Raw genomic sequence first — 112576 nt, forward strand, 5'->3', positions numbered from 1 at the left:
GTCTGGCGTGCCACGTACTCGCGGGTGCGGGAATCGCTGGACATGCGGACCAGGGCGATGCGGTAGAGGGCGGCGTTGGCGGCCCGGTCGCCTCCTCGTGAGAGGCGGTGCCGGTTCGTCCGGCCGCTGGACGCGGGGACCGGTGCGGCTCCGCAAAGGGCGGCGAAGGAGGCCTCGGTCCGCATGCGTTCGGGGTTGCCTCCCGCCGTGATCAGCAGTTGGGCCGCGGTGTCGGGGCCGACTCCGTAGGCGGCCCGCAGACCCGGGTTCTGGACGGTGGCCTCGCTGTCCAGGGCTTTGGTCAGGGTCGCGTGCTCGGCGGTCAGCTCTTTGACGCGCCGGGCGAGGATCTTGAGCGCGGCGAGGACTGCGGTGTGGACCGCGTCCCCGGCCGGTCGCAGCCGGGCCAGCGCATTGGTGCGGTCCGTTCCGCTGAGCTGCCCGTATTTGGCGCGGATGCTCTCGGGCGCGGTGAAGAGGATGTGGGTGATCTGGTTCAGGGCAGCGGTGCGGGCCTTGACTGCGGAGCGGGCGGCATTGTGCAGGGCGCGTATGCCGGCGACGGTGTCGTCCTTGGGCGCACTGGAGGCCCGTCCGGACATGACGGCGCGGGCGGCGGCGTAGGCGTCGATGGGGTCGGACTTGCCGATGCGACGGCGTTCGGCGCGGTCGGGACGGTTGACCTCGACGACCGCGTGCCCGTGTTTGCGTGCGGCGCGGGTGAAGCCGGCGCCGTATGAGGAGGTGCCTTCCACGCCGATCGTGATCACCTGGCCGTGGGCATCCAGGAACGCCAGGGCCGCGGCGTATCCGGCAGCGGTGGTGGTGAACTCGGCGTCTGCGAGGCGGCCGCCGTTGTCGCTGATGACCGCGACGTGGACGGTGTCGGCATGGGAGTCGACCCCGCCGAACACATCCTGGTCCGCGATGTCCTGCGCAGCCTCTGATGTCATGCTGATGATGCCTTCCCAACCGGAGGTGGGCACCGGCCGGGTGGCGCAGACAGGACATTGAGGGGGCTTCTGACCAAGCTCCTATCAGGTCATGTTCCGCCCGGCCGGAGCCGTGAGAACAGGTCCCGGCGGCCGGACAGAACAACCGGAGGACAACCCAGCAGGGCGTCAGTCAGTGCCCGAGCCACGACCACCGGAACCTGAGTATCAGCATCAATGTCAGTGCCGTCCGCGAGACTGGCCCCATGCCCACGGCCGATGAGCTCCTCAGTGCGGAAACCGTCACCACCCTGGCCCGGCTGCTCGCCCGTGCGGGCGGCCGCCGGTCCTCCCCGGCTCTGCGCGCACGCGCCGACGCACTCGACGGACTGACCTTCAGCGGCCGCGTCGCCGCCGTGCGCGACGCCGTCCTCGACGACCTTCCCGCCGAATGGCCCGCCTTCGAGGCCGTCGTCCGCACCGCCCTCGCCGATCCCGGCTTCGAGGGGTGGATGACCTTCCCCGTCGACGAGGCCGTGGCCGTACGCGGGCTGGAGGTGTTCGAGCCCGGCCTGGAGCTGCTGCACGACCTCACCTCCCGGCTCACCGCCGAGTCCGCCGTCCGGCCCTTCCTGCGCGCCGACGCCGGCCGCGCCCTGGCCGTCGTACAGAAGTGGACGGACGACCCGGACCCGCACGTACGGCGCCTGGCCAGCGAGGGCACCCGGCCCCGGCTGCCGTGGGCCCCGCAGCTGCCCGCCTTCGTCGCCGACCCGCGGCCGGCCCTGCCGGTGCTGGACGCCCTCTACCGCGACGGGTCCGAGTACGTCCGCCGCTCCGTCTCCAACCACCTCAACGACATCAGCCGCGACCACCCCGACCTCGCCGTCGAGACCGCGGCCCGCTGGCTGGCCGAGCCCGCCGACACCACCGACCGCGTCGTCCGCCACGGGCTGCGCACCCTGGTCAAGGCGGGCCGGCCGGAGGCACTGACCCTGCTCGGGCACGCCCCGGACGTACCGGTCACCGTGCACGGGCCGGTGGTGACCACCCCGCGCGTGGCCGTCGGGGAGTACCTCGTCTTCGACTACGCCGTCACCAACACCGGAGAACTCCCGGCCGAGCTGGTGATCGACTACGTCGTGCACCACACGAAGGCGAACGGCACCCGCACCCCGAAGGTGTTCAAACTCGTCACCCGCCCGCTGGCCCCCGGCGAAACCCTCGCAGGAACCAAGCGGCACTCCTTCAAGCCCATCACGACCCGCCGCTACCACTCCGGCGAGCACCTGGTGCAGCTCCAGGTCAACGGCCGCGTCCGCGGCGAGGCCGTTTTCTCGCTGGACGCCGGATGATCACTGCGGCATGCTGCGGGGCATGACCTACGGAATCGAGTCCCACCCCGCCCGGTGAGCGCCCGCGAAGAGCGCCAGGCGCTCACCTCCCGGACGACCTCCCTGTACGACTACGCCCTGTTCCGCCACGGCATCGAGCCGGACGGCCGCGTCCCGCGCAAGGGCTTTCCCCTGCCGGAGGGCCCCGCGGAGCCCAGCCGCGCGGGCCTGACCTGGCAACAGGCACAGACCGAAGTCACCGACGCCCTCACGCCCCTGCTCCACGACCCCGACCCGGTACGGGCCGCCGCGGCGGTCCACCGGGCGGCCGCCGAACTGGCCATGCCCCACCGCACCCTGCGCGCCCACACCGCACGGCTCGCCCTCGCCGACGAGGACGCCGCCCGGCGGACCGCCCGGCAGCTGATCCGCACGGGTACGGACGCGGCGGCCGTCGGTGTCGGCATGGCCCTGCTGATCCGCCTCGGCGAGCCCGAGGACGTGCCCTGCCTCAAAGCCCTCGGCATGCTGGGAGGTCTCGCGGACGCCGCGAGCGCCGCCCTCGACCCGCTCGACCGGCAGGCGGCCGCCCTGCTGTACATCCGCAGCCGGGACCGGCCCGGAGAGCTGACCCCGCTGACCGACGCGGTCGCCTCCGGCGACACGGAGGCCACCCGGTCCGCGCTGGTCTCGCTGACGGACGAGGCGCAGGCCATGTGGCTCGGCCGGCGCATCGCCGAGGCCGCCGACCTGCACGGGCTGCTGCGGGCCCGGCCGCAGGACGCCGAGCTGCTCGCGCTGACCGGCCGGCTGCTGCACCGGATGGCCGACCAGCTGGAGAGCCGCCCCGACATCCTCGACTACCGGCCCGCCCGGGCCGTGTACGAGGCCTTGGTCCGGCACGCCGACCGGCTGCCCCCGACCCCGGAGCACCGCTCGCTGCTGCTGTCGATCGCCCTCGACCTGCACAGCGGCCCCGCCGTACTGCTGAACTGGCGGCCCGGGCGGCGCCGGGCCCTGCTCGACGCCCTGGACGGGCTGCTGCCCGCGGCCGCGCCGGAACCCGTACCCGGCGACCGTGAGGCGGACTGGTTCAGGCGCAACCGGCAGCTCCCCTTCGCCCGCGCCGAGGACGGTGACCGCCCGCGGTGGGAGGTGGTCGTCGTCCACGGGTCGGCGGACTCCTCCGCCGTCGAGACCCGGATCCTGGCCGACGGAGTCCCGCTCGTCGCCGCGCTCTTCGGAAAGGGGCGGGGCAACCCGCCCGAGCACCTGCTCGACAGCGGCCGGCTTTGCGCCGCACCGGAGCCCCGGGAGGTGCAGCTCGCCGAGGCGTACTGCACCGAGGGCTGCTGCGGCGCCCTGTACGTGACGGTCCGCCGGGACGGCGACGAGGTGGTGTGGGACGGCTGGCGCGGAGCGGTCGGCCCGCTGCCGCCCCCGTACCGCTTCGACGCGGACGCCTACGACGCCGAACTCGCACGCGCGGAACGGGACCACTCCTGGTGCTGGCCGGCCCGCAGCACCGCCCGGCTGATCGCGGCGGGCCTGCGGGCACGTCCCGAGCTGACGGCCCGGTGGGAGATTTCGCAGCACTGGGTCGGCACCGACTGGCGGAACCCGGACACCGTGGTGCTCCACTTCCGCCACGAACCGTCCGCGCCGCCGCCCGGCACCGGGGGATCGCTCGCCTTCCATTGGTCGCTGCCCGACGACGACGGCCCGCCCCGGGACCGGGCGGCCGCCGTCCTGCGACGACTGGAGACGGACGACCCGAAGGCCTTCGCCACCTTCGGCGGAGGCAACGACGAGCTGGCCGAAGCCCTCGGCTACCGCCCACCCCCGTCCGCCCCGCGGGCATGACCCGGGTCCGGCCGGGGCCGTCCGCCCCCGGCCGGACCCGGCGCCGCCGTCTCAGCCCGGCCAGACGATCGACTGGACCTCGCTGTAGGCGTGCAGCGCGTACGAGCCGACGTCCCGGCCCACCCCGCTGCGCTTGAAGCCGCCGAACGGGGCCTCCATGTTGCGGCCGATGGTGTTCACGCCGACCCCGCCCGACCGCAGCCGCCGCGCCACGCGGAACGCGCGTGCCGAGTCCCCCGACCACACGTAGCTCAGCAGCCCGAAGTCGCTGTCGTTGGCCAGCCGGACCGCCTCCTCCTCGTCGCCGTCGAAGGGGACGACCACGACGACCGGGCCGAAGATCTCCTCGCGGACCACCCGCATGTCGTTCGTGCAGTCCACGAGCAGGGTCGGGGCGACGTAGAAGCCGCGGCCGTCCCCGACCACGGGGCGCTCGCCGCCGTACGCGATCTTGGCACCCTCCTTCTTCCCCAGCTCGACGTACGACTCCACGCGGTCGCGGTGCGCCGCCGAGATGACCGGGCCGACCACCGTGCCAGCCGCCGCCGGGTCTCCGACCTTCATGAAGGCCAGGTAGCCGGTGAGCTTCTCGATCAGCTGCTCGTACACCGACCGGTGGACGATCACCCGGGTCGGGGCGGTGCAGATCTGCCCGGAGTAGAAGGAGAAGGTCGTCCCGATCCCCATCACCGCCGCGTCCAGGTCCGCGTCCTCGAAGACGATCGCCGCGCCCTTGCCGCCGAGTTCCATCAGCTGCCGCTTCATCGTGCGGCCGCAGACCTCGGCGATGCGCTGCCCGACGGCCGTGGAACCGGTGAAGGAGACCATGTCCACGTACGGGGAGTCCACCGCGGCCTCGCCGACCTCCACCGACTGCCCGTTGACCACGTTCACCACGCCCGCGGGCACCCCGGCCTCGTGCAGGGCGTCCGCCATCCTGAACACCGACAGCGGGTCCTGCGGTGCCGGTTTGACCACCACCGTGTTGCCCATGGCCAGGGCGGGTGCGACCTTGCCGGCCGGGTTCGCCCACGGGTTGTTGTAGGAGGTGATGCAGGTGACCACACCGACCGGCTGGCGCACTTCCAGGGCGCCCAGGATGCTCGCCCTCCCCATCGGGCCGGCCTCCGTGACCTGCGGCGGCAGCCCCTTCTCCACCGGTTCCAGGGCGCCCTTGGCGTAGCGGCGGAAGCGGGCGACGCCCACGCCGACCTGCATGCCGCGTGCGATGCCGGTCGGCGCGCCCGTCTCGGCCTGCGCCAGCGCCGCCCACGGCTCGCACTCCCGCTGCATGATGTCCGCGGCCCGGTCCAGGATCTCCGCCCGGGCCTGCGGGGTGGTGCGCGACCAGCTCTCGAAGGCGTCGGCCGCGGCGCGGGCCGCCTCCTCGACCTGCCCGCGCGAGGCCTCGGGGGCGAGCCCGACCACCGACTCGTCCGCCGGGTTGACCACCTCGTAGTGGCCGCCCGCGGGCTCGACCCACTCGCCGCCGATGTAGAGGGGTTGTGCCTTCAACGGGTGCTCACCGTCCTCGTGTCCCGGCCAGAGCGGAGCACGGTCCCGGGGATCGCCCCGGTCACCTCGTCGTCGCGGATGGTCTCGACGCCGTTGACCCGTACCGAGACGATGCCGATGGCCCGTGCGTCCAGCCGCGGGCTGTCCCCGGGCAGGTCGTGGACCAGGGTCGCGGGGCCGGCCTCGATCCGTTCCGGGTCGAAGAGGACCAGGTCCGCGTGGAAGCCCTCGGTGAGGCGGCCGCGCTCGCGGAGCCCGAACAGCCGGGCCGGGTCGTCGGTGAGCATCCGTACCGCCTGCTCCAACGGCACCAGCTTGCGGCCGCGCAGGCAGTCGCCGAGGAACCGGGTCGTGTACGGGGCCCCGCACATCCGGTCCAGGTGCGCGCCGGCGTCGGAGCCGCCGAGCATGACGTCCTCGTGCTGCCAGGTCTCGGCGCGCAGGGCCCAGCTCGCGGGGTCGTTGTCGGTGGGCATCGGCCACAGGACGGTGCGCAGGTCGTCGTTGGCGCAGATCTCCACCAGGCACTGGAAGGGGTCCTGGCCGCGTTCGGCGGCGATGTCGTTCACGACCCGGCCGGAGAGGCCCTCGTTCTCCTTGCTGTACGTGTCGCCGATGACGTACCGGCCGAAGTGGGCGAGGCGCCGGAAGACGCCGGCCTCCTTGCTGTCGGCGCGGCGCAGCATCTCGGCGCGTACGTCGGCGTCGCGGAGCCTTTCGATCCGCTCGGGCACGGGGAGGCCGAGGACCTCTCCCCAGCCGGGGATGAGGTTGAGCGCGCAGAAGGTCCCCAGCGACATGTTCATGGGGGTGAGGATGGGCATCGTCAGCGCGACGATCCGGCCTCCGGCCTTGCGGGCGCGCTCGCTGGGTATCAGCTGGCGCGGGACCCGTTCGGGGACGGAGGCGTCGATGGTGAGGACGTTCCAGTTGAGGGGCCGGCCGGCGGCGGCGCTCATCTCCACGAAGAGGTCGATCTCGTCGTCCGAGAACTGGTCGAGGCAGCCGGCGACGATGGCCTCCAGCTGGGTGCCCTCGTGTTCGGAGACCGCCTTCGAGAGGGCGAGCAGCTCGGCGGGCCGGGCGTGGCGGGAGGCCACGGGGGCGCCGGAGCCGTCGGAGTGGGTGGAGGACTGGGTGGTGGACAGGCCCCAGGCGCCGGCGTTCATGGCGTCGTGGAAGAGGTCGAGCATCTGCTGCATCTGCTCGGGGGTGGGCTGGCCGCCGACGGCGTCCTCGCCCATCACGTGGCGGCGCAGGGCGCAGTGGCCGACCATGAAGCCGGCGTTGACGGCGATCCGGCCTTCCAGGGCGTCGAGGTACTCGCCGAAGGTGGACCAGGTCCAGTCGACGCCCTCCTCCAGGGCCTTGAGGGCCATGCCCTCGACCTTGCTCATCATGCGGCGGGTGTAGTCGGCGTCTTCGGGGCGGGCCGGGTTGAGGGGCGCCAGGGTGAAGCCGCAGTTGCCGCCGGCGACGGTGGTCACGCCGTGGTTCATGGAGGGTGTGGCGTACGGGTCCCAGAAGAGCTGGGCGTCGTAGTGCGTGTGCGGGTCGATGAAGCCGGGGGTGAGGATCAGCCCGGTGGCGTCCTCGGTGGTGCAGGCCTCTTCGGTGACGGTTCCGGGTGCGGCTATCACCGCGATCCGGCCGTCGCGTATCCCCACGTCCGCGACGCGGGCGGGGGCGCCGGTACCGTCCACGACGGTCGCGCCCTTGATCAGGTGGTCGAGCATGACGTCCCTTCTGCCGGAGTTCGCGTTGCGGCCCGTCTCGTGGGGCTCCGCCCCCGCGGGCCCGCGCCTCACACGCCGGCGGGGCTGGAATGCCCAGCCGGCGTGTGAGGCGCGGGGTGTGGGGCGGAGCCCCCGCGGGCCCCGGCCGGTGGCCGCCCGGCCGGGGCCGGTGCGGGACGGCGGTCCGGGAAGACGCCGTCCCCGTAGGTGCCCCCGCAGGGGTCAGGCGGACTGCCGGAAGCGGGTCGTGCGGTGCACCGGGTCCGTGTCGATGTGCGGGATCACGTGCTCGCCGATCAGCTTGATCGTGGTCATCGTGTCCTCGTACGAGACGCCGGTCGGCAGGCCGAAGGAGAGCTGGTCGGCGCCCGCCTGCTCCCAGCGCTTGCACTGGGCCCGGACCTCCGACGGGTCGCCGCAGATCAGCAGTTCCTCGGCGATGAGCAGTTCGATGATCTCCGCGTTGTACTCCGGGAGGGTCTCGGGCCATTCGGGGATCGCCTCGGGCCGCGGGAAGGTGTCGTGGTAGCGGAAGACCAGCGACTGGAAGCGGTTCATGTTGGCGCCCACGGCGATCTCGACGGCCTTGTCGTGGGTCTCGGCGCAGATGGCGGTCGAGGTGACCATGACGTTGTCGTTCACGAAGGCGCCGATGGCCTTCGCCTCCCGGATGGCCGTCTTGTACTGGTCGAGGACCCACTCCATGTCGGAGACCTTCTGCACGCTGAAGCCCAGCACGCCGAGGCCCTTCTTCGCCGCCATCGCGTACGAGGACGGGGAGCCGGCCGCGTACCACATGGCCGGGTGGGCCTTGCCGTACGGCTTGGGGAAGACCTTCCGCGGCGGGAGCGACCAGTGCTTGCCCTGGAACCCCTCGTACTCCTCCTGGAGGAACATCTTGGGGAATTCCGCGATGGTCTCCTCCCAGATCTCCTTGGTGCCGTTCATGTCCTCGATGCCCGGCAGAAAGCCGAGGATCTCGTGGCTGCCCGCGCCGCGGCCGGTGCCGAACTCGAAGCGGCCCTTGGAGAGGTGGTCGAGCATGGCGACCTTCTCGGCCACCTTGACCGGGTGGTTCACCGGGGCGAGCGGGTTGAAGATGCCGGAGCCGAGGTGGATGCGCTCGGTGGCGTGGGCGAGGTACCCGAGGAACACCTCGTTCGCCGACAGGTGCGAGTACTCCTCCAGGAAGTGGTGCTCGGACGCCCAGGCGTACTTGAAGCCGGACTTGTCCGCCTGTATGACGTACTCGGTCTCCTCGATCAGCGCCTTGTGCTCTGCCTCGGGGTCGACCTTGGACCGCGCCTCAGGCACGTATCCCTGCACAAAGAGCCCGAATTCCAAGGGGTTCACCGTCCTTTGGTTTCTGACGTTGCGTCAGATTCGATGTCTCGACTGTTCCATCGCCGGGGTGGGACCGTCAATACCTGACGACCCATCAGAGAATGCTGACGCCCGCAATCCAGCCGCCGTCGATCACGAACGGCTGGCCGGTGATGTAGGAGGAGTCGTCGCCCGTCAGGAAGAGCGCGAGCTTCGCGATCTCCTCCGGCTGCCCCACCCGGCCCATCGGGACGACCCGCTTGTAGAGCTCCGCCATCGCGTCCCTGGCCTCGTCGGTCATGTTCGCCGGGTCCAGCAGGCCCGGGTTGGCCATCGGGGTGTCCACGGCGCCCGGGCACATCGCGTTGACCCGGATGCCCTTGGCCGCCAGCTCCAGCGCGGCCACCCGGGTGAGCCCCAGGATCGCCGCCTTGGTGGCGGCGTACGTCCCGACGTACGCCATGCCCGTCAGGCCCGTGTACGAGGAGGTGTTGACGATGGTGCCGCCGCCCGCCGCCTCGATCTCGGGAGCCACCGTCTTGATGCCGAGGAAGGCGCCCACCTGGTTGACCTGGACCACCTGCTGGAACTCCTCCAGCGGGGTCGCGGTCAGCTCGTTGAAGCGCAGGATGCCCGCGTTGTTGACCAGGCCGTCGACCGGCCCGAAGGTCTCCTTCGCCGCGGCGATCGCGGCCGCCCAGTCCTCCTCGCGGCTCACGTCCATCCGTACGTACCGGGCCCGGTCCTCGCCGATGTCCTTGGCCACCGCCGCGCCCTGCTCGTCCAGGACGTCACCCAGGAGCACCCGCGCCCCCTCGGCGGCGAAGAGCCGGGCCTCCTGCTCGCCCTGCCCGCGCGCCGCGCCGGTGATGATGACGACACGCCCGTCCAGCTTGCCCATGATCCGTCAGCCCCCATTCGTCCAGCCGTCCGGCCGTTCAGTCATTGAGTCGTTCAGACGTTCAGTCGTTCAGTCGTTGAGGAGGGGGGCCACCTCGGCCCCGAAAGCGGTGATCTGGTCCACGAGTTCGGCCCGGTCGCGGCTGCGGAAGCGCACCTGGATCTGGTCCACTCCGAGCGCCCCGTACTCCCGCAGGGACTCGGCGAGCGCCTCCGCCTTGCCGGTGAGGGCGCGGCGGCCGGTGTCCCAGCCGGGCTCGCCGACGTACAGCGCCTCGGTGATCGCGCCGAACTCGAACGGGCCGTCCGCCCCGGCCTCGGCGCGCAGCTCCTCGATCCGGGCGATCTGCGCCGGGAGCCTGTCGCGCGGGTCCCCCTGCGGGAGCCAGCCGTCCCCGCGGACCGCGGCCCGGCGCACGGCGGCGGGCGAGGAGCCGCCGACCCAGACGGGGATCCGCTCCTGCGCGGGCCGCGGCAGCTGGCCGAGGTCCTTGAAGGAGAACAGCTCGCCCTCGAACTCCGGGTACTCCTCGGGGCCCAGCGCCGCCCGCAGCGCGTCCAGGGTCTCGTCGAGGACGGCGCCCCGTCGCGCGAAGTCGACGCCGAGCACCTCGAACTCCTCCTGCACGTGCCCGGCGCCCACCCCGAGGATCAGCCGGCCGCCGGAGAGGTGGTCGAGGGTGGCGTACTGCTTGGCGCTGACCAGCGGGTGGCGCAGGCCCAGGATCGCGACGTGGCTCAGCAGCCGTACGCGCTCGGTGATGCCGGCCAGGAAGGACAGGGTGGCCACCGGGTCGTACCAGACGGTGCTCATGGGGCCGGCGAGCCGCCGCGGGACGGCCACATGGTCACAGGTGGCCACGTACCCGAAGCCGGCCCGGTCGGCGGCCCGGGCGATCTCGGCGAGATCGGCGGCCGTGGCCGCGGCCTCCCAGGGTTCGGCGTAGATGGTGCTCTGCGACTGGACCGGGAGCTGCATCCCGTAGACCAGCCGACCTTGCGGAAACACGCGCGCCATGAGGGGCCCGCCTCGCCTTCGTCTGCCGATTCGTCATATCGGTGCGGGCCCATCGTCGTAGCTGACGATCCGTCAGACAAGGGGTGCGGCACACCCGCGGCGGAACCGGGGCGTTCCCCCGCCCCGTCCCGCTCGCTAGGGTGCGCGCGTGGATCTGATACTCACGCTGGTCAGCGGGATCGCCTGGACGGTCGTGTACCTGGAGGCGATCCGCGTCGGACTGCGGGACCGGACGTACGCGATGCCCGTCGCCGCGCTCGCGCTCAACTTCGCCTGGGAGACGACCTACGCGGTCCGCGACGTCTCCACCGGGCTCTCCGCGCAGGGCGTGGTCAACGTGGTGTGGGCGGTGGCCGACCTGGTGATCGTCTACACCTACCTGCGCCACGGGCGCGCCGAGCTGCCGGAGTTCGTGACCCGGCCGCTCTTCGCCGGCTGGTCGGTCCTGGTGTTCGGGACGGGCTTCGCCGTGCAGTGGCTGTTCCTGGCGCACTTCGGTGCCCACGACGCGAGCCGGTACTCGGCGTTCCTGCAGAACCTGCTGATGTCCGGCCTGTTCATCGCCCTCTACGCCGCCCGGCAGGGGCCGCTCGGGCAGTCCCTGACCATCGCGGTCGCCAAATGGCTGGGGACGCTCGCGCCGACCCTGCTGTTCGGGGTGGTGGAGGACGCGCCGTTCATCCTCGGTCTCGGGATCCTGTGCTCGGTCTTCGACCTCGTCTACATCGGGCTGCTGCTGCGGCCCCGCCCCGCCCGGCTCAGAAGCCTTCCGGCCCCATCACGATGACCGGCTTCGCCGCCGGGTCGAGGGTCTCCAGGACCTTCCGCATGGCTTCCTTGGGAATGCCCACGCAGCCCTGCGAGGGCCCGTCGTGGTCCACGTGCAGCCAGATGTTGCCGCCCTTGTCCTCGCCGTCCGGCATCACCGGGTCCAGCGGGGACGTGCCCGGCCTGCGGTTGAAGTCGATGGCGACGACGTAGTCGAAGGAGCCCGTCAGGGACTCCCCGTTCACCCCGAGACCCGAGGGGACGAAGCCGTTGTCCCGGTCGTACGGGAGCCTGGTGCCGGGCGGCTTCGGCAGCAGACCGCCCGCGTCGGTGAGCGCGAAGACGCCCATCGGCGAGGTCAGGTCTCCGTACGTGCGTTCGGTGGACCAGCCGTTGGCCCCGTTGCGGGCCGGCCAGCTCTCGGCCCGGACCCAGTCGGCGCCGGCCGCCGGGCGCGTGTAGAAGGCGGCGGTGGACTCCGAGGAGTCGACGGCCTTGCCGGTGACCAGGATGAGCTGACGGGATTCGGCCGGAATCCGGGCCCGGGTCTGGTCGCTGACCCCGCTCAGGCCCTGCCGGGCGGCCTCCTCGGCCGCCCGCTCGGCGGCCTGCTGCGCGGCCCGCCGGGCGTCACGCGCGGCCCGGTCCTCGGCCTGCGGCCGGGAGTCCGCCCGGGCCTGCGGCCGCGGGCCGGCGGCCTGGTCCGGATCCTGGGCCGCATACACCCAGCCGGCCGTGAAGGTCACCAGGCCGAGCACGGCGGCGAGGGCCACCCGGGGGGACCTGCGGACCGCGCGGGGCTTGCCGGACGGACGGGAGCGGGCTCGGACGTGCTGGCTCATTCCTCCGACCGTACATCAGCAGGCCGCCGGAGCCCGGGTGGCCGCGACCTGCGCGCCCAGGCCGTCACTTTCGGATCGTGCCGGGCCCGCCACGATCCGATCGGGACGGCCTAAGCGGTCCGCAGGAAGCGGACTCGGACCGTCAGGCCGCCGTCCGGGGCCGGATTGGCCTCCGCCACGAGCTCGGCCCCGTGCGCCCGCGCGATCGAGGCCACGATCGACAGCCCCAGCCCGGCTCCCTCGCCCACGGTGTGCAGCCGTTCGGCACGCCTGCGGAAGGGCTCCAGCAGTCCCGGGACGTCCGCGGGGGCGATCACCGGTCCGGTGTTCGACACCGTCAGTTCCCCCTCGGCGGAGGTGGACACGCCGATCCGGCCGTCGGCGCGGTTGTGCCGTACGGCGTTGGCCAGCAGGTTCCGCAGCAGATGCCCCAGCAGGGTCCGGTCCCCCTGCACGGTCAGCGGCGCGAGGGTCCGTACGACGGTGAGCCCCTGCTGCGGACAGGCCGCCAGCTCGGCCGCCGCGAGCGCCGCGAGGTCGACCGGGCCGGTGGACTCCAGCCCCTGCTCCGAGACGGCGAGCAGCAGCAGGGACTCGATGAGGTGCTCGCTGGAGTCGGCGACGCCGATCAGCTTGGCGCGGATCCGGGCCACCTTCTCCGGCGAAGGATCCCCCGCCAGGCCGATCTCGGCCGCCGCCCGCTGCACGGCCAGCGGGGTGCGCAGCTCGTGCGCCGCGTTCGCCGCGAACCGCCGCTGGGCGGAGACCAGCTGCTCCATCCGCCCCAGCATCGCGTCGAAGGTGTCGGCCAGCTCCTTGAGCTCGCCGGGCGGGGCGTCGAGGGAGATCCGCTCGTCCAGGTTCTCCCCGGACAGGCGGCGCGCGGTCTCGGTGATCACCCCGACGGGGCGCAGCACCCGGCCGGCCATCCACCAGGCGAGCCAGATCGACAGCACGGCGAAGACGGCCAGCGCGAGGAGGGAGTACACGAGCAGCCGGTGCCGGGTGGCGTCGGTGACGGCGTCGGAAAGGTTCTGGGTGTAGGCGTAGCGCTCCAGCTGCTCAGGGGTGGGGGTCTGGCCCGGGGGCAGTTTCCGCGCCGGTTCGCAGGGGCACCCCGGGGTGATCTTCTCGCCGGGGACGGCCCCGGGCGAGGGGACCGCGTAGGCCGGGGAGACCGTACGGACGGCCCCGCTGACGCTCGCGTACAGGCCCTGGCCGACGAGGAGGTAGACCAGCGCCACCAGGCCGCCGCCCGCCAGGAGCAGCAGGGAGCCGTACAGGGCGGTGAGGCGGCCCCGCTCGGTGCGCAGCGGCCCCGTCGGCGAACGCCCGCTCACCGGGCCGCGATCCGGTAGCCCGCGCCGGGCACGGTCTCGATCAGCGGTGGGTCGCCCAGCTTGGCGCGGAGCTTGCTGAGGGTGACCCGGACGGCGTTCGTGGAGTAGCTGGTGTCCTGCTCCCACACCTGCTCGATCAGGTCGTCGTTGCTGACGACGGCTCCCTCGGCGCGCAGCAGCTCCTCCAGCACCGCGAACTCCTTGCGGGACAGCGCGAGCCGGTGCCCGTCCCGGCTGGCGCTGCGCCGGGCGGTGTCGACGGCGACCCCGCCGCGCTCCAGCACGGGCGGCAGCGCGGGGCGGGTCCTGCGGCCCAGGGCCAGGACGCGGGCGAGCAGCTCGTCGTAGGCGAAGGGCTTGGTGAGGTAGTCGTCGGCGCCGAGTCCGAGGCCCTCGACCCGGTCCCGTACGGTCCCGGAGGCGGTCAGCATCAGGACGCGGGTCGGCAGCCGCTCCCGCACGACCTGCCGGCAGACCTCGTCGCCGTGCAGGCCGGGCAGGTCGCGGTCCAGGACGAGGACGTCGTACTCGCCCAGGCGCAGGCGCCGCAGGGCCTCCGGGCCGTCGCTCGCCTCGTCGACGGCGAGCGCGTCACGGCGCAGCCCCTCGGCGATCATCTCCCGGAGGAACTCCTCGTCCTCCACCACCAGTACGCGCATGGCGTCCTCTCTACCGGAGATCGGTGTTTCGCCGTTGTAAGCAGGGTGCGAGAGGGAAGCGAAAGGCCCGTTCACCGCAGGCTCGGGCCCATGAAGCGATCCCTGATCATGACCACGGCCGCGGTCGTCACCGGGCTGACCCTGTTCGCCACCGCCTGCGCGAACGACGCGTCGGCGGGGAAGGAGGACTCCTCCGGGGGTGGCGGGGGCGGCGCCGGGACGGTGGCCGACAACGCGGTGAAGATGCGCCAGTGCCTGCGCGAGCAGGGCATCGACGTGCCCGATCCCGAGCCCGGCCAGGACCCGCGCGGGATGACGATCGGCGGGGACGCCGATCCGCAGAAGATGCAGGAGGCCATGAAGAAGTGCGGGACGAGCACCGGCACCGGGGCCGGCAGGGAGCCCACGCAGGAGGAGAAGGACAAGGAGCTGGAGTGGATCCGGTGCATGCGCGAGAACGGGGTCGCCCTCAAGGACCCTGAGTACAACGGCGGCATGAAGAGCGCCACCGAGATCCCCAAGGGTCAGGAGAAGGCCTTCGAGGAGGCCCAGAAGAAGTGCGACACGGGCCGATGAGGAAGCGGGCCAAGTGGCTGCTGGCCTCACTCACCGCCGTACTGGCCGTCTCGGGCGGCGGATGGGCCGTCATGGCGCAGCCGCAGCGCGACGGGGGCGGGCAGGAGCAGCGCGCGGCCGGCGGACTGCCGCCGGCCACGGCGCCGGTCAAGCGCGGTGACCTCGGCTCGGGTCTCCAGGTGGAGGGCACCCTCGGCTACGCGCGGGAGCGCAAACTGAACGCGGCCGGGCCCGGCGTGCTCACGTGGACCGCGGGCGCGGGCTCGGCGGTGGAGCGCGACGGGAAGCTGTACGAGGTCAACGGCCGGGCGGTGCGGCTCATGTACGGGTCCACGCCGATGTACCGGCCGCTGAAGGCCGGCGACAAGGGCGAGGACGTCAAGCAGCTCAAGCGCAATCTGCAGGCCCTCGGGTACGGGACCGGGCTCGACCCGGAAGACGGCACCTTCACGGCGGGCACGGCCACGGCGGTCAAGCGGTGGCAGAAGGCGCACGAGGTGACGCAGACGGGCGAGGTCGGCAAGGAGGACGTCGCCTTCGCGACGGGGCCGCAGCGGGTGCGCACGGGCGACGCGGCGGTCGGTGACGAGCTGGCACCGGGCAAGCCGGTGCTGACGGTGACGGGCACCGAACGGATCGTCCGCTGCCGGCTGGACGCGGCGAAGGCGGGCGCGGCGAAGGCGGGCGACCCGGTGACCGTACGGCTTCCGGGCGGCGGCAGCGCCACCGGGAAGATCGACTCGGTGGGCGGGTCCGCCGGCCCCGACGACAAGGACGGCGGCGGCGCGGGCGGACCTGGCGGCGGCGGCGACAAGAAGGCCCAGGTCGAGGTCGTCGTCACCTTCGACAAGGCCGCCGGGGTGAACGTGCCGGACCAGTCCCCGGTGACGGTCGGCCTGACCGGTGAGACCCGCAAGGGCGTGCTCTCCGTACCGGTCAACGCGCTGCTCGCGCTCGCGGGCGGCGGCTTCGGCGTCCAGGTCGTGGAGGACGGCCGGGCCCGCGAGGTCCCGGTCGAGCTCGGCATCTTCGGTAACGGCCGGGTCGAGGTGACCGGCGACGCCCTCAAGGAGGGCATGCAGGTGGGGATCCCGAAGCTGTGACGGCCACGACGACGCATCCGGCGGCACGCCGGACGACGCATCCCGACCCGGTCGTGGAACTGACCGGGGTCACCAAGGAGTACCCGGGCGGGGTCGCGGCCCTGCGCGGGGTCGACCTGACCGTCGCCTCCGGCGAACTCCTCGCCATCGTCGGCCCGTCGGGCTCCGGCAAGTCCACGCTGCTGCACATCGTCGGCACCCTGGACCGCCCGACCTCGGGCGGCGTACGGATCGCCGGGTACGACATCGCGGCCCTCCCGGACCGTTCGCTGTCGGCCCTGCGCTCGCGGCACGTCGGCTTCGTCTTCCAGTCCTTCCACCTGGTGCCGGGGATCAGCGCCCTGGCCAACGTCGCCGAAGGGCTGCTCTACAGCGGCCTCCCGCGGGCCGAACGGCTGCGCCGGGCAGCACAGGCCCTGGACCGGGTGGGCCTCGGCGACCGGACGGACCACCGGCCGCACGAGCTGTCCGGCGGGCAGAAGCAGCGTGTGGCGATCGCCCGGGCGGTGGCGGGCGCACCGGACCTGCTGCTGGCCGACGAGCCGACGGGCGCGCTGGACACGGCGTCCGGGGAGTCGGTGATGGAGTTGCTGCGCGAGCTGAACCGGGACGGCGCCACCATCGCGGTGATCACCCACGACCAGGAGATCGCGGCGGGCCTGCCGCGGCAGGTACGGATCCGCGACGGGGAGATCGTCGCGGACGTACGGAACCGGGCGGGGGCGGCGTCGTGAGCCGCGCGAGGCCGCGTACGGGGACCCGCGCCCGTCGGCTGAAGCCGCCGCGGCTGTCCCCGCGGGACGTGCTGCACGTGGGATCGGCGGGCCTGCGCGCCCGTCCGGCGCGGGTGTTCCTGTCCGCCCTCGGCATCGCCATCGGCATCGCGACGATGATCGCGGTGGTGGGGATCTCCTCCTCCAGCCAGGCGAAGCTGCTGAGTGAGCTCGACAAGCTCGGCACCAACATGCTGGTCGCGAAACCGGGCGAGGGGATGTTCACCGGGCAGGACACCAAGCTGCCGAAGGACGCCCCCGGCATGATCTCCCGGATCGCCGGGGTCGAGTCGGTCGGCACCACCGGCGACGTGCCCGAGTCCGTCCGCCGCTCCGAGAACATCCCGAAGGGGGAGACGGGCGGGATCGTGCTCAAGGCGGTCAGGGACGACCTGCTGGGCACGCTGCGCGCGCGGCCGGCGAGCGGCACCTGGCTCAACGCGGCCACCGGGCGCTATCCCTCGGTGGTGCTCGGGGACGTCGCCGCGCGCCGGCTCGGCATCACCGCACCCGGTCAGCAGGTCTTCATCGGCGGCCGGTACTTCACGGTGACAGGCGTCCTGGAGCCCGTCCCGCTGGCCCCGGAGATCGAGCGGTCCGCGCTGATCGGCTGGGAGGCGGCCGAGCAGCTGCTGGGCTTCGACGGTCACCCGACGGCGGTGTACGAGCGATCGGCGGACGACCGGGTGGCGGCGGTCCGCGCACTCATCCCGAGGAGCGCCAACCCGCAGACCCCGAGCGCGGTGCAGGTCACCGACCCGTCGGCGGCCCTGCAGGCGAAGGCGGCCACGGAGGGCGCGTTCAGCACACTGCTGCTGGGGCTGGGCGGGATCGCACTGCTGGTGGGCGGGGTCGGCGTCGCCAACACGATGATCATCTCGGTGCTGGAGCGGCGGCACGAGATCGGCCTGCGCAGGTCCCTGGGCGGCACGAAGGGCCAGATCCGGATCCAGTTCGTGACGGAGTCCCTGCTGCTGTCCGGGCTCGGCGGTCTGGCCGGCATCGCCCTGGGCGCGGCGGCCACGGCGGTCTACGCCCGGGCCGGCGACCTGCCCTGGGTGGTCCCGCTCTGGGCGGTGACCGGCGGCTTCGCCGCCACGCTGGTGATCGGCACCCTGGCCGGGCTCTACCCGGCGGTGCGCGCGGCCCGGCTGTCGCCGACGCTGGCGCTGGCGGCGGCGTAGCGGGGCGGGCGCGGGGACGGCTCCGGGGGCGGGCGCGGGGACGGCTCCGGGGGCGGGCGCGCAAAAGGCGGTAAAAGGCCAGGTGCAAGCCCGTCCCCCGGAACCGATCACCGGCGTACATTGAATCGATGATGCGAACTCCACGTCACGCAGCGCGCGTTGTCATCCTGTCCCCCACCGGGTCCGTGTTCCTCTTCCGGGAGGACAACGTGGAGGTGGGCATCCACTGGCTGCCACCCGGCGGCGGCATCGACCCCGGCGAGAGCCCCGAGGACTGCGTGCGGCGCGAGCTGCGCGAGGAGACCGGCTGGACCGACCTGGAACCCGAACGGCTGCTCTGCACCTGGGAGCACGACTTCACGCACCAGGGGATCCCGGTCCGCCAGCACGAGCACGTCTTCGTCACCAGGGGCCCGCACCGCGAGCCGGTCCTGGAGGCCCCGGACATCCACTGGCAGTGGCTCTCCCCACAGCGCCTGGCCACCCTGGGCGAGCCCCTGTGGCCCCCGAGCCTGCCGGACCTCCTGGCCGACACCCGGGCGGAGCCGGTCCACCTGGGCCTGCTGGCCTGACCCGCAGGTCCGGCGCACCTGCGCCCGCGTCTCCGCCTCCGCCCGCGCCTCCGCCTCCGCCTCCGCCTGCGACGGACGCACGGGGCGGGCCCCGGCGCACTATCGTGGAGGGCGCCGACCGGAAGAGGACGTCTGATGACCACCGCCCCGGGGCCCGCCCACGGTGTCCCCCCGATGCCCGAGCGCAGCATTCCCGCGTTGCGGGCGGCGATCGCCGCCCATGCCCCGCAGCTCCTGGGCGACTTCGAAGCCAATTGGCGCACGAAGGTCGCCGACACCTACGACATCGGGGCGGCGCCGGCGTTCCTTGCACGCTGGTGGGGCGAGTACGCGCTCGCCAGGGACCCCCACCTCGACCACCACGTGCGTGATCTGGAGGAGCGGGCGGCCGGGTGCGCGGATCCCGACAAGGCCCGGGACCTGCTGGAAGAGGCGTCGCGCATCCACCACCGGGTGGCCGCGCTCGGACCCGGCGAGTGAGCGCAGAGTTCACCGGCCCCCCGTGGGCCACGGACTGGACCAAGCTCGCAGCCGGATACCGGGACACCCTGCCCGCCGCCGTGCGTGATCTGATCACCGACGCGGTCACGGAGCTGAAGACGTCACGGCATCCGTACCGCGACGACCACCTCGACACGACCAGGGTGAGCATCGAGCCGGTCCGCTCCACCGATCCGCGCGGTGCCCACATCCTCTACTTCGACCGGGGCCACGGCTGGCTGCGCTACACCTTCGTCCACCGCACGGCCGAGCCTCAGATCGTCATCGAGCAGGTCTTCTGGCAGTAGCCGGCACATGGGACGGCCTGGTGTCAGCGGGCCGCCGGTGCCTTCGACGTGGCCTTGGCGTAGAGGGAGGCCGCGTACTCGCCGAGGACGGTGCTGGTCGACACGTCGTCCGTGTCCCCGCCCGTGAGGATGCCGATGATCTTCCCGTCGCCCGCGATCCACGCGCTGCCGCTGGTGCCGCCCGGGAAGTCGGCGCAGTCGAAGCGCTGTTGGGTCGCGCTCTCGCGGACGGCGACCGCCGTGCAGGTACGGGGGATCCCGCGGTCGGCGGGGTAGCCGGTGACGGTGACCTGCTCGCCCGCCCGGCCGCTGGTGTCGAGGACGGCCGCGCCGGTCACGTCCTCGATGGCGCGGCCCTTGTCGTCCGGAGCGAGGCGTGCGAAGGCGAGGTCGTAGTCGTCGTCCGTGCCCTCGGCCCAGCGGTCGTCCTCGAAGACCTCCTCGATCTTCCATGTGCCGTACGGGGCGAAGCCGTTGGCGTAGGCCGGTGCGAACACGGCGCTCCCGGTGCTCTGGTCCCCTTCGAGCAGGCAGTGCCCGGCGGTGATGATCATGCTCCGGCCGGGGCTGCTCACCACGGTGGCGGTGCAGAAGTGGTCACTGTCCAGGCCGTTGGTGAACAGGGCTCCGGTGAAGGCGGCGGGCCCGCCGGGCGGCGGGGTGACGGCCGGGGGCAGAGTGGCGCCGGGGGCCGGGGACAACTGCTGGGGCTTCGCCGCTTGCGGTCGCGACGACGGGCCCGTCGGCGACGCGCTCGGAGCGGCCTTCGCCCGTACCTGAGGGACAGCCTCCGGCGGCGGCGCGAGCTTGGCCACCGCGGCGGACGCCCCCAGGGCCGCCACCGCGCACAGCACCGCCGTCACGACGGTCCGCTTGTCCACCGACATGATCATCCTCCCGCTTTGCCCCGGCGAAGCATGCCCCGGCAGCCCGCTCCGGTGCAAGGCGGCGGAAGGCCCCCGGCCCGCGCCTCACACGGTTTCGGCCCGCAGGTCGCACCGCAGACGCAGGCCCGGGCGGCCGTCCAGATCCACGTCGCCGGTGGTCACGAATCCCGTACGGGCCAACACGGAGCGCGAGCCCGGGTTGTCGAGCGTGGTGACCGCCCGCAGCTCGGTGAGCCCGTACTCCGCGACCGCCAGCCCACGGGCCTCACGGACCGCGGCCGTGGCCAGACCCCGGCCCGTGGCGTGCTCGGCGATCCGGTACCCGAGCTCGGCCGAACCGTCGGCCACGTCGACGAGGTTGACCCGGCCCACCACCTCGCCGCCGTCGCCCACCAGGACGTGGAAGAAGCACAGCCCGGCGGCCTGCTCGGCCATCAGCGCGGCGTGCCGCTCGTCGAAGTCGGCGAAGTAGCGGTCGCCCCGGTCCGGGACCGACGCGGCGAAGTAGGCCCGGTTCTCCCGCTCGAAGGCGAGCAGAGCCGGTGCGTGGTCGAAGCGCAGCAACTGGAGTCGGGGCACGGCCCGATGCTAGTGCTCCGACCGGAGAGGTTTGCCGCCTCGCGGCGTCCGGTGCGGTGCATCGCAAGGCGGAGGGGCACGGCTCGTACCGGACGTACTCGCGTGGCCCGACAACGCGGCGAGGCGCCGTGCCGGGCGTCGCGAGGCGGTGAACCTCTCCGGTCGGAGGACTAGTGCTCCGACCGGAGAGGTTTGCCGGCTCGTCAGGCCCTGGCGTGGGCCGCGCGGTGCCGCCCCCGCACGGGGGAAGCCGTGGTGCGGCGTATAGGTCGTCTGCCCGATCCCCCGCCCCCGCCTTAGAACACAGGCTGAGCGGGTGATCGATCGAGGCATGGGGAAGGTCCTGCGGGACCGCAACGCACGGCTCTACCTGTCGGGGGTGGTGGTCTCCGGTTTCGGGACGACCGCGATGTGGCTCGTGGCCGGGGTCTGGGTGAAGTCACTGACCGGGTCGGACGCGCTCGCGGCGCTGACCGTGTTCACCCTGTGGGCGCCGGTCCTGGCCGGACCGGCCCTCGGGGCACTCGCCGACCGGCTGCCCCGGCGGCCGCTGCTCGTCGCCCTCGGCCTGGTGATGGCCGCGCTGCTGCCCGTACTGCTCCTGGTGGACTCGGCGGACCGGGTGTGGCTGCTGTTCGCGGTGCTGCTCGTGTACGGGACGTGCGGCACCGTGCACGGGGCGGCGGAGGCGGCCCTGGTTCCGCAGGCCGTCGGCGGGCGGCTCCTGGGGGACTTCAACGGGCTGCGGCTGACGGCCGACGAGGGCATGAAGCTCCTGGCGCCACTGGCGGGCGCCGCCTTGTTCGCACGGTCCGGCGGGGCTTCGGTGGCCCTGCTCGACGCGGTGACCTTCGCTCTGGCGGCGGGGATCTTCGCCCTGCTGCGGGTACGCGAGGAACCTCCGGAGCGGGAGCGGATACGGGACGGCGCGGGCGCCTTCGTGCGGATGGCCGCGGGCGGGGTGCACCTGCGGCGGGTGCCGGCGGTGCGCACGCTGGTGGCCGCCGGCGCCGCCGTGATGTTCCTGGCCGGGCTGAACGGCGCGATGGTCTACGCGGTCGCCGGGGACGTGCTCGGGCACGCGCCCACGCACGTGGGGGTGCTGTACGCGGTGCAGGGCGCGGGCTCGGTCCTGAGCGGGATCGTGGCGGGCCCGCTGCTGCGGCGGATGCCGGAGACGGTGTTCGCGGCGGCCGGGGTGGCACTGTTCGCCCTGGGCGCCGGGGTCCGGGCGCTGCCGTACGACGCGGTGGCCCTGGCGGGCAGCGCGGCCATCGGCGCCGGGCTGCCGTGCGTACTGATCGCCGCGCTGACGGCGGTGCAGCGCGAGGTCCCGAACGACGTGCTGGGCCGCGCCGCGGCCACGGCGAACACCCTGATCTTCGTACCGAACGCGGTGGCCCTGGCGCTGGGGGCGGCTCTGGTGGCCTTCGTGGACGTACGGGTGCTGCTGCCGGTGCTGGCGGTGGCGGGGCTGGTCACGGCACTGCTGCTGGTGGCGTGGCCGCGGCGTGGGCCGCGGGCCGGACGCGGGTGCGCGTAGGGCGTGGCCGGTGGAGGGGGCCGGCCACGCCCTGCCTGGGAGCTCAGGCCCCCGGCCCCGCCCACAGGCCGTCCGCCGTGAGCCCGAGCAGCTCGATCGCGTTGCCGCGCACGATGCGGTCCACCACGTCCGGAGCCAGGTGGCCCATCTGCGCCTCGCCGACCTCGCGGGACTTCGGCCAGGTCGAGTCGGAGTGCGGGTAGTCCGTCTCGTAGAGGACGTTGCCGACGCCGATCGAGTCGAGGTTCTTCAGGCCGAAGGCGTCGTCGAAGAAGCAGCCGAAGACGTGTTCGGCGAAGAGCTCCGAGGGCGGGCGCAGCACCTTGTCCGCGACTCCGCCCCAGCCTCGGTTCTCCTCCCAGACCACGTTCGCGCGTTCGAGGATGTACGGGATCCAGCCGATCTGGCCCTCCGCGTACATGATCTTCAGGTTCGGGAAGCGTTCGAACTTGCCGCTCATCAGCCAGTCGACCATCGAGAAGCAGCAGTTGGCGAAGGTGATGGTGGAGCCGACCGCGGGCGGGGCGTCGGCCGAGGTGGACGGCATGCGGGAGGAGGAGCCGATGTGCATGGCGATGACCGTGCCGGTCTCGTCGCACGCCTGCAGGAAGGGGTCCCACTCGTCCGTGTGGACGGAGGGCAGGCCCAGGTGCGGGGGTATCTCTGAGAAGGCGACCGCGCGGACGCCCCGCGCGGCGTTGCGGCGCACCTCGGCGGCGGCCAGGCGGGCGTCCCAGAGCGGGATGAGGGTGAGGGGGATGAGGCGGCCGCCGGCGTCCGGGCCGCACCACTCCTCCACCATCCAGTCGTTGTAGGCCCGTACGCCGAGGAGCCCCAGCTCACGGTCCTTGGCCTCGGTGAAGGTCTGGCCGCAGAAGCGGGGGAAGGTCGGGAAGCAGAGGGCCGACTGGACGTGGTTGACGTCCATGTCCGCGAGCCGGTCGGGAACCGAGAAGGACCCGGGGCGCATCTGCTCGTAGGTGATGACTTCCAGTTTGATCTCGTCGCGGTCGTACCCGACAGCCGTGTCGAGGCGGGTGAGCGGCCGGTGCAGGTCCTCGTACACCCACCAGTCACCGATGGGGCCGTCGTCGCCCTTGGCCCCCATCACGGGGGCGAACTTGCCGCCGAGGAAGGTCATTTCCTTCAACGGGGCGCGGACGACGCGGGGCCCGATGTCGCGGTACCTGGACGGGAGCCGGTCCCGCCATACGTGGGGGGGCTCAACCGTGTGGTCGTCCACCGAGATGATCTTCGGGAAGGTCTCCATGACCTCTACGGTAGCGCTGATCTGACGAACCGTCAGCTAGTTGGCCGGTGATCGGTCGGACACGGGCTGACGTGTACGCGCGAGACAGGGCAGACTGACCCTTACACCGACGGAAGGCAGGGGGACGACAGATGGACGGCGTACCGGCCATCCCGAGCCCGCGGAAACACCCCGGGGGCCCGACGGCCGCCCCCGCTCCCCGCTCCGGGACAGGTACGGCCGGAACCGGTGCAGACACGGCAGTGACGGGCCCGGCCGCCACGGCCGGTACGAGCGGCCCCGGCAGGCCCGGCCCCGGCACGTCCGGCACGGCCGGGCCCGGCACGGGAGCAACCACCAAGCCCGCGGCCACAGGCAGCACGACCGGTGCAGCCGGCCCTGGCCCGTCCGGCACGGACACGGGCCCGTCCCGCACGGACACCGGCAGGTCCGGCCCGGGCCCCGGACTCGGCCTGTCCGGCACAGACACGAGCAGGCCCGGCCCCGGCCCGTCCGGCACGGACACCGGCACGGACACCGGCACATCCGGCGGCGGCCGGCTCGGCGCCGAGGCTTCCCCCACCGCCGCAGACACCACGGGCACCGCCGCCGGCGAGTCCCGCTTCGCCGTCCTCGGCCCCGTACGCGCCTGGCGCGGCGCCGAGATCCTGCCCTCCGGCACCCCCCAGCAGCGCGCCCTGCTCGCCGTCCTCCTGCTGCGCGACGGCCGCACCGCCACCGCGCCCGAACTCATCGACGCCATATGGGGCGAGGACCCGCCGCAGCAGGCCCTCGCCACCATCCGCACGTACGCCTCCCGCCTGCGCAAGGTCGTCGCCCCCGGCCTCCTCGTCACCGAGTCCGGCGGCTACGCCATCCGGCTGCGCTCCGCCGCCACCCTCGACCTCGGCGTCGCCCGCAGCCTCGCCGCCGACGCCGAGGCGGCCAGGGCCGCCGGGGACCGCTCGCTGGCCCGGACGCTCCTGGCCCGCGCCCTCGACCTCTGGGAGGGCGAGCCCCTCGCCGGCGTGCCCGGACCGCACGCCGAGACCGAGCGCATCCGGCTCGCCGAATGGCGCCTCCAGCTGCTGGAGACCCGCCTCGATCTCGACCTGGAGGTCGGCCACCACGCCGAGGCCGTCTCCGAGCTCACCGCCCTCACCGCCGCCCACCCGCTGCGCGAACGCCTGCGCGAGCTGCTGATGCTCGCCCTCTACCGCAGCGGCCGGCAGGCCGAGGCCCTCGCCGTCTACGCCGACACCCGCCGCCTCCTCGCGGACGAGCTCGGCGTCGACCCCCGCCCGGAACTGGCCGCGCTGCAGCAGCGCATCCTGAACGCCGACGCCGATCTCGCCCGCGCGGAGGACCCGGCCCCGGCCGCCGCGACCGTTCACGTGAGGCCCGCCCAATTGCCTGCGACCGTCCCCGACTTCACCGGCCGCGCCAGCTTCGTCGCCGAGCTCGGCGCCATCCTGGGCGGCGGCGCCCTGGACCAGGTCATGGCCGTCTCCGCGCTCGCCGGCATCGGCGGCGTCGGCAAGACCACCCTCGCCGTCCACGTGGCCCACGCCGCCCGCCCGCACTTCCCGGACGGCCAGCTCTACGTCGACCTCCAGGGCACCGAGGCCCGACCCGCCGAACCGGAGGCCGTCCTCGGCTCCTTCCTACGGGCCCTCGGCACCCCCGACACGGCCATCCCCGACTCCGCGGCCGAGCGGGCCGCGCTCTACCGCTCCACCCTCGACGGCCGCCGCGTGCTCGTGCTCCTCGACAACGCCCGCGACGCCGCCCAGGTCCGCCCGCTGCTGCCGGGCACCGCGGGCTGCGCCGCCCTCGTCACCAGCCGGGTCCGCATGGCGGGCCTCGCCGGGGCCCATCTCGTCGACCTCGACGTGATGAGCCCCGAGGAGGCCCTCCAGCTCTTCACCCGCATAGTCGGCGAGGAGCGGGTGCGCGCCGAACGCCAGGCCGCCCTCGACGTCGTCGGCGCCTGCGGCTTCCTGCCGCTCGCCATCCGCATCGCCGCCTCCCGGCTCGCCGCCCGCCGCACCTGGACGGTCTCCGTCCTGGCCGCCAAGCTCGCCGACGAACGCCGCCGCCTCGACGAGCTCCAGGCCGGCGACCTCGCCGTCAAGGCCACCTTCGAGCTGGGCTACGGCCAGCTGGAGCCCGCCCAGCAGCGCGCCTTCCGACTCCTCGGACTCGCCGACGGCCCCGACATCTCCCTCTCGGCGGCAGCGGCCGTACTCGACCTGCCCGAGTACGACACCGAGGACCTGCTGGAGGCTTTAGTCGACTGTTCCCTGCTGGAATCCGCCGCCCCCGGCCGCTACCGCTTCCACGACCTCGTACGCCTCTACGCGCGTGCCTGCGCCGAGCGCGACGAGCAGCCGCCGAGCGGGCGCGAGGCGGCCCTGGACCGGCTGCTCGACTTCTACCTCGCCACCGCCTCCGGGGTCTACGCCCTGGAACGCCCCGGCGACCGGCTCCCCGCGCACCTGTCCGACACCCACTACCCCGGGCTGGTCTTCGCCGAACCGCGCGCCGCCCTGGACTGGCTGTACGCCGAGGCCGACCCGCTGCTGGCGTGCGTACGGCAGGCCTCCGTACGGGGCGGCGAGTCGCTGGTCCTGCGCCGGGCCGTGGACCTGCTGTGGGCGGCGAAGGACCTCGCCGAGTCCGGGGCCAACTCCCGGCAGTACGAATCGGCCGCCGTGGCCCTGCGCGACGCCGCCCAGGCAGCGAAGGACCCGTACGCCGAGGGCCGCGCCCGCACCACCCTCACCAACGTGCACCTGGTCGCGGGCCGCTTCGCCGAGGCCGACGACGAGGCCGCCCGGGCCACCGCGCTCGCGCGCGAGGCCGGCGACCCGCTGCCCATGTGCTGGGCGCCCAACGACCGCGGGATCATCGCCCTCTACGAGGGCCGGCACGCGGACGGCGAGCGCTACCTGCTGCAGGCCATCGAGTGCTTCCGGGCCGACGGCAACAACGTCGGCGAGGCCAGCGCCCTGTGCAACCTCTCCCGCATCCACGTGGAGCTGGGGCGCCTGCCCAGCGCCATAGACCTGGCCCAGCAGGGCATCGCCATCTACGACCGGATGGGCCTGAGCCTGCGCCTGGCCAACGGCCGCTACGCGCTGGGCATCGCCCTCACCCAGGCGGGCCGGCTCGGCGAGGCGCTGGCGCAGCTCGCCGAGGCGCTGTCGCTGTTCCACGAGAACCGCCAGCCGCTGTGGGAGGGCGTGACGCACTTCCGGCTCGCCGAGGCCCACCTGGCGGCGCGCCGGCCCACCCTGGCCGCCTCGCACGCCGAGCAGGCCATCGCGCTGCGCGGGATCGGCGGGGAGTGGCGCCGGGCGACGGTCCTGACGGTCCTCGGCAAGGCGCTGCGGCGGCTGGGGCAGCGGGACCGGGCACGGGCCTGCTGGCGGGACGCGGAGGCCGTGTTCACGCAGCTGAGGTCGGCGGAACTGGGCGAGGTGCAGGCCCTGTTGGCGTCGGAGATCGCCGCCTGAGCCGTGGGAAGCGGGTTGAACGCGGCGTTCATCGTTCGTTTATCACCGTCCGACACGATAGGTACATCGACCCGGCGCGTCGGGGGGCGCCCGGGCCGGTTGGAGGACTACCCGTTCGGCGGTCATCGGGGGAATCGCCGAACGGGCCCAGCCCCATCCATCCATCAGGAGAATCGATGACGACGAACGAGAACCTCAAGCCGCTCGACAACCACGCCTCGGGCGTCGAGATCGAGACCCTGGACAACCACGCCTCGGGCATCGAGATCAAGCCGCTGGAGAAGGAGCCGGTTCCGGCCGTGCCCGCTCCGGGCGTGCCCACCGCGGGCGACGAGATCCAGACGCTGGACAACCACGCGTCCGGGCCGCGCCCGTAACACTCGCACGACGTACGGGGGATTCCACGGGGGAATCGGGGGAACGGCGGTCGCGGTGGCCGGGAGGGGGAGCCACCGCGACCGCCGTACACGTGTGTGCGGGCACGGGCGGCATAGGCTGGGAGCGTGTTCTCCTCCCACGGGCCGAGCGTCCGCGAACTGGCAGTGCAGGGCCTCTCCTCGGTCGAGCGGGGCTACGACCTCCTCGCGCCGAAGTTCGACCACACCCCCTTCCGCACCCCGGACCGGATGCTCGACGCCGTCGAGGAGACCCTCGCCCTGCACGAGGGCGGCTTCGGGTCCGGCCTGGACGTGTGCTGCGGTACGGGCGCCGGGATCGACATGCTGCGCCGGCTGTGCAGCGACCGGATCACCGGCGTGGACCTGAGCGCGGGCATGCTCGCGGAGGCCGGGCGCCGGTACGGTGCGGACGCCGGGCGCGTGGACTTCGTACGGGCCGACGCGCGGGCCCTGCCGGCCGCCCTCGCGGACAGGTACGACCTGGCGGTCAGCTTCGGCGCCTTCGGGCACTTCCTCCCGTCGGAGCGGCCCGCGCTCTTCTCCGGGATCCACTCCGCGCTGCGCGGGGGCGGTGTCTTCGCCTTCCCGATCGGCGCCCCGCTGCCGCCCGGCTCGCGGGTGTGGTGGGCGACGACGGGCTTCGACGCGGCGATGCGGGTGCGCAACGCGGTGTGGCGTCCCCCGTTCGTCATGTACTACCGGACCTTCCCGCTGGGCCCGGTCCGCGAGGACCTCCGGGCGGCCGGCTTCACGGTGGAGACGGTCCCGTTGGAGCACTTCGGCCACCGCCCGAACGGCACCCCGAACTGGCGCCTGGTCCTGGCCCGCCGCCTCTAGCGGGCCCGTGCCGCCGTATCCCGGTGCGCGGGGGAGCCGCCGAGCAGGCAGAACCAGCGCACCCCCGCCAAGGCTCGAAGGACTCGGAATCGTTCCTCCTCGCTCGCATCGAGGAGGACACCCCACGGGCCCCAGCCCGCCGTAGAGCACCGACAACCGACTACCGTCAGGGCGTGTACGGTCCGGCACCGGCGGCGCCGGACCAGACGCTCTGCCCGTCGTTTGTGACGGTCATTCCGAAGTCCCACACCCCTGGAGAGCCACGCTCCTCCCAGTGCCGCCGCCCGGCTTCGACCTCCGCCAGGAGCCGGCGGGGGCCACCTTCGTACGCCGCCGTGGTACCGGCCTGATCGATGACGGCGCCGGCCCAGGAGCTGACGCCGTCGTGCAGCCGGACGGCGAGGCTTTCCTTCGTGTCCTCGGTGGCGATCCGGATGTCGGGGTGGGACACCCTGAGCGCGAAGAGCAGGTTCACGTCGGTGAGCGCGCGCAGGCCTCGTTCGACGCGGACGGTGCGGTCGGGCGGGCCGTCGCCACGGATGGCGTGATACTCGCGGCCCTGGTCGACTCCGCGGCTCGGCATGAACATCCCGAGCCCCTGCACCCAGCCCGTCGCCGACTTGCCGTCGTCGGCGACGGTGAGCGCGACATGCCCGAGACGGCCCCAGGGGAAGACGATGCGGCCGCCGGGTCTGGTCTGCTCGATCCAGGCCCATGGGACCTGGTCGACGGCGTAGGTGGCGATCGCCCCGTCGTACGGGGCGCCAGTGGGCCAGCCGGCGTTGCCGTCTCCGGCGTGCACGGCGACGTCGAGTCCGGCCGCGGCCAGGCGTCGGCCGGCGGCCGCCGCGAGGTCGGCGTCGACCTCGACGCTGGTGACCAGTCCGGTGCCTGCGCGGGAGGCTAGGAGTCCGGCGTTCCAGCCAGCGCCGGTGCCGACCTCCAGGATCCGCTGTCCGGGCTCCAGGATGAGGGAGTCGAGCATGTCCGCGACGACGGCGACGCAGGACAGGCTGGAGCTGGGCAGGCCGTCGAGGATCTGGATGATGGCCGAGTCCTCGGGGCCCGCGTACACGAGGTCGGTCCACGCGTCCTGGTCGCGGTCGCGATCGACGGGCACGTACTGGTCGTGCCCGTCCCACGTCCACAGCCGGTCGGGGGCGAACTGGTGGCGGGGCACGGTGTCCAGGATGGCGCGGCGGACCCACGGGGAGTCCGCCGGCCACCGGCCCTGGGTTTCCATGGCCTCCGCCAGCTCGCGCTGACGGTCGTCGAGGTACATGTCGCGTTACTTCTTGCGCTTGCCGGAGCCGGGCCCCGGGGTCGAGACCTGGCCGTCGCTGTTTCCCGGCGGCGGTGTGCCACCGCTCAGCGGCGGGTTCGGCTTGGCGTGGTTCCCCCCACCGCCGCTGCCACTGTTCGAGCCTTTGTCCTTCGGCATGATGCGCTCCCCTCACATTCGAGTGATGGTGCCGGACTCGGTACCAGGCAGGTCGCCCGGGAGGCGGTCCGCGTTGTGGTGCCGGTGACCACGACACCACAACGGCAGGCCCCGCGGCCCACGCTGCCCACGCCCTGCATGGCGTATGCAGATCTCGAATACGCGCTGTGCGCGCCCGGTTACAGGCTCTAGGGTTGGGGCGGCAGGCCCAGCGCCTGTCTACGGAGGGCGCCCGTGAGTACGGACCCGCTCTGGAGCTCCCACCACGTCATGGAGTTCGCCGAGCGTCGGCACGCAGGTTCACTCATCCGCGTCGGCCGCGAGGCCCGCGGGTGGCGTCAGAGCGACCTCGGCGTGCGCCTGGCCTGCTCGCAGTCCACCGTCTCGCGACTGGAGCAGGGCCGGTCCCTCGATCTGCCCCTGCTCAAGCAGGCTGCGGACCTGGTCGGCGTTCCCCTCCCGCTCCTGAACACGTCCTTAGGCCTAAGTTCCTCACCAGCACCTACATTTGTCGTTGACAGGACCCCGGCCGAGGAGGATCCCATGCGCCGCCGCCCCCTCATCACCGCAGCGGCGTTCGCCGTCCCCCTGAGCCTGATGACGCGGCTGGAATCCGCCCTCGCCTCGACACCTGAGCCCAGCGGTGCCCCAACCCGGACTCTCGACGCCCGCCTGGCGGCCGCACGAGGGCAATTCGATGCCGCCGCCCATGCCGGGCTCCTGCGCTCCCTGCCGAGCTTGCTCGCAGACGCCCACCAGGGAGCCTCCGAGACACGCCGAGACCTCGACTACGCACGCCTCTCCTCGGCGTACACCATCACCTCCCAGCTCCTGAACAAGCTCGGCCAGTACAAGCAATCACGGCTGACCGCAGACCGGGCCACCCTGTACGCCGACGTGTCCGGTTCCCCGCTCGCCGCAGCCGCCGCCACCCGCGAACTCGCCGCCGTACTCCGCCATCAGGGCCAGGAAGCCGCCGCACAGGCACACGTCGAAGCCGCTGTCGCCCGCGTGGAGGCCACCGGCCTCGCCACGGAAGCGCAAGCCGCCGCCTTCGCACAGATGCTGTGCAGCACCGCCTACACGGCCGCCATCGCCGGGGACCGCGACCATGCGCTCGCCATGATCCGCGAAGCTGCCCGCGCGGCACGCGCCCTTCCCGACGCCGCTCCGGCAGGACGTCTCTTCCCGATCACCCCGGCGGCCGTCGATCTCTACGCGGTCGGCGTCCACTGGGCACTCGGCGACGCCGGCACCGCGCTCGAAGCCGGGCGGAACCTGCACGCCGACCAGTTCCCCACCATCGAGCGCAAGGGCCGTATGCACACCGACCTCGCACGCGCCTGGTGGCAACGAGCCAAGCCGGATCAGACAGTCGGCGAACTACTCTCCGCAGCCCGACTCGCCCCCGGAGAGGTCCGCGACCGGCCCGCAATTCGGCAGATCGTTGATGACCTCTACGCCAAGCACCCCCACGTCAGTGGCGTTCGCGAGCTCGTCGCAGTGACCGCCGCATAGCCCAGGCCTACCCTACGCGCTCGTCACCAGCGTGCCTGCGCCACCGCGGCGTGTGCCAGCCCGCCGTACACCTGCACCTTGGCGAGCGGGCCGCGGGCACCGGCGCCGTGCTGGCGGTCGTACACGGTGTCCGCGGTGTGGGATCCGGACGCCCCCCGGCCAGCGAGCGATGTTCCGCTCGGCGAGCGGGACCCCTGCGACGATCATGTCCGTGTTGGTGCCGAGTTCGCGCAGGACGGCGAACCACCACGGGCCCGGCGCACGAGCTGGAGGCCTTCCCGGTCCTCGATCCAGTTGCCGGCGCCTCTACCGGCCTGGTCGGTCTTCGACGTGGCGGTGACGACATACAGGCCGGTGTCATGGATCCGGATGCGGCCGTTGAGCAGTGGAGGACACCATGGCAGCCGAGCTCCCCGAATGGATGCTCCCGCCGCGCCCGAGCGGCTGGGAAGCGGACGACCTCGACCACTGGCCCCAGGCTCCCCGGCACACCGAGCTCATCGAGGGGGTGCCGGTCTTCAGGGTCTCCCCGCAGCGGAACTGGCACGCCCGGCTCGTGGAGAACCTGACCTTCGCCCTGCGGCAGGCGGCGCCTGACGACATCGAGGTCTCCCGGGAGATGACCATCCGGCTCGACAGGAGGAGCCGCCCGGAACCGGACGTCCTGGCCGCGGCCGTCCCCTACGACCCGGACCGCACCCGCTACCTCCCGGACGAGGTCGCCCTGGTGATCGAGGTGGTGTCCGAGGAGTCCGTGGACCGGGATCGCTCCATCAAGCCCTTCAAGTACGCGCAGGCCGGGATCCCCCACTTCTGGCGGGTCGAGGACGAGGAGGGCGAGCCCGTCGTGCACGTCTACGAGCTGGACACGGTCACCCGGACGTACGTCCCGACGGGCATCCATCGTGAGCGGCTCAAGGTGTCCGTCCCGTTCCCCGCGGACATCAATCTGGGCGCGCTCACCCCCTGAGACGACTCAGCCGGTGCGGAGGGTGCGCTTGAGGATCTTGCCGCTCGCGTTGCGCGGGAGTTCCGTCACGAACTCCACCGCGCGCGGAACCTTGTAGTTGGCCATCTCGCGGCGGGACCAGGCGATCAGGTCGTCCGCGGTGAGGGTGGAGCCGGGGCGGCGGACCGCGTAGGCCTTGCCGACCTCGCCGAGGCGCGGGTCCGGGATGCCGATCACCGCGACGTCCGCGATGTCCGGGTGCAGGCCGAGGAGTTGCTCGATCTCGGCGGGGTAGGCGTTGAAGCCGCCGACGATGAACATGTCCTTGATCCGGTCGGTGATCCGCAGGTTGCCGTCCTCGTCCAGGACCCCCACGTCGCCGGTGTGCAGCCAGCCCTCCGGGGTGATCGTCCGGGTGGTCTCCTCGGGGTCCTCGAAGTAGCCCTGCATGACGTGGTAGCCGCGGACCGCGATCTCGCCCGGGTGCCCGGGCGGCTGCGGCCGCCCTGCCGCGTCCAGGATCACCACCTCCGTGTCCGGGATGGGCCGCCCGGAGGTGGCGGAGACGGTCTCCGCCGCGTCGCCCCGGCGGCACATGGTGACGATGCCGCTGGCCTCGGAGAGCCCGTACGCGGTGAGGACGACTCCGATGTGCAGCTCGCCGCGCAGCCGCTCGACGAGCCGCAGCGGGACCACGGCCGCGCCGGTGACGACCAGGCGCAGCGCGGACAGGTCGTGGTGGTCGCGCTGGGGGTGGTCGAGGAGCGACTGGTGGAGGGTGGGCGGCCCGGGGAGTACGGAGATCCGCTCGGCGGCGACGTTCGCGAGGACGGTGTCCACGTTGAACACGGGCTGCGGCACCATCGTGGCCCCGCGCATCAGGCAGGCGATGATGCCGGCCTTGTAGCCGAAGGTGTGGAAGAAGGGGTTCACGATCAGGTAGCGGTCGCCCTCGCGCAGTCCGGCGAGCTCGCACCACACGTCGTAGCAGCGCAGGGACTGGGCGTGGGTGATGACCGCACCCTTGGGGCTGCCGGTGGTGCCGGAGGTGAAGATGATGTCCGAGGGGGACTCGGGGCGGATGGCCTCGGCGCGCTCGCGGACCGCCGCGGCCGGTACGCCGTCCCCGCCGGCCAGGAAGTCCTTCCAGGTGCGGAAGGAGTCGGGGGCGTCTTCGGCGAGGACGACGACCTGTTCCAGGTGCGGGAGCCCGGGCAGCGGGCCGGTGCCGGGGCCCTCGGCAGCGGCCCGGCGCAGGGAGGCGACGTAGGAGGTGCCGAGGAAGGTACCGGTGACGAAGAGCAGCCGGGCCCGGCTCCGCTCCAGGACGTATGCGGCCTCCGCGCCCTTGAAACGGGTGTTGAGGGGGACGAGGACCGCGCCGGCCGAGACGGCACCGAGGGCGGAGACGATCCACTCCAGGGTATTGGGGGCCCACACGGCGACCCGGTCGCCGGGCTCGATGCCGGCGGCGAGGCAGGCCGCGGCGGCGCGCTCGACGCGTTCGCCGAGCTGGGTGTAAGTGACCCGGGTGCGTCCGTCGACGACGGCCTCGCGGTCGGCGTACTGTGCCGCTGCCGCCCGGACGAGCTGCGCGATGCTGCCCCAGCGCAGATCCCCGCGTACGTCCTCGTGCTCGTCGCCGTGCCCGTCGCCGCCCATGCGTGCCGCCTTCCCGCAGACCCAGTAGCTGACTATCCGTCAGATTAGCTGTAGCCTTCGCGGCTGTCAGTACTGACGCACCCCGGAGGTGGCGATGGCGGCAACGCTCAAGGACGCGACGGCGATAGTCGGCATCGGGCAGACCGCCTTTGCCAAACGGCTGCCCCAGTCCGAGAAGGAACTGGCGTGCCGGGCCATCCTGGCGGCCCTCGCCGACGCCGGCATCGAACCCTCCGAGGTCGACGCCTTCGCCTCCTACACCATGGAGGAGACCGACGAGGTCGAGGTCGCCAAGGCCATCGGCGCCGGCGACGTCACCTTCTTCTCCAAGATCGGCTACGGCGGCGGCGGTTCCTGCGCCACCGTCGGCCATCTCGCCTCCGCCGTCGCCACCGGCCAGGCCACCGTCGGCGTCGCCTGGCGCTCCCGCAAGCGCGGATCGGGCCCCCGCCCCTGGAAGAACACCGCCGTCCAGCTGCCGACCCCCGGCCAGTGGACCAGGCCCTTCGGCCTGCTGCGCCCCGCCGACGAGATCGGCATGCTCGCCCGCCGCTACATGCACGAGTACGGCGCCACCCGCGACCACCTCTTCAACGTGGCCATGGCCTGCCGCAACCGGGCCAACGCCAACCCGGCCGCGATGATGTACGAACGCCCGCTGACCCGCGAGATGTACATGACCTCCCGCATGATCAGCGACCCGCTCTGCCTCTTCGACAACTGCCTGGAGACCGACGGGGCACTGGCCTGCGTGATCGTCTCCGCCGAGCGCGCCCGCGACTGCCGCCAGAAGCCCGTCTACGTCCACTCCGTCGCCCAGGGCCTGCCCGCCCAGCACCACGGCATGGTCAACTACTGGAACGACGACCCGCTGTCCGGGCCCGCCTGGACGGCCGCCCGCCACCTGTGGAAGCAGGCCGACTTCGGGCCCCAGGACGTCGACGTCGCCCAGATCTACGACGCCTTCACCCCGCTGATCCCGCTCTCCCTGGAGGGCTACGGCTTCTGCGGCCGCGGCGAGGGCGCCGCGTTCACCGAGGGCGGCGCCCTGGAGACGGGCGGCCGGCTCCCCATCAACACCGGGGGCGGCGGCCTGTCCGAGGCGTACGTGCACGGCTTCAACCTGATCAACGAGGGCGTCAAGCAGCTGCGCGGCGTCTCCACCGCCCAGGTGCCCGACGCCGCGACCTGCCTGGTGACGGCGGGCGAGGGAGTCCCGACGTCCGCGATCCTGCTGAGGAGCTGACCCGATGACCACCGCATCCGAAGCCGCCGCGTCCGCGGGCGGGCTGCTCCTGCCCGTCCCCGACGAGGACGGCGCCCCCTTCTGGGAGTACGCCGCCCAGGGCGAGCTCCGCGTCCAGGCCTGCGCCGCCTGCGGCCGGCTGCGCTTCCCGCCGCGCCCCTGCTGCCCGCACTGCCGTTCCTTCGACAGCGAGTGGCGCCGGATGAGCGGCCGCGGCCGGATCTGGTCCTACGTCCGGCCGCACCCGCCGCTGCTGCCCGCGTACGCCGCGCAGGCCCCGTACAACGTGATCCTCGTGGAGCTGGCCGACGCCCCGCACATCCGGCTCGCCGGGAACCTGGTGACCTCGGCCGACGCCCCGCTCGACTCGGTGGATCCGGCCCGGCTGCGGATCGGCGCCCGGGTGCACGTGGTCTTCACCGAGACGGGCGGCATGGCCGTGCCCCGCTGGGTCCTGGAGAAGTCATGACCGTGCGGGTGGAACGCGACAAGGCCACCGGCGTCGCCGTCGTCACCCTGGACCGCGAGCACCGGCACAACGCCGTCGACCTGGCCACCGCCGCCGAACTGGGCGAGGTGTGGCGGGAGCTGCGGTTCGCCGAGGACGTGCGGGCGGTGGTGCTCACCGGCGCCGGGACGGCCGCCTTCTGCACCGGCTTCGACCGCGGCGTCGAGGTGCCGCAGCCGGCGTCCCCCTACTCGGCCGACGACCCGCTGATCGCCATCGGCCCGAAGGCGGGCGACCTGTGGAAGCCGGTGATCGCCGCCGTCAACGGCATGGCCTGCGGCGGTGCCTTCTACCTGCTGGGCGAGGCGGATTTCCTGATCGCCTCCGAGACCGCCACCTTCTTCGACCCGCACACCACCTACGGGATGGTCAGCGCCTACGAGGCCGTCTACATGGCGCAGCGGATGCCCTTCGGCGAGGCGGCCCGGATGTCCCTGATGGGCACGGCCGAGCGGCTCTCGGCGCACCGGGCCCACGCGATCGGACTCGTCTCGGAGCTGACCGCGCCCGACGCGCTGCTGCCTGCGGCCCTGCGGGCGGCGCAGACCCTGGCCGGCTTCCCGACGGAGGCCGTGCAGGGCACGGTGCGGGCCCTGTGGTCGGCGAAGCAGGCCGCGCTCCAGCAGGCCCTGGCGCAGGCTCCGGCGCTGATCGCGCTGGGGAACCTGGCGCCGGAGCGGCAGGCGGAGCTGTTCGCCGCGCGGCGGCCCGGCACGGAGTTCAGGCTGCGCTGACGGCGGGCGTCCGCGTCAGGGCTTGCGCGTGGACTTCGGGGAGGACTTCGTCGGGGTGGACCTGGGCGTGGTCCCGGGGGTGGTCCCGGGCGTGGGTCCGGAGCCACCCGACGTGGTGGTCCCCGCCGGGCCCCGCGTCGAGGTGCCGGACGCCTCCCGGGGCCGGTCCAGGCGGCACGTGGTGACCTCGGCCGCGCGCGAGGGCTCCTTGAGCGCGACCTCGACCGTACGGGTCCCACGGGCCTCCAGGGTCGCCTCGACCTCGGTCGACTCGATGGTGGCGCCGCCTGCGCCCTCCCGGTACAGCTGCACCGTGAAGGCCGCCTTGCGGTCCACGTTCGAGGTGATCCTGACGGTGGTGACCGGCGGGGTGCCGGCGACGCAGGTGACGACGACCGCCGTGGCCGGGGCACCGCTCGCGCTCGCGGAGGGCGACGCGGTGGCCTTGCCGTTGTCGCCGCCGCTGCCGTGACTCTTCTTCTTGCTCTTGGAGCTGGAGCACCCGCCACCACTGCTGCTCTTGCTCTTGCTCTTGCCGCTGCTGCCGCTGCTGCTGCTTCCGCCGTGCGATGAGAAGCCGGTCAGCGCGAGCACGACACCCACCAGCACCGCGGTGAACCTGATACGACGCCCAGCCACCATGGCCCGAACCCCTCCCCCTGGGACAACGGCGGGCCACGCTACCAGCCGCGCCACGCCACGTAAGGAGGACATAAGACTGGTTCCCGCCGGATCCGGGGCCCTCCGGCGTGCGGGCCGCCGGGCCCGGGCGTAGCGTCGGGACCGAGATCCCTATCCCGGAGGGCCGGGCATGCTCCGCAACGTACTCGGCTCCCTGATGGGTCTGACCGGAGCGGCGGCCGCCGTCTGGAGTCCCTTCCGTGCCTGGTACGACGGCCGTCTCGGACGCGAGTACGGCGTCCAGGAGCTCTTCACCTCGGCCGGGATCACCGGCCACACGCCCACCCTGACGGCCTCGATCCTGCTCCCGTACCTCTTCGCCGCCGCCCTCGCCCTGTGCGCGGTGCTGCTCCGCTCACGGCTGCTGATGGCGCTGGCGGGGGTGGTCGTACTCGGCTTCACGATCCTGTGGATGGTCCGCCAGGGCCAGGCCGTCGGCAGCCTCTCCGTGGGCGGCGACGGCCGGGGCCTCGGCGACGGCCTCGCCGGCGCCCTCGGTGCCGGCGCGCTGATCCTGCTGGGCGCGGCGGTCATGCGCGGCCGGCCCGCCCCGCGCACCCGCCCGCTCCCCCCGGCGACACCCGCGTAGCCCCTCCGGGCGCGCCGGAAACGGCGGCGGCCCCGGCCCCCCGACGGGGGCGGGGCCGACCGGCCGTGCAGGCGGGGTGGGATCAGGCAGCGTCGACGACGCCGGAGGCCGCGATCTCGACCTTGCCCTTGGGGGCGCCGGACTGGGAGCCCAGGGCCTCGATCTGGTCGACGAGCTCCTGGCCCGAGACGACCTCGCCGAAGACGACGTGCTTGCCGTCGAGCCACGAGGTGACGACCGTGGTGATGAAGAACTGCGAGCCGTTGGTGTTGCGGCCCGCGTTCGCCATCGACAGCAGGTACGGGCGGTCGTGCTTCAGCTGGAAGTTCTCGTCCTCGAACTTCTCGCCGTAGATGGACTTGCCGCCGGTGCCGTTGTGGTTGGTGAAGTCACCGCCCTGCAGCATGAACTGGGGGATGACGCGGTGGAAGCCCGAGCCGGCGTAGCCGTAGCCGTTCTGGCCGGTGGCCAGCTCACGGAAGTTGCGCGCCGTCTTCGGGACGACCTCGTCGAAGAGGTTGAAGACGATGCGGCCGGCGGGGGCGCCGTTGATGGTGATGTCGAAGTAGACGTTGCTCATGGGGTCCATCCTGTCACTCCCGGTGGGGTGCGCTACCCGGCGGGGCCGTAGCCCCGCCTCCGGGCAGGTCAGCCGCTCGTACGGGTGCCCGTCCCCTTCGCCGCGTCCAGGGCGTACACGCAGCGGTCCTTGCTGCATGCGTAGACCACGCCGGCCTCCGCCACCGGGGCGCCCGTGATCTCGCCGCCCGTGGCCAGCTTCCAGCGCAGCTGGCCGCCCGCCGCGTCCAGGGTGTACAGGCAGTGGTCGGCCGAACCGAAGTGCACCCGGCCGTCCGCGACCGCCGGCAGGCCGGTGATCTCGCCGCCCGCCGCGAACCGCCACTTCGGGGTGCCGGTGACCGCGTCGAGCGTGTACAGCGCGCTGCCCGCGCCCAGGTGGACGTTGCCGTTCGCGACCACCACCGGGTCAGCGGACTGCCGTCCCTCGGTCGCGATCCGCCAGCGGTCCTGGCCGGTGGCCGCGTCGAGGGCGTAGACCGTGCCCAGGTAGTCCACGAGGTAGACCCCGCCGCCCGTGATCGCCGCGCCCGGCGCGAAGGCCGGGGGCGCCAGGAAGACCGCGGGGGCCTCGAAGTGCCAGCGGACCCGGCCCGAGGCCCGGTCCACCGAGATGACCCGGGTGCCGGCCGCGACGTAGACGTTGCCGTCCGGGGCCGGGGTGACCCGCACGGGCACGTTCCCGCAGGAGGCCGCGTCACCGATCGGATACGACCAGGACTCGCGGCCGGTACGGGCGTCCAGGGCGCGCAGCCGGGCGTCCTGCCACACGTACACCGTGCCGTCGTGGAGGACCGGGGCGGCCTCCGGGGTCTCGAAGTCGCTCTGTGCTCCGGTCAGCTCCCACAGCTTGTGGCCGGTGGAGGCCTCCCGGCCCTGTACGCCGCCGCCGCGGGTGGCGGTGACGACCGTGCCGCGCTCGGCGCGCAGCGCGTACACCCAGGCGTCGGTGGACAGCCGCCACCGCTCGGATCCGTCACCGGCGTCGAGCGCGAAGAGGGAAGGGCCGTCGGAGGCGTGGATCCGGCCGTCGGCGACCGCCATGGACCAGGCGACGTCACGGGTCTTGAACTGGCGCCGCCCGCTCGCCACGTCCAGCGCGTGGACCTCGAAGGAGGTCACGTACAGCAGGTTCCCGGCGACGGTCGGGGTGCCCCAGACCTCGTTGGACATGCGGAAGCGCCACGGCCGCCAGCGGCCGCTGTCCGGGGCCGGGCCGGGGCTCGGTACGGGCTGCACCGCCGAGGGGGTGGCCACGGACCCGCCGGGCGGGCGGATCCAGCCGGTCGCCGAGTCCGGGGCGGACGGCGAGGCGTGCGCGGCCGGGGCCTGGGCGCTCGCGCGCGGCCCGGGCCCGATCGGCACCGGCGAGCCGCCCAGGCGCACCGGCTCGCCCGAGGGCACCGGGGACATCGGCGGGTGCTGCGGGCGCTGCGGGACGGCCTGGCCGGTCCGCGGGTCCACCCACGAGTCGGCCCCGCGCGGGCGCCGGTGCGTGACGGCCTCGGAGGCCGCCCCGCGGCCCCCGGAGCCCGAGCCGGGCGCCGGCAGCGCCGGGAGCGGCGCGGGCGGCGTACGGTGCCCCGCGCGGCGGGCCTCGATCATCGCGACGGCCCGGGCGGGCAGCCATGCCGAGGCGGTGCCGCTGTCGTCACCGCCGTCGAACAGGTGCGGGGCGAGCTGCGCCTGCAGGTCGGCCGGGGTGGGCCGGAGCGTGGCGTCCATCTGCATGCAGGAGTCGATCAGCGGCCGCAGCTCGGCGGGCAGACCCTCCAGGTTGGGGCCCTCGCGCAGCAGCATGAAGACCGTCTCCACCGGGTTCGCCCCGTGGTACGGCGGGTGCCCGGTGGCGGCGAAGACGAGGGTGGAGCCGAGCGAGAAGACGTCGCTGGCGCCCTTGACGCTGCGCGAGTCCTTGGCCTGCTCGGGCGACATGTAGGCGGGGGTGCCGACGGCGACGTTCGTCATGGTCAGCCGGGTGTTGGAGACACCGCTCGCGATGCCGAAGTCGATCACGCGCGGGCCGTCCTCGACGACGAGCACGTTGGACGGCTTCAGGTCGCGGTGGACCAGGCCCGCGCCGTGGATGGACTGCAGGGCCTCGGCGATGCCGGCGGCCAGCCACCGTACGGCCTGGGCGGGCATGGGCCCGCACTCGTTGACGATCTCCTCCAGGGAGGGCGCCGGGACGTACGCGGTCGCCAGCCACGGCACGGCCGCGCGCGGATCGGCGTCGACCACGGCCGCCGTGTAGAAGCCGGACACGGCGCGGGCCGCCTCCACCTCGCGCGTGAAGCGGACGCGGAAGAGCTGGTCCTCGGCGAGCTCGGTGCGCACCGTCTTGATCGCGACCCGCCGTCCGGACGCGGACCGCGCGAGATAGACCAGCCCCATGCCGCCGGCGCCGAGCCGTCCCAGCACCTCGAAGGGGCCGATCCGTCTCGGGTCGTGCTGCGTCAGCTGCTCCACCACTCGCCTCCACACCTCCCCGTACGGGCCACTCAGCGGGCCCGCTTCCACCGGCACGGGGCCCTGCCCCGTGCAGCGTCTCACTCCGGGCGCCGCCCGGGTCGAGCAACCCCGATTCTGTCAGGCCCGGGACCGGTCCGGCCCCGGCACGTCGAGCAGGGCGGTGTGATCTGCTCGGCGATCCTTCCGGTACCGGGGCGATCCGGGCCCCTCGGCCCGGTGGACGGGACCCGGGCGAGGGCGGTCGGCGGCCGGAAGGCGCCTGGAGGGTGAGTGGGGGCGGCTGTGCGGAGGGGGCTTACGCGTCCGGCTTCGTACGGGGTTCCGACAGCAGCCCGAAGACCGCCCCCTGGTTGTCGGCGACGACCGCGATGCGCCCGTAGGGGGTGTCGAAGGGGTCGGCGGTGACCCGGCCGCCGAGCCGCTGGACCATCGCGACCGACTGGTCGCAGTCCGGGACGGCGAAGTAGGCGAGGAAGTGCGCGGGCATGGCCTCGGGAAAGGCGTCGGTGATCAGGCTGCGGCCGAGGACGGCGGTGTCCGTGCCGGGTGCGGTCCCGGGCGGGGACCAGATGCGGTACTCGACGCCGGCGTCGTCCTGGTCCTGCGGGACGTAGCCGAAGACCTTGGCGTAGAAGGCGTCGACGGCGTCCCGGGCGCGCGTGTAGACCTCGCTCCAGCAGTACGTGTACGGCTCCTGCTGGGCGTCGAACCCGTGGTGGGTGCCGGGCTGCCACAGGCCGAAGACGGCGCCGCCGGGGTCGGCGGCCATCGCCGCGGTGCCGTACGGGCCGACCGGCATCGGGTCCATGACCATCTGCCCGCCGGCGGCGCGGATGCGCTGGGCACAGGCGTACGCGTCGGTGGTGTAGAGGTAGATCCCCCAGACGGTGGGCATGCGGCCGTCGGGCTTGGGGGCGAGGGCGGCGACGTTGCGGCCGCGGCTGTAGGCCTGGGTGTAGTGGCCGTACTCGGCGCCCGCGCTGTCGGCGAAGGTCCACCCGAAGAGCTCACCGTAGAAGCGCTTGCCCGCCTCGACGTCCGGAAGCGAAGCGTCCACCCAGCAGGGTGCGCCTTCCGCGAATGCGGCCATGGGCCCGTTTCCTTCCGTTGCGCGGGGGTGTGTACCCTCCCCACCCTCTCAGCCATGATCCGCCCGGGAACTTGTCCACAGCCTGTTGATAAGACTATTCGGGGGAAAATCGGCGGAACCGGGCGACACGCCTGGGCCCGGAGACGGCCGTCGACCCGGGGTGGGGGCGCGGCCCGCGCGGCGGACGGCGGGGCCCGATTTTTGTCCGGATTGTGCCGGTGCGGCCAGCCGGGACCGCCTTCCGCCCAGGCCAGGGACCCCGTAACCCCATTTGCAGGCGGCCGAATAGCGCGCCGATCACCCCTCGGTAAGCTGACGGCATGACAGGACAAGTACGCACCGTCGACGGGCGTGTCGCCGGCCGGCGCGGCCAGGCGACGCGGCAGAAGCTGCTCGACTGCCTCAGCGAGATGCTCAGCTCCTCGCCGTACCGCGACGTCAAGGTGATCGACGTCGCCCGCAAGGCCGGTACCTCCCCCGCGACCTTCTACCAGTACTTCCCGGACGTCGAGGGCGCCGTCCTGGAGATCGCCGAACAAATGGCCACCGAGGGCGCGCAGTTGACGTCGCTCGTCGAGGGCCGGACCTGGGTCGGCAAGTCGGGGTGGGCCGCCGCCGAGGAACTCGTCGAGGGCTTCCTGGAGTTCTGGCGCCGCAACGACGCGATCCTGCGGGTCGTCGACCTCGGCGCGGCCGAGGGCGACAAGCGCTTCTACAAGATCCGCATGAAGATCCTGAACTCGGTCACCAACTCCCTCACGGAATCGATGAAGGAGCTCCAGGCCAAGGGCAAGGTCGACAAGGACGTCAGCCCCGCGGCGATGGCCGGTTCGCTGGTCGCGATGCTGGCCGCGGTCGCCTCGCACCAGAAGGGGTTCCAGACCTGGGGCGTCAAGCAGGCCGAGCTCAAGCCGAACCTGGCACTGCTCGTCCACCTCGGCATCACGGGCAAGAAGCCCACGAAGTAGCGGCGGCCCCCGGACGCCCTCCAGGGGCCCGCCGACCACGCCCGATCGCCTCCGCCTGCGATCAGCGACGCTCCAGGCGGAACAACCGGATCTCGCGCTCGATGCGCGCCTGGTACGTCGCGTACGGCGGCCAGAACCCCAGCACCGCCTGCCACGCCTCCGCGCGTTCCTCACCCGCCAGCAGCCGGGCCCGGACGGGAATGTCCCGGCCTTGCCAACTCACGTCCGCGTCCGGGTGCTTGAGAAGGTTTCCGGTCCACGCCGGGTGCCCGGGCCGGCCGAAGTTGGAGCCGATCAGGATCCATGTCCTCCCGCCGTCCTCCGGCATGCAGGCGAGCGGGGTCGTGCGCGGCTCACCGGTCCTGGCGCCCTTGGCGGTGAGGATCACGCCCGGCAGCATCTGGGCACTGAGGATGACCTTGCCGCGGGTCAGCCTGTGCACCGCCTTGTCCAGGGCGGGGATGAAGTGCGGTGCGATCTTGGCGAAGAGCATGGTCGAGGAGACCTTCTGCATCAGCTTGACGCCGGGAGCCACGGGAGCCATCAGACGGCCACCTTCTCTGGTGCGGACGGGGTGGTGGAAGGGGGTACGGGCGCGGACACCGACCCGGTGGACGGTTCCGCCGGGGCGGGGGCCGGACCGGCTGCCGGGTCCGCGAACAGCCCCGCGCGGTCGGCGGCGTGCGCCCGCAGCCGGTGGACCGGGCCGAACAGCAGCTCGTCGGCCGCCGCCCGCTTGAAGTAGAGGTGTGCGTCGTGCTCCCAGGTGAAGCCGATGCCGCCGTGCAGCTGGATCGCCTCGCCCGCGGTCACCCGCAGGGCCTCCAGGCACTGGGCGAGCGCGAGGCCGCCCTGGTCCGGGTCCCAGGCGGCGTAGCAGGCCGCGGAACGGGCCGCCTGCACCTGCACGTACAGGTCGGCGAGACGGTGCTTGACCGCCTGGAAGGATCCGATCGCCCGGCCGAACTGCTCGCGCTGACGGACGTACTCGACCGTGCGGGCCAGCGCCTGACCGGCCGCACCGACCGCCTCGGCGGCCAGGACGGCAGCGGCGGTGCGCCCGGTGGCGGCGAGCGCGCCGAGCGCATCGGCGCCCTCGTCGCCGAGCAACTCCGCAGGAACGTCCCGCATCTCGATCCTGGCCTGTGGACGGGTCTCGTCCAGGACGGTCTGCCGGGACCGTACGAGCCCCGGCGCGTCCTCCCGTACGAGGAACAGCAGCGTACGGCTGCGCGCGAAACCGCCGGTGTGCGCGGCGACCAGCAGCAGCCCGGCGCTGTGCCCGTCGAGCACCTGGACGGCCTCCCCGTACAGCCGCCAGCCGCCGCCTGACGCGTCGGCCCGGGCCTGGACGCCGCCGGCCCGGCCACCGCCGGACCACTGCCCGGAGGCGTCCTCGCCGGTCAGCGCGAGGGCGGTGGCCAGCGCCGGGCCGCTGACGGCGAGGGCCGCGGTCAGCCCGCCCGTCGCCAGCGGCGGCAGCAGCGCGGAGCGCTGGGCCTCGGTGCCGAGAGCGGTGACCAGGGGGACGCACAGGGCCGCGGTGGCGAGCAGCGGCGAGGGCAGCAGCACCCGGCCCGTCTCCTCGCAGGCCAGGGCCAGGTCGGCGGGGGCGCAGCCGACACCGCCGTACTCCTCGGCGACGGCGATGCCGGGCAGCCCGAGCTCCCGGGCCAGCTGCAGCCAGAGCTCGCGGTCGTGTCCGGCGGCGGTGCGGACGGCGGCCTTGACCTCGTCGGGGCCGCAGCGTTTGCCCAGGATCTCGCGCAGGGTACGGCGTATCTCGTCCTGCTCCGCGGTGAAGGCGGCATCCATCGTCGGGCTCCTCCCCGTTTCTGACGGATCGTCATGTTAGGCCTGGCGGAGGCAGAAACACAGGGGGCGGCGAGGGCGGGTTGCGGGGCGGGGGTCTAGCGTCTGACGCATCGTCAGATATACCGTCCCCTCATGCCTGGACCCACACCCGGACCCGCGTCCGGACCCGCATCCACAGCCCGCGCACGCCGGAGGGTCGCGGTGGTCGGCGTCGCCCTCTCCGACTGCGGACGGGTCGACGGCCCCACCCCCTACGCCCTGCACGCACAGGCCGCCCGGCGCGCCCTCGCCGACTCCGGCCTCGACCGCTCCGTCGTCGACGGCTTCGCCTCGGCCGGCCTCGGCACGCTCGCACCGGTCGAGGTGGCCGAGTACCTGGGCCTGCGCCCCACCTGGGTCGACTCCACCTCGGTCGGCGGCTCGACCTGGGAGGTCATGGCCGCCCACGCGGCGGACGCCATCGCCGCCGGGCACGCCAACGCCGTGCTCCTGGTCTACGGCTCCACGGCCCGCGCGGACATCAAGGCGCGGCGCCGCACCTCGAACCTCTCCTTCGGCGCCCGCGGACCGCTGCAGTTCGAGGTCCCGTACGGACACACGCTGATCTCCAAGTACGCCATGGCCGCCCGCCGCCACATGCACGAGTACGGGACGACACTGGAGCAGCTCGCCTCCGTCGCCGTACAGGCCCGGGCGAACGCGGCGACGAACCCGGACGCGATGTTCCGCGACCCGCTCACGGTGGACGAGGTCCTCTCCTCCGGCATGATCGCGGACCCGTTCACCAAGCTGCACTGCTGCATCCGCTCGGACGGCGGCTGCGCGGTGCTCCTGGCGGCGGAGGACTACGTACCGGACACGGCGAAGGCCCCCGTCTGGGTCCTGGGGACGGGCACGTCCGTCTCCCACACCACCATGTCGGAGTGGGCGGACTTCACGGTGTCCCCGGCAGCCGTCTCGGGCCGCACCGCCTTCGAACGGGCCGGCCTCACCCCGGCGGACGTGGACCTCGCGGAGATCTACGACGCCTTCACCTACATGACCCTGGTGACCCTGGAGGACCTCGGCTTCTGTGCGAAGGGCGAGGGCGGGGCGTTCGTGGAGAAGGGGCGCCTGCTGCGCGACGGGGAACTCCCGGTCAACACCGACGGCGGCGGCCTCTCCGCCTGCCACCCGGGCATGCGCGGCCTGTTCCTCCTGGTCGAGGCCGTCCGCCAGCTCCGCGGCGAGGCGGGGGCCGGGCAGGTCACCAAAGCCGGCGGCCGCCTCCCGGAGGTCGCCCTGGCCTCGGGCACGGGCGGCTGGTTCTGCTCGTCGGGAACGGTCCTGCTGGGCCGGGGGTGACCGTCCCCCGCCCAGGGGCGGTCTTGCCGGGACGGCTGCCTGCTACTTGCCCTCGGCGAGGGTGTGCGCCACGAGGGCGTTGGCGTGACCGTGCCCCAGCCCGTGCTCGGTCTTGAGCCAGGAGACGAGCTCCATGTGCTTGGTCAGGGGCGAGGACCGGATGAGGTCCTGCCACTCCCCGATCGGGCGTCCGTACTTCTTCTCGATCGAGGGGAAGTAGCTGGCGGGGCCCTTGGCTGTCTCGGCCATGACGTGTCTCCTTCGCGGGGTGGGGCGGGGTCTGGCGTCTCGTTCCGTAGGTATGACTGCGACGGAAACGGAAACTCATCGGCCCTGGAAAAGATTCTTCGGAGCGGGCGGGGCGGGCGGGGCGGGCGGGGCGGCGCCGGAGAGGCCTGGCGGAGCGGCGGGGCGGCGGGGACGCGGGAGCTCCGGCGCGCGGGAGCTCCGGAAGGCGGAAGCCGCTCGGGCGGAAATCAGAGAGGCGGGTGGGGTTTCCCGTCAGTCTCATCGTCTCTCCGGGGCGGGCCGGTCCCTCAAGGGCGCTCCTCCTACGTCGTCGCGTCGCTTCGCGATGGCCTCCGGCCACCCTTGACCGACCGGCCCGCCCCGGAAATCCGAAGACTGGCGGGAAACCCCCAAAAGAACGAGCCGGACGATCAAGGATGAGGACGGGCTGGTCGGAGATGCCCGACCGGGTCCGGGCGGGCATGACCGAGAGGCGGGCCCCTCCGGACCCGGGCCCGGGTCGGGGGAGACGCACCACATCGCTACGCGCTCCTCATCTCTCAGCGTCCGACGGCCGTCTGGGGCTGGACATAAGCCGCCCACGACCTCGGATGCTGTCCACCAATGGCGTCCGGCGACCGTCTGGAGCCGGGCGCAGGCCGCTCACGGTTCCGGTCCGGCTCTCGATCCGCGTCCGACGACCGTCTGGGGGCTGGGTACGGGCCGCCCAAGCTCCGGGAGGTTTTCGTCGAGCCGCGGCTGATGGCCGTCGGGGGTTGGTGGGAGATGTGGATGGCTGGCAGTACGGCTGATCCGTCGTGGATGCGGGTCGGTGCGACTGTGACGCCATAAACCCGCAGTCAAACAGGGTCAATTGCGGCATTTCGAAGGTCCTTTGGGTCGCTCACTCGCCCTGACCCGTATTCACGACGGAACTGCCGTCGTCTTGCGCCTTTTCACCTCGGACAGCCCCAGGACGCCATCACTGAGAACCTCGCGGGGCCACGGGCGGTCGTCGGACGCCGGTCAAGGGTCGGTCCGGGGCTGTGGGCGGCCTATGTCCGGCCCAAGACGGCCGTCGGACGCTGAGAAATGAGGAGCGCGTAGCGATGTGGTGCGCTTCCCCTGACCCGGGCCAGGGTCTGGAGGAGCCCGCCTCTCGGAGATGCCCGCCCAAACCCGGTCGAGCATCTCCGACCGCCCCGTCCCTGAAAGAAGGGACCGGCTCGTTCTTTTGGGGGTTTCCCGCCAGTCTTCGGATTTCCGGGGCGGGCCGGTCGGTCAAGGGTGGCCGGAGGCCATCGCGCAGCGACGCGACGACGTAGGAGGAGCGCCCTTGAGGGACCGGCCCGCCCCGGAGAGACGATGAGACTGACGGGAAACCCCACCCGCATCACCCACCACCGCCCCGGCAGATCAGCCCACGCGAAGCCACCGCCCGACGTCACGACCCCACCCACCCGACTCCCGCCCACCCGAAGCCCCCGCCAATCCCCGCCACACACCCCGCCAATCCCCTGGCCCCGCCCCCGCCGCCTGCTGTTCCATGGGCCTCATGACCAGCGATGCCAGCGGATCCGGCCAGACCGGCGAAGCCGCCCCCGACGACTTCCACGCCACCCTGCACTCCCTTCGGGTGTGGGACTCCCCTCTGCCCGGCTTCGACACGGAGGCCGCCCCCGCCGAGCCCGTGGCCCTGTTCCGGGAGTGGTTCGTGCATGCCGCGCGGGCGGGACAGTTGGAGCCGCACACCATGAGTCTGGCGACGGTGGACGAGCAGGGGCGGCCCGATGTGCGGACGCTGATGCTGCACGACGCCGACGTGCGTGGCTGGCACTTCGCCTCGCACGCCACCAGCGCCAAGGGCGTGCAGCTGGCCGGGCGGCCGGAGGCGGCGCTCGGGTTCTACTGGCCGAGCGTGGGCCGCCAGGTCCGTGTCCGGGGCCGGGTCACCGCCTGCGGGCCCGAGGAGAGCCGGGCGGACCTGGCGGTCCGCTCGCGCGGTGCGCTCGCCGCCGCGCTCACCGGCCGGCAGAGCGAGGTGCTCGCTTCGACGCAGGAGCTGGCGCGGGTCTCGGCGGCGGCCTGGGAGCGGGCCGGAGCCGAGCCGGACGCGCCGGCCCCGACCTGGACGCGGTACGTACTGGACCCCGCCGAGGTGGAGTTCTTCCAGGGGGACGCCGCGCGCCGGCACGTCCGCCTGCGGTACTCCCGTACCGCGGGCGGATCCTGGGAGCGCGACCTGCTCTGGCCCTGATCCCCGGACGTCAGTGCGGCGGTGCCGGCCGGAAGACCGCCACCCACACCCCGTCCGCGGCCTCGCGGAAGGTGACCGTCAACGGCATGCCGATGCGCAGGGCCGCCGCCTCGCAGTCCACCACCTCGGTCATCATCCGCGGGCCCTCGGCGAGGTCGACGACCGCCGCCGTGTAGGGGACGCGCGTGCCGAACGGCGGGAGGTCGTTGCGGTGGATCACCGACCACGTGTAGAGGGCGGCCCGGCCGCTCGCCGGCTCCCACGTCACGCGCTCCTCGCCCGCCCAGCAGAACGGGCAGAACTCGCGCGGGTAGTGGTGGGCCCGGCCGCAGTCGGCGCAGCGCCGCAGCAGCAGTCGGCCCTCGGCCGCCGCGTCCCAGTAGGGGCGGGTGAACTCGTCCACCTCGGGGAGGTCGTACCGCGCGGTGCCGCTCACAGGAAGAGTCCGATCGCCGCGTCGAGGGACCAGGTCTGCCAGGACATGGCGAGGAGCGCGACGAGGGAGATGAGGGCCATCATCGCGTTCTGGCCCTGCTCGGCCCAGTCGTGGATCATCAGCACCAGGTAGAGCAGGTTCAGCAGGAGTCCGCCGACCAGGGCGACAGGCGTCAGGAAGCCGAGGACGAGGCCCAGCCCGAGGGCGAGTTCCGCGTAGACGACGATGTACGCCATCGCCTTCGGCCGCGGTGCGACGACCAGCTCGAAGCCGCCCTTGACGAAGGTCCAGCGGTGTTTGCCGGCGACGTCGGCGGCCCAGGCGATGCCGGTGCCGCGCTCGAACCAGCCCTTCTTGTCCTTGTGCCGCCAGCTCTCCAGCCACCACAGGCCGAGGCCTATCCGGAGCACGGCGAGCCATTCGGCCCCACTGAGCCAGATGGTCTGCATCGGCGGCCCCCACCCCTCTCGCGATCGACGCGCACGCTCTATCTGACGGTACGTCAGTTCAGCGGATCCGGAGCGTTCGCGCAAGGCCCCTGCGGGCCACCGGTCGCGAGCCCGCGCGCCGTGATCGATCCGCAATCGATTCCCCGCCCGACCGAGACCCATGAACCCAGCGTGGCGATACGATCACACCTCATGCCCGGAGACCCCACAGCACCCGACATGACCACCCAGCCCCGCCCCGTGTACGTGATCGGGGCCGGCCCCGGCGGCCTCGCCGCCGCCGCCGCGCTGCGCGCCCGCGGGGTCCGCGCGGTGGTCGTCGAGAAGTCCGACGCGGTCGGTGCGTCCTGGCGGCAGCACTACGACCGGCTGCGCCTGCACACCACGCGCCGGCTCTCCGCCCTCCCGGGCCTGGCCATGCCGCGCCGCTTCGGGCGCTGGGTCTCCCGGGACGACGTCGTGCGCTACCTGGAGAAGTACGCAGAGTTCCACGAGCTGGAGCTGGTCACCGGCGTGGAGGTCACCCGGATCGAACCCGCCGCCCCCGACTCCGAGGGCGGCTGGACCCTGCACGCCAGCGGCGGCCGCGAACTGGCGGCCGCGGCCGTCGTCGTCGCCACCGGGTTCAACCACACGCCCGCGCTCCCCGACTGGCCGGGCCGGGACACGTACGAGGGCCGGCTGCTGCACGCCCGTGAGTACCGCAACCCCCAGCCGTACGCGGGCCAGGACGTGCTCGTCGTCGGCGTCGGCAACACCGGCGCCGAGATAGCCGTCGACCTCGTCGAGGGCGGCGCGGCGCGGGTGCGGCTCGCCGTGCGCACCGCGCCGCACATCATGCGCCGCTCCACCGCCGGCTGGCCGGCCCAGCGCAGCGGGATCCTCGTACGCCGGCTGCCCGCGCGGCTCGTGGACCGGCTGGGCGCGCTCGTCGCGAAGGCCTCCGTCCCGGACCTGTCGGCGTACGGGCTCCCGCGCCCGGCCACCGGCCTGTACAGCAGGGTCAAGCAGGGGTCGATACCGGTTCAGGACGTCGGCCTGATCGACGCGGTCCGCAGCGGCAGGGTCGAACCGGTGGCGGCCGTCCAGGCCTTCGACGGCGCCGAGGTGGTGCTCGCGGACGGTTCGCGGATCGCTCCGGACGCGGTGATCGCGGCGACCGGTTACCGCCGGGCCCTGGAGGGGCTGGTCGGCCACCTGGGGGTGCTCGACGAGCGCGGCCGGCCGCGCACGCACGGCGCCCGCGCCGCCGCGGGGGCCGACGGCCTGTACTTCACCGGCTTCACCAACCCCATCAGCGGCATGTTCCGCGAGATGGCGATGGACGCGGAGAAGATCGCCAGGGCCATTGCCCGCCGCGCCGCCGAGGGGGCGCGGTGAGCAACTCCGACGCCGCCGCGGTCCTGACGACACCGGACCTGGCGCAGGCGCTGCGCGCCGTGCGCACCCTGCTGGACATCGCGGACACCACGGGCGGGGAGGTCGACTTCGAGGCGGTGATCCGGTCGCCGGAGGTTCTGGCCCGTGTGCGCGAGGTACTGCCCGCCCTGAAGTGGTCGGCCGCGGCCGGAGGGGAGCACGGCTCGTCGGACGCCGGCGACGACCCGGTGCGGTGCCTTCCGGTCTCGGTCTTCGACTGGTGCCACCCGCTCGATCTCGCCGAGCCGTTCGTCGCCGCGCTGGGCCCCGATCCGGCGGCCGTCCGGTTCGATCTGGAGGCGTGGCCCGCGGTGCCCGAGGCCGGACTGGGGCGCGTCTCGCAGAAGTACGCGTACCTCACGCTCTCGGTCAACTCCCGTGACCTCTACCAGTGCGAGCCGTCCGGGGACCACACCGTCCACGTGCACGTGCGGAACGCCGCGCTCGCCGAGGACACCGCGCGCATCGGGTGGCTCGCGGACCGGATCGGCGGCCGGTTCGCCGGCCGGGTGGAGTCGGCGCCCCTGTGAGCGGCCGGGCGGCCGGGCAGGGCGCACACGCCCGGTCGGCGCATCGGCCGAATCGCGCCCTGGACCGGTCCCGGCGGGATCTGCCACCGTTCACTTCACCACACCACCTCCACACCTTTCCTGCGCAGCCCTGTTCCTGACGGCACGTCAGTTCAGTAATCTGACTACACGTCAGTTATTGCGTTCCATCGAGGTTCATCGAGCAGGAGTGGGCGGCAACGATGCTTGGATCTACTCACGGCACCCTCACCACCGACTTCCGCGCACGTGTCGAGGCCTGCGGGGAGTCTCCCAGGACCGCCGTCCACTCGTCGGCGCCCCCGTCCGCCGACGACGCGGTCCCCCTGGACGTCAGCGGGCGGCCACTGCACGCCGACGTGCCCGACCTGGACCGGTTCTTCCGCCCCGAGTCCGTGGCCGTCATCGGCGCCTCCGACGCGGAGGGCCGGCCGAACACCGGCATCACCCGCCAGCTCATCGCCTGGGCGGAGCGCGTCGGCGCCCGGATCCACCCCGTGCACCCCACCCGCCCCACCGTCTTCGGGCTGACCTGCCACGCCTCCGTGGCCGACCTGCCCGAACAGGTGGACCTCGCCGTCCTCCTCGTCGCCGACCCGCTCCCCGTCATCGAGGAACTGGCCGAGACCAAGGTCAAGTTCGCGGTCGCGTTCGCCTCCGGCTTCGCCGAGACCGGCGAGAGCGGGGCCGCCGCCCAGGAACGGCTCGGCGCCGCCGTCCGGGACTCCGGCCTGCGCCTGCTGGGCCCCAACACCAACCTCAACGCCTTCGAGGAGTTCCGCCAGGACCTCGAAGGCCCGGCGATCGCCCTCATCACCCAGTCCGGCCACCAGGGCAGGCCCGTCTACACCCTCCAGGAGCTCGGCATCCGGCTCTCCCACTGGGCGCCCACCGGCAACGAGGCGGACCTGGAGACCTCCGACTTCATCTCCTACTTCGCCGAGCAGCCCGAGGTCGGGGCCATCGCCTGCTACGTGGAGGGCCTCAAAGACGGCCGGTCCTTCCTCCTCGCCGCCGACCGGGCCGCCCGCAACGGCGTCCCCGTCGTCGCCGTCAAGGTCGGCCGCACCGAGACCGGCGCCCGTATGGCCGCCTCCCACACCGGGAAGCTGACCGGCGCCGACACCGTCGTGGACGCCGCCATGCGCCAGTTCGGCGTCATCCGCGTCGACGGTCTCGACGAGCTCCAGGACACCGCGGCCCTGCTCGCGCGGGCCCGCAAGCCGAAGGCCGACGGGGTCGTCGTCTACTCCATCTCCGGCGGCACCGGGGCGCACTTCTCCGACCTCGCCACCGAGGCGGGCCTGACCCTGCCCACCCTCTCGCAGGCCAAGCAGGACGAGCTCCACCAGTGGATCCCCGGGTACCTGAACGTCGCCAACCCCGTCGACAACGGCGGCCACCCGGTCGGTGACTGGCGCGGCCGCAAGATCATCGACGCCATCCTCGCCGACCCGTCCGTGGGCGTCCTGATCTGCCCGATCACCGGCCCCTTCCCGCCCATGAGCGACCGGCTCGCCCAGGACCTGGTGGACGCCGCCGAGCAGAGCGACAAGCTGGTCTGCGTGATCTGGGGCTCCCCCGTCGGCACCGAGGACGCCTACCGCACCACCCTCCTCGGCTCCTCCCGCGTGGCCACCTTCCGTACCTTCGGCAACTGCATCACCGCCGTACGGGCCTACCTCGGCCACCACCGCTTCACCTCCGGCTACCGCTCCCCCTTCGAGGACGCACCGCGCACGCCCTCACCCTCGTACCGCAAGGCGCAGGCCCTGATGCGGCCGTCCCAGCAGCTCAGCGAGCACGCGGCGAAGCAGCTCCTGCGCGCCTACGGGATACGGGTCCCCCGCGAGCAGCTGGTGACCAGCGCGGCGGCGGCGGTCCGGGCGGCCGGGCTGGTCGGCTACCCAGTGGTGATGAAGGCCTCGGGCCCGCAGCTGGGCCACAAGACGGAGCTCGGCCTCGTGAAGATCGGCCTGACCTCGGCGAGCCAGATCCGTGACGCGTACCGGGAACTGACCGACATCGCGCGCTACGAGAACGTGCCGCTCGACGGGATCCTCGTCTGCCAGATGGTGGAACGGGGCGTCGAGATGGTCGTCGGGGTGACCCAGGACGACCTCTTCGGCCCCACCGTCACCGTCGGGCTGGGCGGGGTCCTGGTGGAGGTCCTGCACGACGCGGCGGTCCGCGTACCGCCGTTCGGCGAGGACCAGGCGCGGGCGATGCTGCGGGAGCTGCGCGGGCACGCACTGCTGGAGGGCGTCCGGGGAGCACCCCCGGCCGATGTGGACGCCCTGGTGGAGGTCGTCCTGCGGATCCAGCGGATGGCCCTGGAACTGGGCGACGAGCTGTCCGAGCTGGACATCAACCCCCTGATGGTCCTCCCCCGCGGCCAGGGGGCGGTGGCCCTGGACGCCCTCGCCATCTGCCGCTGAGCCCCGCGCCCCGATCGCCGGCGGGGCTGGGTTTTCCAGCCGTCCGGCGTGTGAGGACCGGGTCCGGGCAGAGCCCGGGAAACGGAGAAGGGACGGGGCGGGGCGGGGAGACGGTTCCGCGCAGCGGCACCCGGCACCCGGCACCCGGCACCCGGCACCCGGCACCCGGCACCCGGCACCCGGCCACAGTCGCAACCACCGACCGCAAAGGGGAGTCCACGCATGGCCACCGCCCCCGAGGACACGGTCCTCCACCGCATCGAGAACAACGTCTCGTGGATCACCCTCAACCGCCCCGAGGCCATGAACGCCGTCACCTGGGACCAGCGCGAGCGCGTCATCGCGCTGCTCGACGGCGCCTCCGCCGACCCGGCCGTGCGGGCCGTCGTCGTCACCGCCACCGGCAAGGGCTTCTGTGCGGGCGCCGACCTGCGCGGGAGCCCCGGCGGTGGCACGGCCGGCGAGCGCGTCGCCGGGGACGTCGCCCGGATGATCCGCCTCGGCGCGCAGCGCCTGATCACCGCCGTCCTCGACTGCGAGAAGCCCGTCCTCGCCGCCGTCAACGGCACGGCGGCCGGTATCGGCGCCCACCTCGCCCTCGCCTGCGACCTCGTGATCGCCGCCGAACCGGCGCGCTTCATCGAGGTGTTCGTCCGCCGCGGTCTGGTCCCCGACGGCGGGGGCGCGTATCTGCTGCCCCGGCTCGTCGGACCGCAGAAGGCCAAGGAGCTGATGTTCTTCGGCGACGCCGTCCCGGCCGCCGAGGCCGAACGCCTCGGCCTGGTCAACCGGGTGGTTCCGGCCGAGCAGTTGGAGGAGACGGCCCGGACATGGGCCGAGCGGCTCGCGAACGGGCCCACCCGGGCCCTGGCCATGACCAAGCAGCTGGTCAACGCCTCCCTGGACGGGGACCGGGCGGCCGCGCTCGCCGCCGAGGCCACCGCCCAGGAGATCAACATGACCACCGCCGACGCGAACGAGGGCGTGGCGAGTTTCGTGGAGCGCCGCACACCCAAGTACCTCGGCCGCTGACCCCGGCCTACATCCGCGGGTCGGGCTTGAGCAGCGCGAACACCGCTCCGGCCGGGTCGGCCAGCCAGGCGATCCGGCCGACCTCGGGGAGGTCGGTGGCGGGCATGACGACGGTTCCGCCGTTCGCCCCGGCCGCCGCGACCGTGGCGTCGACGTCCGACGCCATGAAGTACGGCGTCCAGCGGGGCTCATCGCCCATGCCCTCGCCCATGGACGGGGCGATGCCGCCGAAGGAGGCGTCCTGCTGGTCGCCCTCAGCGGTGCTCACCACCCGGTACGTCATTCCGGGCGCGGGCATCTCGGCGCTGCGCCATCCGAACAGCCCGGCGTAGAAGGCGAGGTCGGCGACGGGGTCCGGTACGTGGAGCTCGGTCCACACGAGCGCCCTGTCGACGGAGGTCAGCTGGAGTCCGCCGGTCTTCCCGGGCTGCCAGCAGGCGAACTCGGCACCCTGCGGGTCGGTGTACTGCGCCAGCCAGCCCTCTCCCATGACGTCCATGGGCTCCATCCGTACGGTGCCGCCGCCCGCGGTGACGGCCGCGGTGGTGGCCTGGATGTCGGGGGTCATGAAGTGCTGCATCCAGGCGGACCGCGCGCCCTCCTCGGTGAGCGGCCCGAGCGCGGCGACGGTCTTGCCGTCGACCTGGAAGAACCCGTAGCCGCCCGCCTCGGGCCCGGCGGAGGCGAACTCCCATCCGAGGACGGCGCCGTAGAACGCGGCGGCGGCCTCGGTGTCGGGGCTGCCGAGGTCGAGCCAGTTGGGTGATCCGGTGGTGAAGTCGGTGCCGAGCATGGGGTCCTCCTGGGGCTACGGCGGCGGTACGGGGTCGCTGCCACGATGCCGAGCCTCCACCCGCACCCGGGCGTAGGGACCCACCCGCCCGTCCGGTTTCACCCGTGTGGGTGTACGGACGCGCGAACCGGCGCGGAGCGGAACTGGTCGTAGAAGGCCACCTTGAGCCGGAGCGAGTGCTCCTCCGCCTCTCTGAAGCAGGCGGCCGCCGCCTCCTCGTCGGCGCCGGTGAGCAGCTCCCGTACCCGGGTGCCCAGCCGGTCGGAGTGGGTGGTGGACAGCAGGGAGACGCTCTCCAGGGAACGCTTCTTGGCGTCGTGCACGTGGTGCGGGTAGTAGAAGCGCGAGCGGTTCTCGCCGTCGCCGGCGAGCAGCGGCGCCATGCGCTCCCAGAGCCGGCCGTACTCGACGGAGACCAGGATCTCGCCCCAGAACCGCAGGATCGTGAGGAGCCGCAGGTCGGAGCGCTCGTGGGCGCCCGCGTCGGCGATCAGGGCGAACGTGTCCTCGATGGCCCGCCTCGTCGCCTCCGTCGGCCTCGACCGGACGATGTCGTCGCGCGAGATCCCGAGCCGGCGCATGTCGTAGGTCATGTCCTCGCGGTGCGAGGGGGTGTGCCCCCGTCCGTCGGGGTACTCCTCGCGGAGGATGACGCGGGCGATCCGCAGCCCGGGCTCGTCCTGCAGCAGGTCGATCGCCAGGTCGTAGGCCGGGGTGAAGGCGAGGGAGAGGAAGCGCCGCTGGAGCAGGATCCCGGCGAAGTCCTCGTCCGGGAGCCGTGCGATGCCCGCGAGCACCGGATGCCGCTCGTACTGCTCGATCAGTCCGTCCTCGAACCTGTCCAGGTCGCGCATGGCCGTGTCCTTTCTCTTCTCTCCCGATCGGTCTTCTGATCAGTGGATGTCGATCGATCGCATCGGGTCGCGCAGGTCGACCTCGCTGCCGATGCCCCAGAGGGTGTCCAGTTCCTTCTGTACCTGCCGGCCCATCACGGTGTCGGATCCGTCGATCTCGGTCTGGGGCGACTCGATGGCGAGCTGCCCGTGCAGGAACGAGCTGACCAGGTAGTGCTCGTCGGCCTTGTAGACGGCGATCGACGGCAGGGAGTTGTAGACCCGGACGCTGAGCCTGGTCCGGAGCTCCGGTGCGAGGCGGTCGTGGATCGCCTTGAGGACGTCCAGGCTCGCGCCGACGTCCACGGAGCTGCGCGTGGCGCGCAGGGCCTCGTCGCGCAGGTCCGCGACGGCGGACTTCGGGTGCAGCAGCAGGATGCGCACCTGGACGTTCCGCTCCGTGACGGCCCGCTCCAGCTCTTCTTCGAGGCGGCTGAGGTTGGGTATCCAGGTCTGGAGGATGGCGACCTCCTGGCGGGCCGCTCCCAGGAGCCGTTTGAACTCCTCGTCGGAGAAGACCCGGTGGACCTTGGTCACGCCGAGGTAGTGCTGACGCCTGAGCTCTCCGGTGAGTCCGTCGAGGGTGAGGCCGGAGATCTGTGTGTTGATGTTGTCGAGCACCTTCAGGCGGTCGAACTCCATCAGGAGGAAGAGCGTGACCGTGCTGAGGATGAGCAGGGTGATCTTCGGCAGGGTGCCGCCGGGGGCCATCTTGTCGAGCCAGCCGAAGAGGTCGGCGAGCAGGACCAGGATGCCTGCCGACGCCATCGCTCCGAGCGAGATCCTTTCGGCTCGGTAGCGAAAGCCGTTGCCACTGCCCATGACCACCCCAGCGCCGACGCCGTTGCCATTGGACCCGACCTTACACAGGGGGTCGGACAGCCTTGACGGCGCCTCATGTCTGTTGTGTCACAGGCGCGTTGGCCGAAAACAGGCGGTCCGGCGAACCCCCGGGCCGCGACTCCCACACCCCCCAGGGGGGCGGCGCCACCGGAGCGGCCCGGCAAGTGTCCGGCGCCCCACCCCTTCACATCTGACGAACCGTCAGCTTCAATCGAGCTGTGATGGGACATGCAGGGATGGCGGCCACCGTCGTCCGATACCTCAGGTCAGCCGGCTCCCCCACCTCCGCCTCGGCGCAGCGGGAGCCGGAGTCCGTCGACGCCCTGCCGCGTCCCGATCTGCGCGCCGTCGGCGCGGACGAACGCGCTCCGGTGTCCCCCGCCGAGTTCCGGGCCGTGCTCGGGAACTTCGCCAGCGGGGTCACCGTCATCACCGCACCGCCCGGGGAGGACGAGGCGGGCCCGGCCGGATTCGCCTGCCAGTCCTTCGCCTCGCTGTCCCTCGACCCGCCCCTGGTCACCTTCATGGTGGCCCGTACGTCGACCACCTGGCCGCGGATCGCCCGCGCCGGGGTGTTCTGCGTCAACATCCTCGGCGCCGAACAGGGTGACCTGTGCCGGTCCTTCGCCGTCAGCGGCGCGGACAAGTTCGCGGGGGTGACCCACACGCCCGCCCCCGTCACGGGATCGCCCCGGCTCGACGCCGTGCCCGCCTGGATCGACTGCCGGATCCAGGCCGTCCACACCGGCGGGGACCACCTCATCGTCGTGGGCCGGGTGGTGGCCATGGGCGCGGCCGGCGAGGGCGAACCGCTCCTCTTCCACAAGGGCCGCTTCGGACGCCTCGCCGACTGACCGGGCGCCCGCCCGGCCTCCTGCGGCAGTGCGGTTCTCCCCCGCCCGTCCCCTGCGTAAGCTCCCCCCGGGACCGGACTCCTCGGCGTACCGGCCCCTAGGGAATTCTTCGGATACGCGGGGATTTGACTTGATACTGAACCTGATGCGCCGTACGCGCGGCGCGGTCGCCGTCACGGTCGCCACCGGGGCCCTCCTGGTCGCCGCCTCACCGGCTTCCTCGGCGGCTCCGGCCGCCGCGCCCCCCGTGACGGCCGCCGGCGCGATCCTGATCGACGGCACCAGCGGGGCCACGCTCACCAGCAAGGCCGCCGACACCCAGCGGCAGGGGGCGAGCACCACGAAGATCATGACCGCCCATGTCGTGCTCCGTTCGGCCAATCTGGACCTCAACAAGAAGGTCACCATCAAGAAGGAGTACGCGGACTACGTCGTCCGTGAGGGTGCGAGCTCGGCCCACCTGAAGGTGGGCGCCACCCCGACCGTCCGCCAGCTGCTGTACGGGCTGATGCTCCCGTCGGGCTGCGACGCGGCCTACGCGCTCGCCGACACCTTCGGCAAGGGCACGACCACCGCGGCCCGCAAGGCCGACTTCATCGCGCAGATGAACACCAAGGCCAAGTCGCTGGGCATGACCAGGACCGTCTACGACTCCTTCGACGGCATCTCACCGACCGGCAGGAACCTCACCACCCCGCGCGACCTCGCGAAGCTCACCAAGTACGCGATGTCGGGCACCACCTTCCCGAAGATCGTCGCGGCGAAGACCTACAGCACGGGCGGCACCTCGACCGACGCCACGTGGGGCAACAGCAACCTGCTGATCAGGGAGCGGCCCACCGGCTACGCGTACCCGGGCGCGATCGGCGTCAAGACCGGCACCGGCACCGCCGCGGGCAAGTGCCTCGTCTACTCGGCGACCCGTAACGGCAAGACCGTCATCGGCGTCCTGCTCAACGACGAGGAGCGCTACGCGGACGCGATGAAGCTCATGGACTGGGCGCTCGGTTCGAGCGCCGGCTCCGGGGCGGCGCTGCAGCGCGGCAACACCGACCCGATCCCGGACGTCCTCGACTGACGGTGACACGGTTCTCGGCTCCTCCGCCGGCGGGTGCGATCCCGCCGACGGGGGAGCCGTCCCGTTTCCGGACACGGCAGGGGCGCGTCAGAAGGTGAGCACGCCCCTGGCCACCCGCCCGTGGTGGGCGTCGTCCACGGCCTTGGCGAAGTCCTCGACCGGATAGACCTCCGTCACCAGTTCGTCCAGCAGCAGCCCGCCCTGCCGGTAGAGCTCGGCGTAGAGCGCGATGTCCCGCTGCGGGCGCGAGGACCCGTACCGGCAGCCCATGATCGTCTTGTCGAGGTACATGGACGACACGAGGAACGACGCCTCCTCCTTGAATCCGGGCACGCCGAGCAGGACCGCCTGCCCGTGCCGGTCGAGGAGGTCGATCGCCTGGCGGATCAGCCTGACGTTGCCCACGCACTCGAAGGCGTGGTCGGCGCCGGTCGGCAGGATCTCGCGGACCGCCGCCGAGGAGTCGGCGACGGCGGACGCGTCGATGAAGTGGGTGGCGCCGAACTGCCGGGCCACCGTCTCCTTCGCCGGGTTCGCGTCCACCGCCACGATCGTCGTGGCTCCCGCGATCCGGGCCCCCTGCAGCACGTTCAGCCCGATGCCGCCGGTGCCGATGACGACCACGCTCTCGCCGCGGTCCACCCGTGCCCGGTTCAGTACCGCCCCCACCCCCGTGAGGACCCCGCAGCCGATCAGCGCCGCGGAGGTCAGCGGGATGTCGGCCGGGATCTTCACGGCCTGTACGGCCTTGACCAGCGTGCGCTCGGCGAAGGCGGAGTTGGAGGCGAACTGGAACAGCGGTTTCCCGCCCCGCGAGAACGGCTGTCCCGGCATCCCGATCGCCTTGCGGCACATCGTCGGCCGGCCGCGGTCGCAGTCCGCGCACGCCCCGCAGTTGGCCAGGGTGGACAGCGCCACATGGTCCCCCGGCACCACATGGGTGACGCCCGGGCCCACCGCCTCCACGATTCCCGCGCCCTCGTGCCCGAGCACCACCGGCGGCGGGAAGGGGATCGTCCCGTCGATCACCGACAGGTCGCTGTGGCACAGCCCGGCCGCGCCGATCGCGACCAGTACCTCCCCCGGCCCCGGATCCCGGATCTCCAGGTCGTCGACCACCTGGGCCTGCTTGCCGTCGAACACGACGCCTCTCACCTGGGCTCCTTAGGCAGGCCGAGCACACGCTCGGCGATGATGTTCCGCTGGATCTCGTCCGAGCCGCCGTAGATGGTGTCGGCACGGGTGAACAGGAACAGGCGCTGCTCCTCGTCGAGTCCGAGTTCGTACGGGAGCCCGGGCTCCCAGAGCGCCGGCCCGGCCGTGGCCGCCGCACCACGGACCTCCACCGCCAGTTCCCCGAGCCGCCGGTGCCAGCCGCCCCACAGCAGCTTGGCCACGCTGGGCGCGCCCGGATCCCCCTCGGTGCCCAGGGTGCGCAGCGCGTTCCACCGCATCGTGCGCAGCTCGGCCCACTGCCGGACGAGGCGCTCCCGCAGGACGGGGTCCCCGGCCCCGGCGGCGGCCCGCGCCGCGTACGAGGCCAGTACGCGCTCCAGTTCCGCCGCGAACCCGATCTGCTGGACCAGGGTCGAGACCCCCCGCTCCAGGGCGAGCAGGCCCATGGCCACGGTCCAGCCGTCGCCCTCGGCACCCACCACCTCCGCCGCGACCGCCCCGTCGAAGAACACCTCGTTGAACTCGCTCGTGCCCGACATCTGCCGGATCGGCCGGACCTCGACGCGGCCGGGCTGGTCCATGCGTACGAGCAGGAACGACAGCCCCCGGTGGCGGCGCGAGCCGGGTTCGGTGCGGGCCAGTACGAAGCACCAGTCGGCGTCCTGGGCGAGCGAGGTCCAGATCTTCTGCCCGGTCACCCGGTACAGCCCGTCGGCCGCGTCCCGTACCGCGGCCGTACGGATCCCCGCGAGGTCGGACCCGGCGCCCGGCTCGCTGTAGCCCTGGCACCACAGTTCCTCGCCCCGCGCGATGCCGGGCAGGAAACGGTCCTGCTGCTCGGGCGAGCCGTAGGCGATGAGGGTCGGCGCGAGCAGGTTCTCGCCGATGTGGCCGACCCGGCCGGGCGCCCGCAGAGCCGCGTACTCCTCGGCCCACACCACCTGGCCGGTCAGGGACAGCCGCCGGTTGCCCCACCCGTCGGCCTCCCAGCCCTGCCCGATCCAGCCGCCCCGGCCGAGCTCGCGTTCCCACGCCCGCCGGATGCCGGCCCCCTCGTGCTCGCTGCCCGGCCCGCCGAGGCCGAGGACTTGCGCGTACGGGCCCACGAGGTGCTCCGACAGCCACGCCCGGGCGCGCCCGCGCAGCTCCTCGTCCTGTGCCCCGAAGCTGAAGTCCACGCCGATCCCCCTGGTCCTGTCGGTCCCACGCGCCGGGTCGGTCCCACGCGCCGGTTCGCTCCTACGCGTTGGGGCGGTCCTACGCGTTGGGGCGGTCCTTGGCGGCCGCAGCCTTGGCCATGGCCTCCAGCTGCGCGAGCATCGGCATCGGGTCGGTGCCCACGGTGCCGGGCAGGAAGTCGGCGATCTTCTCCGGCGTCCAGGAGCCCTCGGCGTATCCGGCGCGCAGTTCGCGCGGCTGCGCCCAGACGGCGATCTTCGGTCCGGCGATCGTGTAGACCTGACCGGTGATGTCCTCGGCCCTGGCGCGGTCGCTGAGCAGGTAGGTGACCAGCGCCGCGACGTCCTCGGGCTCGCCGATCTCCTTGAGCTCCATCGGTACGTTGGCCGACATGCGGGTGCGGGCTACGGGTGCGACGGCGTTGGCCGTGACCCCGTACTTCGCCAGGCCCAGGGCGGCGGAGCGGACGAGCGAGATGATCCCGCCCTTGGCGGCGCTGTAGTTGGCCTGGGCGACCGAACCCTGGTGGTTGCCGCTGGTGAAGCCGATCAGGGTGCCCGAGCCCTGCCTGCGCATGACGGCGGAGGCGGCGCGGAAGACGGTGAAGGTGCCCTTGAGGTGGGTGGCGACGACCGGGTCCCACTCCTCCTCGGACATGTTGAAGAGCATGCGCTCGCGCAGGATGCCGGCCACGCACACGACTCCGTCGATGCGGCCGTACCGCGCGAGCGCGGTGTCGACGAGACGCTGGCCGCCCGCCATGGTGGAGATGTCGTCGGCGACGGCCACGGCCTCCCCGCCGAGGGCGGTGACCTCCTTCACCACGGCCTCGGCGATCTCGCTGGTGGGTTCCGCGCCCTCGATCCCGACCCCGTAGTCGTTGACGACGACCTTGGCGCCCTCGGCGGCCGCGGCGAGTGCCACGGCCCGCCCGATGCCCCGGCCGGCGCCGGTGACGGCGACGACCTTGCCTGCCAAGAAGTTCCCCACGTCCGGCCCCTTCCCGTGTTTTCTGACGGACCGTTAGATTCTATGGGTAGTCAGATGCACCTGCACAAGCCCTCGTTGCCGCCGTATCCGCCACATCCACGCAAGGAGCTGTCGACGCCCATGACCCTGCCCGCCGAGTTCCACGACATCGCCAAGCGCGTCAACAACTGGGGGCGCTGGGGCGCCGACGACGAGATCGGCACCCTGAACCTGGTCACCGACGAGGTGGTCCGGGGTGCCGCGGCGGAGATCCGCACCGGCCGCCGGATCCCGCTCGCCCTGCCGCTCAAGGAGGACGGGGTCCAGGCCGGCCTGATCCCCGGCCGGATCAACCCGCTGCACACGATGGTGCAGATCAACCAGGAGCTCTTCGGGCCCGGCACCGTGGCGTGCAGCGACGACGCCGTGAGCATGGGCCTCCAGGCGGGCACCCACTGGGACGCCCTCACGCACGTCTCGCACTCGGGGAAGATCTACAACGGCCGTCCGGCCGGCACCATCACGGCACACGGCCGCGCCGAGTTCAGCGGCATAGACAAGGCCGGCCACATCGTCTCGCGCGGGGTGCTCCTCGACGTCGCGCGCGCCAAGGGGCTGGACCGGCTGCCGGGCGACCACGCGGTGACCCCCGGGGACCTCGACGAGGCCGCGGAGTTCGGCGGCGTCACCGTCCGCCCGGGCGACATCGTCCTGGTCCGCACCGGCCAGATCCAGGTCTACCTCGCGGGCGACAAGCACGGCTACGGCTTCCCCTCGCCCGGGCTGTCCGTCCGCACCCCCGAGTGGTTCCACGCCCGGGACGTGGCGGCCGTCGCCAACGACACCCTGACGTTCGAGATCTTCCCGCCGGAGATCGACAACCTGTGGCTCCCGGTGCACGCCCTCCACCTGGTCGAGATGGGCATGCACCAAGGTCAGAACTGGAACCTCGAAAAGTTGTCCACAGCCTGTGCAGAAGAGAACCGGTACGCGTTCCTCCTCTCCGCCATGCCGGAACCCTTCGTCGGCGGCACCGGCACTCCCGTCGCCCCGGTGGCCGTGCTCTGAGCTCAGCGGGCAACCGCCGCAGCCGACACCGGCCCGGACGACCACGCCCACGCCCACAGCCACGCCCGCGGCCACCCGCGAGCCACACCCGCTGGAACCATGAGGTGTACATGCCGCGTCACCGTACGCGCGTCACACCCCGTCCCCACCGCCTTCCCCGCAGGAGAAGCTCGCATGGCCAACCCGTACCAGGTAACGCCGCCACCTGCCCCCAGACGCCGCTCGGGCGGCAACGTCGTCACCGTCATCGTCCTCGCCGTTCTCATCGTCGGCGGCTACCTCGTCATGCAGTCCCTCCGGAAGGACGACGGCAAGCCGACGGCCTCCCCGTCCGCCTCCCCCTCCGCCAAGCCCACCGCCAAGGACCCCGGATCCCCCGAGTCCTCCTCCGACACCTCCAGCTCGTGGAAGGTCGGCGACTGCGGAGGCCCCGACCCGTCCAAGACGCCCGACGGATACAAGCGGACGGGCTGCTCCGACTCCGGGGCCACCTTCAAGGCCATCGACATCAAGGAGGCCAGCATCCTCCCGAACGCGGTCCAGTGCCCGCCCGGCACGGACCTGATGATCGACGTGAGCATCTCCTACGGCGGCAAGGGCAGCGGCATCCCCACCAACACCGTCTGCGGCCGCAACCTGTCGGGCGACCACCCCGGTGACGCGGGCGCCGGCGGCGGCCAGTTGGTCAAGGGCGACTGCGTGACCTCCCAGGCCAAGGAGGTCGCCTGTGGCGGCTCGGGCGCCCAGAAGGTCCTCGGGCTCGTCAAGACGAAGTCGGAGTGCCCCTCCGGCACCACCGACCCGATCGAGCTGACCATCGCGATCGGCCGCCCGTACGACGTGATCTGCACGGCGGCCTGATCTGCGCGGCCTGGACCCCGGCGGTGGTGGCGTGCGCAGCGACGCCACCACCCCGGGTCGCCCCCGCGCGGCTCAGTCCGCACGGGGAGCCGCCGGCAGCCCGGCCGACGACTCGCGCGGCCCGGCGGGTTCTGCGGGTGGCGGCGGCGCGCATGCACGCCCCGAGCGCGGCACGGCAGCCGCCACCCCACGACCCGCACTCGTCAAGGCCTGCCCTTGGCGTCCCCTCGCGTCGAATCGCTCCACACCAGGGTGATCAAGATGTGACGAACCGTCAACACCTCGTTAGAGGTACAAGCGCGGTTCCCGCTGCGTGGTGTGAATTTCCGACGGGCCGTCCGAGGAACACGCGGAGGCGCAGTCCGAGGTCGATTTCTCGGCGCGGTCGATCTCGCACCAGATCCGTTTGCCCGCGCCCTCGCGCTGCCAGCCCCAGCGGTCCGCCAGCCCGTCGACCAGCTCCAGGCCGCGCCCGCCGGTGTCCTCCCCGCACGCCTGCCGGCGGTTCGGCGCCCGGTCGCTCGCGTCGGCCACCTCGACCCGCACCCCCGGGCCACCGAACAGCATCCGCAGTACGGCCGGACAGCCCGTGTGCACGACCGCGTTCGTGACCAGCTCCGAGATCAGCAGGATCAGCGTCTCGGCGAGCGGCTCGTCGTCCCCTATGCCCGACCCCGCCAACCGGGACCGGGCCCACCGGCGGGCCCGGCCGACCTCGGCGGGATCCGCTCCGACCTCCAGCTGAACCTGAAGCACCTGCACCGCTCACACCATCCGAACCGGCGGACACTTCGCCTCGCGACAGGACGGGATCACCGACTGTGATCCCCTTCCGTAGCAGCATGGTTGACCTACAGTCACCACAACAAGCGCTTCGGGCATATTCACGCGCGAAGGAGGGGGCGTGGTGCATACTGTGCGACGCTCGCGCCGCTCAACCGCTCGCATTCGTGGGAGCGTACCGGAGCAGGGCCCCGCTTCCGGGCTGCAATGAGGTGGGCGAAGGACACAAACCGATATCAACTCTCTGTAATCGGACATGCGTCCCGCGTCGTCCTTCCCGTGCCTCCCCACTACGGTGAGCCACGTCCCCCGAAAGGCCGCGCCGGCCGACGCGACCCCCGGCCGCCTCGCCCGCTCCGCCCACCCCTCCCGCCCCGGCTACCCCACCGGCCCCACCGGGGCCGCCGAGACCAGCAGCTCCCGCGCCAGCAGCTCCTGCGCCTGCGCCGCCGTCCGCCACTGCTCCGCCCGCACCCAGGCCCGCTTCAGGTGGAGGTGTACGTCCGCCTCCCAGGTGAAGCCCATCCCGCCGTGCACCTGAAGGCAGTCCCGGGCGCCCCGCACCGCCGCCTCGTCCGCGAGCAGCTTGGCCGCGGCCACCTCGCCCGCGTCCCCGGTCACCGCCGCCGCGTAGACCGCCGTACGGGCCACCTCCGCCCGCACCAGCATCCGTGCGCACAGGTGCTTGACCGCCTGGAACGCCCCGATCGGCTGCCCGAACTGCTCGCGCTCGCCCGCGTACCGCACCGCCAGCTCCACCGTCCGCAGCGCGCTCCCGAGCTGCAGCGCGGCCGTCAGCAGCGCCCCCTCGTCGCGGTACGCGGAACAGTCCCCGTCGCCGTACGGGGCCGCCACCCGGTACAGCGGAGTCAGCGGGTCCACCGAGCGCACCGGCTCACCCGCCGGCAGCCCGGACACGCCCAGCACCGCGTCCGCCTCCCCGAGGTGGGTCACCAGCGGCCCGTCCAGGTCGAAGGCGGTCACCACCGCCGCCCCCGCCGCCGCCCCCGGGACCACCCCGGCGGCCAGGTGCGTGGCCACCAGCGGCCCCGGCACCAGCGCCCGTCCGGCCTCCTCGAAGACCAGGACCGCCTCCGGCAGCCCCAGCCCCACCCCGCCCTCGGATTCCGGCAGCCGCAGCGCGAAGAAGCCCGCCTCGCCCAGCTCCCGCCACAGCGCCCGGTCCAGGGGCGCGCCCGTGTCCACCGACGCCCGCAGCGCCTCGCGGCCGTACCGGCCCGCCAGCAGGTCCCGTACGCCCGCCCGCAGATCCCTCTGGTCCTCGGTCGGCTGGAAGTCCACACCCCTCACCGGCCCTTCGGGAGGCCGAGGATCCGCTCGGCGACGATGTTCCGCTGGATCTGCGAGGTGCCGGCCGCGATCGTGTACGAGAGGGAGGAGAGCCGGTCCAGGGTCCACTCCTCCTCCAGGGACAGGGAGTGCGCTCCGAGGACCTCCGCCGCCGTGTCGTACAGCTCCTGGCGGGCGTGCGAGTAGGCGAGCTTGAATACGGAACCCCCGATGCCGGGGACCCCGCCGGCCGACCGCCCGGCCTCGCTCACGTTCCACTGGGTGAGCCGCCACAGCGCGCCGAACTCCCCGTGGAGCCGCCCCAGCCTGCGCCGCAGGACCGGATCGTCCCAGCGGCCGTTGGCCTTCGCGGCCCGGGCCAGTTCCCCCAGGGTCCGGCGGCAGGCGACGACCTCGCCGACGAAGGCGGTGCCACGCTCGAAGGACAGCGTGACCATGGTGACCCGCCAGCCGTCGTTCTCCGCACCGACCCGGTTGGCGACCGGCACCCGTACCCCGTCCAGGAACATCTCCGCGAACTCCGCCGACCCGGCGAGCGTGCGCAGCGGCCGTACGGTCACCCCGGGCGCGTCCATCGGCATGGCCAGCCAGGAGATCCCCCGGTGCCTGGGCGCCGCGGGGTCGGTGCGCACCAGCAGCTCGCACCAGTCGGCGACCTCCGCGTGCGAGGTCCAGATCTTCGACCCCGTGATCACGTAGTCCTCACCGTCGCGCACGGCCCGCGTCCGCAGGGAGGCCAGGTCGGAGCCCGCGTCCGGCTCGCTGAACCCCTGGCACCACACCTCGTCGCCGCGCAGCACGGGCGGCAGCCAGCGCGCCCGCTGCTCCGCCGTGCCCTCGGCGGCGATCGTCGGGCCGGCGTGCAGCAGCCCGACGAAGTTCGCGCCGACGTAGGGCGCCCCCGCGCGCTCGGTCTCCTCCAGGAAGATCAGGTGCTGGGTCGGGGTGGCGCCCCGGCCGCCCGCGTCCACCGGCCAGTGCAGGCCCGCGTACCCGGCCTCGTACAGCCTGCGCTGCCAGCCGAGGTCGTACGCGCGCCGGCCGGGCCAGTCGTCGGGGGACGGCCGGGCGGGCAGCTCGGGGAGCGTCTTGGCGAGCCACTCGCGCAGCCGGGTCCGGAAGTCCTGCTCCTCCTCGGTGTAGGTCAGGTCCATCAGCGGCTCGTACGGTCCTGGTCGAAGGACAGGCCGAGCATGCGGATGGCGTTGCCGCGCATGAGCTTGTAGACCGTCTCGTCGTCGAGGCCCTTCACGTGGTCGAGGGCGACCTCCTTGGTGTGCGGGAAGGTCGAGTCCACGTGCGGGTAGTCGGTCTCGAAGGTCGCGTTGTCGCGGCCGACGACGTCGAGGGAGGCGATCCCGTGCTTGTCGCGGAAGAAGCAGCAGAACATCTGCCGGTAGTAGTACGTGGACGGCGGCTCGGGGATCAGGTCGCGGACCCCGCCCCAGGCCCGGTGCTCCTCCCAGACGTCGTCGGCCCGCTCCAGGGCGTAGGGGATCCAGCCCATCTGGCCCTCGCTGTAGGCGAGCTTGAGCGTCGGGAACTTCACCAGGACGCCGCTGAAGAGGAAGTCCATCATCGAGGCCATCGCGTTGTTGAAGCTGAGCGAGGCCTGGACGGCGGGGGGTGCGTCGGGTGAGGCGGCGGGCATCTGGGAGCTGGACCCGATGTGCATGTTGACCACCGTGCCGGTCTCCTGGCAGACGGCGAAGAAGGGGTCCCAGTACCCGGAGTGGATGGAGGGGAGCCCGAGGTAGGTGGGGATCTCGGAGAAGGTCACGGCCTTCACCCCGCGTGCGGCGTTGCGCCGGATCTCCGCCACCGCCAGGTCGATGTCCCAGAGCGGGATGATGCACAGCGGGATCAGCCGGCCGCCGCTGTCGCCGCACCACTCCTCGACCATCCAGTCGTTGTAGGCGCGCACGCAGGCGAGGGCGACCTCCTTGTCGTGGGCCTCGGCGAAGGTCTGGCCGCAGAAGCGCGGGAACGTCGGGAAGCAGAGCGAGGCCTCGACGTGGTTCAGGTCCATGTCGAGCAGGCGCGCCTTGGGGTCCCAGCAGCCGCGGCGCATCTCCTCGCGGGTGATGCCCTCCAGGGTCATGTCGTCGCGGTCGAAGCCGACGGCGGCGATGTTGCGCTTGTACGGGAACTTCAGGTCCTCGTAGATCCACCAGTCGGTCGGCGGGCCGTCGGGGTCCATGGTGATGACGTACTTGCCGCCGGTGTAGGCGAGTTCGCCGATGCCGGCGGTGAGCGCCTTGGGGCCGCGGTCGCGGTACTTGGCGGGCAGCCAGACGTCGAACAGGTGCGCGGGTTCGATCACGTGGTCGTCGACGCTGATGATCCGAGGCAGTTCCATGGTCTCCCCAATTCACCGATCTGATGGATCGTCAGAAACAAGCTAGCCCCGCCACCCCTGGACCGACAAGCATCGGCGCCCTACGCTCTCCGCTTGATCTGACTATCCATCAGCTAACGAAGGTCTTGGCCAAGGGGAGGTCTGGGATGACGGACACCGCGACCGCGACAGAACTGAGCCGGTCCCGCACCCTGTGGGAACTGGTCTCCCACCGGGCCGCACTCACCCCGGACACCACCGCCCTGACCGAGGCCGCCGAGGACCCCGCACACGACCGCCGGCTCACCTTCGGCGAACTGCGCGACCGCTCCGAACGCGTCGCCGCCGGCCTCCACGACAGGGGGGTCCGCCCCGGCACCGTCGTCGCCTGGCAGCTCCCAACCCGCATCGAAACCGTGCTGCTCTCCGTCGCCCTCGCCCGGATCGGCGCCGTACAGACCCCCGTCATCCCCTTCTACCGGGACCGCGAGGTCGGCTTCGCGCTGCGCGAGTCCAAGGCCGAGCACTTCGCCGTCCCCGGCACCTGGCGCGGCTTCGACCACACGGCGATGGCCCGGCGGCTCGGCGCCCGCGGCGTCCTGGAGTGCTACGACACCCTCCCCGACGGCGACCCGGCCGTACTCCCCCCGCCGCCCGCCTCCGGCACCGACGTCCGCTGGATCTACTGGACCTCCGGGACCACCTCCGACCCCAAGGGCGTCCTGCACACCGACCGCTCCCTGATCGCGGGCGGCTCCTGCCTCGCCCACGCCCTGCGCCTGAACCCGTCCGACGTCGGCTCGATGGCCTTCCCGTACGCGCACATAGGCGGCCCGGACTACCTGGTGATGCTGCTCCTGTACGGCTTCCCCGCCGTCCTCTTCGAGAAGTTCGCGATGCCGGACGCCCTCGACGGGTACCGCCGCCACGGCGTCACCGTGGCCGGCGGCTCCACCGCCTTCTACTCCATGTTCCTGACCGAACAGCGCAAGACCCCGGACACCCCCCTCATCCCGACCCTGCGCCTGCTCGCGGGCGGCGGAGCCCCCAAGCCCCCGGAGATCTACCACGCCGTCGTACGGGAACTGGGCTGCCAGCTCACCCACGGCTACGGCATGACCGAGGTCCCGATGATCACCATGGGCTCCCCGGACGACACCCCCGAGCACCTCGCCACCACCGAAGGCCGCCCCCCGGCGGGCATGTCCGTCCGCATCACCGCCCCGGACGGCACCGAGCTGCCCCCGGACACCGACGGCGAGGTCCGCCTCCGGGGTGAGGCCGTCTGCCAGGGCTACCTGAACCGCGACGCCCCGACGGACACCTTCGACGCCGACGGATACCTGATCACGGGCGACCTCGGCCACCTGACACCAGACGGCTACCTGGTCCTCACCGGCCGCAGCAAGGACGTCATCATCCGCAAGGGCGAGAACATCTCGGCGAAGGAGATCGAGGACCTCCTCCACCAGCTACCGGGCATCACGGACGTGGCCGTCATAGGCCTCCCGGACCCGACCCGCGGCGAACGCGTCTGCGCGGTGGTGGAACAACCCCCGGGCGCCGCCCCCCTGACCCTCCCCCAGCTGACCGCCTACCTCCGCACCCAGGGCCTGGCCACCCACAAACTCCCGGAACAACTGGAACTCCTGGAATCCCTCCCCCGCAACGAAACCCTCCGCAAGGTCCTGAAGTACAAACTCCGCGAGCGGTACGCGTAGGCCCTGCGGGCGAGAAGGCAGAAGCCGACGGGCCGGGACCTGCAGCCGGGCGGCGGCTTCGGGCGGCGGGAACCGGGGGGACAGGGACCATTTCGTCGCGGATCCAAGTCAGCTCACATCGGCGGCTCAGAAGCCCGACTGTTGGTCCCGTCTAACGAGGTTGAGGCCGACTGCTGGGGTCGTGCTCACAGCGACCCGGATTCACATCGGGATACCCGCTGCGCCAGAGGGTTCCCGGCGCCGGACCGCCGGCTTATCTGCTGTCCGTGGCGCGCGGGTGGCCTGTACCCGCGAAGGTAATCCAGCACGTGCCACGGGTAATGTCCAAGAGATACCAAATACGGCCGCCCCCGGTAACCTCGATCTGCCACTGCGCACAGGTCTGTCCACGATGGACCGCGTGGGCCAGAGTTCCCTTGAGTCGGTGGTGGCGAGGCGTCTCGACAACTGGGCTGGGCTCCGTGCGCATCGCGACCCAGGCGCGGTACGTGTTTTCGCTGGCCTGTTGCGTCAGACACTCCCAGCCCTTGGCCGACGCGGCATCGGCGAACCGGACTTCCCACTGTCCTTCGGGGGCCGGGGGTGCGGCTCGGTCGCCACGGCCCGCGGTCAACGAATGTCCCGCGGGTCGGGTGCCGGTCCATAGTCCGTACCGTGATCCGTGGACAGCGCGGCCAGAAGAACCGGGTCGGAATGGACCTCAGCCGTGTGCTGCCAAGCGATGAGCATCTGGGCGACAGACGCGTTGTTGCCGATCGAGTCCGCGGCGCGCATGGTGTCGACGAGTTCGACAGCGAAGGCATGCACGTCGGGCTCGGGAAGGAACCGGACCCAGGGGAACGCATCAGGCAGTATGTCGAGGAGCAATTCCATACTGCCCGGCTCCCGCCTGGCCATGGCTGACAGCATTCGCGTGGCAGCCGACACCACGGTCTGGTCCTGCTCGGCCCTCGTGGCGGTGGTGAGGACCAGGTCCTCACCGTCTCTACGATGCAGCAGCAGGCGTGGCGATTCGTTGAGTCGGGCCAGTGTCTGCTTGTTCTTGTTGACCAGCTCGGAGAAGTTCACGGCAGCGTTCTCGACGGCGCTCATAACTTCGAAAGTACTTCGAAACTAAGTCCTTCCACCATCGCCCACACGAGGGACGGGGCGCTGGTCACGTCGATCCCTGTAAGCCCCGGCCGCCGGGAGATCAAAGCGGGGGCGGCTCATGCCCAGCCCCGGGCGGTGGTCGGACGCTGAGAGATGAGGAGCGCGTAGCGATCTGGCGCGCCCCAACGCTTCGGGATGCGTCTCTCATCGGCCCGCCTCGGGACCATGCCCACGGGGACCGAGTCGGGCATCTCTGATCTCCCTGTCCCTGAAAGTATCGACCGGCCCGTTCCTTTGGGGGCTTCCCGGCAGTCTTTCGTTTCTCCGGGTCGGGCCGGTCGGTCAAGGGTGGCCGCAGGCCATCGCGAAGCGACGCGACGACGTAGGAGGAGCGCCCTTGAGGGACCGGCCCGCCCCGGAGGGACGATGGGACTGACGGGAAGCCCCCATGCACATCCCCGACGCCGCCCGAGTGGACCCCGTCCGCCCGGAGCCGGCTGCCGGCCGTTCGGACTCCGGGAGACCGGATCCCGCTCCCCCCATCCCGCACCCGGGGGTGCAGGCCCCGCCCCGCGCGTGGTCCCGTACCCCGGCCCTCTACAGCCGGCTGAGCGACGCCGCCGCGAACAGGACGTCGCGGATCGCCTCGCGGTCGCCGTGCTGGCCCACCGCCGCATCCTCCGGGGAGATGTGCCCGGCGGCCAGCTGGCAGAACTCGATGCCGTCCAGGGCGATCTCCGCCACGGTGCGTTCCGGCGACGGCTTCGCTCCCGGCGAGTCCAGCGCGATGTCCCAGCCTCCGCCGCCCGAGCCCTCGATCTCCAGGTGCGGGGTCCGCCCGGGTGCCCCCGCCGCGACCAGGCCCCGTGCCGGAGCCGCCAGGCCGGCGCGTCTGCGCTGCGCCAGCGCGCCCGGCAGGAGCCGCGCGGCAAGGTCGATCATCCGGTGCAGGTGCGGCCCGGCCGGCGGCTCGTACGGGTAGTCCACCGCCTCCGCGATGTCCCACGCGTGCACCCAGCACTCGAAGGCCCGTTCCAGGAACGCGTCCCCGAGCGGCAGCGCGAAGCCGCCGTAGTCCACCGCGAGCTCGGCGACTCCCCGGCCGGCGAAGGAGACCGTACGCACCAGCGTGTGCCCCTGTTCCCGCCACGGGTCGCGGACCTGCCGGGTGATCGGGTTCACCGACGCGCCCCAGAAGTGCTCCGTCCGCACCGTCGGCCCGCCCTTCGGCGCGTCCGGGCCCAGCGGGTCGTCGAGGCCCAGCGCGGAGGCGATCAGCCCGTCCACCGTCAGCAGATGGCCGATCACCCCGGCCACCGTGGTCCGCTGCGACCGGCGCCGCTCCTCCTCGAACCACTTCAGCCGTACCGGGGTGTGCCACTCCGAGTCCCCGAAGTCCTGCAGCAGCGCGTCGAGCCGTGCGGTCTCGGTGTCGTACGGACTCGCCCACACCGGCACCGGAATGCGGGCCGGCCGCTTGCCCAGGCAGTCCTCCAGGACGCGGGAGCGCAGCAGCGGTTTCAGGTCGAGGTTCTCCTCCGGGTGCAGCAGCCCCACCGCGTCGCGCAGCCGCAGCGCCTCCTCCGCGCAGGGCGCGCACTCGGTGAGGTGGTCCTCCACCGCCTGGGTCTCCTCGGCCGAGCAGGCCGCCAGCGCCCATGCCCCGAGCAGGGACTTCAGTACGGCGTGCGAGGGCGGGGGCGGCGCGACCGGCTGTGGCGGCAGCGACCGCGGCGCGTGCCCGGGGTCGAGGTCGTCCGCGGCCCCGCGCGGACCCGGTATCCGTGCCTGGCCGCCCGGACGCGTGTATCCGTCATCGGGCGACTGGGGAGGGCCGTTCATCGAGGTGTTCCATATCCGGACTGGGCGGTTTCCTCCTGCGGGAGGGCGTTGGCGGTCGACAGCAACTGCAGCCCGAGCCGCAGCCTGCGCCGCGCCTCGTCCTCGCTGATCTGCAGGTCGGCTGCGGCCTGCCGGTAGTCGCGCCGCTTGAAGTACGCGAGTTCCAGCGCGGCGCGCAGGGGCGCGGGCATCGAGGTGACGATGTAGTCGGCGCGGGCGGCCGCGTTGGCGCTGCGCACCTTCTGCTCCAGTTCCTCCCGGGAGCCACGGCCCAGTTCGGCCTGGCGCAGCCGGGCCACCGCCTGGCCCTGGGTGATCCGGGCGACCCAGGAGCGCATGGAGCCCTGTTTGGGGTCGTAGGCGTCGGGGTTCTCCCAGATGTAGCCGAAGACCTCTCGGGTGATCCGGTCCGCCGCCTTCTCGTCGCCCAGCACCCGGTGCGCCAGGCTGTGCACGAGCGAGGCGAAGCGGTCGTACAGCTCCCCGAGCGCGGCGGCTTCGCCACGGGCGAGTCGCTGCTGCATGCGACGGTCCCAGCGCGGTGGTGCGTCCTTCGGCATGAATGCCCCCAGCCGTGTGTCGACGCATCGAATGTAGTGGGCACATGGCGGATCGCGCCTGTTTTGGAAGAACCTCACCCTGGAAGTGCGCCCTCCGTGATAGGTGCGTGGCAGGGCGTGAACGGTGGTACGTCCGACGGCACATGGGGACAGGTGTACGCGCCCCGCCGCGCTCCCCGTGCGCGGGTTCGATGCGGCCGCCTCCTTGACCGCTTCGCTTAACGCACAGGCCACGTAGGCCTTACGCTCCTGCCTTGTCTTGTCTTGATCTGAACCCCACTGCACACGTGAAGGCGGAACGCCGAAATGGACAGCGCAGAATACGAGCGCAAGATCGCCGCCCGATTCGCCACCTTCGACCAGGACGGGTCCGGCTATATCGACCGGGAGGACTTCAGCGCTGCCGCGAAGTCCGTCCTGGCCGAATTCGGCACCACCGCCCGGTCGGACAAGGGCCAGGCCGTCTTCGCGGGCGCCGAGGCCTTCTGGCAGGGCATGGCCGGCATCGCGGACGTCGACGGGGACCAGCGGGTGTCCCGCGAGGAGTTCATCACCGGGGCCGCGAAGCGGCTGCGTGACAACCCGCAGCGGTTCGCGGAGATCGCGCGGCCGTTCCTGCGGGCCGTGATCGCGGTGGCGGACGAGGACGGCGGCGGCGCGACGCCGCCGAACGCGGCCCGGGTGCTGCGCGTCCTGGGCACCGCCCCGGAGCTGGCCACCGAGGTGGCCGCGGCCCTGGACGCGGACCGCGACGGCCGCATCTCGGAGGACGAGATCCTGGCGGCCTTCGCGGCCTACTGCGGCGTGGAAGCCCCCGACGCGTAACGCCTGCGGCGTGCTCGGCGGATGACGGCGGGGCCTCGGCCCCGCCGACCTGGGCGGACCGTCCGGCCCTCCCGGACCGTCCGGACCTCCCGGTGCGGGGCTCGGCGGACCCGTGCGGCCCGGCTTCCTGGGGCGCCGCCCCCGGCCCCGCGCCTCGAACGCCGGCGGGGCTGGATCCGCCGGGGCCTGCTCCGCTACGCGAAGACGACCGTCCGGGCGCCGTTGAGCAGCACGCGGTGCTCGCTGTGCCACTTCACCGCCCGCGCGAGCGCCTGGCACTCGACGTCCCGTCCGATCGCCACCAGCTGGTCCGGCGTCACCTCGTGGCCCACGCGCTCGACCTCCTGCTCGATGATCGGACCCTCGTCGAGGTTCGCCGTCACGTAGTGCGCGGTCGCACCGATCAGCTTCACGCCTCGGGCGTGCGCCTGGTGGTACGGCTTCGCGCCCTTGAAGCTCGGCAGGAACGAGTGGTGGATGTTGATGATCCGCCCGCTCAGTTCCGTGCACAGCTTGTCGGACAGCACCTGCATGTAACGTGCCAGGACGACCAGGTCGACGTTCTCGGCGCGCACCAGCTCCAGCAGCTGCGCCTCCGCCTCCGCCTTGGTGTCCTTCGTGACGGGGATGTGCACGAACGGGATGTCGTAGGAGCCGACCAGCTCGGCGAAGTCGGTGTGGTTGGAGACCACGGCCGCGATCTCGACCGGCAGGGCACCGATGCTCGAACGGAACAGCAGGTCGTTCAGGCAGTGCCCGAACTTCGACACCATGAGGATGATCCGCATGCGCTCCTCGGAGCGGTGGATCTGCCAGTCCATCCTGAAGGAGTCGCCGATCGCGGCGAAGCTGGCGCGCAGCTTCTCGACCGTCACCGGGGGCTCGGCCTCGAAGTGCACCCGCATGAAGAAGAGTCCGGTCTCCCGGTCTCCGAACTGCTGGCTGTCCACGATGTTGCATCCGGTCATGAAGAGGTAACTCGACACGGCATGCACGATGCCCTGCTTGTCGGGGCAGGACATGGTCAGGACGTACTGGGGCTGGGCCTGGGCCTCGGTGTGCGGGTCGCTCATGACCGCACAGCCTTTCACACCGCGCGGGTGAGGATCTTCAACACATCGAGCGATGTGGGTCGCACGTCGGGGTCGTCCCCGTCCGCTTCCGCCAGCCGTACGTGCGCCTCGCGCGCGGCGCGTACGGCCTCGGGCCACGCGTGGTGCTCCAGGTAGGCGGAGACCGGGGCGTCGGGCCCGACCTGGTGGAGGATCCGCAGCACCCGCAGCACGGCGAGGTCGACGACGGCCGCCTCCTGCGAGTCGCGGAAGATCGTGCCGACGTACTTCTCGGCGGACCAGCTGTCGAGCCAGGTGTCCTCGACGAGCCGGTACACGGCGTCGGTGACGTCGCCGTACGCCTCGTCGCCGGCCAGCCAGGTGTCCTCGTGGAAGACCGGATCGGAAAGCATGTGCAGCGCCGAGCGCACGTTGCCGCGCCAGCGCCACCACGGCATGTCGTTGAGGGGCATGCCGCCCATGGTGGAGGAGCGGCCGCCGCGTCGGGAAGGGTTCTTCGAACCTTGGGCGAATGTCACGCTTTCGATCGTACGTTCCTGTTCGGCGCGATCTTGAGGCGCCCAGGGTGACGGCGCCCCCGCAATTCACCTGGGCGTCACCCGATGTTGTGTCCATCTCACTCGACAGTTACCGGTGGGGCGGAATGGTGCACGGACATGACCTTCTCGCGACGCGCCGCAGCCCTCTCCCGCACCCTCGCGGCCACGGCGATGGGTACGTGCCTCATCGCCGGGTGCGGGGCACTCCCCGGGGGCTCGGAGGGCTCCGAGGGAATCGTCACCGTCATGACCTTCGCCCCGGAAGACACCAAAGCAACCAACATGCCTGGAATGACCGGCATGGCCAAGGCGTACGAGCGCTGGGTGAACTCCAAGGGCGGGATCAACGGTCACAAACTGCGCGTACTGACCTGCAACGAGAAGAACACCCCCTCCGGTGCCGCCGACTGCGCCCGCAAGGCCGTCGCCGAGAAGGCCGTCGCCGTCGTCGGCTCCTACAGTCAGCACGGACGCGCCTTCATGGCCCCGCTGGAGGCCGAGGGCATCCCCTTCATCGGCGGCTACGGCGTCTCCTCCGAGGAGTTCCAGTCCCCCCTGTCGTACCCGGTCAACGGCGGCCAGTCCGTCCTCATCGCCGGCGCGGGCCACCAGCTGAGCCGCACCTGCACCCAGGTCGCCCTGGTGCGCCCGGACACCCTCGCGGGCGACACCCTGCCGGTGCTGCTCAACGCCGGACTGCGGGCCAACAAGATGGCGGACGCCGCCGACATACGGGCCGCCGAGGACTCGGCCGACTTCGGACCGCAGGCCCGCGAGGCCCTCGCGCACACCAGCGGCACCGGCAAGGAGAAGGAGAAGGAGAAGGAGAAGGGCTGTGTGACCGCCGTCCTCGGCGAGCGCACCGAGACCTTCTTCGACGCCTTCCGCCGGACCGACGCCCAGCGCAAGAAGCCGCAGATCTCCTCGGTCCTGGGCAGCGTCAGCCAGGCCCTGGTGGACCGCACGGGCGGCAAGGAGAGCCCCTTCGAGGGGGCGTACCTGACCAGCTGGTACCCGGTGGCGGCCGATCCCCTGTGGGAGCCCATGCGGAAGGTGGTCTCCGAGTTCGCCTTCGGCGACGACAACGTCGACCCCGACGACAGCGGGGCCCAGACCACCTGGATCGCGTACACCGTGCTCAGCGAGATCCTGGGGCGCCTGGGGGACGGCGAGCCCGTCACCGGCCGCGCGGTCAAGCGCGCCCTGAACGAGGCGGAGCCGGTCAGCACCGGAGGCCTCACCCCGAACCTGAGCTGGCGCTACCAGGACATGCGCGCCGTCGCCGGCTTCCCCCGCATCGTCAACGGCCGGGTCACCTTCCAGATCGTGCAGGCCGGGCGGCTCGTGGCGCAGCCCGGCGAGCAGTCCCAGGACATGACCCCGACCCTGGTGACGGCCCCGCCCATGGCCTGATCCGGAACGGGGCTCAGAGCTGGGACTTGTCCCGCTTGGTCAGGCCGTACTTGCCGGCGATCGCGTTCCACATGGTCGCGGCGGACTCCTTGGCCTTCGTCGCCTCGCCGCTGGACTTGTTGCCTTCGGAGGCGTTCTTGGTGGCCTTGGCCTTGCCGTCCTTGCACTTGTCGTCGTCCACGTCGTCCGCCCAGGCCGCGTAGCTGTTGTCGGCGTCCGCGGAGGACTGCCAGGCCTTGGTCAGGGACGCGGACAGCTTCGCGTGGTCCGGGAGCTGGTCCAGCTTCAGCTCCTGGAGACGGGTGACCAGCTCCTCGCGCTGGCGGGCCGCGTCGCGCAGGTCGGCGGCCGCCTGGTCGAGGTTGCTGCAGCCCTTGATGTCCTCCACGGCCTTGATCACCGAAGCCCGGCTGTCGTTGCTGTCGGCGAGGAGCTTGTCCAGCTGGACGGCCTGCGGGCGGGCCGGGTCGACGGGGGCCTCGCCGCCGCCGGGTGCCGCGGAACCGCCGCTCGCGGCCGGGGCGTCGGCGACCGCGCCGGGGTCGTTGTTCTGCGGCTTGCCGTCGGCGAGCAGCGATCCGACGCCGAGCCCGACGACGGCCAGGCCGATGACCACCGCGGCGATGATCGCGGGCGAGACCTTGCGCCCGGCCTCCGGGGGCGGCGGGGGCGGGGCGTACTGCTGCTGCGGGTGCGGCTGCTGGTGATGGGCCTGCTGCGGGTGAGGCTGCTGCTGGAACTGGGGCCGCTGCGGGCGGGGCTGCTGGGGGCGCGGCGGGGGCCGGCGCAGCACGGGCTCCTGCACGGGCGGCAGGTGCTGGGTCTGCCCGGCGGAGTCGTCGCTCCGGAAGAGCCCGTCGAACCCTTCGGCGGCGGGGACCGGCGGTATGTACTGGGTCGCCGCCTCGTGGTGCGCGGGGGCCGCCGGGACGGGCGGGATGTACTGGGTCGCGGCCTCGTCGTGACCGGGCGCGGCCGGGACGGGCGGGATGTACTGGGTCGCGGCCTCGTCGTGACCGGGCGCGGCCGGGACGGGCGGAATGTACTGCGTCGCGGCCTCGTCGTGACCGGGCGCGGCCGGGACCGGCGGAATGTACTGCGTCGCGGCCTCGGGCAGCGGAGGGTAGCCGTAGCCGTGCGGATCGCCCGGCCCCTCGTAGCCGGGCCCCACCACGTGCCCCGGCGCGGCCTCCGGGCCGGGATGCGCCGGCGGATACCCGTACGCGGCCCCGGGCTGCGCGTGTTGCTGCTGCGCCTGCTGCTGCTGTGGCGGCTGCTCCGGGTAGGCCGGATATCCGGACGCCGGGTCCGGACCCCACGGGGCACCCGGCTGGGGGGCGCCCCCTTGTCCGCTCTGCGTCACCGGGACTCCTTCTCCGACTCGCCCGACCCTACGGAACCGTCAGGTCACGCTACCTCGTCACGCACCGCCACGGTGAGAGCACCCCGAACCCCGTCCACCCCCCGCCACCACGACCCCGGGCCCGCCGACCCCGGCCCGACCCCGCCGGAGACCAAGCCGCGGAACCCGGGTCCGCGGTCCCGCGCGCTGCGCCAGACCGTCCCTCCCGGATCGCGCCCGCCCGGCAACGCCCGGCGCAGTGTCGGCCGCACGGGCGGGGCCACGCCCGGCCGCAGGCGCAGGACGACGCCGGGCGCACGGCCGGCTCCGCCCCGGCCGCGAGGCCACGCCCGGCCGCACGGGCGGGGCCATGCCCGGGCGCCCGCCCGGCACCGCCCCCGGCCGCACCGGCGCGGCCGGTCGCACAGGCAGGGCCCGCCCAGGCCGCAGGCGCGGGACAACGCCGGGCGCACGGCCGGCACCGCCCCCGGCCGCATGCGCGGGACGACGCCGGGCGCACGGCCGGGACCGCCCCCGGCCGCGAGGCCACGCCCGGCCGCACGGGCGGGGCCATGCCCCGGCGCACGGCCGGCACCGCCCCCGGCCGCACCGGCGCGGCCGCCCGAGTACGTCCCGTACTCGGGCGGCCCTCCGCCTCGCGATCCACGGCACCGGACGCCGGCATCGGCAGCGGCATCGGCAGTGGCCGTCACGATCCGGAAGAGGCGGGCTACGCCGTCACCTCCAGCCGCGCCGCGAACTCCCGGACCGCCGCCTCCTCCCGGTACGGCTCCAGGCGCGTCCGGAAGTCGTCCAGGTACTCCACGCCCCGGTTCGAGCGGAGCCCCTCCAGCAGTTCCGCCGCCTGCGTCGCCGTCAGGCAGGCCTGTTCCACCTCCCGCTGCTGCACCTGCGCCGCCGCCAGCAGCAGCAGCCCGATGGCCCGGCGGCGCGCCTTGCCCGCCGGGAGGCCCCGCAGCGCCTCCTCCGCCCGCCTGGCCGCCGCGTCCGCCTGGCCCAGGTCGCGGTGGCAGTGCGCCAGCTCGTCCGCCAGGTACGCCGCGTCGAAGTGCCGGATCCACACCGGGTCGTCACCCGACTCCGGCTCCGCCCGCTCCAGCGCGCTCACCGCCCGCCCCGACAGCACCGCCGTCGCCCGGGCGTCCCCGAGCAGCGCGTGCCCGCGCGCCTCGGCCGCGTAGAACATGGCCTCGACCCGCGGGGTGACCTGCCCGCGCGTCCCCTCCTGCGCGGCCCGCGCCAGCTGCGCGATCTCCCGCGGGTTGCCGAGTTCGGCGGCGAGGTGGCTCATGGACGCCGCGAGCACGTAGCCCCCGTAGGCCCGGTCCCCCGCCGCCTGGGCCAGGCGCAGCGCCTGGATGTAGTAGCGCTGCGCCAGGCCCGGCTGGCCCGTGTCCACCGCCATGTAGCCGGCGAGCTCCGTCAGCCGGGCCACCGCCGCGAACAGGGCCCGCCCGACGGGTTCCCGGTACGAGCCGCCGATCAGCCCGGACACCACCGAGTTGAGGTAGTGCACGACCACCGGCCGGACGTGCCCGCTGCCGAAGCGGTGGTCGAGCTCCTTGAGCGCCTCGGTCGTCGCCCGGACCGCCTCCACGTCCGGCATGCCGACGCGCGAGCCGCCGCTGCGGGCGACCTGGCTGTCGGCCCCGGTGATCAGCCAGTCCCGGCTCGGCTCCACGAGCGCGGAGGCGGCCACGCTGGAGCCCGCGAGGAAGTCCCGGCGGCCGACGTCGCTGCGCCACAGCTCACAGACCTGCTCGATGGCGCCGATGACGGTCGGGGAGAACTGCAGGCCGACACCGGAGGCGAGGTTCTTCCCGTTGGCCATCCCGATCTCGTCGATGGTGACGGTCCGGCCGAGCTTGCGCCCCAGCGCCTCGGCGATGATTCCGGGAGCCCGGCCGCGCGGCTGCTGGCCGCGCAGCCACCGGGCCACGGAGGTCTTGTCGTAGCGGAGATCGAGGCCGTGCTCGGCCCCGCACATGTTCACGCGCCGGGCGAGCCCGGCGTTGGAGCACCCGGCTTCCTGGATGAGCGCCTGCAGCCGTTCGTTCGGCTGGCGGGCTACGAGAGGCCTGGCTGCCATGAAAACCCCCTGCTGACCGCGGGTGATCCGTTGGAATGATCACTTCCCGCCTGATGTGCGGAGAATCTTCCGCTCTGCGTCGTGTCGCTACCCAGCAACAGCGCCCCGGCCTCCTACGCGCCCCCACGCGTGCATCAGTGCGCCCCGTATGCAGGATCGATGCTCCGCCCGCCGCCTGGTTTACGCCCGTAACCCCGGGTGACCCGAGGAGTTGTGATGGGCGTGGAAGAGACCATCGGAGTCACGGAGACCGCACCCATCCCCAAGCAGCGCGGCGAGCAGCTGCTGGACCATGCCGTGCGGTACGCGGAAGAACGGCACTGGGATGTCTTCGCGGGCACCTGGCTGGAGCCCGGAGACGGCCGCGAGCTGTGCTCCTGCGGGGCGGCGGACTGCCCGGCTCCCGGCGCGCACCCGGCGGTGAAGGACTGGGCGGCGCAGGCCACCGGTAGCGCGGTGCAGGTCCGGCGGATCTGGGCGAAGCACCCGCAGGCCTCGATCCTGCTGCCGACGGGCCGGACGTTCGACGCCCTGGACGTGCCCGAATCGGCCGGATTCCTCGCGCTGGCTCGGCTGGAGCGGATGGAGCGCACCCTCGGGCCCGTCACGCTCACGCCCGACCACCGGATGCTGTTCTTCGTCCTGCCGGGCGCCGGCGCCAAGGTCCCCGACCTGGTGCGCAAGCTGGGCTGGCCGGCCGCCACGATCGACCTGGCGGCGCGGGGCGAGGGCGAGTACGTGGCGGCGCCGCCCACCCGCTTCGGCGGCCGGGGCTCGGTCCAGTGGGCGCGGCGGCCCACGCCGGCGAACCGCTGGCTTCCGGACACCGAGGAGCTGATCGACGCGCTGGCGTACGCGTGCGGCAGCGAGGCCGCGGCGGAACGCAAGCGCCGCCAGGGCTGACCCCCGGAACCCGCCCGCTCGCCCTCCCGCCCGCTCGCCCTCCCAACCCGCGGAATCAGGGCGAAAACTGATGACATAAGTAACGGCTCAGGCCTCTCCCCCTCCTCCTATGGTGAAGAAGGAACGACCAACGGGGACGTAAGAGAGGCAGGCGCATGCCGGACCAGGGCGATGCGACGGGTGGAACGTACGGAACGGGTGGCGCGCGATCCGCGCCGCCCGCCGTGCGGGTGGAAGGTCTGTGGAAGCGGTTCGGAGAGCACGTGGCCGTCGCCGGTGTCGATCTCGAGCTGCCCGCGGGGAAGTTCATCGGCCTGGTCGGGCCGAACGGCGCCGGCAAGACGACCACGCTGTCCATGGTGACCGGGCTGCTGCGCCCGGACATGGGGCGGGTCCACGTCGCGGGCCACGACGTGTGGGCGGACCCGACCGGGGTGAAGGCGCGGATCGGCGTGCTCCCCGAGGGCCTGCGGTTCTTCGAGCGGCTGTCGGGACGCGAACTGCTCGGCTACATGGGCCGGCTGCGCGGGCTGCCGGGCGAGGAGACCGACAAGCGGGCCACACAGCTGCTGGACGTCCTCGACCTCGCGGGCTCGCAGCACAAGCTGGTCGTGGACTACTCGACCGGCATGCGCAAGAAGATCGGCCTGGCGGCGGCGCTGCTGCACAACCCCGAAGTGCTCTTCCTGGACGAGCCGTTCGAGGGCGTCGACCCGGTGTCGGCGCAGAACATCCGCGGAGTGCTGGAGCGCTACACGGCGTCCGGTGCCACGGTCGTCTTCTCCTCCCACGTGATGGAGCTCGTCGAGTCGCTGTGCGACTGGGTGGCCGTGATGGCCGCCGGCCGGATCCGCGCCGCGGGTCCGCTGGCCGACGTACGGGGCTCCGCGCCCTCACTGCAGGCCGCCTTCCTCGAACTGGTCGGCGCGCACGGGCGGGACGCGGCCGGGGACTCCCTGGAGTGGCTCGGCGGCGGCTCCGGGGCGGGATCGCGATGACCTCGCCCGCGAACCCGGCCACCGGACCGGCCGGCACGGTGACCACTCCCGCCACCACGGCATCCGGGACCTCCGCAGACATGGGGTCCACGGGGGCCACCGGGGCCGCGTCCGGTGCGTCGATCCCGCTGACCACGGTCTTCGTCCGCCTCAAGCTGTCGCTGCTGCGCAACGGCCTGAAGGGCTCCTCCAAGCGCAAGGCCGCCTACTTCTCGACGCTCGCCCTCGCCCTGGTCGTCGGCTTCCTCGTGACGCTCGGCCTGGCCCTGCTGCACGGGAACGCCCACGCCGGCACGGCCGTCGTCCTGCTGGCCGGGGTCCTGGCCCTCGGCTGGACCTTCATGCCGCTGTTCTTCCCCACCGGCGACGAGACCCTCGACCCGAGCCGGCTGGTCATGCTGCCGCTGCGCCCGCGTCCTCTCGTACGGGCCCTCCTCGCCTCCTCGCTGGTCGGCATCGGGCCGCTGTTCACGCTGTGCCTGGCGATCGGCTCCGTACTGGCCGTCGCGCGCGGCGCCGCCGGCGCGGTGGCCGCCGTGGTGGCCGCGCCCCTGCTGGTGCTCGGCTGCGTCGCCCTGGCGCGGGCGACGGCCACGGCCAACGTACGGCTGCTGAGCAGCCGCAAGGGGCGGGACCTGGCGGTGCTCAGCGGGCTGCTGATCGCGGTGGGCGGGCAGCTGGCCAACTTCGCCAGCCAGAGCCTGTTCGATGCCGGTGGCCTGGCCTCGCTGGAACCCGTCGAGGCCGTGGTGCGCTGGCTGCCGCCGGCGACCGCCGTCGGCATGGTGGACTCGGCGAGCGAGGGCGCGTACGGGGTGGCGGCCGCCCAACTGGCCCTGACCCTCGCCGCCGTGGCCGGCCTCCTGTGGTTCTGGGAGCGGAGCCTGACGCGGCTGATGGTCACCCCGGACGGCTCGACCATCACGGCGGCCCGTCCGATGAAGGACCGCGGCGCGGGCGGGCTGGGATCCCTGCTGCCCGGCGGCCGGACCGGCGCGACCATGCAGCGCACGCTGCGCTACGCCGTCCGCGACCCGAAGACCAAGGCGTCCTGGGTGACCGGACTGGCGATCGGCATGATCATCCCCGTCTTCAACGCCGTCCAGGGCACGGGGTCCGTCTACCTCGGCTGCTTCGGCGCCGGCATGCTCGGCATGCAGATGTACAACCAGTTCGGCCAGGACACCTCCGCGTTCTGGATGGTGGCCCAGACCATCACCTCCACGCGTGACGCGTACGTGGAACTGCGTGCGCGGGCCGCCGCGCTGGCCCTGGTCACCGTCCCGTACACGGTCCTGGTGAACGTGGTCACGGCCGCGGTGATCGGGGACTGGTCCACCCTCCCGGCGGCCACCGGACTGGCGCTGGCCCTGCTGGGCTCGATGCTCTGCACGGGGGCACTGGCCTCGGCCCGCTTCCCGTACTCGATCCCGTCGGACGGCGCGTTCAAGAACGTCGCCCCGGGGCAGGGCGGGCTCGCCTGGGCGGGCATCTTCGCCGGGATGGGGGTCTCGGCGCTGATCTCCGCCCCGGTGATCGCCCTGACGATCTGGCTCACGGTGGGCGGCCATCAGGACATCTCCTGGGTCGTGTTCCCGCTGGGTACGGCCTGGGGCGCGCTGGCCGCCTGGGCGGGTCTGCGGCTCGCGGCCCCGACCGTGGCCCGCAGGCTTCCGGAGATCCTGTGGGCGGTCAGCAAGGGCTGACCCGGTCGCTGCCGTACGGGCCCGAACGCACGGCGGGCCGGCCTCCGCTCCTGTGAGGAGCGGAGGCCGGCCCGTCTTCGTGTGCAGGCGGCCTTCGTGTGGAGGCCCGCCTCAGACTGCGGTCGGGAGCTTCGCGGTGAAGGCGGTCGGGACGCTGACCACGTCGTCGAAGCTCAGCTTGCCGGGGCCGAAGGCGTCGGCGGTCAGGGCCTTCTTCTTGCCCCCGGTGACCTGCCAGACGGTGTTGCTCTCCGGCGACAGCAGCAGCGTGCCGTCGGCAGGGGCGGCCTTGGCGGCGGCCGCCGTCAGCCACTGGCCCGGGGCCCCCTCCAGCGGACGCTTGTCGTAGCCGAAGCCGGTGAAGTCGGCGTAGGTCAGCGGGACGGCGACGCCGCCGGCCATGACGTACACGGTGGCGTCGGCGCCCGAGGCGTCCTTGACGACGGTGCCGTTCGGCACCTGGCGGGTGCCGGCCGCCTTCAGCCAGTCGGTCGGAACGCCCATCAGCGAGCGGGTGTCGTAGCCGTTCGCCGTCCACTCGGCGGCCGAGATGTGCAGCGCGGAGCCGTTGACCATCACGAAGCGGGCCGGGTCGCTGCCCGACTGGTCCATGACCACGCGGCCGCTGGTGATGGTGCGGTGGGCGGCGTCCTGCAGCCAGGCGGTCGGAACGCCCATGTCGGCGCGGGTGTTGTAGCCGTCCGCCGTCCAGTCGGCCGCGGAGATCAGCAGCGCCGCCCCGTCGACCACCACGTAGCGCTTGGCGCCGCCCGCCTGGTCGTGGACCACCGTACCGGCCGGGGGCGAGCTCGGCAGGCCGTTGAACGCCGCGTTGTCCACGAGCACGATCTTGCTCAGGTCGTAGTGGCCGGGCGTGACGTCGGAGGCCGCCACCGGGATGCCCGCCCCGGAGATCATCACCTTCACGGCCGCACCGTTCGGCGACTTCACCAGCGTCCCGGCAGGCAGCGAGGCCGGGTCCGGGTAGGAGGGGGCGGTGGGGTACGGGTTCGCGCGGTCGGCGCCGAGGCCGGCCGCTGCGCCGCAGGAGGGCCAGGCACCCTGCCCCTGGCCCGCAAGGATCTTCTCGCCCGTCAGGATCTGCTGCTGCTTCGTCGCCTGGTCGGGGCGGGAGGCGTACTGCGTACCGCCGAAGGCGCGCCAGGTCGACATCGAGATCTGGAGTCCGCCGTAGTAGCCGTTGCCGGTGTTGATGCTCCAGTTGCCGCTGGCCTCGCACTGGGCGACCTTGTCCCACGTCGAGACGGAGGCGGCCGAGGCTTCGGTGCCGGTGAGCAGCGGGGCTGCGAGGGCGAGGAGGGCGGTGGCGGTGGCGGCGAGTGCGGACTTCTGGCGGGCGGCTGCGGAGCGCATGGAGGTGTCCTTCGGGCGGCAGGTTCGGGAGTCGGCGTGGGGCGCGGCACACCCCACCGCCCGGCCGGTGGGGACCGGGCGGTGGGGTGTGCTCAGGCGGCGATCAGGCTGCGATCAGCCGGGAGTTGCTCAACCGGTGATGGTCGGGAGCTTCGCGGTGAAGGCGGTCGGGACGCTGACCACGTCGTCGAAGCTCAGCTTGCCGGGGCCGAAGGCGTCGGCGGTCAGGGCCTTCTTCTTGCCCCCGGTGACCTGCCAGACGGTGTTGCTGTCGGGCGACAGGAGCATGGTGCCGTCGGCCGGGGTGGCCTTCGCCGCGGCCGTCTTCAGCCACTCGCCCGGGGCGCCCTCCAGCGGACGCTTGTCGTGGCCGAGGCCCGTGAAGTCGGCGTAGGTCAGCGGGACGGCGACGCCGCCGGCCATGACGTACACGGTGGCGTCGGCGCCCGAGGCGTCCTTGACGACGGTGCCGTTCGCCACCTGCTTGGCGACCGTGGAGCCCAGCCACTCACCCGGTGCGCCCATCAGGGAGCGGAGGTTGTAGCCGTTCGCGGTCCACTCCGCGCCGGAGATGTGCACGGCCGCGCCGCCCAGCATCACGTAGCGGTTGATGTCGGTGCCCGACTGGTCCATGAGGACGGTGCCGGTCGGCGGGGTCTTGGCGACGGCGGCCTTGAGCCACTGGCCCGGGACGCCCATGAGCATCTGGGTGTTGTAGTCGTCGGCGGTCCACTCGGAGCCCGAGATGTGCAGCGCCGCACCGTCCACCATCACGTAGCGGCCGGGGTCCGTACCCGTCTGGTCCATCACGACCGTGCCGGTGGGCACGGTGCGCTGGGAGGCGGCCTGCAGCCAGGCGGTCGGAACACCCATGTCGGCGCGGGTGTTGTAGCCCGCCGCGACCCAGTCCTCGCCGCCGATCAGCAGCGCCGCGTTGTCGATGACCACGTAGCGCTTGGCACCGCCCGCCTGGTCGTGGACCACCGTGCCGGCCGGAGGCGCGCTCGGCAGGGACCGGAAGGCGGTGTCGTCGATCAGCACGATCTTGCTGAGGTCGTACTTGTCCGGGGTGACGTCGGAGGCAGCCACCGGAACGCCGGATCCGGCGATCATCACCTTCACGTCCGCGCCGTTCGGCGACTTCACGAGCGTCCCGGCGGGCAGCGAGGCCGGGTTGGGGTACGAGGGGGTGTTGCTGCCGGCCGGGGAGATGTAGCCACTGATCGACTGGCCCCAGGGGGACTGGCCCACGCGCCACTTGGTGGTGGAGTTGGTGGAGACGTGGCCCGGGTAACCGCCCTGGTTGCCGCCGGTGATGGTGACCGTGTCGCCGGAGACTCCGGTGACCACGGCAACGTGGTCGGCGTAGCTGCCGCCGTTGTAGTTGTAGACGACGGCATCGCCGACGTGCGGGGTGTTCGACAGCGTGCCGTACTTCTTGCCGTAGTCGATGAAGCTGGCCGCTCTGTCGTCCAGGGTGCCCAGGCCCGTGACCCCGTTGCGGGCCCAGACCCAGCCGGCGAAGTCGGCGCACCAGGCGTGGGTGCGGGTGGTGCCGCCGGTGCAGCTGCTGGACTGGTTGGGACCGCCGACGTAACCGCCGTGAGCGCAGTAGGAGTTGCCGTTCTCGGCGCGGGCCGTGGCCGCTATGCCGTCGGTGAGCGGCGAGGCGCTGGCCGGGGTGACGGAGGCCGTGGCGAGTACGGAGACCGCGAGGGTGGAGGCGGAGACGAGGCGGATCGCGGTGGTCTTGATGGACTTGGACATGACAAGGCTCCGGGAGTGTGAAAGAGGTTCGGGTGAGTGCTGCGGCGGGCCGCAGACTGGCCTGATCGAGGCCGGAAGACTGTGGGCGCATGTCGTGGGACGCGGACGGCTGCCCTGCAGGAGCAGCTGTCGGACGGGGCACACGGGGGCGCGGGGCACACGGAGGCGCGGGGCGCGCGCTGCGACGCGGTGTGATGCGGTGTGATGCAGTGGGATGCAGTGGGATGCGCGGTCAGGGCCGGCTCTCAGCGGGCACGGCGGTCACAGGGGGACCGGCGGCCGGCGAGGCGGGCGGCCCGGCTACTCCCAGACGGTGGTGAGCTTCCCCGCCGGGGCGGTCTCCCAGACGGTGGTGAACTTCCCCGCCGGGGCGGTCTCCCACGCGGTGGTGGCGGTGGTGCGGGTGTACTGGTCGGCGCCGGTGTGGCCGGCCAGGACCGCGGTGAAGGCGGCGAGGGCGAGGGTGCTGACCGCGGCGGCCCGGGTGAGGCGGGTGCGAAGCATGGCAGTGATCCTTTGCGATGGCTGGAGTGAAGCGGTGACCTTCCGGATCCACGTCCCGCGGTGACGTCTTCTCCGGTTTCGCCTGCCGGGTCCTTGTGCTGTTCCCTGCTGGCAATCACTAGCTTCGCCGCAGCTCAGCGCGGGTGGAAGGGCATCCGGCTGGACGGAATCGGTCCTGGACGATTCCGTCCATCGAGTCCGGAAGCGGCCGTCAGGAGACGCTCGTAGTACGGAGCGACCAGAGGGGCGCGAGCGCGCGTGGCCGTCCAGCCGCGCAGCGCCGGCAGCACGTCGAGGGCGCGTCGGCAGAGGGCCTCCGTACGCCGCTCCGCCTCGCCCAGGCTCCCGGCGAGCAGGTAGACCCCGAGCACCGGGTCGGGCTCGGCCCGCAGGTGCGCGAAGACGTGCTCCACGGGGCTGTCGGGGTGCACCAGAGCCCGGACGAGCTCGGCGATGTGCGAGGGGAGCCGGTCATCGGCCGAAGGCGCCCGGAGCGCGGTGTGGATGAGATACATGTGCTCAACTCTTCCGAGCGGGCGAGCGTGAACAAAGCACACCAAGCTGGACGGTTCGGTCCGTGGCCGGAAGCGTCCACGAGCTGGTCGCACCCGTCGCCACGTGCAACCATTCGGTTACCTTGATCGATAAGGGCTCACACGGGGGGAACCGCTGTGCTCGCCACTCTCGGCCTCGATGCCACAGCAGAGGCTGTTTACCGCGCCATGCTCGCGTACCCGCAGGAGGGCGTGAGCGGCCTTGCCAAGCGCCTCGGCGTGCCCGAGGCGGACATCAGGCACAGCCTGGAAATACTCAGCGAACTCGCTCTGGTCCGGCCGTCCTACGAACGCGAGGGCCGGCTGCACGCGGTCTCGCCCGAGGTCGGCATGGAAGTCCTCATGGCCCGCCAGCAGGCCGAACTCGCCGCCCAGCAGCTGCGCATCGAGGCCTCTCGCGCCGCCGCCACCCAGCTCATCGCCGAGTTCGCCGACCTGACCCCCAGCGCCTCCAGCCCCGGCGTGGATCAGCTGCTGGGCCTCGACGCGATCCGGGACCGGATCGCGTCGCTGGCCCGTGACGTCCGCACCGAGCTGATGACCTTCGCACCCGGTGGCGGCCACCGCCCCGAGAGCCTGGAAGCCTCCAAGCCCAACGACCTCGCCCTGCTGGGCCGCGGGGTACGGATGCGCTCCCTCTTCCTGAACAGCGTGCGCAACAGCCAGACCACCGTGGCCTACGCGGCCTGGCTCGGCGAACTCGGCGGCGAGGTGCGGACCGCGCCGGAGCTGCCCACCCGACTGATGATCTTCGACCGGTCGACGGCCGTCATCCCGGTCAGCAGCGACGACAGCGCGGCCGGCGCGGTGGTCCTGACCGGGCAGGGCACCCTGACCGCACTGTGCGCACTCTTCGAAACCGTGTGGACCGCCGCCCGCCCGCTGAGCACCGCGGAGACCTCTCGGGACGAGGGCGGCCTCAGCGCCCAGGAGAACACCGTCATCCGGCTCCTCGCGCAGGGCATGACCGACGAGGCCATCGCCAAGCGCTTGGCCGTCTCCCCCCGCACCGCGCGCCGGCTGGCCACCGATCTGATGGAACGCCTGAATGCCCGCAGCCGCTTCGAGTTCGGCGTACGGGCGGTCCAGCGCGGCTGGCTCCCGGGCGCCGACTAGTCTGCCCGGCCTCCGCGGGCCGGGCAGCGGGCTGAGGGCGCTCGCGCCGGGTCAGCCTGCGGCAAGGACGGCGAGGACGGAGATGGAGCCCGCGAAGACGACGACGTGCCGCAGGTTCTGGAGGTAGGGCATGACCCAGCGGGGGAAGCCCTTCTCTGCGGCAGCGAGCATGGACCTGACGTCGATGCGCTGCAGTTCGGCGTCGCCGGACCTGGCGAAGGCGGCGGTCACGGACGGCACGGCGGTCAGGTTCGAGTAGAGGATCACGCAGTTCACGAGGATGACGAGCGGCTGGACGACCCAGGACACCGTCCCGCTCCACGAGCTCCCGGCGATCGAGAGCAGGGCGGGCAGCACCAGCGCCGCGGCGATCCCGACGGGGGCCCAGGTCTCGTGCCCGCCGGCGTCGAGCCGCATGCCGTTCTCGGCCATGACGGTGCTGCGCACCCCCTGCCGTCCCAACTCCGCCTCGACGGAGGCCTGGGCGCGGGCGCCGTAGCGGCTGCGGACGACGGGGATGCTCAGGAACGCGACGGCGATCAGGAGCTGCAGGGCGGCGACGGCGTCCATCGGGGTACCTCGTTTCTCGGTGCTTGCCTGGCGACACCGTCACCATCGAGCCGCCCCCTGACAGCCCCCGAACAGCCCGCTGACAGACCGCTGACACGCTCCCCGGCACCCGGGCCCGGTCGGGGCCACGGGCCGGTCCGCCGGGTGGTCAGGGGGCGCTGGCCTTGATGCCGTCGAGGAAGGGCTCCAGGACCTCGCGCCAGGCCGTCGGCTGGTCGTAGTGGAGGTAGTGGCCCGCGTCGGGGATTTCCGCGTACTGGCCGGCCGGGAGGACGCGGACCATTTCCTGGGCCTCGGCCCGGCCCAGTTCGCCGTCGAGGCCGCGGACCACCAGGGTCGGGCAGCGGACCTGCGCGAGCTCCTCCCAGTGGGCGTCGTGGACCCAGGTCTCGCGCGCCGTCAGCATCTGGCGGCGGGAGAAGACCGGGCGCCAGCCGTCGGAGGCCTCGTGCATGACCTCGGCGAAGAAGGCACCGCGGCCGGGGTCGGGGCGCTCCACCCGGGGGTCGTCCTCGCCGAACCAGCGGCGGGCCGCGTCCTGGGTGGGGAAGGGCAGGGGCCAGTGGTGGAACCACTCCTCCCATTCCTGCTGGGAGGCGGCGCCCAGGGCGGAGGCGCGCATGTCGCAGATGACCACGGCCTCGACCAGGTCCGGGCGGCGGGCCGCGAGCTGCCAGGCGGTGAGGGCGCCCATGGAGTGGCCGATCAGCGTCACGGGGGCGAGGCCGAGCTGGACGACGGCCGCTTCGGCGTCGGCCACGAAGGCCTCGCGGCCCAGGGAGGCCGGGGTGCCGTCGGGGTCGGCGGGCGGCCGGGCGCTCTGGCCGTGTCCGCGCTGGTCCAGGGCCACGACGCGGCGGCGCTCGCGGAGCCAGCGGGCGGTGCCCGCCCAGTGGAGGGCGCGGCCCATCAGGCCGTGCAGTAACAGCACTCCGGGGCGGGTGTCGGGCTCTGCCTCCGCTTCGCGGAACTCCCAGGCGGCAAGGCGGACACCTTCGGCCCCTGTCACATCGACGCGCTGTACCACCGCAGATGCACCCCCTTCGCTCCCCGCCAGACTATCGAACCCGCATTCGAAAACGGGTTTCTCGCCGACAACACCGCTCTTTCGAGTGACCTTGCTCAAGGATTGGCCGCCGCTGCCGATGGAGATCCTTTCAACAGGGAGGCGGGCCGCTCGGGGAAGACGGTCCGAGGGGACGACCTTGAGAGCTCGGGGCTCCAGGTCACAAGGGGAGGACCGGTCCCGGCGCCGAAAGGCGCCGGGACCGCCCACACCAAGGGCTGGTCGTCCACACGGGCTCACGACCCGTGGGATCGGCCCCCTGGGTCACGGCTCGTACGGACCGGTCCACCGGACGCGTCCGCGCGCATGTGCGCACATCCGCGCCGACGCGAACGCCACTGCGAACGAACGCCGGCGCACCGCGGAGATCAGCGCTTCGCGACGAACACGTGCGAGGCGACCTCCACGTCCAGCTCGGCGGCCTCACCGCCACTGCCGACCAGCACACCCCCCGGGGACTCGGTCACGCTCACCACCGAGCCCGGCTGCACGCCCGCCCGCCGCAGCGTGTACATCAGCTGGGCGTCCGTCTGGATCGGCTCACCGATCCGGCGGACGACCACGGTCTTGCCCTCGGAGCCCGGGTCGAGCTCGGACAGACTGACCATGCCGTCCTCGAGGAACGGGTCCGCCTCGGCCTTCTCACCCAGCTCCTCCAGCCCGGGGATCGGGTTCCCGTACGGCGACTCCGTCGGGTGGCGCAGCAGCTCCAGCACTCGCCGCTCCACCGCCTCGCTCATCACGTGCTCCCACCGGCAGGCCTCCGCGTGCACCTGCTCCCACTCCAGCCCGATGACGTCGACGAGCAGACACTCCGCGAGCCGGTGCTTGCGCATGACCCGCGTGGCCAGTCGGCGCCCCTCTTCCGTCAGCTCCAGGTGCCGGTCGCTGGCGACGGACACCAGGCCGTCCCGCTCCATGCGCGCCACTGTCTGGCTCACCGTCGGACCGCTCTGGTCGAGCCGTTCGGCGATGCGGGCGCGCATGGGGACCACGCCTTCCTCTTCCAGTTCGAGGATGGTGCGGAGATACATCTCCGTGGTATCGATCAGTCCGGACATTCGTGCCCCTCGGATAGCGTGCGCTGGCCCTGTCCCCAATTCTTACGCATCGGGCCGACAACCGTCCCGTGCCGAGGGCCAATACCGCTCCCGGACATCCCCCTGACATCCACCGGCAAGATCGTCCGGTGGCTTCCGGGGCCGTCCGGGGGCACACGACCACGGCTTTCGGCCCGGGATTGACGTTCGTATTGACAGGCCCTTGGTCCAGACCGCACGGTGAGCGGCGGACACGGACGCTCCCCCACCCTGGAAGGGCCATCGGCGTATGAGCGAGAGCAAGCTGGCCGGGCAGTTCTTCGATGCCGCCATCGGTCTGCTGGAGCGGGTGCGGGACGAGGAGGCCCCGCACATCGCCGAGGCCGGCTCCCTCGTCGCCGACGCGGTCGCCGCCGGCAACCGCCTCTTCGCCTTCGGCGCCGGGCACTCCTCGCTGCCCGCCCAGGACGTCGTCTACCGGGCCGGCGGCCTGGCCCTGATGAACTTCCTCGCCGTCCCCGGCACCGCCGGCATCGACGTCATGCCCGCGACCCTGGGCAGCGCCCTGGAACGGGTCGACGGCCTCGCCGGCGCCGTCCTCGACAGCAGCCCCGCCTCCGACGGCGACGTCCTCGTGATCATCTCCCTCTCCGGGCGCAACGCCCTGCCCGTCGAGATGGCGATGAACGCCCGCGCCATCGGCCTCAAGGTCATCGGTGTGACCTCGGTGGCCTACGCGACCGGAACCAAGTCACGGCACGTCTCCGGCACCTTCCTCAAGGACCACTGCGACGTCGTCCTCGACAGCAAGATCGCGGTCGGCGACGCCGAACTGAGCATCGACGGCATCGACGCACCCTTCGCCCCCGCCTCCACCGTCGTCACCAGCGCGATCATGCAGGCGGTCATGGCGGCGGCGGCCGGCGAGCTCGCCGCCCGCGGGGTGGAGCCCCCGCTGCTGCGCTCGGGCAACGTCGACGGCGGCCACGAGTGGAACGGCCGCGTGATGCAGGAGTACGGCGACCGGATCTTCTTCCGCCACTGAGCCCGGAAGGCGGCGGGCGGACCGCACCGGCGGGCGCGGACGGCCCCGCGGCGCCCCCGGGCTCCCGGGATGCCCCCGCCGGAACGCGTACCGCCGGTCAGCCCCCGCCCGGGCCGGCCGGACCCGCCGCCAGGTCCAGGTCGGCCGCCACCCGGGCCGCGACCTCCTCCGCGTACGCCGCGTCCACCCGCTCGAAGGCCACCCGCGAAGGCCCGCGCACGAACGTCAGCGCCCCCAGGGTCCGCCCCCTGCTCCGCAGCACCGTGCACAGCACGTGCGCGGCACCCTCGGGCCACTGGCGGGCCCGCGCCCACTGCGCGTCCGCCTCCCCGCCCGGGGCGCTCGTACGCACCGACCCGACCCGGTCCAGGGCCTGCAGCGCCGGGTGCCCGGCCGCGTACCGGACGGGGATCGCCCCGGGGCCCGGCAGCACCGGCGGCGACGCCGCCGACCGTACGAGCCTGCGCCGCTCGGGGTCGGCCGTGGGGTCCAGCACGTCCAGCAGCGCGTGCTCGGCGAAGCCCGCGAGCGCGAAGTCCAGACGTACGGCGGCCGCCTCCGCCGGGTCCTCGCACTCGGCGGCGGCCCGCCCCGCCCGGTGGAGCTGGTGCGAGCGGAACCGCAGCTGCGCCGTGTCCAGCTGCTCCTGACGCGCCTCGGTGACGTCCTGGAACAGCCAGCCGACGCCCAGCGGTACGGGCTCCTCCGCGAGCGGCGAGGCCAGCCGCAGGAACCCGCACCGCCAGCACCTGCGCCGCACCCCCTCGGGCGTACGCACCGACACCCACATCTCCACCGGCGCGGGCGGCGCCCCCTCGGCCAGCACGTGCTGGAGCGCGCCCTCCAACTCCTCCACGCCCTGGGCCAGCAGCTCCCCCAGGGGCCGCCCGAGCAGCGCCGCGCGGCCGGTCCCGAAGGCCTCTGCGGCATGCGCGTTGACCACGGCGGGCCGCAGGTCGACGTCGACCAGGACCACGCCCCACGAGGCGTCCTCCATCAGGGCCTCGCTCAGCGCGATGGACCGTTCCAGGTCGATCTGGGCGTGCACCTCGCTGAAGGCGCAGTAGACCCCGGCGGGTTTCCCGTCCGCGCCGGGCACCCCGGCGGACTGGGTCCGCACGAGGACGCGCCCGCCGTCCTTGGTCAGCAGCGCGAACTCGTGCACCTGCCGGCCGGGCACGTGCTGGGCGGCCATCAGCCGGTCCTGGACGTCGTGCGCGTCGGCGGCCCGCACCGCCCAGCCCTCGAACCCCTTGCGCCCCACCGCCTCGGCGGCGGCCCAGCCCAGGATCCGCTCGGCCTCCCGGTTCCAGTGGGTGATCACCCCGTCGGAGTCGAACGCGCACAAGGCGGCGTCCATCCCGTCCAGCAGCGCTGCGAGCAGATCACCGGCGGTCTCGTCCCGTCCGGAAGCAGTCACCTGGGACCCCCTGCAGGTGTTCGCGTATGCGGCACGTCAGATCATTCAACTGGAACGTGACGCAGCCCACACCCCATTTCCGCGATTGTCCAGTAATGATCCGCTTCGGACCCCTGGAAAATAATTGCTTGTGCGCAGGCGGAGGCGCTCCTAGGCTCTGCCTTACACGAGAAGGGAGGTGGTTCCCGAAATGTACGGAAACCGGACGCGTGAGGTGGCTGCGGGCTAGGGCCCGTCGTCAGTAGCGCACCCAGTGCGGTGCCCGGCGGAAAGCCTGGCGCCAATCCCAAGCAGTCACCCGACCCGCGGGCTCGCCGGTACGTCCGGCCGGCTTCTCTCACTGCAGGAGAGAAACCCGAGCCCGCGGGTCGTCTGCGTTCTCCGGAGCCGCTCCGGCCCTACGGGCAGAGCCGCTCCACGCGCCACTCGTCCCCGTCCAGGACGTAGCGCAGCCGGTCGTGCAGGCGGTTCTCGTGGCCCTGCCAGAACTCCACCGCCTCCGGGGCCACCCGCAGACCGCCCCACTCCGGCGGCACCGGGACCTGCTCGCCCTCCGGATAGCGGGCCTCCAGCTCGGCGTAGCGCCGGTCCAGCTCCGCGCGGGAGCCGATCACGCTGGACTGCTCGCTCGCCCAGGCGCCCAGCTGGGAGCCGTGCGGGCGGGAGCGGAAGTACGCGGCCGTCTCGTCGCGGCCGACACGGGCCGCCGTACCGGTGACGATCACCTGGCGGGCGATCGGATGCCACGGGAAGAGCAGCGCGACGTGCGGGTTCTCCTCCAGCTCACGGCCCTTGCGGGAGCCGTAGTTGGTGAAGAAGACAAAGCCCCGGCCGTCGAACTGCTTCATCAGCACCGTCCGGGAACTGGGCCGTCCGTCCGGGGTGGCCGTCGACACGACCATCGCGTTCGGTTCGAAGAGGTGCGAGTCGGCGGCCTGCTGGAACCAGAGGGCGAACTGGTCCATCGGATTCCCGGCGAGACTCCCCTCCTCGACGATCTCCGAGCGGTACTGCTTGCGCATCATGGCGGGGTCAATGTCCTGATCGGTCACGCTGGCCATCCTGCCGCAGCCGGACCGGTGACGGTGTGCCGTATGTCACGCTTCCGCAGTCGGGGTGGAGCGGCCAAAATCTTGGGGCCGGTCCGAAGGTCCCCGAGTGGGTGACCGACGGCCGTGCCGGGCATCAACGGGGATGACCGCGCCGGACCGCGAGTCACGCCGGGAGCCGCGCGTGTTCGCACTATCTGAGGAGCCGCCTGATGTCCGACTTCGTACCCGGGCTCGAAGGGGTCGTCGCGTTCGAGACGGAGATCGCCGAACCCGACAAGGAAGGCGGGTCGCTGCGCTACCGGGGCGTCGACATCGAAGACCTCGTCGGCCACGTCTCCTTCGGGAACGTCTGGGGCCTGCTGGTCGACGGTGCGTTCAACCCGGGCCTGCCGGCCGCCGAACCCTTCCCCATTCCGGTCCACTCCGGTGACATCCGTGTCGACGTCCAGTCCGCACTCGCGATGCTCGCCCCCGTGTGGGGTCTGAAACCGCTGCTGGACATCGACGTGCAGACCGCCCGCGACGATCTCGCGCGCGCCGCCGTGATGGCACTGTCGTACGTCGCCCAGTCCGCCCGCGGCCAGGGCCTGCCCATGGTGCCGCAGCGGGAGATCGACAAGGCCGAGTCCGTCGTCGAGCGGTTCATGATCCGCTGGCGGGGCGAGCCGGACCCGCGCCACGTCAAGGCCGTCGACGCGTACTGGACCTCGGCCGCCGAGCACGGCATGAACGCCTCCACCTTCACCGCACGGGTGATCGCGTCGACCGGCGCGGACGTCGCCGCCGCCCTGTCCGGCGCCGTGGGCGCCATGTCGGGGCCGCTGCACGGCGGGGCGCCGTCCCGCGTACTCGGCATGATCGAGGAGATCGAGCGCACCGGCGACGCCGTGGCGTACGTGAAGAAGGCCCTCGACAAGGGCGAGCGGCTGATGGGCTTCGGGCACCGCGTCTACCGTGCCGAGGACCCGCGCGCCCGCGTGCTGCGGCGCACGGCCAAGGAGCTCGACGCGCCGCGCTACGAGGTGGCCGCCGCACTGGAGAAGGCCGCGCTGGAAGAGCTGCACGCCCGCCGCCCCGACCGGGTGCTCGCCACGAACGTGGAGTTCTGGGCCGCGATCATGCTGGACTTCGCCGAGGTTCCGGCGCACATGTTCACGTCGATGTTCAGCTGCGCCCGTACCGCCGGATGGTCGGCGCACATCCTGGAGCAGAAGCGCACGGGCCGCCTGGTGCGGCCCTCGGCCCGCTACATCGGGCCGGGGCGGCGCAACCCGCAGGAGATCGAGGGCTACGCGGACATCGCCGAGACCGCCTAGCGGACACGCCCTGGCGCCACGCGTGCCGGGCGCCGTACCCCTGCCGACGGGGTGCGGCGCCCTGCGCGTTCCCGCCGCCCGCCTCAGCCCAGGGCCGCGTCGATGATCCGGGACCACTGGGCCACCACCCGGGCCCGGCGGGCCCTGTCGTCGGTGAGCACGTTGGCCAGGCCGAGGCCCCGTGCCATGTCCAGCAGGCCCTGCACGGTCTCCCGTACGCCCGGCACCGACTCGTCGGCGCCCAGCAGCTCGACGGCGATGCGGTGGGTCTCGCGGCCGACCCGGGCCTCCAGTTCGGTGACCCGGGGGCGCAGCTGCTCCTCGTTGGACGCGGCCACCCACAGCTGGAGGGCGGCCCGGAAGAGGGCGCCGGTGTACAGGTCCACGAGGGCCTCCACCACGGCGGGGCGGGCGGCCGGGCCGGCGTGGAAGAGGTCGCGCAGGGCGGTGGAGCGTTCCTCGGCCACGTACTCGACGGCCGCGGTGAACAGGTCCTCGCGGGTCGGGAAGTGGTGCTGGGCGGCGCCGCGCGAGACCCCGGCCCGTTCGGCGACGACCGAGACGGTCGAGCCGGCCCAGCCGTGCTCCGCGAGGCAGGACACGGCCGACTCCAGGAGGTGGCGGCGGGTGACGCGGCTGCGCGCCTGCTTGGGGCCGGTCACAGCGACCATGACGGTTCCCGGCGCTCGAAGCGGGCGGTGATGCCTTCGCGTGCCTCGGCGGAGGCGAAGAGTCCTGCGGACAGCTCGGTGAGGCGGGTGCCGTCGCGGGTGAGTGCCTCGCGTACGGCGGTGGAGGTCAGTGCCTTGGTGGTGGCCAGCCCCTGCGGGGAGGCCTTGCGCAGGCCTGCGAGTACGGGCTCCAGGGCCGCGTCCACGTCCTCGCCGTGCAGCGTGAGCAGGCCGATCCGGGTGGCCTCGGCGGCGTCGAAGGCTTCGGCGGTGAGGAAGTAGCGGGCGGCGGCGCGCGGGTCGAGGCGCGGCAGCAGCGGCATGGAGATCACGGCGGGGGCGAGGCCGAGGTGGGTCTCGGTGAAGGCGTACGAGGACTGCGGTCCGGCGGCGGCGATGTCGCAGACGCCGAGCAGCCCGAGGCCGCCGGCCCGGACGTGGCCGGTGACCCGGGCGACGACGGGCTTGGGCAGCTCGGCGGTCTCGCGGAGCAGGGCCAGGAAGTCGGCGGGGTCGCAGGGGGACTTGAGGTCGGCCCCGGCGCAGAAGGTGTTGCCGGTGTGGGTGAGGACGACGGCGCGGACGGCGGTGTCCTCGGCGGTGGCGGCGAGCGCGGACCGGAGCTCGCCGACGAGCCCGGCGGAGAGGGCGTTGCGGGTGCCCGGGGAGTCCAGGGTGAGGGTGGCGATGCCGGTCGCCTGGGCGGCGTGCACGAGTGGGGCCATGTCTCCTCCGGAGTGGTGTGCGGATGGGGGTACTTCGGGAACGGGGCCCCTCCGGGAGGGTACGTGGAGGTCCCCTGGTTCGGCGGTGCGCGGTCCCTGCCGGGCCCCTGCGGGGTGCTCGGCGGTGTGCGGTCCGGGCCGGTCCCCCTGCGGGGTGGCTCGGCGGTGTGCGGTCCGGGCCGGTCCCCTGCGGGGTGGCTCGGCGGTGTGCGGTCCGGGCCGGTCCCCTGCGGGGTGGCTCGGCGGTGTGCGGCTCGGGCGGTCCCCGCCGGGGTGGGCGCCTCAAACGCCGGCGGGGCTGGATTGGGGGTCTGTCGCTGTGCGGGGGCTGGCGGGTGTGGGGTGGTGCCCCGCACGAGGATCTCCTCGGCTCGGCGCGCGCGGGGCGTCCCGGCCAGACGGCCGTGGTCGCGCCTCGTCCTGCGGGGACCCTCCTACGTGTCACCACCCCACACCAGGGCTTCGACAGCCCACGCACACCAAGCCCCGCCGGCGATTGAGGCGACCACCCCAGGCAGGGACAGCCCGCGCACATCAAGCCCCGCCGGCGATTGAGGCGACCACCCCTGACGGGGACGACCCGCACAAGTTCAGCCCCGCCGGCGATTGAGGCGCGGGTCCGGGCAGAGCCCGGGACACGGCACACACCGCCGAGCCGCCCGCAGGGCAGAGGCAGGGCCACCGTTAGTAGGACTTGGGGAGGCCCAGGGTTTGGTGGGAGATGAAGTTCAGGATCATCTCGCGGCTGACCGGGGCGATGCGGGCCACGCGGGAGGCGGTGATGAGGGAGGCCAGGCCGTATTCGCGGGTGAGGCCGTTGCCGCCGAGGGTGTGGACGGCCTGGTCCACCGCTCGGACGCAGGCCTCCGCAGCGGCGTACTTGGCCATGTTCGCCGCCTCGCCCGCGCCCATGTCGTCGCCCGCGTCGTACAGGGCGGCCGCCTTCTGCGTCATGAGGCGGGCCAGTTCCAGTTCGATGCGGGCCTGGGCGAGCGGGTGGGCCACGGCCTGGTGCGCGCCGATGGGCGCCTTCCAGACCTGGCGGGTCTTCGCGTAGTCGACGGCTTTGCCGAGGGCGTGGCGGCCCATCCCGATGGCGAAGGCGGCGGTCATGATGCGTTCGGGGTTGAGGCCCGCGAAGAGCTGGAGGAGGCCCGCGTCCTCGTCGCCGACCAGGGCGGAGGACGGCAGGCGGACCTCGTCCAGGGTCAGTTCGAACTGCTTCTCCGCCGCCTGGAGTTCCATGTCGATGACCGAGCGGCCGAAGCCGGGGGCGTCGCGCGGGACGATGAACAGGCAGGGCTTGAGGCTGCCGGTGCGAGCGTCTTCGGTGCGGCCGACGATGAGGGTGGCGTCGGCGATGTCGACGCCGGAGATGAAGACCTTGCGGCCGGTGAGGATCCAGTCGTCGCCGTCGCGGCGGGCGGTGGTGGTGATCCGGTGGGAGTTGGATCCGGCGTCGGGTTCGGTGATGCCGAAGGCCATGGTGCGGCTGCCGTCGGCGAGGCCGGGCAGCCATTCCCGTTTCTGGGCGTCGGTGCCGAAGCGGGCGATGACCGTGCCGCAGATGGCGGGTGAGACGACCATCATGAGGAGGGGGCAGCCCGCGGCTCCGAGTTCTTCGAGCACGATGGAGAGTTCGGCGATGCCGCCGCCTCCGCCGCCGTACTCCTCGGGCAGGTTGACCCCGAGGTAGCCGAGCTTCGCGGCGTCGGCCCACAGCTCGTCGGGGTGGCCGCCGTCGCGGGCGACGCGGGCCAGGTATTCGCGGCCGTAGCGCTGTCCGAGGGCGGTGACGGCGGTGCGCAGGGCCTTGTGTTCGGTGGATTCGATGATGGAGCTCATGGCTGCGGTTCCTCCTGGACTACGGCGAGCAGGGTGCCGAACTCGACCTGTTGGCCGGTGGCGACGTGGAGCGCGGTGAGCGTGCCGGAGGCGGGAGCGAGGATGCGGTGCTCCATCTTCATTGCCTCCAGCCAGAGCAGGGGCTGGCCTGCGGTGACGGGGCTGCCGGGGGCCAGGCCCTCGGCGGTGCGGACGACGGTGCCGGGCATGGGGGCGAGCAGTGAGCCCGGTTCGGTGCGGTCCTGGGGGTCCGGGAACCGGGGAACGGGGGTGAGGGTGTGGGCGCCGAGTGCGGAGTCCACGTAGATCTCGGTTCCGTTCGAATTCTGTTTCACGTGGAACGTCCGGCGGATTCCGTCGACTTCGAGGGTGACGAGGGTCGCAGTGACCGCCAGGACCAGGATCCCGGGGTGGTTCACCGGGTGGTACTGGACCTCGTACTCGGTGCCGGCGGACCGGTAGCGGCGGGTGTGGGGTTGCGAGCGGAGGTTGCGCCAGCCGCCGAGGCGGGCGGCGAGCGGGGCGTCCGGGCCGGGGGCCGCTTCGGCCAGGGCTGCGGCGAGGGCGGCCGGGGTGGCGTCGGGGGCGCCGCCGGTGAGGGTGTCGAGGTGGCGGTCGTAGAAGCCGGTGTCGAGCTGGCCGGCGGCGAACTCCGGGTGCCGCAGGGAGCGTACGAGGAGCTCGCGGTTGGTGGTGAGCCCGTGGATGCGGGCTCCGGCGAGGGCGGCGGCGAGGGCCCGGACCGCTTCGGCGCGGGTGGGGGCGTGGGCGACGACCTTGGCGAGCATGGGGTCGTAGTGGATGCCGACGGTGTCGCCGTCCGTGAACCCGGTGTCCACGCGGACGTGGCCCGGGAGGTCGAGGGTGTGCAGGGTGCCGGTCTGCGGGCGCCAGTCCTGGGCGGGGTCCTCGGCGTAGAGGCGGGCTTCGACGGCGTGGCCGGTGGGCTGCGGGGGTGCCGGGGGCAGGGCCGCGCCCTCGGCGACGCGCAGCTGGAGGGCGACGAGGTCGAGGCCGAAGACGGCTTCGGTGACGGGGTGTTCGACCTGGAGGCGGGTGTTCATCTCCAGGAAGTAGGGGCGTCCGTCGGCGGTGACGAGGAACTCGACGGTGCCCGCTCCCTCGTAGGAGACGGCCCGGGCGGCGGCGACGGCGGCCTCGTGGAGGGTGGTGCGCAGGGTTTCGGGGAGGCCGGGGGCGGGGGCCTCCTCGATGACCTTCTGGTGGCGGCGTTGGAGGGAGCAGTCGCGGGTGCCCAGTGCCCAGACGGTGCCGTGGGTGTCGGCGAGGATCTGGACCTCGACGTGGCGGCCGCGTTCCACATAGGGCTCGGCGAAGACCTCGCCGTCGCCGAAGGCGGAGCGGGCCTCGGCCGAGGCGGCGTCGAGGGCCTCCCCCAGCTGGTCGAGGTCGCGGACCACGCGCATGCCGCGGCCGCCTCCGCCGGCCGCGGCCTTGAGGAGGAGGGGCAGGTCGGCGGGGGTGGCGGTGGCCGGGTCGACGGGGTCGAGGAGGGGCACCCCGGCGGCGCGCACGAGTTCCTTGGCACGGGTCTTGGAGGCCATGGCCTCGATGGCGTCGGGGGGCGGGCCGATCCAGGTCAGTCCGGCGGCCAGGACCTGGCGGGCGAAGTCGGCGTTCTCGGAGAGGAAGCCGTAGCCGGGGTGCACGGCGTCGGCGCCCGCGGCGAGGGCGGCCTTGATGATCAGCTCGCCGCGCAGGTAGGTGTCGGCGGGGGCCGCACCGGGCAGCCGTACGGCCGCGTCGGCGACGCGGACGTGCAGGGCGCCGGCGTCGGGGTCGGAGTGGACGGCGACGGTGGCCAGGCCCAGGGTGCGGGCGGTCCTGAAGATCCGGACGGCGATCTCGCCGCGGTTGGCGACGAGGAGGGAGGTGATGGGCTGCTGGGTCATGTGCGGGCTCACATCCGGAAGACGCCGAAGCCGCCACGGGCGCCCTCGACGGGGGCGTTGTGGACGGCCGACAGGCACAGGCCGAGGACGGTACGGGTATCGCGCGGGTCGATGACTCCGTCGTCGTAGATCCGCCCGGACAGGAACATCGGCAGGGACTCGGACTCGATCTGCGCTTCGACGAAGGCGCGCATTCCGGCGTCCTGCTCCTCGTCGTACGGGAGCCCCTTGGCGGCGGCGGACTGCCGGGACACGATGGAGAGCACTCCGGCCAGCTGCTGGGGGCCCATGACGGCGGACTTGGCGCTGGGCCAGGCGAAGAGGAAGCGGGGCTCGTAGGCGCGCCCGCACATGCCGTAGTGGCCTGCGCCGTAGCTCGCGCCGATGAGGACGGAGAGGTGGGGGACGCGGGAGTTGGAGACCGCGTTGATCATCATCGAGCCGTGTTTGACGATGCCGCCCTGCTCGTACTCCTTGCCGACCATGTAGCCGGTGGTGTTGTGGAGGAAGAGGAGCGGGATGTCTCGCTGGTTGGCGAGCTGGATGAACTGGGCGGCCTTCTGTGACTCGGCGCTGAACAGCACGCCCTGGGCGTTGGCGAGGATGCCGACCGGGTAGCCGTGCAGGGTGGCCCAGCCGGTGACGAGGCTGGGGCCGTAGAGGGGCTTGAACTCGTCGAAGTCGGAGGCGTCGACGATCCGGGCGATGACCTCGCGCGGATCGAAGGGGGTCTTGAGGTCGGGCGGGACGATGCCGAGGAGTTCCTCGGGGTCGTGGAGGGGTTCCTCGGCCTTCGGCGGGTCCTGGTGGGGCTTGCGGTGGTTCAGACGGGCCACGACGCGGCGGGCCTGGCGGATGGCGTCGTACTCGTCGAGGGCGTAGTGGTCGGCGAGTCCGGAGACGCGGGCGTGCATGTCGGCGCCGCCGAGGGACTCGTCGTCGCTCTCCTCGCCGGTGGCCATCTTGACCAGGGGCGGACCGCCGAGGAACACCTTGGAACGGTCCTTGATCATGATGGTGTGGTCGGACATGCCGGGGACGTAGGCGCCTCCGGCGGTGGAGTTGCCGAAGACGACGGCGACGGTCGGGATGCCGTCGGCGGAGAGCCGGGTGAGGTCGCGGAAGATCGCGCCGCCCGGGATGAAGATCTCCTTCTGGGAGGGCAGGTCGGCGCCGCCGGACTCCACGAGGCTGATGACGGGGAGGCGGTTCTGCCGGGCGATCTCGTTCGCGCGCAGGGCCTTCTTGAGGGTCCACGGGTTGGAGGCGCCGCCGCGGACGGTGGGGTCGTTGGCGGTGATCAGGCACTCGACGCCTTCGACGGTGCCGATGCCGGTGACCATCGAGGCGCCGACGGGGTAGTCGCTGCCCCAGGCGGCGAGCGGGGACAGTTCCAGGAACGGGGTGTCGGGATCCAGGAGCAGCTCGACGCGCTCGCGCGCCAGCAGCTTGCCGCGGGCCCGGTGGCGGGCCGTGTACTTGTCGCCGCCGCCCTGCAGGGCCTTGGCGTGCTCGGCGTCGAGGGCGGCGAGGCGCTCCAGCGCGGCGGTACGGGCCCGGGTGTGCTCGGGGGCGTGCGGGTCGACGGTGGTGCCGAGGCGGGTCATGAGGTGGCCTCCGGGGCCGGGAGGAGGGCGGCGGGGATGTCGAGGTGGCGGGCGCGGAGCCATTCGCCGAGTGCCTTGGCCTGGGGGTCGAAGCGGTGGCCGGAGGCGACGCCGTCGCCGAGGATGCCGGTGACGGTGAAGTTGAGGGCGCGGAGGTTGGGCAGTTCGTGCCGGGTCACCGCGTGGCGCGCGGTCTCGGGGAGCAGGGCCCGGAAGCGGTCGACGGTGAGGGTGTCGCGCAGCCAGTCCCAGGCGGGGCCGGTGGCGACCCAGACGCCGACGTTGGCGTCGCCGCCCTTGTCGCCGCTGCGGGCCCCGGCCAGCGCCCCGAGGGGGGCGCGGACGGTCTCCCGGGGCTCCGCCCCGGACCCGGCGGGGGCTGCGCCCCCGACCCCCTCGGGGGCTCCGCCCCCGGACCCCCGCGCCTCAAACGCCGGCGAGGCTGGAAATGCGGCGGTCTCCGCCGACCCGGCTGAACGTGCGGCCGGCTCGTCCGGCCCGGCTGAACGTGCGGTCGGCTCGTCCGGTGGGGCTGGATGTGCGGCGGGTGGGGCGGGGATCTGGACGCGGGTGCCGTCCGGGAGGACCGCGGTGTGGGGGACCTCCGTTGCCGGGGCGGAGGTGGAGGCGAAGACGCCGTAGGGCTGGGCCGGGCCCGGTGGGGTGGTGACGTGGAAGCCCGGGTAGCTGGCGAGGGCCAGCTCGATCGCCGCCGAGGTCAGGGTGCGGCCGACCCGGTCCGGGGACGGGTCGCGGACCACCAGCCGGAGCAGGGCGGAGGCCGTCTCCTGCGTGTCGGCGTCCTCGTGGTCGGTGCGGGCCAGGGTCCAGGTGGTGTCGGCCACGCCCGCCAGCACCTCGGCGAGCTGGGTGCGGACGAGGTCCGCCTTGGCCTCGACGTCCAGGCCCGTCAGGACGAAGACGACCTCGTTGCGCCAGCCGCCGAGCCGGGTGACGCCCACCTTCAGGGAGGGCGGCGGGGCCTCGCCGCGCACTCCCGTGACGCGTACCCGGTCGGTGCCCTCGTCGGTCAGCCGGACGGTGTCCAGGCGGGCGGTCACGTCCGGGCCCAGGTAGCGGACGCCCTGGGTCTCGTAGAGGAGCTGGGCGGTGACGGTGCCGGTGGTGACGGCTCCGCCGGTGCCGGGGTGTTTGGTGATGACCGCCGAGCCGTCCGCGGAGATCTCCGCGAGCGGGAAGCCGGGGCGGCGGACGTCGTGGGCGGTGAAGAAGGAGTAGTTGCCGCCGGTGGCCTGGGTGCCGCATTCCAGGACGTGGCCGGCGACGACCGCCCCCGCCAGCCGGTCGTGGTCCTCCGGCGTCCAGTCGAACCACCAGGCGGCCGGGCCGCTGACCAGCGCCGCGTCCGTGACCCGGCCGGTGACGACCACGTCCGCCCCGGCCCGCAGGCAGGCGGTGATGCCGGCGCCGCCGAGGTAGGCGTTGGCCGTCAGGGCGCCTTCCTCGCGCGAGGTGAGGTCGTCGCCCTCGACGTGGGCCACGGAGACGGGCACGCCCACCTTGGCGGCCAGCGCCCGTACCGCGTCGGCGAGTCCGGCCGGATGCAGGCCTCCCGCGTTCGTGACGATCCGTACGCCCCGTTCGTGCGCGAGCCCGAGGCCCTCCTCCAGCTGGCGCAGGAAGGTCTTGGCGTAGCCGAGCTCGGGGTTCTTCAGGCGGTCCCGGCCCAGGATCAGCATGGTCAGCTCGGCCAGGTAGTCCCCGGTCAGCACGTCGAGGGGGCCGCCGGTGAGCATCTCGGTCAGGGCGCTGAAGCGGTCGCCGTAGAAGCCGGACGCGTTGCCGATGCGCAGCGGCCGCCGGCTCATCGCCCGGCCCCCTGGTCCGGTCCGGCAGCCGGGTCCTGTCCGGCCTCCGGCTGCCGCCCGGCGCCCGGTTCGCGGCCCGCGCCCGCCGGGCCGGCGAACGCCTGGGCGATGTCCAGCCACTGGTCCGCGTCGGGGCCGGTCGCGGTCAGGGCGAGATCGGCGCGGTGGGCCCGCTGGGTGACCAGGAGGCAGAAGTCGAGCGCCGGGCCCGTGATCCGCTGCGGGGCGTCCTGCGGACCGTACGTCCACACCTGTGGGCCGTCGGGGGCCGTCAGCTCCACCCGGAACTGCTCTCCGGGCGCGGGCAGTCCGCGTACGGCGTAGGCGTAGTCGCGGGCCCGTACGCCGATGCGCGCCACGTGCCGCAGTCGGCCGGTCGGGGTGCGGCGCACGCCGAGCGCGTCGGCGACGTCCTGGCCGTGGGCCCAGGTCTCCATCAGGCGGGCGCTGGCCATGGAGGCGGCCTTCATCGGGGGCCCGTACCAGGGGAATCGGGTGTCGGGCGAGGCCGTGGCAAGGGCCTGGGCGAGGGTGTCGCGGGTCCCCCGCCAGCGGATGAGCAGTTCGGCGGGCGGCAGCCCCGCGTACTCGCGCGCGCCGTCGTCGACGAAGGAGTCGGGGGCCTTCAGCGCCTCCTCGACCATGACGCCGAAACCCGTGGCGTCGGTGAGGGAGAGCAGGGAGGCCCGGTCGGTCCAGTGCAGGTGGGCGATCTGGTGGGCGATGGTCCAACCGGGTGCGGGGGTGGGCCGGGCCCAGTCCGGTTCGGCCAACCCTCTTACCAGGGAGTCCAGTTCACGGCCTTCCTCGCGCAGATCTGCGAAGACGGCGACGGCTGCGTCGACGGCGGACGGATCGGGCACGGTGCGCTCCCCTTCTCGGCGTGAGGGGAAGACTGGCAGCACTCATCAAAACAATCAAGCATGCTTGCATGATGTTCTCGGGTGGCGGCACCTTCCCGCCACGCGGGCCAACGCACCTCACGGAGAGGGCAGTTGTCGCTCCGCCCGCCGGCCGCAGGTCCCGCCGCGCGGCGGCCCGCGGAACCGGCGGGGACGATTTCGGCCGCAACCCGGAAACTCGCGATACGTCACCGGATGTCCCGTCGATACTGAACGCTCCGCTCCGGGCCCGGGCGGGCGCACACGTTCCTGTCACTCGACGACGCCGAAGAGGATGGACCGACGTGACTCCAGCCGCCCGTACCCCCTTCTCCCGCACGCCCTTCTCGCTCTATCCCGAACTCGACGCGACCGCCCTCCTGGCCTTCGTCACCGCCCTGGAGAGCGGCGACGTCACCGGGCTGGCCCCCGCCCGCGCCGCCGAGGTCGCAGAGGTCCGCTCGGTCGCCGTCTTCACCCGGAGCAAGGTGACCGGAGCCGACGGGGACCTCCTCGACGCCGCGCTCTGGCGGCACACCGGGCCCCAGCCCCGCCCCGCCGTCGTCATGCCCTCGCCGTGGACCGGCCTGGGCTGGCTCCCGTACGCCGTCCAGGCCTCCCGCTTCGCCGCCCGCGGCTACAACGTCCTCGCGTACTCCGCCCGCGGCTTCGGCGGCTCCGAAGGCCAGGTCGACGTGGCGGGCCCGCTCGACGTCGCCGACGGCAGCCGGGCCCTGGACCACCTCGTCGAGCGCAGCACCGGCCCGGTGACGAGGATCGGCTTCCTCGGCGACTCGTACGGCTCCGGGATCAGCCAGCTCGTCGCCGCGCACGACACCCGCGTCGACGCCGTGGTCGCGCTCAGCACCTGGGGCGACCTCGGCGAGGCCTTCTACGAGAACTCCACCCGGCACGTCGCGGCCGTACGGGCCCTGCTCGACGCGGCCGCGAAGGCCCGGCTGAGCCCGCAGACGCAGAGCGTCTTCGACAACGTCCTCGCCGACCGCGACGTCCGGGGCACCCTGCGCTGGGCGGAGACCCGCTCGCCCTTCACCCACATCAAGGAGCTCAACCGCCGCCAGGTGCCGGTCTTCTTCTCGCACGCCTGGCACGAGACGCTCTTCCCGCCCAACCAGACGCTGAAGATGTTCAACGAACTGACCGGCCCCAAACGCCTCGCCGTCTCCATCGGCGACCACTCCGGCCCCGAGATGACCGGCATGCTCGGCCTGCCCAACCGGATCTGGACGGACGCCCACCGCTGGCTCGACCACCACCTCAGGGAGATCGACAAGGGCATCCACGCCGAGGGCCAGGTACTCGGCGAGGTCATGTGGAGCAGGACCCTCGAATTCCGGCCGACCTGGCCGTCCCTCACCGAACGCCTGGAACGGCTGCACCTGGCGGGCGACGGCGAGCTCGGCGACGAACCGCAGCCCGGCTGGACGTCGACCGTGCTGTGCGGGGTCGACACCCCGGCGACGGTCGCCGACACGGTGGTGCAGTCCGGCTACGCGGAGATCGCCGGCCGCCCGAAGACCTACCGGACCCAGGACATCGACCGCACCGTCGCCGCCGTGTGGACCGCCGACCCGGCCGCGGAGACGATGCGGCTGCGCGGGACACCGCGGCTGCGCGTGACGTACCGGGCGGCGAACCCCGGGTCGACCTTCGTCGCGTACCTCCTCGACACGGCCCCCGACGGCACGGCCCACCTCGTCACGCACGCCCCGTACACCGACCTGGGTTCCCCGCCCGACAGCCTGATCAGCGCGGACATCGATCTCCAGGCCACGGCCTACGACCTGCCGCGCGGCCACCGCCTGATGCTGGTGATCGACGCCCGCGACCCCTTCTACGCCGACGCCAACCTGCCCCGGGCGACCCTGGCGTTCACCTCCCCGGACGCCACCCCGTCCTACCTGGACCTCCCGCTCGGCTGACCCCGCACCCGGCCCGCCCGCCCCTCAGCAGACCTCGCCGTGCCCTGCCCGGGCCGTCGCCCGGAGCAGGTCGCGGAGGAGGTCGAAGTCGACCTTGGCGGGGTTGCGGAAGCGGAGGCAGGCCTTGCCCATGTCGTGGGGGGCCAGGCGGTCCGCGAAGGCGTCGCGGACGTCGGTGCGCAGCAGGTAGAAGGAGATGTACTGCTTCTGGTTCGCCCAGGCGATCTCGCCCTCGGTGCCGCCCGCCCGCACGTACACCGGCATGCCGTACGCGATCCCCTCCTCGAACCCGGTCAGCTCCTCCAGGCACAGCGCCCGCAGCCGCACCAGGGCCTCCCGCCGGGCCTCCGGGACCGCTGCCAGGTAGGTGGTGACGTCCATCAGGCGGCCTTCTTCCGGATCTGGGAGCGGACCGCGCCCATGCTGGCCGCGATCACGAGGGCGATGGCCAGGGCGTCCAGTGCGGACATGGCCTGGTGCAGGACGAGGAAGCCCGCGGTGGCGGCGATGGCCGGCTCCAGGCTCATCAGGATCGCGAAGGTCGGGGCCGGCATGCGCCGCAGCGCGAGCAGCTCCAGCGTGTACGGCAGGACCGAGGACAGGACGGCGACGCCCAGGCCGAGGGCGAGGGTGCTCGGGACCAGCAGGTTCGAGCCTGCTTCGGCGACGCCGAGCGGGAGCGAGACGACGGCGGCCACCGCCATCGCCAGCGCGAGCCCGTCCGCCTGCGGGAAGCGGCGGCCCGTACGCGCGCTGAACACGATGTACGCCGCCCACATGGCGCCGGCTCCGAGTGCGTAGGCCGCGCCCAGCGGGTCGAGGGAGCCGAAGCCGAGGCCGCCGCCGCCGTGCCCGGACAGCAGGACCACGCCGCCGAGCGCGAGCCCGGCCCACAGGAGGTTGACCAGGCGCCGGGAGACGACGACGGACAGGACGAGCGGTCCGAGGACCTCCAGGGTGACGGCCGGGCCGAGCGGGATCCGGTCGATGGACTGGTAGAAGAGGCCGTTCATCCCTGCCATGGCGACGCCGAAGGCGAGCACCGTGCCCCAGTCGGAACGGGAGTAGCCGCGCACCTTCGGGCGGCACAGGAGCAGCAGGACGAGCGCGGCTGCCGCGAGGCGCAGGGTGACCACGCCCGCCGCTCCCGCCCTCGGCATGATCATGACCGCAAGGGCGGCGCCGAACTGCACCGAGATCCCCGCGGAGATCACCAGCGCCACGGGACCGAGCCCCGAACCGGAACCGGAACCAGAGCCCGAACCGGAAGCGGAACCGGCGCGGGGGCCCTCGGCCGTCGACGGGGCCGGTGCGGTGACGGCCGGCGAGGCCGCCGGGGTGGACGAAGAGGAAGGTGCGGGCATCTCTCCAGACTAAGGGCCCGTAAGGAGTGTCGCCGTATGTCCTGCCTTACAACCGTGCCAACACCGTGCTACGGCCGCCCTACAACCCCTCCGCCAGGAGTTCCGCCAGGTGCCGGGCCCGTACCCCGCCCAGCTGTGCGATCTGCGTGCGGCACGAGAATCCGTCCGCCTGGATCGCCGTGCCGGGCGGAGCCGCCCGCAGGGCCGGGAGCAGCTGTTCCTCCGCGCAGGCCACCGACACCTCGTGGTGCCCGGGCTCGAAGCCGAAGTTGCCCGCCAGCCCGCAGCAGCCCCCGCTGAGCTCGCCCACGAGCCCGGCCCGCTCGCGCAGCCGCCGGTCGGGGCCGTCCCCGAGCACCGCGTGCTGGTGGCAGTGGGTCTGGCCGGCCACCTTCCGGTCCAGGCGCGGCGGCCGCCAGTGCGGGGCGTACTGCTCCAGGGTCTCGGCGAAGGTCCGCACCGCCCCCGCGACGCGGGCCGCGCGGGGGTCGTCGGGGAGCAGCTCAGGCAGGTCGGTGCGCAGGGCCGCGGCGCAGCTCGGCTCCAGCACCACGAGGGGCCCCGGTACGTCTACCAGTGCGTCCAGCGTCCGGCGCAGGACGGTGCGGGCGCGGTCGAGGCGGCCCGTGGACACGTACGTGAGGCCGCAGCACACCCGGGCCGCGGCGGCGGGCACCTCGACGCGCAGTCCCGCGGCCCGCAGCACCCGTACGGCCGCGCGGCCCGCGTCCGGGTTCAGGTACTGGGTGAACGTGTCGGGCCAGAGGGTGACCGGCCGCCCCGCACCGGTGCCCTCACCGGTGCCCGCACGAGACCCCGACGCTCCCTCCGCGCCCGCCGCTCCCTCCGCCCGCCACCACCGGGTGAACGGCTCGCGCGCCAGCTCCGGCAGGCGCCCGCCCCGGTCCCGGTCCAGCCCGGGTACGGGCACGTACCGGGCCAGGGCGTTGACGGCGCCCGCCGCCCGCAGGCCCGCGATCAGCCGGAGCCAGCCCGGCAGGCCGCCCAGGGTGTAGTGGGAGAGCGGGCGGATCCGGCCCGCCCAGTGCCGGTGCAGGAACTCCGCCTTGTACGCGGCCATGTCCACGCCCACCGGGCAGTCGCTGCGGCAGCCCTTGCACCCCAGGCAGAGGTCCAGTGCCTCGGCGACCTCCGCCGAACGCCAGCCGTCCGTGACGATCTCCCCGGCCAGCATCTCGTGCAGCAGCCGGGCCCGGCCCCGGGTGGAGTGCCGTTCCTCGCCCGTGACCCGGTAGGAGGGGCACATCACCGCGGAGCCGCCCGGTTCGGCCGTCCGGCACTTCGCGACGCCCACGCAGCGCGCGACCTCACGTGCGAGCGAGGTGGCGGGCAGCACCGCGAAGCGCAGGTTCTCGTCCAGTCGTGCCGGTCTGACCAGCATCCCCGGGTTCATGCCGCCCGCCGGGTCCCACACGTCCTTGTACGCGCCGAAGAGCCGGACCACCTCCGTCCCGTACATCCTGGGCAGCAGTTCCGCGCGGGCCTGCCCGTCCCCGTGTTCCCCCGACAGGGACCCTCCGTGCGCGACGACGAGATCGGCCAGTTCCCCGGAGAAGTCCCGGAAGCGGGCGATGCCCGCCGCCGACGCCAGGTCGAAGTCGATCCGTACGTGCACGCAGCCCTCGCCGAAGTGCCCGTACGGGGATCCGCGCAGCCCGTGCGCGGCCAGCAGGGCCCGGAACTCCCTCAGGTACGCCCCCAGCCGGGCCGGCGGCACCGCGCAGTCCTCCCACCCCGGCCAGGCCATGGCCCCTCCCCCGGACTCCGTCCGGGAGGTGCCCCCCGGCATCCGGGTGGCGGTGCCCGCCGCGTCCTCGCGGATCCGCCACAGCGCGCGCTGCGCCGCCGGGTCGGTGACCAGCAGCCGGTCCACCGCGTCGGCGGCCCGCAGCACCGCGCGCGCCCCGCCCTCGTCCGGCATCTCCACGAACAGCCACGCCCCGCCGCGGGGCAGCTGCGAAGCCGTGCCGCCGACCAGGTCCTCGGCCATTCCCTCCACCGTCAGCGGCCCGTACGGCAGCAGTCCCGCCGCCGCATCGGCCG

At 72.9% G+C, this 112576-nt stretch carries 101 protein-coding genes (2 of these 101 only partly in view); 41 read left to right on the forward strand and 60 right to left on the reverse strand.

The window, feature by feature from the left end:
* Positions 1-953: the 5' portion of an IS110 family transposase gene (locus DEJ51_RS13845; protein WP_150257863.1), read on the reverse strand. It extends 262 nt beyond the left edge of the window; only the first 953 of its 1215 coding nucleotides appear in the window; the start codon lies at positions 951-953; the stop codon falls past the left edge of the window.
* Between the two features lie 245 nt (positions 954-1198).
* Here DEJ51_RS13845 and DEJ51_RS13850 point away from each other — a divergent pair, with 245 nt between their 5' ends.
* Both DEJ51_RS13850 and DEJ51_RS13855 read left to right on the forward strand, forming a co-directional pair.
* Complete coding sequence (locus tag DEJ51_RS13850; RefSeq protein WP_150257864.1) at positions 1199-2287, forward strand: DNA alkylation repair protein; 1089 nt, start codon at positions 1199-1201, stop codon at positions 2285-2287.
* A gap of 54 nt (positions 2288-2341) precedes the next feature.
* Entirely contained in the window at positions 2342-4129 is a 1788-nt protein-coding gene (locus tag DEJ51_RS13855) for a hypothetical protein (RefSeq protein WP_223835798.1), read from the forward strand.
* A gap of 51 nt (positions 4130-4180) precedes the next feature.
* Here the strand turns inward: DEJ51_RS13855 and DEJ51_RS13860 are convergent, their stop codons facing one another.
* The 5 genes from DEJ51_RS13860 to DEJ51_RS13880 form a co-directional block, all read right to left on the reverse strand.
* Positions 4181-5644: an aldehyde dehydrogenase family protein gene (locus DEJ51_RS13860; protein WP_150257865.1), complete on the reverse strand. Its 1464-nt coding sequence runs from the start codon at positions 5642-5644 to the stop codon at positions 4181-4183.
* The gene (locus DEJ51_RS13865; RefSeq protein WP_150257866.1) at positions 5641-7380 is read right to left on the reverse strand and encodes an N-acyl-D-amino-acid deacylase family protein; all 1740 of its coding nucleotides are present in this window, start codon (positions 7378-7380) and stop codon (positions 5641-5643) included. Before DEJ51_RS13865 ends, DEJ51_RS13860 begins: the two co-directional genes overlap by 4 nt.
* A 222-nt stretch (positions 7381-7602) precedes the next feature.
* On the reverse strand, positions 7603-8724 hold the full coding sequence (locus DEJ51_RS13870; RefSeq protein ID WP_150261904.1) for an LLM class flavin-dependent oxidoreductase: 1122 nt from the start codon (positions 8722-8724) through the stop codon (positions 7603-7605).
* Between the two features lie 94 nt (positions 8725-8818).
* A complete protein-coding gene (locus DEJ51_RS13875; protein WP_150257867.1) occupies positions 8819-9604 on the reverse strand; it encodes an SDR family NAD(P)-dependent oxidoreductase in 786 nt (261 codons plus the stop codon).
* 69 nt (positions 9605-9673) lie between these two features.
* Positions 9674-10621 (reverse strand): LLM class F420-dependent oxidoreductase, encoded by a 948-nt coding sequence (locus DEJ51_RS13880; protein ID WP_190620369.1) that lies wholly within the window; start codon positions 10619-10621, stop codon positions 9674-9676.
* A gap of 148 nt (positions 10622-10769) precedes the next feature.
* Between DEJ51_RS13880 and DEJ51_RS13885 the strand changes: the two genes are divergently transcribed.
* The gene (locus tag DEJ51_RS13885) at positions 10770-11408 is read left to right on the forward strand and encodes a hypothetical protein (RefSeq protein ID WP_190620372.1); all 639 of its coding nucleotides are present in this window, start codon (positions 10770-10772) and stop codon (positions 11406-11408) included.
* Here DEJ51_RS13885 and DEJ51_RS13890 read toward each other — a convergent pair.
* The 3 genes from DEJ51_RS13890 to DEJ51_RS13900 all read right to left on the reverse strand — a co-directional run bounded on the left by DEJ51_RS13890 (position 11380) and on the right by DEJ51_RS13900 (position 14230).
* The gene (locus DEJ51_RS13890) at positions 11380-12231 is read right to left on the reverse strand and encodes a L,D-transpeptidase family protein (protein WP_150257868.1); all 852 of its coding nucleotides are present in this window, start codon (positions 12229-12231) and stop codon (positions 11380-11382) included. The genes DEJ51_RS13885 and DEJ51_RS13890 overlap by 29 nt on opposite strands.
* A gap of 110 nt (positions 12232-12341) precedes the next feature.
* Positions 12342-13571, reverse strand: coding sequence for an ATP-binding protein (locus DEJ51_RS13895; protein WP_223835799.1), 1230 nt, complete (start codon positions 13569-13571; stop codon positions 12342-12344).
* Positions 13568-14230 carry a response regulator transcription factor gene (locus DEJ51_RS13900; protein ID WP_150257869.1) on the reverse strand — a complete coding sequence of 221 codons (663 nt, stop codon included), beginning with the start codon at positions 14228-14230 and terminating at the stop codon, positions 13568-13570. Before DEJ51_RS13900 ends, DEJ51_RS13895 begins: the two co-directional genes overlap by 4 nt.
* Positions 14231-14320: 90 nt before the next feature.
* On the opposite strand from DEJ51_RS13900, the gene DEJ51_RS13905 reads away from it, so the two are divergent.
* The 7 genes from DEJ51_RS13905 to DEJ51_RS13935 all read left to right on the forward strand — a co-directional run bounded on the left by DEJ51_RS13905 (position 14321) and on the right by DEJ51_RS13935 (position 19226).
* Positions 14321-14806: a hypothetical protein gene (locus tag DEJ51_RS13905; protein WP_150257870.1), complete on the forward strand. Its 486-nt coding sequence runs from the start codon at positions 14321-14323 to the stop codon at positions 14804-14806.
* Entirely contained in the window at positions 14803-15909 is a 1107-nt protein-coding gene (locus DEJ51_RS13910) for a peptidoglycan-binding protein (RefSeq protein ID WP_150257871.1), read from the forward strand. Before DEJ51_RS13905 ends, DEJ51_RS13910 begins: the two co-directional genes overlap by 4 nt.
* Positions 15906-16643 carry an ABC transporter ATP-binding protein gene (locus DEJ51_RS13915; RefSeq protein ID WP_150257872.1) on the forward strand — a complete coding sequence of 246 codons (738 nt, stop codon included), beginning with the start codon at positions 15906-15908 and terminating at the stop codon, positions 16641-16643. Before DEJ51_RS13910 ends, DEJ51_RS13915 begins: the two co-directional genes overlap by 4 nt.
* Positions 16640-17866: an ABC transporter permease gene (locus DEJ51_RS13920; RefSeq protein ID WP_223835800.1), complete on the forward strand. Its 1227-nt coding sequence runs from the start codon at positions 16640-16642 to the stop codon at positions 17864-17866. Before DEJ51_RS13915 ends, DEJ51_RS13920 begins: the two co-directional genes overlap by 4 nt.
* Before the next feature lie 128 nt (positions 17867-17994).
* Positions 17995-18438: an NUDIX hydrolase gene (locus tag DEJ51_RS13925; protein ID WP_317852397.1), complete on the forward strand. Its 444-nt coding sequence runs from the start codon at positions 17995-17997 to the stop codon at positions 18436-18438.
* Between the two features lie 135 nt (positions 18439-18573).
* A complete protein-coding gene (locus DEJ51_RS13930) occupies positions 18574-18918 on the forward strand; it encodes a hypothetical protein (RefSeq protein ID WP_150257873.1) in 345 nt (114 codons plus the stop codon).
* On the forward strand, positions 18915-19226 hold the full coding sequence (locus tag DEJ51_RS13935) for a hypothetical protein (protein ID WP_150257874.1): 312 nt from the start codon (positions 18915-18917) through the stop codon (positions 19224-19226). The genes DEJ51_RS13930 and DEJ51_RS13935 overlap by 4 nt, the downstream gene beginning before the upstream one ends.
* 23 nt (positions 19227-19249) lie before the next feature.
* On the opposite strand, the gene DEJ51_RS13940 is transcribed toward DEJ51_RS13935, so the two are convergent.
* Positions 19250-20113: a trypsin-like serine peptidase gene (locus DEJ51_RS13940; protein WP_150257875.1), complete on the reverse strand. Its 864-nt coding sequence runs from the start codon at positions 20111-20113 to the stop codon at positions 19250-19252.
* A gap of 84 nt (positions 20114-20197) precedes the next feature.
* Positions 20198-20692 (reverse strand): GNAT family N-acetyltransferase, encoded by a 495-nt coding sequence (locus tag DEJ51_RS13945; RefSeq protein ID WP_150257876.1) that lies wholly within the window; start codon positions 20690-20692, stop codon positions 20198-20200.
* Positions 20693-21023: 331 nt separating this feature from the next.
* Here DEJ51_RS13945 and DEJ51_RS13950 point away from each other — a divergent pair, with 331 nt between their 5' ends.
* Positions 21024-22235, forward strand: a complete 1212-nt coding sequence (locus DEJ51_RS13950) for an MFS transporter (RefSeq protein ID WP_150261910.1) — start codon at positions 21024-21026, stop codon at positions 22233-22235.
* Positions 22236-22278: 43 nt separating this feature from the next.
* Here the strand turns inward: DEJ51_RS13950 and DEJ51_RS13955 are convergent, their stop codons facing one another.
* Positions 22279-23505: an amidohydrolase family protein gene (locus DEJ51_RS13955; RefSeq protein WP_150257877.1), complete on the reverse strand. Its 1227-nt coding sequence runs from the start codon at positions 23503-23505 to the stop codon at positions 22279-22281.
* Between the two features lie 131 nt (positions 23506-23636).
* Between DEJ51_RS13955 and DEJ51_RS13960 the strand changes: the two genes are divergently transcribed.
* From DEJ51_RS13960 to DEJ51_RS13970, 3 genes are all read left to right on the forward strand, one after another.
* The gene (locus DEJ51_RS13960) at positions 23637-27002 is read left to right on the forward strand and encodes a BTAD domain-containing putative transcriptional regulator (protein WP_411757315.1); all 3366 of its coding nucleotides are present in this window, start codon (positions 23637-23639) and stop codon (positions 27000-27002) included.
* Between the two features lie 176 nt (positions 27003-27178).
* Positions 27179-27379, forward strand: coding sequence for a hypothetical protein (locus DEJ51_RS13965; protein ID WP_150257878.1), 201 nt, complete (start codon positions 27179-27181; stop codon positions 27377-27379).
* A 126-nt stretch (positions 27380-27505) separates the two neighbouring features.
* On the forward strand, positions 27506-28237 hold the full coding sequence (locus DEJ51_RS13970) for a class I SAM-dependent methyltransferase (RefSeq protein ID WP_150257879.1): 732 nt from the start codon (positions 27506-27508) through the stop codon (positions 28235-28237).
* A gap of 166 nt (positions 28238-28403) precedes the next feature.
* Here the strand turns inward: DEJ51_RS13970 and DEJ51_RS13975 are convergent, their stop codons facing one another.
* The gene (locus DEJ51_RS13975; RefSeq protein WP_150257880.1) at positions 28404-29519 is read right to left on the reverse strand and encodes a methyltransferase domain-containing protein; all 1116 of its coding nucleotides are present in this window, start codon (positions 29517-29519) and stop codon (positions 28404-28406) included.
* A gap of 6 nt (positions 29520-29525) precedes the next feature.
* The gene (locus tag DEJ51_RS34505) at positions 29526-29678 is read right to left on the reverse strand and encodes a hypothetical protein (RefSeq protein ID WP_190620374.1); all 153 of its coding nucleotides are present in this window, start codon (positions 29676-29678) and stop codon (positions 29526-29528) included.
* 234 nt (positions 29679-29912) lie between these two features.
* Between DEJ51_RS34505 and DEJ51_RS13980 the strand changes: the two genes are divergently transcribed.
* Positions 29913-31196, forward strand: a complete 1284-nt coding sequence (locus DEJ51_RS13980; RefSeq protein ID WP_317852399.1) for a helix-turn-helix transcriptional regulator — start codon at positions 29913-29915, stop codon at positions 31194-31196.
* A gap of 397 nt (positions 31197-31593) precedes the next feature.
* Positions 31594-32166 (forward strand): Uma2 family endonuclease, encoded by a 573-nt coding sequence (locus DEJ51_RS13985; RefSeq protein ID WP_150257881.1) that lies wholly within the window; start codon positions 31594-31596, stop codon positions 32164-32166.
* A gap of 6 nt (positions 32167-32172) precedes the next feature.
* Here the strand turns inward: DEJ51_RS13985 and DEJ51_RS13990 are convergent, their stop codons facing one another.
* Positions 32173-33807 (reverse strand): FadD3 family acyl-CoA ligase, encoded by a 1635-nt coding sequence (locus DEJ51_RS13990; RefSeq protein ID WP_150257882.1) that lies wholly within the window; start codon positions 33805-33807, stop codon positions 32173-32175.
* A gap of 94 nt (positions 33808-33901) precedes the next feature.
* Here DEJ51_RS13990 and DEJ51_RS13995 point away from each other — a divergent pair, with 94 nt between their 5' ends.
* From DEJ51_RS13995 to DEJ51_RS14005, 3 genes are read left to right on the forward strand one after another with little or no spacing between them, the layout of a single operon-like run.
* The gene (locus DEJ51_RS13995; protein WP_150257883.1) at positions 33902-35053 is read left to right on the forward strand and encodes a lipid-transfer protein; all 1152 of its coding nucleotides are present in this window, start codon (positions 33902-33904) and stop codon (positions 35051-35053) included.
* A gap of 4 nt (positions 35054-35057) precedes the next feature.
* On the forward strand, positions 35058-35522 hold the full coding sequence (locus DEJ51_RS14000) for a Zn-ribbon domain-containing OB-fold protein (protein ID WP_150257884.1): 465 nt from the start codon (positions 35058-35060) through the stop codon (positions 35520-35522).
* Positions 35519-36295 (forward strand): enoyl-CoA hydratase/isomerase family protein, encoded by a 777-nt coding sequence (locus DEJ51_RS14005; RefSeq protein WP_150257885.1) that lies wholly within the window; start codon positions 35519-35521, stop codon positions 36293-36295. Before DEJ51_RS14000 ends, DEJ51_RS14005 begins: the two co-directional genes overlap by 4 nt.
* Positions 36296-36310: 15 nt before the next feature.
* Here the strand turns inward: DEJ51_RS14005 and DEJ51_RS14010 are convergent, their stop codons facing one another.
* Entirely contained in the window at positions 36311-36937 is a 627-nt protein-coding gene (locus DEJ51_RS14010) for a hypothetical protein (RefSeq protein ID WP_150257886.1), read from the reverse strand.
* A 169-nt stretch (positions 36938-37106) separates the two neighbouring features.
* Between DEJ51_RS14010 and DEJ51_RS34510 the strand changes: the two genes are divergently transcribed.
* Entirely contained in the window at positions 37107-37565 is a 459-nt protein-coding gene (locus DEJ51_RS34510; protein ID WP_190620376.1) for a hypothetical protein, read from the forward strand.
* A gap of 82 nt (positions 37566-37647) precedes the next feature.
* Here DEJ51_RS34510 and DEJ51_RS14020 read toward each other — a convergent pair whose 3' ends face one another.
* From DEJ51_RS14020 to DEJ51_RS14030, 3 genes are all read right to left on the reverse strand, one after another.
* Complete coding sequence (locus DEJ51_RS14020) at positions 37648-38145, reverse strand: peptidylprolyl isomerase (protein ID WP_150257887.1); 498 nt, start codon at positions 38143-38145, stop codon at positions 37648-37650.
* Between the two features lie 68 nt (positions 38146-38213).
* The gene (locus tag DEJ51_RS14025; RefSeq protein WP_150257888.1) at positions 38214-40616 is read right to left on the reverse strand and encodes a serine/threonine-protein kinase; all 2403 of its coding nucleotides are present in this window, start codon (positions 40614-40616) and stop codon (positions 38214-38216) included.
* Between the two features lie 295 nt (positions 40617-40911).
* Positions 40912-41706, reverse strand: a complete 795-nt coding sequence (locus tag DEJ51_RS14030) for a VOC family protein (RefSeq protein WP_150257889.1) — start codon at positions 41704-41706, stop codon at positions 40912-40914.
* A 320-nt stretch (positions 41707-42026) separates the two neighbouring features.
* Here DEJ51_RS14030 and DEJ51_RS14035 point away from each other — a divergent pair, with 320 nt between their 5' ends.
* Positions 42027-42674 carry a TetR family transcriptional regulator gene (locus tag DEJ51_RS14035; RefSeq protein ID WP_150257890.1) on the forward strand — a complete coding sequence of 216 codons (648 nt, stop codon included), beginning with the start codon at positions 42027-42029 and terminating at the stop codon, positions 42672-42674.
* A gap of 61 nt (positions 42675-42735) precedes the next feature.
* On the opposite strand, the gene DEJ51_RS14040 is transcribed toward DEJ51_RS14035, so the two are convergent.
* Both DEJ51_RS14040 and DEJ51_RS14045 read right to left on the reverse strand, forming a co-directional pair.
* The gene (locus DEJ51_RS14040) at positions 42736-43218 is read right to left on the reverse strand and encodes a nitroreductase family deazaflavin-dependent oxidoreductase (RefSeq protein ID WP_190620378.1); all 483 of its coding nucleotides are present in this window, start codon (positions 43216-43218) and stop codon (positions 42736-42738) included.
* Complete coding sequence (locus DEJ51_RS14045) at positions 43218-44489, reverse strand: acyl-CoA dehydrogenase family protein (RefSeq protein ID WP_150257891.1); 1272 nt, start codon at positions 44487-44489, stop codon at positions 43218-43220. The genes DEJ51_RS14040 and DEJ51_RS14045 overlap by 1 nt, the downstream gene beginning before the upstream one ends.
* Positions 44490-44621: 132 nt before the next feature.
* Here DEJ51_RS14045 and DEJ51_RS14050 point away from each other — a divergent pair, with 132 nt between their 5' ends.
* A complete protein-coding gene (locus DEJ51_RS14050; protein WP_150257892.1) occupies positions 44622-45833 on the forward strand; it encodes a thiolase C-terminal domain-containing protein in 1212 nt (403 codons plus the stop codon).
* A gap of 42 nt (positions 45834-45875) precedes the next feature.
* Here DEJ51_RS14050 and DEJ51_RS14055 read toward each other — a convergent pair whose 3' ends face one another.
* Entirely contained in the window at positions 45876-46082 is a 207-nt protein-coding gene (locus DEJ51_RS14055) for a DUF4287 domain-containing protein (RefSeq protein WP_150257893.1), read from the reverse strand.
* Positions 46083-47616: 1534 nt separating this feature from the next.
* On the opposite strand from DEJ51_RS14055, the gene DEJ51_RS14065 reads away from it, so the two are divergent.
* Positions 47617-48318, forward strand: a complete 702-nt coding sequence (locus DEJ51_RS14065) for a pyridoxal 5'-phosphate synthase (RefSeq protein ID WP_150257895.1) — start codon at positions 47617-47619, stop codon at positions 48316-48318.
* Between the two features lie 10 nt (positions 48319-48328).
* Here DEJ51_RS14065 and DEJ51_RS14070 read toward each other — a convergent pair whose 3' ends face one another.
* Together DEJ51_RS14070 and DEJ51_RS14075 are read right to left on the reverse strand one after the other, a co-directional pair.
* Positions 48329-48754: a Zn-ribbon domain-containing OB-fold protein gene (locus DEJ51_RS14070; RefSeq protein WP_150257896.1), complete on the reverse strand. Its 426-nt coding sequence runs from the start codon at positions 48752-48754 to the stop codon at positions 48329-48331.
* Positions 48751-49203, reverse strand: a complete 453-nt coding sequence (locus DEJ51_RS14075) for a DoxX family protein (RefSeq protein ID WP_150257897.1) — start codon at positions 49201-49203, stop codon at positions 48751-48753. Before DEJ51_RS14075 ends, DEJ51_RS14070 begins: the two co-directional genes overlap by 4 nt.
* Positions 49204-49395: 192 nt before the next feature.
* Here DEJ51_RS14075 and DEJ51_RS14080 point away from each other — a divergent pair, with 192 nt between their 5' ends.
* The 4 genes from DEJ51_RS14080 to DEJ51_RS14095 all read left to right on the forward strand — a co-directional run bounded on the left by DEJ51_RS14080 (position 49396) and on the right by DEJ51_RS14095 (position 54640).
* Positions 49396-50583 (forward strand): flavin-containing monooxygenase, encoded by a 1188-nt coding sequence (locus tag DEJ51_RS14080; RefSeq protein ID WP_150257898.1) that lies wholly within the window; start codon positions 49396-49398, stop codon positions 50581-50583.
* Positions 50580-51152 carry a hypothetical protein gene (locus DEJ51_RS14085; RefSeq protein ID WP_150257899.1) on the forward strand — a complete coding sequence of 191 codons (573 nt, stop codon included), beginning with the start codon at positions 50580-50582 and terminating at the stop codon, positions 51150-51152. The genes DEJ51_RS14080 and DEJ51_RS14085 overlap by 4 nt, the downstream gene beginning before the upstream one ends.
* A 221-nt stretch (positions 51153-51373) precedes the next feature.
* Entirely contained in the window at positions 51374-53608 is a 2235-nt protein-coding gene (locus DEJ51_RS14090; protein ID WP_150257900.1) for an acetate--CoA ligase family protein, read from the forward strand.
* 222 nt (positions 53609-53830) lie between these two features.
* Positions 53831-54640: an enoyl-CoA hydratase/isomerase family protein gene (locus tag DEJ51_RS14095; protein ID WP_150257901.1), complete on the forward strand. Its 810-nt coding sequence runs from the start codon at positions 53831-53833 to the stop codon at positions 54638-54640.
* A gap of 7 nt (positions 54641-54647) precedes the next feature.
* Here the strand turns inward: DEJ51_RS14095 and DEJ51_RS14100 are convergent, their stop codons facing one another.
* The 3 genes from DEJ51_RS14100 to DEJ51_RS14110 form a co-directional block, all read right to left on the reverse strand.
* Entirely contained in the window at positions 54648-55433 is a 786-nt protein-coding gene (locus DEJ51_RS14100) for a VOC family protein (RefSeq protein ID WP_150257902.1), read from the reverse strand.
* Positions 55434-55531: 98 nt separating this feature from the next.
* Entirely contained in the window at positions 55532-56287 is a 756-nt protein-coding gene (locus DEJ51_RS14105) for a hypothetical protein (RefSeq protein ID WP_150257903.1), read from the reverse strand.
* A 39-nt stretch (positions 56288-56326) separates the two neighbouring features.
* Positions 56327-57094: a hypothetical protein gene (locus DEJ51_RS14110; protein WP_223835802.1), complete on the reverse strand. Its 768-nt coding sequence runs from the start codon at positions 57092-57094 to the stop codon at positions 56327-56329.
* 311 nt (positions 57095-57405) lie between these two features.
* Between DEJ51_RS14110 and DEJ51_RS14115 the strand changes: the two genes are divergently transcribed.
* Positions 57406-58023: a flavin reductase family protein gene (locus tag DEJ51_RS14115; RefSeq protein ID WP_150261914.1), complete on the forward strand. Its 618-nt coding sequence runs from the start codon at positions 57406-57408 to the stop codon at positions 58021-58023.
* 145 nt (positions 58024-58168) lie between these two features.
* The gene (locus tag DEJ51_RS14120; RefSeq protein WP_150257905.1) at positions 58169-59101 is read left to right on the forward strand and encodes a D-alanyl-D-alanine carboxypeptidase family protein; all 933 of its coding nucleotides are present in this window, start codon (positions 58169-58171) and stop codon (positions 59099-59101) included.
* A gap of 87 nt (positions 59102-59188) precedes the next feature.
* Here DEJ51_RS14120 and DEJ51_RS14125 read toward each other — a convergent pair whose 3' ends face one another.
* The 3 genes from DEJ51_RS14125 to DEJ51_RS14135 all read right to left on the reverse strand — a co-directional run bounded on the left by DEJ51_RS14125 (position 59189) and on the right by DEJ51_RS14135 (position 62446).
* A complete protein-coding gene (locus DEJ51_RS14125; protein WP_150257906.1) occupies positions 59189-60256 on the reverse strand; it encodes a Zn-dependent alcohol dehydrogenase in 1068 nt (355 codons plus the stop codon).
* A complete protein-coding gene (locus DEJ51_RS14130; protein WP_150257907.1) occupies positions 60253-61455 on the reverse strand; it encodes an acyl-CoA dehydrogenase family protein in 1203 nt (400 codons plus the stop codon). The genes DEJ51_RS14125 and DEJ51_RS14130 overlap by 4 nt, the downstream gene beginning before the upstream one ends.
* Positions 61456-61534: 79 nt before the next feature.
* The gene (locus DEJ51_RS14135) at positions 61535-62446 is read right to left on the reverse strand and encodes an SDR family oxidoreductase (protein WP_150257908.1); all 912 of its coding nucleotides are present in this window, start codon (positions 62444-62446) and stop codon (positions 61535-61537) included.
* 120 nt (positions 62447-62566) lie between these two features.
* On the opposite strand from DEJ51_RS14135, the gene DEJ51_RS14140 reads away from it, so the two are divergent.
* Both DEJ51_RS14140 and DEJ51_RS14145 read left to right on the forward strand, forming a co-directional pair.
* Positions 62567-63493 carry a cyclase family protein gene (locus tag DEJ51_RS14140; RefSeq protein WP_150257909.1) on the forward strand — a complete coding sequence of 309 codons (927 nt, stop codon included), beginning with the start codon at positions 62567-62569 and terminating at the stop codon, positions 63491-63493.
* A 174-nt stretch (positions 63494-63667) separates the two neighbouring features.
* Complete coding sequence (locus tag DEJ51_RS14145) at positions 63668-64354, forward strand: hypothetical protein (RefSeq protein ID WP_150257910.1); 687 nt, start codon at positions 63668-63670, stop codon at positions 64352-64354.
* 285 nt (positions 64355-64639) lie between these two features.
* Here the strand turns inward: DEJ51_RS14145 and DEJ51_RS14150 are convergent, their stop codons facing one another.
* The 4 genes from DEJ51_RS14150 to DEJ51_RS14165 form a co-directional block, all read right to left on the reverse strand.
* Entirely contained in the window at positions 64640-65116 is a 477-nt protein-coding gene (locus DEJ51_RS14150; RefSeq protein ID WP_150257911.1) for an ATP-binding protein, read from the reverse strand.
* A 399-nt stretch (positions 65117-65515) separates the two neighbouring features.
* On the reverse strand, positions 65516-66439 hold the full coding sequence (locus tag DEJ51_RS14155) for an acyl-CoA dehydrogenase family protein (RefSeq protein WP_150257912.1): 924 nt from the start codon (positions 66437-66439) through the stop codon (positions 65516-65518).
* 5 nt (positions 66440-66444) lie between these two features.
* Entirely contained in the window at positions 66445-67602 is a 1158-nt protein-coding gene (locus tag DEJ51_RS14160) for an acyl-CoA dehydrogenase (RefSeq protein ID WP_150257913.1), read from the reverse strand.
* The gene (locus tag DEJ51_RS14165) at positions 67602-68807 is read right to left on the reverse strand and encodes an amidohydrolase family protein (protein ID WP_150257914.1); all 1206 of its coding nucleotides are present in this window, start codon (positions 68805-68807) and stop codon (positions 67602-67604) included. Before DEJ51_RS14165 ends, DEJ51_RS14160 begins: the two co-directional genes overlap by 1 nt.
* Positions 68808-68953: 146 nt before the next feature.
* Between DEJ51_RS14165 and DEJ51_RS14170 the strand changes: the two genes are divergently transcribed.
* Positions 68954-70507, forward strand: coding sequence for an AMP-binding protein (locus DEJ51_RS14170; RefSeq protein WP_150257915.1), 1554 nt, complete (start codon positions 68954-68956; stop codon positions 70505-70507).
* Positions 70508-71116: 609 nt separating this feature from the next.
* Here the strand turns inward: DEJ51_RS14170 and DEJ51_RS14180 are convergent.
* The 3 genes from DEJ51_RS14180 to DEJ51_RS14195 form a co-directional block, all read right to left on the reverse strand.
* Entirely contained in the window at positions 71117-71599 is a 483-nt protein-coding gene (locus tag DEJ51_RS14180; protein ID WP_150257917.1) for a hypothetical protein, read from the reverse strand.
* A gap of 597 nt (positions 71600-72196) precedes the next feature.
* Positions 72197-73441 carry a zf-HC2 domain-containing protein gene (locus tag DEJ51_RS14190; RefSeq protein ID WP_150257918.1) on the reverse strand — a complete coding sequence of 415 codons (1245 nt, stop codon included), beginning with the start codon at positions 73439-73441 and terminating at the stop codon, positions 72197-72199.
* Positions 73438-74001 carry a sigma-70 family RNA polymerase sigma factor gene (locus DEJ51_RS14195; RefSeq protein ID WP_150257919.1) on the reverse strand — a complete coding sequence of 188 codons (564 nt, stop codon included), beginning with the start codon at positions 73999-74001 and terminating at the stop codon, positions 73438-73440. Before DEJ51_RS14195 ends, DEJ51_RS14190 begins: the two co-directional genes overlap by 4 nt.
* A 306-nt stretch (positions 74002-74307) precedes the next feature.
* Here DEJ51_RS14195 and DEJ51_RS14200 point away from each other — a divergent pair, with 306 nt between their 5' ends.
* Positions 74308-74826, forward strand: a complete 519-nt coding sequence (locus tag DEJ51_RS14200; RefSeq protein WP_150257920.1) for an EF-hand domain-containing protein — start codon at positions 74308-74310, stop codon at positions 74824-74826.
* Between the two features lie 194 nt (positions 74827-75020).
* Here DEJ51_RS14200 and purU read toward each other — a convergent pair whose 3' ends face one another.
* Together purU and DEJ51_RS14210 are read right to left on the reverse strand one after the other, a co-directional pair.
* On the reverse strand, positions 75021-75899 hold the full coding sequence (purU, locus tag DEJ51_RS14205) for a formyltetrahydrofolate deformylase (RefSeq protein ID WP_150257921.1): 879 nt from the start codon (positions 75897-75899) through the stop codon (positions 75021-75023).
* A 14-nt stretch (positions 75900-75913) separates the two neighbouring features.
* On the reverse strand, positions 75914-76360 hold the full coding sequence (locus DEJ51_RS14210; RefSeq protein WP_150261915.1) for an SCO4402 family protein: 447 nt from the start codon (positions 76358-76360) through the stop codon (positions 75914-75916).
* 195 nt (positions 76361-76555) lie between these two features.
* On the opposite strand from DEJ51_RS14210, the gene DEJ51_RS14215 reads away from it, so the two are divergent.
* Positions 76556-77851, forward strand: coding sequence for an ABC transporter substrate-binding protein (locus DEJ51_RS14215; protein WP_150257922.1), 1296 nt, complete (start codon positions 76556-76558; stop codon positions 77849-77851).
* Positions 77852-77864: 13 nt separating this feature from the next.
* Here DEJ51_RS14215 and DEJ51_RS14220 read toward each other — a convergent pair whose 3' ends face one another.
* Positions 77865-79214, reverse strand: coding sequence for a hypothetical protein (locus tag DEJ51_RS14220; RefSeq protein WP_190620380.1), 1350 nt, complete (start codon positions 79212-79214; stop codon positions 77865-77867).
* Positions 79215-79923: 709 nt separating this feature from the next.
* On the reverse strand, positions 79924-81303 hold the full coding sequence (locus tag DEJ51_RS14225; RefSeq protein ID WP_150257923.1) for a transcriptional regulator: 1380 nt from the start codon (positions 81301-81303) through the stop codon (positions 79924-79926).
* A gap of 222 nt (positions 81304-81525) precedes the next feature.
* On the opposite strand from DEJ51_RS14225, the gene DEJ51_RS14230 reads away from it, so the two are divergent.
* The 3 genes from DEJ51_RS14230 to DEJ51_RS14240 all read left to right on the forward strand — a co-directional run bounded on the left by DEJ51_RS14230 (position 81526) and on the right by DEJ51_RS14240 (position 84910).
* On the forward strand, positions 81526-82206 hold the full coding sequence (locus tag DEJ51_RS14230) for a bifunctional DNA primase/polymerase (protein ID WP_150257924.1): 681 nt from the start codon (positions 81526-81528) through the stop codon (positions 82204-82206).
* Positions 82207-82361: 155 nt separating this feature from the next.
* Complete coding sequence (locus DEJ51_RS14235; RefSeq protein ID WP_150257925.1) at positions 82362-83204, forward strand: ABC transporter ATP-binding protein; 843 nt, start codon at positions 82362-82364, stop codon at positions 83202-83204.
* An 80-nt stretch (positions 83205-83284) separates the two neighbouring features.
* Positions 83285-84910, forward strand: coding sequence for a transporter (locus tag DEJ51_RS14240; protein WP_150261916.1), 1626 nt, complete (start codon positions 83285-83287; stop codon positions 84908-84910).
* 111 nt (positions 84911-85021) lie between these two features.
* Here DEJ51_RS14240 and DEJ51_RS35530 read toward each other — a convergent pair whose 3' ends face one another.
* The 4 genes from DEJ51_RS35530 to DEJ51_RS14260 all read right to left on the reverse strand — a co-directional run bounded on the left by DEJ51_RS35530 (position 85022) and on the right by DEJ51_RS14260 (position 89070).
* Positions 85022-86284, reverse strand: coding sequence for a transglycosylase family protein (locus DEJ51_RS35530; RefSeq protein ID WP_150257926.1), 1263 nt, complete (start codon positions 86282-86284; stop codon positions 85022-85024).
* A gap of 129 nt (positions 86285-86413) precedes the next feature.
* Positions 86414-88051 (reverse strand): CHAP domain-containing protein, encoded by a 1638-nt coding sequence (locus DEJ51_RS14250; protein ID WP_150257927.1) that lies wholly within the window; start codon positions 88049-88051, stop codon positions 86414-86416.
* Positions 88052-88351: 300 nt separating this feature from the next.
* Entirely contained in the window at positions 88352-88555 is a 204-nt protein-coding gene (locus DEJ51_RS14255) for a hypothetical protein (RefSeq protein ID WP_150257928.1), read from the reverse strand.
* Between the two features lie 134 nt (positions 88556-88689).
* Positions 88690-89070, reverse strand: a complete 381-nt coding sequence (locus tag DEJ51_RS14260; RefSeq protein WP_190620382.1) for a hypothetical protein — start codon at positions 89068-89070, stop codon at positions 88690-88692.
* 156 nt (positions 89071-89226) lie between these two features.
* On the opposite strand from DEJ51_RS14260, the gene DEJ51_RS14265 reads away from it, so the two are divergent.
* Positions 89227-90225 (forward strand): helix-turn-helix transcriptional regulator, encoded by a 999-nt coding sequence (locus DEJ51_RS14265; protein ID WP_150257929.1) that lies wholly within the window; start codon positions 89227-89229, stop codon positions 90223-90225.
* A 51-nt stretch (positions 90226-90276) separates the two neighbouring features.
* Here the strand turns inward: DEJ51_RS14265 and DEJ51_RS14270 are convergent, their stop codons facing one another.
* From DEJ51_RS14270 to DEJ51_RS14280, 3 genes are all read right to left on the reverse strand, one after another.
* Entirely contained in the window at positions 90277-90795 is a 519-nt protein-coding gene (locus DEJ51_RS14270) for a hypothetical protein (protein ID WP_150257930.1), read from the reverse strand.
* 148 nt (positions 90796-90943) lie between these two features.
* Positions 90944-91822, reverse strand: coding sequence for an alpha/beta fold hydrolase (locus DEJ51_RS14275; protein WP_150257931.1), 879 nt, complete (start codon positions 91820-91822; stop codon positions 90944-90946).
* A gap of 407 nt (positions 91823-92229) precedes the next feature.
* Positions 92230-92922, reverse strand: a complete 693-nt coding sequence (locus DEJ51_RS14280; RefSeq protein WP_150257932.1) for a metal-dependent transcriptional regulator — start codon at positions 92920-92922, stop codon at positions 92230-92232.
* Positions 92923-93190: 268 nt separating this feature from the next.
* Between DEJ51_RS14280 and DEJ51_RS14285 the strand changes: the two genes are divergently transcribed.
* A complete protein-coding gene (locus tag DEJ51_RS14285) occupies positions 93191-93946 on the forward strand; it encodes an SIS domain-containing protein (RefSeq protein WP_150257933.1) in 756 nt (251 codons plus the stop codon).
* Positions 93947-94043: 97 nt separating this feature from the next.
* Here the strand turns inward: DEJ51_RS14285 and DEJ51_RS14290 are convergent, their stop codons facing one another.
* Positions 94044-95366: a PAS domain-containing protein gene (locus DEJ51_RS14290; RefSeq protein WP_150257934.1), complete on the reverse strand. Its 1323-nt coding sequence runs from the start codon at positions 95364-95366 to the stop codon at positions 94044-94046.
* A 398-nt stretch (positions 95367-95764) separates the two neighbouring features.
* A complete protein-coding gene (gene pdxH / locus DEJ51_RS14295; RefSeq protein WP_190620384.1) occupies positions 95765-96427 on the reverse strand; it encodes a pyridoxamine 5'-phosphate oxidase in 663 nt (220 codons plus the stop codon).
* A gap of 200 nt (positions 96428-96627) precedes the next feature.
* Between pdxH and DEJ51_RS14300 the strand changes: the two genes are divergently transcribed.
* Positions 96628-97734 (forward strand): citrate synthase 2, encoded by a 1107-nt coding sequence (locus DEJ51_RS14300; protein ID WP_030009579.1) that lies wholly within the window; start codon positions 96628-96630, stop codon positions 97732-97734.
* A gap of 83 nt (positions 97735-97817) precedes the next feature.
* On the opposite strand, the gene DEJ51_RS14305 is transcribed toward DEJ51_RS14300, so the two are convergent.
* The 7 genes from DEJ51_RS14305 to DEJ51_RS14335 form a co-directional block, all read right to left on the reverse strand.
* Positions 97818-98405, reverse strand: a complete 588-nt coding sequence (locus DEJ51_RS14305) for a TetR/AcrR family transcriptional regulator (RefSeq protein ID WP_150257936.1) — start codon at positions 98403-98405, stop codon at positions 97818-97820.
* A complete protein-coding gene (locus tag DEJ51_RS14310) occupies positions 98393-99130 on the reverse strand; it encodes an enoyl-CoA hydratase family protein (protein WP_150257937.1) in 738 nt (245 codons plus the stop codon). Before DEJ51_RS14310 ends, DEJ51_RS14305 begins: the two co-directional genes overlap by 13 nt.
* 684 nt (positions 99131-99814) lie before the next feature.
* A complete protein-coding gene (locus tag DEJ51_RS14315) occupies positions 99815-100975 on the reverse strand; it encodes an acyl-CoA dehydrogenase family protein (protein WP_150257938.1) in 1161 nt (386 codons plus the stop codon).
* A complete protein-coding gene (locus DEJ51_RS14320) occupies positions 100972-102888 on the reverse strand; it encodes a biotin carboxylase N-terminal domain-containing protein (protein WP_150257939.1) in 1917 nt (638 codons plus the stop codon). The genes DEJ51_RS14315 and DEJ51_RS14320 overlap by 4 nt, the downstream gene beginning before the upstream one ends.
* A gap of 8 nt (positions 102889-102896) precedes the next feature.
* Positions 102897-104495, reverse strand: a complete 1599-nt coding sequence (locus DEJ51_RS14325; RefSeq protein ID WP_150257940.1) for an acyl-CoA carboxylase subunit beta — start codon at positions 104493-104495, stop codon at positions 102897-102899.
* A complete protein-coding gene (locus DEJ51_RS14330) occupies positions 104492-106324 on the reverse strand; it encodes an acyclic terpene utilization AtuA family protein (protein WP_150257941.1) in 1833 nt (610 codons plus the stop codon). Before DEJ51_RS14330 ends, DEJ51_RS14325 begins: the two co-directional genes overlap by 4 nt.
* A complete protein-coding gene (locus DEJ51_RS14335; RefSeq protein ID WP_150257942.1) occupies positions 106321-107187 on the reverse strand; it encodes a TIGR03084 family metal-binding protein in 867 nt (288 codons plus the stop codon). Before DEJ51_RS14335 ends, DEJ51_RS14330 begins: the two co-directional genes overlap by 4 nt.
* Before the next feature lie 323 nt (positions 107188-107510).
* Here DEJ51_RS14335 and DEJ51_RS14340 point away from each other — a divergent pair, with 323 nt between their 5' ends.
* Positions 107511-109148 carry a CocE/NonD family hydrolase gene (locus DEJ51_RS14340; RefSeq protein WP_223835803.1) on the forward strand — a complete coding sequence of 546 codons (1638 nt, stop codon included), beginning with the start codon at positions 107511-107513 and terminating at the stop codon, positions 109146-109148.
* 24 nt (positions 109149-109172) lie between these two features.
* On the opposite strand, the gene DEJ51_RS14345 is transcribed toward DEJ51_RS14340, so the two are convergent.
* From DEJ51_RS14345 to DEJ51_RS14355, 3 genes are all read right to left on the reverse strand, one after another.
* Complete coding sequence (locus DEJ51_RS14345; RefSeq protein WP_150257943.1) at positions 109173-109529, reverse strand: DUF1801 domain-containing protein; 357 nt, start codon at positions 109527-109529, stop codon at positions 109173-109175.
* Positions 109529-110512, reverse strand: a complete 984-nt coding sequence (locus DEJ51_RS14350) for an EamA family transporter (protein ID WP_150257944.1) — start codon at positions 110510-110512, stop codon at positions 109529-109531. The genes DEJ51_RS14345 and DEJ51_RS14350 overlap by 1 nt, the downstream gene beginning before the upstream one ends.
* A gap of 79 nt (positions 110513-110591) precedes the next feature.
* Positions 110592-112576: the 3' portion of an FAD-binding and (Fe-S)-binding domain-containing protein gene (locus DEJ51_RS14355; protein WP_411757316.1), read on the reverse strand. The gene runs 805 nt beyond the window's last position; only the last 1985 of its 2790 coding nucleotides appear in the window; the start codon falls outside the window, past its right edge; its stop codon occupies positions 110592-110594.

The sequence above is a fragment of the Streptomyces venezuelae genome (genome assembly GCF_008642275.1).
Lineage (GTDB): Bacteria > Actinomycetota > Actinomycetes > Streptomycetales > Streptomycetaceae > Streptomyces > Streptomyces venezuelae_E.

Excerpts from the sequence above, each read along its gene's own strand:
- DEJ51_RS13850 (WP_150257864.1), top strand. The coding sequence starts at position 1,199 with ATGCCCACGGCCGATGAGCTCCTCAGTGCGGAAACCGTCACCACCCTG.
- DEJ51_RS13865 (WP_150257866.1), bottom strand. The coding sequence starts at position 7,380 with ATGCTCGACCACCTGATCAAGGGCGCGACCGTCGTGGACGGTACCGGC.
- DEJ51_RS13875 (WP_150257867.1), bottom strand. The coding sequence starts at position 9,604 with ATGGGCAAGCTGGACGGGCGTGTCGTCATCATCACCGGCGCGGCGCGC.
- DEJ51_RS13880 (WP_190620369.1), bottom strand. The coding sequence starts at position 10,621 with ATGGCGCGCGTGTTTCCGCAAGGTCGGCTGGTCTACGGGATGCAGCTC.
- DEJ51_RS13890 (WP_150257868.1), bottom strand. The coding sequence starts at position 12,231 with ATGAGCCAGCACGTCCGAGCCCGCTCCCGTCCGTCCGGCAAGCCCCGC.
- DEJ51_RS13900 (WP_150257869.1), bottom strand. The coding sequence starts at position 14,230 with ATGCGCGTACTGGTGGTGGAGGACGAGGAGTTCCTCCGGGAGATGATC.
- DEJ51_RS13905 (WP_150257870.1), top strand. The coding sequence starts at position 14,321 with ATGAAGCGATCCCTGATCATGACCACGGCCGCGGTCGTCACCGGGCTG.
- DEJ51_RS13910 (WP_150257871.1), top strand. The coding sequence starts at position 14,803 with ATGAGGAAGCGGGCCAAGTGGCTGCTGGCCTCACTCACCGCCGTACTG.
- DEJ51_RS13925 (WP_317852397.1), top strand. The coding sequence starts at position 17,995 with ATGATGCGAACTCCACGTCACGCAGCGCGCGTTGTCATCCTGTCCCCC.
- DEJ51_RS13930 (WP_150257873.1), top strand. The coding sequence starts at position 18,574 with ATGACCACCGCCCCGGGGCCCGCCCACGGTGTCCCCCCGATGCCCGAG.
- DEJ51_RS13940 (WP_150257875.1), bottom strand. The coding sequence starts at position 20,113 with ATGTCGGTGGACAAGCGGACCGTCGTGACGGCGGTGCTGTGCGCGGTG.
- DEJ51_RS13950 (WP_150261910.1), top strand. The coding sequence starts at position 21,024 with ATGGGGAAGGTCCTGCGGGACCGCAACGCACGGCTCTACCTGTCGGGG.
- DEJ51_RS13955 (WP_150257877.1), bottom strand. The coding sequence starts at position 23,505 with ATGGAGACCTTCCCGAAGATCATCTCGGTGGACGACCACACGGTTGAG.
- DEJ51_RS13960 (WP_411757315.1), top strand. The coding sequence starts at position 23,637 with ATGGACGGCGTACCGGCCATCCCGAGCCCGCGGAAACACCCCGGGGGC.
- DEJ51_RS13965 (WP_150257878.1), top strand. The coding sequence starts at position 27,179 with ATGACGACGAACGAGAACCTCAAGCCGCTCGACAACCACGCCTCGGGC.
- DEJ51_RS13975 (WP_150257880.1), bottom strand. The coding sequence starts at position 29,519 with ATGTACCTCGACGACCGTCAGCGCGAGCTGGCGGAGGCCATGGAAACC.
- DEJ51_RS34505 (WP_190620374.1), bottom strand. The coding sequence starts at position 29,678 with ATGCCGAAGGACAAAGGCTCGAACAGTGGCAGCGGCGGTGGGGGGAAC.
- DEJ51_RS13985 (WP_150257881.1), top strand. The coding sequence starts at position 31,594 with ATGGCAGCCGAGCTCCCCGAATGGATGCTCCCGCCGCGCCCGAGCGGC.
- DEJ51_RS13990 (WP_150257882.1), bottom strand. The coding sequence starts at position 33,807 with ATGGGCGGCGACGGGCACGGCGACGAGCACGAGGACGTACGCGGGGAT.
- DEJ51_RS13995 (WP_150257883.1), top strand. The coding sequence starts at position 33,902 with ATGGCGGCAACGCTCAAGGACGCGACGGCGATAGTCGGCATCGGGCAG.
- DEJ51_RS14000 (WP_150257884.1), top strand. The coding sequence starts at position 35,058 with ATGACCACCGCATCCGAAGCCGCCGCGTCCGCGGGCGGGCTGCTCCTG.
- DEJ51_RS14005 (WP_150257885.1), top strand. The coding sequence starts at position 35,519 with ATGACCGTGCGGGTGGAACGCGACAAGGCCACCGGCGTCGCCGTCGTC.
- DEJ51_RS14010 (WP_150257886.1), bottom strand. The coding sequence starts at position 36,937 with ATGGTGGCTGGGCGTCGTATCAGGTTCACCGCGGTGCTGGTGGGTGTC.
- DEJ51_RS34510 (WP_190620376.1), top strand. The coding sequence starts at position 37,107 with ATGCTCCGCAACGTACTCGGCTCCCTGATGGGTCTGACCGGAGCGGCG.
- DEJ51_RS14020 (WP_150257887.1), bottom strand. The coding sequence starts at position 38,145 with ATGAGCAACGTCTACTTCGACATCACCATCAACGGCGCCCCCGCCGGC.
- DEJ51_RS14030 (WP_150257889.1), bottom strand. The coding sequence starts at position 41,706 with ATGGCCGCATTCGCGGAAGGCGCACCCTGCTGGGTGGACGCTTCGCTT.
- DEJ51_RS14035 (WP_150257890.1), top strand. The coding sequence starts at position 42,027 with ATGACAGGACAAGTACGCACCGTCGACGGGCGTGTCGCCGGCCGGCGC.
- DEJ51_RS14040 (WP_190620378.1), bottom strand. The coding sequence starts at position 43,218 with ATGGCTCCCGTGGCTCCCGGCGTCAAGCTGATGCAGAAGGTCTCCTCG.
- DEJ51_RS14045 (WP_150257891.1), bottom strand. The coding sequence starts at position 44,489 with ATGGATGCCGCCTTCACCGCGGAGCAGGACGAGATACGCCGTACCCTG.
- DEJ51_RS14050 (WP_150257892.1), top strand. The coding sequence starts at position 44,622 with ATGCCTGGACCCACACCCGGACCCGCGTCCGGACCCGCATCCACAGCC.
- DEJ51_RS14055 (WP_150257893.1), bottom strand. The coding sequence starts at position 46,082 with ATGGCCGAGACAGCCAAGGGCCCCGCCAGCTACTTCCCCTCGATCGAG.
- DEJ51_RS14065 (WP_150257895.1), top strand. The coding sequence starts at position 47,617 with ATGACCAGCGATGCCAGCGGATCCGGCCAGACCGGCGAAGCCGCCCCC.
- DEJ51_RS14075 (WP_150257897.1), bottom strand. The coding sequence starts at position 49,203 with ATGCAGACCATCTGGCTCAGTGGGGCCGAATGGCTCGCCGTGCTCCGG.
- DEJ51_RS14080 (WP_150257898.1), top strand. The coding sequence starts at position 49,396 with ATGCCCGGAGACCCCACAGCACCCGACATGACCACCCAGCCCCGCCCC.
- DEJ51_RS14090 (WP_150257900.1), top strand. The coding sequence starts at position 51,374 with ATGCTTGGATCTACTCACGGCACCCTCACCACCGACTTCCGCGCACGT.
- DEJ51_RS14095 (WP_150257901.1), top strand. The coding sequence starts at position 53,831 with ATGGCCACCGCCCCCGAGGACACGGTCCTCCACCGCATCGAGAACAAC.
- DEJ51_RS14100 (WP_150257902.1), bottom strand. The coding sequence starts at position 55,433 with ATGCTCGGCACCGACTTCACCACCGGATCACCCAACTGGCTCGACCTC.
- DEJ51_RS14105 (WP_150257903.1), bottom strand. The coding sequence starts at position 56,287 with ATGCGCGACCTGGACAGGTTCGAGGACGGACTGATCGAGCAGTACGAG.
- DEJ51_RS14110 (WP_223835802.1), bottom strand. The coding sequence starts at position 57,094 with ATGGCGTCGGCAGGCATCCTGGTCCTGCTCGCCGACCTCTTCGGCTGG.
- DEJ51_RS14115 (WP_150261914.1), top strand. The coding sequence starts at position 57,406 with ATGGCGGCCACCGTCGTCCGATACCTCAGGTCAGCCGGCTCCCCCACC.
- DEJ51_RS14120 (WP_150257905.1), top strand. The coding sequence starts at position 58,169 with ATGCGCCGTACGCGCGGCGCGGTCGCCGTCACGGTCGCCACCGGGGCC.
- DEJ51_RS14140 (WP_150257909.1), top strand. The coding sequence starts at position 62,567 with ATGACCCTGCCCGCCGAGTTCCACGACATCGCCAAGCGCGTCAACAAC.
- DEJ51_RS14145 (WP_150257910.1), top strand. The coding sequence starts at position 63,668 with ATGGCCAACCCGTACCAGGTAACGCCGCCACCTGCCCCCAGACGCCGC.
- DEJ51_RS14160 (WP_150257913.1), bottom strand. The coding sequence starts at position 67,602 with ATGGACCTGACCTACACCGAGGAGGAGCAGGACTTCCGGACCCGGCTG.
- DEJ51_RS14165 (WP_150257914.1), bottom strand. The coding sequence starts at position 68,807 with ATGGAACTGCCTCGGATCATCAGCGTCGACGACCACGTGATCGAACCC.
- DEJ51_RS14170 (WP_150257915.1), top strand. The coding sequence starts at position 68,954 with ATGACGGACACCGCGACCGCGACAGAACTGAGCCGGTCCCGCACCCTG.
- DEJ51_RS14180 (WP_150257917.1), bottom strand. The coding sequence starts at position 71,599 with ATGAGCGCCGTCGAGAACGCTGCCGTGAACTTCTCCGAGCTGGTCAAC.
- DEJ51_RS14190 (WP_150257918.1), bottom strand. The coding sequence starts at position 73,441 with ATGAACGGCCCTCCCCAGTCGCCCGATGACGGATACACGCGTCCGGGC.
- DEJ51_RS14195 (WP_150257919.1), bottom strand. The coding sequence starts at position 74,001 with ATGCCGAAGGACGCACCACCGCGCTGGGACCGTCGCATGCAGCAGCGA.
- DEJ51_RS14200 (WP_150257920.1), top strand. The coding sequence starts at position 74,308 with ATGGACAGCGCAGAATACGAGCGCAAGATCGCCGCCCGATTCGCCACC.
- purU (WP_150257921.1), bottom strand. The coding sequence starts at position 75,899 with ATGAGCGACCCGCACACCGAGGCCCAGGCCCAGCCCCAGTACGTCCTG.
- DEJ51_RS14210 (WP_150261915.1), bottom strand. The coding sequence starts at position 76,360 with ATGGGCGGCATGCCCCTCAACGACATGCCGTGGTGGCGCTGGCGCGGC.
- DEJ51_RS14215 (WP_150257922.1), top strand. The coding sequence starts at position 76,556 with ATGACCTTCTCGCGACGCGCCGCAGCCCTCTCCCGCACCCTCGCGGCC.
- DEJ51_RS14225 (WP_150257923.1), bottom strand. The coding sequence starts at position 81,303 with ATGGCAGCCAGGCCTCTCGTAGCCCGCCAGCCGAACGAACGGCTGCAG.
- DEJ51_RS14235 (WP_150257925.1), top strand. The coding sequence starts at position 82,362 with ATGCCGGACCAGGGCGATGCGACGGGTGGAACGTACGGAACGGGTGGC.
- DEJ51_RS14240 (WP_150261916.1), top strand. The coding sequence starts at position 83,285 with ATGGGGTCCACGGGGGCCACCGGGGCCGCGTCCGGTGCGTCGATCCCG.
- DEJ51_RS35530 (WP_150257926.1), bottom strand. The coding sequence starts at position 86,284 with ATGCGCTCCGCAGCCGCCCGCCAGAAGTCCGCACTCGCCGCCACCGCC.
- DEJ51_RS14250 (WP_150257927.1), bottom strand. The coding sequence starts at position 88,051 with ATGTCCAAGTCCATCAAGACCACCGCGATCCGCCTCGTCTCCGCCTCC.
- DEJ51_RS14255 (WP_150257928.1), bottom strand. The coding sequence starts at position 88,555 with ATGCTTCGCACCCGCCTCACCCGGGCCGCCGCGGTCAGCACCCTCGCC.
- DEJ51_RS14260 (WP_190620382.1), bottom strand. The coding sequence starts at position 89,070 with ATGTATCTCATCCACACCGCGCTCCGGGCGCCTTCGGCCGATGACCGG.
- DEJ51_RS14270 (WP_150257930.1), bottom strand. The coding sequence starts at position 90,795 with ATGGACGCCGTCGCCGCCCTGCAGCTCCTGATCGCCGTCGCGTTCCTG.
- DEJ51_RS14280 (WP_150257932.1), bottom strand. The coding sequence starts at position 92,922 with ATGTCCGGACTGATCGATACCACGGAGATGTATCTCCGCACCATCCTC.
- DEJ51_RS14285 (WP_150257933.1), top strand. The coding sequence starts at position 93,191 with ATGAGCGAGAGCAAGCTGGCCGGGCAGTTCTTCGATGCCGCCATCGGT.
- pdxH (WP_190620384.1), bottom strand. The coding sequence starts at position 96,427 with ATGGCCAGCGTGACCGATCAGGACATTGACCCCGCCATGATGCGCAAG.
- DEJ51_RS14300 (WP_030009579.1), top strand. The coding sequence starts at position 96,628 with ATGTCCGACTTCGTACCCGGGCTCGAAGGGGTCGTCGCGTTCGAGACG.
- DEJ51_RS14305 (WP_150257936.1), bottom strand. The coding sequence starts at position 98,405 with ATGGTCGCTGTGACCGGCCCCAAGCAGGCGCGCAGCCGCGTCACCCGC.
- DEJ51_RS14310 (WP_150257937.1), bottom strand. The coding sequence starts at position 99,130 with ATGGCCCCACTCGTGCACGCCGCCCAGGCGACCGGCATCGCCACCCTC.
- DEJ51_RS14315 (WP_150257938.1), bottom strand. The coding sequence starts at position 100,975 with ATGAGCTCCATCATCGAATCCACCGAACACAAGGCCCTGCGCACCGCC.
- DEJ51_RS14320 (WP_150257939.1), bottom strand. The coding sequence starts at position 102,888 with ATGACCCAGCAGCCCATCACCTCCCTCCTCGTCGCCAACCGCGGCGAG.
- DEJ51_RS14325 (WP_150257940.1), bottom strand. The coding sequence starts at position 104,495 with ATGACCCGCCTCGGCACCACCGTCGACCCGCACGCCCCCGAGCACACC.
- DEJ51_RS14330 (WP_150257941.1), bottom strand. The coding sequence starts at position 106,324 with ATGAGCCGGCGGCCGCTGCGCATCGGCAACGCGTCCGGCTTCTACGGC.
- DEJ51_RS14345 (WP_150257943.1), bottom strand. The coding sequence starts at position 109,529 with ATGGACGTCACCACCTACCTGGCAGCGGTCCCGGAGGCCCGGCGGGAG.
- DEJ51_RS14350 (WP_150257944.1), bottom strand. The coding sequence starts at position 110,512 with ATGCCCGCACCTTCCTCTTCGTCCACCCCGGCGGCCTCGCCGGCCGTC.